Origin of the sequence: Pantoea sp. B270 (assembly GCF_018726825.1) — a bacterium.
Taxonomy (GTDB): domain Bacteria; phylum Pseudomonadota; class Gammaproteobacteria; order Enterobacterales; family Enterobacteriaceae; genus Pantoea; species Pantoea dispersa.
The window spans coordinates 568432-680696 of record NZ_JAHCSX010000001.1; the positions used below are offsets into that span (position 1 = coordinate 568432).

General features: G+C 58.0%; 112 protein-coding genes and 5 tRNA genes (2 of these 117 only partly in view). 64 read left to right on the forward strand and 53 right to left on the reverse strand.

Annotated features, from left to right (window positions below):
• The 4 genes in view from ssuC to ssuE are tightly spaced (at most 11 nt apart) and all read right to left on the reverse strand, a layout consistent with a single transcriptional unit that may run on beyond the window.
• On the reverse strand, positions 1 to 536 hold the 5' portion of the coding sequence (gene ssuC, locus KOL70_RS02730; protein WP_125308465.1) for an aliphatic sulfonate ABC transporter permease SsuC. It extends 256 nt beyond the left edge of the window; the window shows 536 of its 792 coding nt (coding positions 1-536); its start codon is at positions 534 to 536; its stop codon lies beyond the left edge, outside the window.
• Positions 537 to 546: 10 nt separating this feature from the next.
• Positions 547 to 1692, reverse strand: a complete 1146-nt coding sequence (ssuD, locus tag KOL70_RS02735) for an FMNH2-dependent alkanesulfonate monooxygenase (protein WP_058775379.1) — start codon at positions 1690 to 1692, stop codon at positions 547 to 549.
• Positions 1693 to 1703: 11 nt separating this feature from the next.
• Entirely contained in the window at positions 1704 to 2663 is a 960-nt protein-coding gene (locus KOL70_RS02740) for a sulfonate ABC transporter substrate-binding protein (RefSeq protein WP_021508322.1), read from the reverse strand.
• A 10-nt stretch (positions 2664 to 2673) separates the two neighbouring features.
• Positions 2674 to 3225 (reverse strand): NADPH-dependent FMN reductase, encoded by a 552-nt coding sequence (gene ssuE, locus KOL70_RS02745; protein WP_166718649.1) that lies wholly within the window; start codon positions 3223 to 3225, stop codon positions 2674 to 2676.
• 731 nt (positions 3226 to 3956) lie between these two features.
• On the opposite strand from ssuE, the gene KOL70_RS02750 reads away from it, so the two are divergent.
• The 5 genes from KOL70_RS02750 (at position 3957) to KOL70_RS02770 (ending at position 9196) form a co-directional block, all read left to right on the forward strand.
• Positions 3957 to 4751 (forward strand): hypothetical protein, encoded by a 795-nt coding sequence (locus KOL70_RS02750; protein WP_127833884.1) that lies wholly within the window; start codon positions 3957 to 3959, stop codon positions 4749 to 4751.
• Between the two features lie 102 nt (positions 4752 to 4853).
• Positions 4854 to 6371, forward strand: coding sequence for a lipopolysaccharide biosynthesis protein (locus tag KOL70_RS02755; protein WP_021508319.1), 1518 nt, complete (start codon positions 4854 to 4856; stop codon positions 6369 to 6371).
• Entirely contained in the window at positions 6368 to 7372 is a 1005-nt protein-coding gene (locus tag KOL70_RS02760; RefSeq protein ID WP_215480178.1) for a glycosyltransferase family A protein, read from the forward strand. The genes KOL70_RS02755 and KOL70_RS02760 overlap by 4 nt, the downstream gene beginning before the upstream one ends.
• A 120-nt stretch (positions 7373 to 7492) precedes the next feature.
• Positions 7493 to 8503 carry a quinone-dependent dihydroorotate dehydrogenase gene (pyrD, locus tag KOL70_RS02765; RefSeq protein ID WP_215480179.1) on the forward strand — a complete coding sequence of 337 codons (1011 nt, stop codon included), beginning with the start codon at positions 7493 to 7495 and terminating at the stop codon, positions 8501 to 8503.
• A 150-nt stretch (positions 8504 to 8653) separates the two neighbouring features.
• Positions 8654 to 9196 carry a cell division protein ZapC gene (locus KOL70_RS02770; protein ID WP_215480180.1) on the forward strand — a complete coding sequence of 181 codons (543 nt, stop codon included), beginning with the start codon at positions 8654 to 8656 and terminating at the stop codon, positions 9194 to 9196.
• Positions 9197 to 9199: 3 nt separating this feature from the next.
• Here KOL70_RS02770 and KOL70_RS02775 read toward each other — a convergent pair whose 3' ends face one another.
• Positions 9200 to 10309, reverse strand: coding sequence for a YcbX family protein (locus KOL70_RS02775; RefSeq protein ID WP_215480181.1), 1110 nt, complete (start codon positions 10307 to 10309; stop codon positions 9200 to 9202).
• Between the two features lie 96 nt (positions 10310 to 10405).
• Between KOL70_RS02775 and rlmKL the strand changes: the two genes are divergently transcribed.
• The 6 genes from rlmKL (at position 10406) to rmf (ending at position 18349) form a co-directional block, all read left to right on the forward strand.
• A complete protein-coding gene (rlmKL, locus tag KOL70_RS02780; protein ID WP_127833888.1) occupies positions 10406 to 12523 on the forward strand; it encodes a bifunctional 23S rRNA (guanine(2069)-N(7))-methyltransferase RlmK/23S rRNA (guanine(2445)-N(2))-methyltransferase RlmL in 2118 nt (705 codons plus the stop codon).
• 5 nt (positions 12524 to 12528) lie between these two features.
• Entirely contained in the window at positions 12529 to 14436 is a 1908-nt protein-coding gene (locus KOL70_RS02785) for an ABC transporter ATP-binding protein (protein ID WP_215480182.1), read from the forward strand.
• Between the two features lie 16 nt (positions 14437 to 14452).
• Positions 14453 to 15736: a membrane integrity-associated transporter subunit PqiA gene (gene pqiA, locus KOL70_RS02790; protein ID WP_215480183.1), complete on the forward strand. Its 1284-nt coding sequence runs from the start codon at positions 14453 to 14455 to the stop codon at positions 15734 to 15736.
• Positions 15708 to 17351 (forward strand): intermembrane transport protein PqiB, encoded by a 1644-nt coding sequence (pqiB, locus tag KOL70_RS02795; RefSeq protein ID WP_021508311.1) that lies wholly within the window; start codon positions 15708 to 15710, stop codon positions 17349 to 17351. The genes pqiA and pqiB overlap by 29 nt, the downstream gene beginning before the upstream one ends.
• Complete coding sequence (pqiC, locus tag KOL70_RS02800) at positions 17348 to 17914, forward strand: membrane integrity-associated transporter subunit PqiC (protein WP_021508310.1); 567 nt, start codon at positions 17348 to 17350, stop codon at positions 17912 to 17914. Before pqiB ends, pqiC begins: the two co-directional genes overlap by 4 nt.
• 267 nt (positions 17915 to 18181) lie before the next feature.
• Complete coding sequence (gene rmf / locus KOL70_RS02805) at positions 18182 to 18349, forward strand: ribosome modulation factor (protein WP_013508548.1); 168 nt, start codon at positions 18182 to 18184, stop codon at positions 18347 to 18349.
• Positions 18350 to 18414: 65 nt separating this feature from the next.
• Here rmf and fabA read toward each other — a convergent pair whose 3' ends face one another.
• Complete coding sequence (gene fabA / locus KOL70_RS02810) at positions 18415 to 18933, reverse strand: bifunctional 3-hydroxydecanoyl-ACP dehydratase/trans-2-decenoyl-ACP isomerase (protein WP_010616565.1); 519 nt, start codon at positions 18931 to 18933, stop codon at positions 18415 to 18417.
• A gap of 67 nt (positions 18934 to 19000) precedes the next feature.
• Positions 19001 to 20863 carry a Lon protease family protein gene (locus tag KOL70_RS02815; RefSeq protein ID WP_215480184.1) on the reverse strand — a complete coding sequence of 621 codons (1863 nt, stop codon included), beginning with the start codon at positions 20861 to 20863 and terminating at the stop codon, positions 19001 to 19003.
• 53 nt (positions 20864 to 20916) lie between these two features.
• On the opposite strand from KOL70_RS02815, the gene matP reads away from it, so the two are divergent.
• On the forward strand, positions 20917 to 21384 hold the full coding sequence (gene matP / locus KOL70_RS02820; protein WP_021508308.1) for a macrodomain Ter protein MatP: 468 nt from the start codon (positions 20917 to 20919) through the stop codon (positions 21382 to 21384).
• Between the two features lie 69 nt (positions 21385 to 21453).
• Here matP and ompA read toward each other — a convergent pair whose 3' ends face one another.
• Together ompA and sulA are read right to left on the reverse strand one after the other, a co-directional pair.
• Entirely contained in the window at positions 21454 to 22527 is a 1074-nt protein-coding gene (gene ompA / locus KOL70_RS02825) for a porin OmpA (RefSeq protein WP_215480185.1), read from the reverse strand.
• Between the two features lie 348 nt (positions 22528 to 22875).
• Entirely contained in the window at positions 22876 to 23367 is a 492-nt protein-coding gene (sulA, locus tag KOL70_RS02830) for an SOS-induced cell division inhibitor SulA (protein WP_031279848.1), read from the reverse strand.
• A 224-nt stretch (positions 23368 to 23591) separates the two neighbouring features.
• Here sulA and KOL70_RS02835 point away from each other — a divergent pair, with 224 nt between their 5' ends.
• Positions 23592 to 24221: a TfoX/Sxy family DNA transformation protein gene (locus tag KOL70_RS02835; RefSeq protein ID WP_058759726.1), complete on the forward strand. Its 630-nt coding sequence runs from the start codon at positions 23592 to 23594 to the stop codon at positions 24219 to 24221.
• Here the strand turns inward: KOL70_RS02835 and yccS are convergent.
• Both yccS and KOL70_RS02845 read right to left on the reverse strand, forming a co-directional pair.
• A complete protein-coding gene (yccS, locus tag KOL70_RS02840; RefSeq protein ID WP_215480186.1) occupies positions 24218 to 26356 on the reverse strand; it encodes a YccS family putative transporter in 2139 nt (712 codons plus the stop codon). The two genes, KOL70_RS02835 and yccS, sit on opposite strands and share 4 nt — an antisense overlap.
• Before the next feature lie 8 nt (positions 26357 to 26364).
• On the reverse strand, positions 26365 to 26808 hold the full coding sequence (locus KOL70_RS02845) for a YccF domain-containing protein (protein ID WP_021508303.1): 444 nt from the start codon (positions 26806 to 26808) through the stop codon (positions 26365 to 26367).
• A gap of 123 nt (positions 26809 to 26931) precedes the next feature.
• Between KOL70_RS02845 and helD the strand changes: the two genes are divergently transcribed.
• The gene (helD, locus tag KOL70_RS02850) at positions 26932 to 28986 is read left to right on the forward strand and encodes a DNA helicase IV (RefSeq protein ID WP_215480187.1); all 2055 of its coding nucleotides are present in this window, start codon (positions 26932 to 26934) and stop codon (positions 28984 to 28986) included.
• 4 nt (positions 28987 to 28990) lie between these two features.
• Here helD and KOL70_RS02855 read toward each other — a convergent pair whose 3' ends face one another.
• Positions 28991 to 29452 (reverse strand): methylglyoxal synthase, encoded by a 462-nt coding sequence (locus tag KOL70_RS02855; protein WP_021508301.1) that lies wholly within the window; start codon positions 29450 to 29452, stop codon positions 28991 to 28993.
• A 68-nt stretch (positions 29453 to 29520) separates the two neighbouring features.
• A complete protein-coding gene (locus KOL70_RS02860; RefSeq protein ID WP_021508300.1) occupies positions 29521 to 30147 on the reverse strand; it encodes a DUF2057 family protein in 627 nt (208 codons plus the stop codon).
• Positions 30148 to 30320: 173 nt separating this feature from the next.
• Between KOL70_RS02860 and KOL70_RS02865 the strand changes: the two genes are divergently transcribed.
• The gene (locus KOL70_RS02865; RefSeq protein WP_021508299.1) at positions 30321 to 30734 is read left to right on the forward strand and encodes a CoA-binding protein; all 414 of its coding nucleotides are present in this window, start codon (positions 30321 to 30323) and stop codon (positions 30732 to 30734) included.
• A 31-nt stretch (positions 30735 to 30765) separates the two neighbouring features.
• Here the strand turns inward: KOL70_RS02865 and hspQ are convergent, their stop codons facing one another.
• Positions 30766 to 31083, reverse strand: coding sequence for a heat shock protein HspQ (hspQ, locus tag KOL70_RS02870; protein WP_021508298.1), 318 nt, complete (start codon positions 31081 to 31083; stop codon positions 30766 to 30768).
• Between the two features lie 59 nt (positions 31084 to 31142).
• The gene (rlmI, locus tag KOL70_RS02875) at positions 31143 to 32333 is read right to left on the reverse strand and encodes a 23S rRNA (cytosine(1962)-C(5))-methyltransferase RlmI (RefSeq protein WP_031279846.1); all 1191 of its coding nucleotides are present in this window, start codon (positions 32331 to 32333) and stop codon (positions 31143 to 31145) included.
• A gap of 83 nt (positions 32334 to 32416) precedes the next feature.
• Here rlmI and yccX point away from each other — a divergent pair, with 83 nt between their 5' ends.
• Complete coding sequence (yccX, locus tag KOL70_RS02880; protein ID WP_021508296.1) at positions 32417 to 32695, forward strand: acylphosphatase; 279 nt, start codon at positions 32417 to 32419, stop codon at positions 32693 to 32695.
• On the opposite strand, the gene tusE is transcribed toward yccX, so the two are convergent.
• Complete coding sequence (gene tusE, locus KOL70_RS02885; RefSeq protein WP_010616552.1) at positions 32696 to 33022, reverse strand: sulfurtransferase TusE; 327 nt, start codon at positions 33020 to 33022, stop codon at positions 32696 to 32698.
• 100 nt (positions 33023 to 33122) lie between these two features.
• Positions 33123 to 33779 (reverse strand): FtsH protease modulator YccA, encoded by a 657-nt coding sequence (yccA, locus tag KOL70_RS02890; RefSeq protein ID WP_021508295.1) that lies wholly within the window; start codon positions 33777 to 33779, stop codon positions 33123 to 33125.
• Positions 33780 to 34002: 223 nt separating this feature from the next.
• On the opposite strand from yccA, the gene KOL70_RS02895 reads away from it, so the two are divergent.
• The 3 genes from KOL70_RS02895 to agp all read left to right on the forward strand — a co-directional run bounded on the left by KOL70_RS02895 (position 34003) and on the right by agp (position 36096).
• Positions 34003 to 34090: transfer RNA gene (locus KOL70_RS02895), tRNA-Ser, on the forward strand.
• 39 nt (positions 34091 to 34129) lie between these two features.
• Positions 34130 to 34217, forward strand: a tRNA-Ser gene (locus tag KOL70_RS02900).
• 256 nt (positions 34218 to 34473) lie between these two features.
• Positions 34474 to 36096: a bifunctional glucose-1-phosphatase/inositol phosphatase gene (gene agp / locus KOL70_RS02905; RefSeq protein ID WP_182688959.1), complete on the forward strand. Its 1623-nt coding sequence runs from the start codon at positions 34474 to 34476 to the stop codon at positions 36094 to 36096.
• Between the two features lie 119 nt (positions 36097 to 36215).
• Here the strand turns inward: agp and KOL70_RS02910 are convergent, their stop codons facing one another.
• The 3 genes from KOL70_RS02910 to wrbA are packed head-to-tail and all read right to left on the reverse strand — an operon-like array spanning position 36216 to position 38492.
• Positions 36216 to 37589 (reverse strand): NAD-dependent succinate-semialdehyde dehydrogenase, encoded by a 1374-nt coding sequence (locus KOL70_RS02910; RefSeq protein WP_215480188.1) that lies wholly within the window; start codon positions 37587 to 37589, stop codon positions 36216 to 36218.
• Between the two features lie 52 nt (positions 37590 to 37641).
• Positions 37642 to 37872 carry a YccJ family protein gene (locus KOL70_RS02915; RefSeq protein ID WP_021508292.1) on the reverse strand — a complete coding sequence of 77 codons (231 nt, stop codon included), beginning with the start codon at positions 37870 to 37872 and terminating at the stop codon, positions 37642 to 37644.
• Between the two features lie 20 nt (positions 37873 to 37892).
• Positions 37893 to 38492, reverse strand: coding sequence for an NAD(P)H:quinone oxidoreductase (wrbA, locus tag KOL70_RS02920; RefSeq protein ID WP_104186942.1), 600 nt, complete (start codon positions 38490 to 38492; stop codon positions 37893 to 37895).
• Positions 38493 to 38804: 312 nt separating this feature from the next.
• Between wrbA and KOL70_RS02925 the strand changes: the two genes are divergently transcribed.
• Together KOL70_RS02925 and KOL70_RS02930 are read left to right on the forward strand one after the other, a co-directional pair.
• Positions 38805 to 38969, forward strand: coding sequence for a general stress protein (locus KOL70_RS02925; protein WP_010616548.1), 165 nt, complete (start codon positions 38805 to 38807; stop codon positions 38967 to 38969).
• A gap of 110 nt (positions 38970 to 39079) precedes the next feature.
• Positions 39080 to 39994, forward strand: coding sequence for a DMT family transporter (locus KOL70_RS02930; protein ID WP_058775397.1), 915 nt, complete (start codon positions 39080 to 39082; stop codon positions 39992 to 39994).
• Here KOL70_RS02930 and rutG read toward each other — a convergent pair.
• Genes rutG through rutA form a run of 6 tightly spaced genes read right to left on the reverse strand, consistent with a single transcriptional unit; the run spans position 39991 to position 44937 of the window.
• Positions 39991 to 41316, reverse strand: a complete 1326-nt coding sequence (gene rutG, locus KOL70_RS02935; RefSeq protein ID WP_021508289.1) for a pyrimidine utilization transport protein G — start codon at positions 41314 to 41316, stop codon at positions 39991 to 39993. The two genes, KOL70_RS02930 and rutG, sit on opposite strands and share 4 nt — an antisense overlap.
• 45 nt (positions 41317 to 41361) lie before the next feature.
• A complete protein-coding gene (gene rutF / locus KOL70_RS02940; protein ID WP_058769583.1) occupies positions 41362 to 41883 on the reverse strand; it encodes an NADH-dependent FMN reductase RutF in 522 nt (173 codons plus the stop codon).
• A gap of 14 nt (positions 41884 to 41897) precedes the next feature.
• Entirely contained in the window at positions 41898 to 42698 is an 801-nt protein-coding gene (rutD, locus tag KOL70_RS02945; RefSeq protein WP_127833899.1) for a pyrimidine utilization protein D, read from the reverse strand.
• Entirely contained in the window at positions 42698 to 43093 is a 396-nt protein-coding gene (rutC, locus tag KOL70_RS02950) for a pyrimidine utilization protein C (protein ID WP_021508286.1), read from the reverse strand. The genes rutD and rutC overlap by 1 nt, the downstream gene beginning before the upstream one ends.
• A gap of 42 nt (positions 43094 to 43135) precedes the next feature.
• On the reverse strand, positions 43136 to 43846 hold the full coding sequence (gene rutB, locus KOL70_RS02955) for a pyrimidine utilization protein B (RefSeq protein WP_059008915.1): 711 nt from the start codon (positions 43844 to 43846) through the stop codon (positions 43136 to 43138).
• Positions 43846 to 44937 (reverse strand): pyrimidine utilization protein A, encoded by a 1092-nt coding sequence (gene rutA / locus KOL70_RS02960; protein WP_058759710.1) that lies wholly within the window; start codon positions 44935 to 44937, stop codon positions 43846 to 43848. The genes rutB and rutA overlap by 1 nt, the downstream gene beginning before the upstream one ends.
• 308 nt (positions 44938 to 45245) lie before the next feature.
• Here rutA and rutR point away from each other — a divergent pair, with 308 nt between their 5' ends.
• Entirely contained in the window at positions 45246 to 45881 is a 636-nt protein-coding gene (rutR, locus tag KOL70_RS02965) for an HTH-type transcriptional regulator RutR (protein WP_031279844.1), read from the forward strand.
• Positions 45882 to 45906: 25 nt separating this feature from the next.
• Positions 45907 to 46881 carry a metal-dependent hydrolase gene (locus KOL70_RS02970; RefSeq protein ID WP_166709901.1) on the forward strand — a complete coding sequence of 325 codons (975 nt, stop codon included), beginning with the start codon at positions 45907 to 45909 and terminating at the stop codon, positions 46879 to 46881.
• A gap of 41 nt (positions 46882 to 46922) precedes the next feature.
• Here KOL70_RS02970 and cycA read toward each other — a convergent pair whose 3' ends face one another.
• Positions 46923 to 48314 (reverse strand): D-serine/D-alanine/glycine transporter, encoded by a 1392-nt coding sequence (gene cycA / locus KOL70_RS02975; protein ID WP_021508281.1) that lies wholly within the window; start codon positions 48312 to 48314, stop codon positions 46923 to 46925.
• A 286-nt stretch (positions 48315 to 48600) separates the two neighbouring features.
• Between cycA and KOL70_RS02980 the strand changes: the two genes are divergently transcribed.
• Entirely contained in the window at positions 48601 to 49299 is a 699-nt protein-coding gene (locus KOL70_RS02980; protein ID WP_058769587.1) for an extensin family protein, read from the forward strand.
• Between the two features lies 1 nt (position 49300).
• On the opposite strand, the gene KOL70_RS02985 is transcribed toward KOL70_RS02980, so the two are convergent.
• The gene (locus KOL70_RS02985) at positions 49301 to 49975 is read right to left on the reverse strand and encodes a DUF4396 domain-containing protein (protein WP_058759707.1); all 675 of its coding nucleotides are present in this window, start codon (positions 49973 to 49975) and stop codon (positions 49301 to 49303) included.
• Between the two features lie 539 nt (positions 49976 to 50514).
• Here KOL70_RS02985 and sdiA point away from each other — a divergent pair.
• Complete coding sequence (gene sdiA / locus KOL70_RS02990) at positions 50515 to 51237, forward strand: transcriptional regulator SdiA (RefSeq protein ID WP_021508278.1); 723 nt, start codon at positions 50515 to 50517, stop codon at positions 51235 to 51237.
• Positions 51238 to 51361: 124 nt separating this feature from the next.
• Positions 51362 to 51973 (forward strand): acyl-homoserine-lactone synthase, encoded by a 612-nt coding sequence (locus KOL70_RS02995; protein WP_031279842.1) that lies wholly within the window; start codon positions 51362 to 51364, stop codon positions 51971 to 51973.
• Between the two features lie 31 nt (positions 51974 to 52004).
• Here the strand turns inward: KOL70_RS02995 and KOL70_RS03000 are convergent, their stop codons facing one another.
• Entirely contained in the window at positions 52005 to 52232 is a 228-nt protein-coding gene (locus KOL70_RS03000) for a DUF2594 family protein (RefSeq protein ID WP_010616664.1), read from the reverse strand.
• 433 nt (positions 52233 to 52665) lie between these two features.
• Here KOL70_RS03000 and uvrY point away from each other — a divergent pair, with 433 nt between their 5' ends.
• The 6 genes from uvrY to KOL70_RS03030 all read left to right on the forward strand — a co-directional run bounded on the left by uvrY (position 52666) and on the right by KOL70_RS03030 (position 56208).
• Positions 52666 to 53325: a UvrY/SirA/GacA family response regulator transcription factor gene (gene uvrY, locus KOL70_RS03005; RefSeq protein ID WP_021508277.1), complete on the forward strand. Its 660-nt coding sequence runs from the start codon at positions 52666 to 52668 to the stop codon at positions 53323 to 53325.
• Positions 53318 to 55150, forward strand: a complete 1833-nt coding sequence (uvrC, locus tag KOL70_RS03010; RefSeq protein WP_021508276.1) for an excinuclease ABC subunit UvrC — start codon at positions 53318 to 53320, stop codon at positions 55148 to 55150. The genes uvrY and uvrC overlap by 8 nt, the downstream gene beginning before the upstream one ends.
• Before the next feature lie 68 nt (positions 55151 to 55218).
• Positions 55219 to 55767, forward strand: coding sequence for a CDP-diacylglycerol--glycerol-3-phosphate 3-phosphatidyltransferase (gene pgsA, locus KOL70_RS03015; protein ID WP_021508275.1), 549 nt, complete (start codon positions 55219 to 55221; stop codon positions 55765 to 55767).
• Between the two features lie 151 nt (positions 55768 to 55918).
• Positions 55919 to 55994: transfer RNA gene (locus tag KOL70_RS03020), tRNA-Gly, on the forward strand.
• Between the two features lie 43 nt (positions 55995 to 56037).
• Positions 56038 to 56111: transfer RNA gene (locus tag KOL70_RS03025), tRNA-Cys, on the forward strand.
• An 11-nt stretch (positions 56112 to 56122) separates the two neighbouring features.
• Positions 56123 to 56208 (forward strand) — tRNA-Leu (locus KOL70_RS03030).
• A gap of 112 nt (positions 56209 to 56320) precedes the next feature.
• On the opposite strand, the gene KOL70_RS03035 is transcribed toward KOL70_RS03030, so the two are convergent.
• Together KOL70_RS03035 and KOL70_RS03040 are read right to left on the reverse strand one after the other, a co-directional pair.
• A complete protein-coding gene (locus KOL70_RS03035; RefSeq protein ID WP_215480189.1) occupies positions 56321 to 56491 on the reverse strand; it encodes a hypothetical protein in 171 nt (56 codons plus the stop codon).
• A 110-nt stretch (positions 56492 to 56601) separates the two neighbouring features.
• The gene (locus tag KOL70_RS03040) at positions 56602 to 57465 is read right to left on the reverse strand and encodes a helix-turn-helix domain-containing protein (RefSeq protein ID WP_215480190.1); all 864 of its coding nucleotides are present in this window, start codon (positions 57463 to 57465) and stop codon (positions 56602 to 56604) included.
• Positions 57466 to 57603: 138 nt separating this feature from the next.
• Here KOL70_RS03040 and rclA point away from each other — a divergent pair, with 138 nt between their 5' ends.
• The gene (rclA, locus tag KOL70_RS03045; RefSeq protein ID WP_215480191.1) at positions 57604 to 58929 is read left to right on the forward strand and encodes a reactive chlorine resistance oxidoreductase RclA; all 1326 of its coding nucleotides are present in this window, start codon (positions 57604 to 57606) and stop codon (positions 58927 to 58929) included.
• Positions 58930 to 58970: 41 nt separating this feature from the next.
• Here rclA and KOL70_RS03050 read toward each other — a convergent pair whose 3' ends face one another.
• Positions 58971 to 60470 carry a SulP family inorganic anion transporter gene (locus KOL70_RS03050; RefSeq protein ID WP_215480192.1) on the reverse strand — a complete coding sequence of 500 codons (1500 nt, stop codon included), beginning with the start codon at positions 60468 to 60470 and terminating at the stop codon, positions 58971 to 58973.
• 151 nt (positions 60471 to 60621) lie between these two features.
• Positions 60622 to 60879: a biofilm/acid-resistance regulator YmgB/AriR gene (locus KOL70_RS03055; protein ID WP_058759735.1), complete on the reverse strand. Its 258-nt coding sequence runs from the start codon at positions 60877 to 60879 to the stop codon at positions 60622 to 60624.
• A 478-nt stretch (positions 60880 to 61357) separates the two neighbouring features.
• Here KOL70_RS03055 and KOL70_RS03060 point away from each other — a divergent pair, with 478 nt between their 5' ends.
• The 6 genes from KOL70_RS03060 (at position 61358) to KOL70_RS03085 (ending at position 68805) form a co-directional block, all read left to right on the forward strand.
• Positions 61358 to 61789: a MarR family winged helix-turn-helix transcriptional regulator gene (locus KOL70_RS03060; protein ID WP_058769594.1), complete on the forward strand. Its 432-nt coding sequence runs from the start codon at positions 61358 to 61360 to the stop codon at positions 61787 to 61789.
• A gap of 2 nt (positions 61790 to 61791) precedes the next feature.
• Positions 61792 to 63477 carry an MFS transporter gene (locus tag KOL70_RS03065; RefSeq protein ID WP_132465245.1) on the forward strand — a complete coding sequence of 562 codons (1686 nt, stop codon included), beginning with the start codon at positions 61792 to 61794 and terminating at the stop codon, positions 63475 to 63477.
• Positions 63474 to 64565, forward strand: coding sequence for an HlyD family secretion protein (locus KOL70_RS03070; RefSeq protein ID WP_021508268.1), 1092 nt, complete (start codon positions 63474 to 63476; stop codon positions 64563 to 64565). The genes KOL70_RS03065 and KOL70_RS03070 overlap by 4 nt, the downstream gene beginning before the upstream one ends.
• A complete protein-coding gene (locus KOL70_RS03075) occupies positions 64562 to 65932 on the forward strand; it encodes an efflux transporter outer membrane subunit (RefSeq protein ID WP_215480193.1) in 1371 nt (456 codons plus the stop codon). The genes KOL70_RS03070 and KOL70_RS03075 overlap by 4 nt, the downstream gene beginning before the upstream one ends.
• 181 nt (positions 65933 to 66113) lie before the next feature.
• Positions 66114 to 68315 (forward strand): TonB-dependent siderophore receptor, encoded by a 2202-nt coding sequence (locus KOL70_RS03080; protein ID WP_031279293.1) that lies wholly within the window; start codon positions 66114 to 66116, stop codon positions 68313 to 68315.
• 313 nt (positions 68316 to 68628) lie between these two features.
• The gene (locus KOL70_RS03085; protein WP_021506450.1) at positions 68629 to 68805 is read left to right on the forward strand and encodes a hypothetical protein; all 177 of its coding nucleotides are present in this window, start codon (positions 68629 to 68631) and stop codon (positions 68803 to 68805) included.
• On the opposite strand, the gene KOL70_RS03090 is transcribed toward KOL70_RS03085, so the two are convergent.
• A complete protein-coding gene (locus tag KOL70_RS03090) occupies positions 68802 to 69941 on the reverse strand; it encodes a hypothetical protein (protein WP_058769610.1) in 1140 nt (379 codons plus the stop codon). The genes KOL70_RS03085 and KOL70_RS03090 overlap by 4 nt on opposite strands.
• Positions 69942 to 70093: 152 nt before the next feature.
• On the opposite strand from KOL70_RS03090, the gene KOL70_RS03095 reads away from it, so the two are divergent.
• Complete coding sequence (locus KOL70_RS03095; RefSeq protein ID WP_021506448.1) at positions 70094 to 71554, forward strand: phosphatidylserine/phosphatidylglycerophosphate/cardiolipin synthase family protein; 1461 nt, start codon at positions 70094 to 70096, stop codon at positions 71552 to 71554.
• Between the two features lie 40 nt (positions 71555 to 71594).
• Here the strand turns inward: KOL70_RS03095 and mdoC are convergent, their stop codons facing one another.
• Positions 71595 to 72740: a glucans biosynthesis protein MdoC gene (gene mdoC, locus KOL70_RS03100; protein ID WP_021506447.1), complete on the reverse strand. Its 1146-nt coding sequence runs from the start codon at positions 72738 to 72740 to the stop codon at positions 71595 to 71597.
• Positions 72741 to 73018: 278 nt separating this feature from the next.
• Between mdoC and KOL70_RS03105 the strand changes: the two genes are divergently transcribed.
• The 3 genes from KOL70_RS03105 to KOL70_RS03115 all read left to right on the forward strand — a co-directional run bounded on the left by KOL70_RS03105 (position 73019) and on the right by KOL70_RS03115 (position 77566).
• Positions 73019 to 74554 (forward strand): glucan biosynthesis protein G, encoded by a 1536-nt coding sequence (locus tag KOL70_RS03105; RefSeq protein WP_182688977.1) that lies wholly within the window; start codon positions 73019 to 73021, stop codon positions 74552 to 74554.
• Positions 74547 to 77099 carry a glucans biosynthesis glucosyltransferase MdoH gene (gene mdoH, locus KOL70_RS03110; RefSeq protein ID WP_058780762.1) on the forward strand — a complete coding sequence of 851 codons (2553 nt, stop codon included), beginning with the start codon at positions 74547 to 74549 and terminating at the stop codon, positions 77097 to 77099. Before KOL70_RS03105 ends, mdoH begins: the two co-directional genes overlap by 8 nt.
• A 227-nt stretch (positions 77100 to 77326) precedes the next feature.
• Positions 77327 to 77566 (forward strand): YceK/YidQ family lipoprotein, encoded by a 240-nt coding sequence (locus KOL70_RS03115; RefSeq protein WP_021506444.1) that lies wholly within the window; start codon positions 77327 to 77329, stop codon positions 77564 to 77566.
• Between the two features lies 1 nt (position 77567).
• Here KOL70_RS03115 and KOL70_RS03120 read toward each other — a convergent pair whose 3' ends face one another.
• From KOL70_RS03120 to KOL70_RS03130, 3 genes are all read right to left on the reverse strand, one after another.
• Positions 77568 to 77966 carry a MysB family protein gene (locus KOL70_RS03120; protein ID WP_215480194.1) on the reverse strand — a complete coding sequence of 133 codons (399 nt, stop codon included), beginning with the start codon at positions 77964 to 77966 and terminating at the stop codon, positions 77568 to 77570.
• Between the two features lie 121 nt (positions 77967 to 78087).
• Positions 78088 to 78354 carry a hypothetical protein gene (locus KOL70_RS03125; RefSeq protein ID WP_021506442.1) on the reverse strand — a complete coding sequence of 89 codons (267 nt, stop codon included), beginning with the start codon at positions 78352 to 78354 and terminating at the stop codon, positions 78088 to 78090.
• Positions 78355 to 78911: 557 nt separating this feature from the next.
• Positions 78912 to 79835: a Kdo(2)-lipid IV(A) acyltransferase gene (locus KOL70_RS03130; protein WP_021506441.1), complete on the reverse strand. Its 924-nt coding sequence runs from the start codon at positions 79833 to 79835 to the stop codon at positions 78912 to 78914.
• 267 nt (positions 79836 to 80102) lie between these two features.
• Between KOL70_RS03130 and KOL70_RS03135 the strand changes: the two genes are divergently transcribed.
• Positions 80103 to 81158 (forward strand): rhodanese-related sulfurtransferase, encoded by a 1056-nt coding sequence (locus KOL70_RS03135; RefSeq protein WP_215480195.1) that lies wholly within the window; start codon positions 80103 to 80105, stop codon positions 81156 to 81158.
• Between the two features lie 44 nt (positions 81159 to 81202).
• Here KOL70_RS03135 and KOL70_RS03140 read toward each other — a convergent pair whose 3' ends face one another.
• The 10 genes from KOL70_RS03140 to mdtH form a co-directional block, all read right to left on the reverse strand.
• Positions 81203 to 81778, reverse strand: coding sequence for a YceI family protein (locus KOL70_RS03140; RefSeq protein WP_021506439.1), 576 nt, complete (start codon positions 81776 to 81778; stop codon positions 81203 to 81205).
• A gap of 1 nt (position 81779) precedes the next feature.
• Positions 81780 to 82352: a cytochrome b gene (locus KOL70_RS03145; protein WP_215480196.1), complete on the reverse strand. Its 573-nt coding sequence runs from the start codon at positions 82350 to 82352 to the stop codon at positions 81780 to 81782.
• 284 nt (positions 82353 to 82636) lie between these two features.
• Complete coding sequence (gene solA / locus KOL70_RS03150) at positions 82637 to 83752, reverse strand: N-methyl-L-tryptophan oxidase (RefSeq protein WP_215480197.1); 1116 nt, start codon at positions 83750 to 83752, stop codon at positions 82637 to 82639.
• Between the two features lie 106 nt (positions 83753 to 83858).
• Entirely contained in the window at positions 83859 to 84113 is a 255-nt protein-coding gene (bssS, locus tag KOL70_RS03155; RefSeq protein WP_021506436.1) for a biofilm formation regulator BssS, read from the reverse strand.
• Positions 84114 to 84400: 287 nt separating this feature from the next.
• Entirely contained in the window at positions 84401 to 84670 is a 270-nt protein-coding gene (locus KOL70_RS03160) for a hypothetical protein (protein ID WP_010617279.1), read from the reverse strand.
• 144 nt (positions 84671 to 84814) lie between these two features.
• A complete protein-coding gene (dinI, locus tag KOL70_RS03165) occupies positions 84815 to 85060 on the reverse strand; it encodes a DNA damage-inducible protein I (protein ID WP_215480198.1) in 246 nt (81 codons plus the stop codon).
• 68 nt (positions 85061 to 85128) lie between these two features.
• A complete protein-coding gene (pyrC, locus tag KOL70_RS03170) occupies positions 85129 to 86175 on the reverse strand; it encodes a dihydroorotase (RefSeq protein WP_215480199.1) in 1047 nt (348 codons plus the stop codon).
• A gap of 222 nt (positions 86176 to 86397) precedes the next feature.
• Positions 86398 to 86961, reverse strand: coding sequence for a lipoprotein (locus KOL70_RS03175; protein ID WP_136545498.1), 564 nt, complete (start codon positions 86959 to 86961; stop codon positions 86398 to 86400).
• A 115-nt stretch (positions 86962 to 87076) separates the two neighbouring features.
• Positions 87077 to 87724 (reverse strand): glutaredoxin 2, encoded by a 648-nt coding sequence (grxB, locus tag KOL70_RS03180; RefSeq protein WP_021506432.1) that lies wholly within the window; start codon positions 87722 to 87724, stop codon positions 87077 to 87079.
• Positions 87725 to 87813: 89 nt separating this feature from the next.
• On the reverse strand, positions 87814 to 89016 hold the full coding sequence (gene mdtH, locus KOL70_RS03185) for a multidrug efflux MFS transporter MdtH (protein ID WP_021506431.1): 1203 nt from the start codon (positions 89014 to 89016) through the stop codon (positions 87814 to 87816).
• 244 nt (positions 89017 to 89260) lie between these two features.
• Between mdtH and rimJ the strand changes: the two genes are divergently transcribed.
• From rimJ to murJ, 4 genes are all read left to right on the forward strand, one after another.
• Positions 89261 to 89854 carry a ribosomal protein S5-alanine N-acetyltransferase gene (gene rimJ, locus KOL70_RS03190; RefSeq protein ID WP_021506430.1) on the forward strand — a complete coding sequence of 198 codons (594 nt, stop codon included), beginning with the start codon at positions 89261 to 89263 and terminating at the stop codon, positions 89852 to 89854.
• A gap of 15 nt (positions 89855 to 89869) precedes the next feature.
• Positions 89870 to 90514, forward strand: a complete 645-nt coding sequence (locus KOL70_RS03195) for a DUF480 domain-containing protein (RefSeq protein ID WP_059010451.1) — start codon at positions 89870 to 89872, stop codon at positions 90512 to 90514.
• A gap of 1 nt (position 90515) precedes the next feature.
• Positions 90516 to 91436, forward strand: a complete 921-nt coding sequence (locus KOL70_RS03200) for a Gfo/Idh/MocA family protein (RefSeq protein ID WP_215480200.1) — start codon at positions 90516 to 90518, stop codon at positions 91434 to 91436.
• Between the two features lie 121 nt (positions 91437 to 91557).
• Positions 91558 to 93096, forward strand: coding sequence for a murein biosynthesis integral membrane protein MurJ (gene murJ, locus KOL70_RS03205; RefSeq protein WP_058759461.1), 1539 nt, complete (start codon positions 91558 to 91560; stop codon positions 93094 to 93096).
• Positions 93097 to 93163: 67 nt separating this feature from the next.
• Here murJ and flgN read toward each other — a convergent pair whose 3' ends face one another.
• The 3 genes from flgN to flgA all read right to left on the reverse strand — a co-directional run bounded on the left by flgN (position 93164) and on the right by flgA (position 94669).
• The gene (gene flgN / locus KOL70_RS03210) at positions 93164 to 93595 is read right to left on the reverse strand and encodes a flagellar export chaperone FlgN (protein ID WP_058769621.1); all 432 of its coding nucleotides are present in this window, start codon (positions 93593 to 93595) and stop codon (positions 93164 to 93166) included.
• Positions 93596 to 93600: 5 nt separating this feature from the next.
• On the reverse strand, positions 93601 to 93903 hold the full coding sequence (gene flgM / locus KOL70_RS03215) for a flagellar biosynthesis anti-sigma factor FlgM (RefSeq protein WP_058775421.1): 303 nt from the start codon (positions 93901 to 93903) through the stop codon (positions 93601 to 93603).
• A gap of 106 nt (positions 93904 to 94009) precedes the next feature.
• Positions 94010 to 94669, reverse strand: coding sequence for a flagellar basal body P-ring formation chaperone FlgA (gene flgA / locus KOL70_RS03220; protein ID WP_021506424.1), 660 nt, complete (start codon positions 94667 to 94669; stop codon positions 94010 to 94012).
• Between the two features lie 154 nt (positions 94670 to 94823).
• On the opposite strand from flgA, the gene flgB reads away from it, so the two are divergent.
• The 11 genes from flgB (at position 94824) to flgL (ending at position 104714) form a co-directional block, all read left to right on the forward strand.
• On the forward strand, positions 94824 to 95237 hold the full coding sequence (gene flgB / locus KOL70_RS03225; protein ID WP_021506423.1) for a flagellar basal body rod protein FlgB: 414 nt from the start codon (positions 94824 to 94826) through the stop codon (positions 95235 to 95237).
• 2 nt (positions 95238 to 95239) lie between these two features.
• Positions 95240 to 95644: a flagellar basal body rod protein FlgC gene (gene flgC, locus KOL70_RS03230; protein WP_021506422.1), complete on the forward strand. Its 405-nt coding sequence runs from the start codon at positions 95240 to 95242 to the stop codon at positions 95642 to 95644.
• Between the two features lie 12 nt (positions 95645 to 95656).
• Positions 95657 to 96331, forward strand: a complete 675-nt coding sequence (gene flgD, locus KOL70_RS03235; RefSeq protein WP_021506421.1) for a flagellar hook assembly protein FlgD — start codon at positions 95657 to 95659, stop codon at positions 96329 to 96331.
• Between the two features lie 25 nt (positions 96332 to 96356).
• Positions 96357 to 97559, forward strand: a complete 1203-nt coding sequence (gene flgE, locus KOL70_RS03240) for a flagellar hook protein FlgE (protein WP_215480201.1) — start codon at positions 96357 to 96359, stop codon at positions 97557 to 97559.
• A gap of 20 nt (positions 97560 to 97579) precedes the next feature.
• Complete coding sequence (locus KOL70_RS03245; RefSeq protein ID WP_058759464.1) at positions 97580 to 98338, forward strand: flagellar basal body rod protein FlgF; 759 nt, start codon at positions 97580 to 97582, stop codon at positions 98336 to 98338.
• 17 nt (positions 98339 to 98355) lie between these two features.
• The gene (gene flgG / locus KOL70_RS03250) at positions 98356 to 99138 is read left to right on the forward strand and encodes a flagellar basal-body rod protein FlgG (RefSeq protein ID WP_021506418.1); all 783 of its coding nucleotides are present in this window, start codon (positions 98356 to 98358) and stop codon (positions 99136 to 99138) included.
• Between the two features lie 62 nt (positions 99139 to 99200).
• The gene (locus tag KOL70_RS03255) at positions 99201 to 99911 is read left to right on the forward strand and encodes a flagellar basal body L-ring protein FlgH (protein WP_021506417.1); all 711 of its coding nucleotides are present in this window, start codon (positions 99201 to 99203) and stop codon (positions 99909 to 99911) included.
• Between the two features lie 69 nt (positions 99912 to 99980).
• Positions 99981 to 101030: a flagellar basal body P-ring protein FlgI gene (locus KOL70_RS03260; protein ID WP_230201060.1), complete on the forward strand. Its 1050-nt coding sequence runs from the start codon at positions 99981 to 99983 to the stop codon at positions 101028 to 101030.
• Positions 101030 to 101971 (forward strand): flagellar assembly peptidoglycan hydrolase FlgJ, encoded by a 942-nt coding sequence (gene flgJ, locus KOL70_RS03265; protein WP_021506415.1) that lies wholly within the window; start codon positions 101030 to 101032, stop codon positions 101969 to 101971. The genes KOL70_RS03260 and flgJ overlap by 1 nt, the downstream gene beginning before the upstream one ends.
• Positions 101972 to 102087: 116 nt before the next feature.
• Entirely contained in the window at positions 102088 to 103731 is a 1644-nt protein-coding gene (gene flgK, locus KOL70_RS03270) for a flagellar hook-associated protein FlgK (protein ID WP_021506414.1), read from the forward strand.
• A gap of 17 nt (positions 103732 to 103748) precedes the next feature.
• Positions 103749 to 104714, forward strand: a complete 966-nt coding sequence (flgL, locus tag KOL70_RS03275) for a flagellar hook-associated protein FlgL (protein ID WP_059010446.1) — start codon at positions 103749 to 103751, stop codon at positions 104712 to 104714.
• A gap of 181 nt (positions 104715 to 104895) precedes the next feature.
• Here flgL and rne read toward each other — a convergent pair whose 3' ends face one another.
• On the reverse strand, positions 104896 to 108183 hold the full coding sequence (gene rne / locus KOL70_RS03280; protein ID WP_215480202.1) for a ribonuclease E: 3288 nt from the start codon (positions 108181 to 108183) through the stop codon (positions 104896 to 104898).
• 573 nt (positions 108184 to 108756) lie between these two features.
• On the opposite strand from rne, the gene rluC reads away from it, so the two are divergent.
• On the forward strand, positions 108757 to 109716 hold the full coding sequence (rluC, locus tag KOL70_RS03285) for a 23S rRNA pseudouridine(955/2504/2580) synthase RluC (RefSeq protein ID WP_021506411.1): 960 nt from the start codon (positions 108757 to 108759) through the stop codon (positions 109714 to 109716).
• Positions 109717 to 109726: 10 nt separating this feature from the next.
• Here rluC and KOL70_RS03290 read toward each other — a convergent pair whose 3' ends face one another.
• Complete coding sequence (locus KOL70_RS03290) at positions 109727 to 110308, reverse strand: nucleoside triphosphate pyrophosphatase (protein ID WP_193751874.1); 582 nt, start codon at positions 110306 to 110308, stop codon at positions 109727 to 109729.
• Positions 110309 to 110451: 143 nt separating this feature from the next.
• Between KOL70_RS03290 and yceD the strand changes: the two genes are divergently transcribed.
• The 4 genes in view from yceD to KOL70_RS03310 are tightly spaced (at most 27 nt apart) and all read left to right on the forward strand, a layout consistent with a single transcriptional unit that may run on beyond the window.
• Positions 110452 to 110973: a 23S rRNA accumulation protein YceD gene (yceD, locus tag KOL70_RS03295; protein WP_058759469.1), complete on the forward strand. Its 522-nt coding sequence runs from the start codon at positions 110452 to 110454 to the stop codon at positions 110971 to 110973.
• A 14-nt stretch (positions 110974 to 110987) separates the two neighbouring features.
• Positions 110988 to 111158 (forward strand): 50S ribosomal protein L32, encoded by a 171-nt coding sequence (rpmF, locus tag KOL70_RS03300; RefSeq protein ID WP_016192161.1) that lies wholly within the window; start codon positions 110988 to 110990, stop codon positions 111156 to 111158.
• 27 nt (positions 111159 to 111185) lie between these two features.
• Positions 111186 to 112226 (forward strand): phosphate acyltransferase PlsX, encoded by a 1041-nt coding sequence (gene plsX / locus KOL70_RS03305; protein WP_058759470.1) that lies wholly within the window; start codon positions 111186 to 111188, stop codon positions 112224 to 112226.
• Positions 112227 to 112265: the 5' portion of a beta-ketoacyl-ACP synthase III gene (locus tag KOL70_RS03310; RefSeq protein WP_021506407.1), read on the forward strand. Its footprint extends 915 nt past the window's final position; only the first 39 of its 954 coding nucleotides appear in the window; it begins with the start codon at positions 112227 to 112229; its stop codon lies off the right edge, out of view. It begins immediately after the preceding gene.

Below are 112265 nucleotides of genomic sequence, written 5' to 3' on the forward strand. Positions count from 1 at the left end.
GGCAGCGCGCCCGGCAAAATCACCTGAATAAACAGGCTCCAGCCGGAGAGACCATAGCTGCGCGCCATCTCCACCAGGCCGCGGTCAATATTCCGTATGCCGTGATAGGTATTGAGGTAGATAGGGAACAGCGTGCCGAGCGCCACAAGAAAAATTTTGGCTGACTCGTCGATGCCGAACCACAGAATCACCAGCGGGATCAGCGCCAGGTGCGGCACGTTACGCAGCATCTGCACAGAGGTATCCAGCAACCGTTCGCCGGTGCGCGACGTGCCGGTAATCAGCCCGAGAATCAGGCCAATCGAACCGCCAATGGCAAAGCCGATTGCCGCTCGCCAGCCGCTGATGGCGAGGTGTTGCCACAACTCACCGCTGGCCGCGAGATGCCAGAAGGTGATGACAATATTCTCCGGCGAGGGCAGGATGCGCGTCGACAGCCAGCCGGCCTGTGAGGCAATCTGCCACACCACCACCAGCAGCACCGGCAGCGCCCACGGCAGCAGGGCATTACTCAGCTGTTTATTGACCTTTGCCATATGCGACTCCTTAACTCTGCGCGACTTTTTGCGGGGTGAAATCATTGGCGACCGCTTCACCGTGCGCCTGCACTACGCGGGGTTGCGGGATTTCCGGCACGGCCAGGTCGAGATGCGGGAACAGCAGCTCGCCCACGCGATAGGCCTCTTCCAGATGCGGATAGCCAGACAGAATAAAGGTCTCGATGCCGAGATCCTGATACTCCTGCATACGCGCCGCGACCGTCGGACCGTCGCCCACCAGTGCAGTCCCGGCACCGCCGCGTACCAGACCGACGCCGGCCCACAGATTTGGGCTGATCTCCAGCCGATCGCGCCGTCCGCCATGCAGCGCGGCCATGCGCTGCTGACCGACTGAATCGGTGCGGGCAAAGGCCGCCTGCGCTTTAGCAATGGTGGCATCGTCAAGATGGGCGATGAGCCGGTCTGCCGCCTGCCATGCTTCTTCATTGGTTTCACGCACAATCACGTGCAGACGAATGCCGAAGCGCACCGTGCGCCCCTGCGCCGCCGCTTTGGCGCGCACCTGTTCAATCTTCTCTTTGACCAGCGCCGGCGGTTCGCCCCAGGTCAGATAGACATCCACCTGCTCCGCGGCCAGATCCTGCGCCGCATCCGAAGAGCCGCCGAACCACAGCGGTGGACGTGGCTGCTGCACCGCTTTAAACATCAATCGTGCACCGCGCACTTTGACGTACTTGCCTTCGTAATCGACCGTTTCGCCTTCACTCACCCGGCGCCAGACGCGGGTAAACTCCGCAGATTCGGCATAACGCTCGCGGTGATCGAGGAAAACGCCGTCGCCCGCCAGCTCTTCCGGATCGCCGCCGGTGACGAGGTTAAACAGCGCGCGCCCGTTGGAGAGACGATCGAGCGTGGCGGCCTGCCGTGCGGCCTGCGTCGGGGAAATCACTCCCGGGCGCAGCGCCACCAGAAAACGCAGGCGCTGCGTCACCGGAATCAGGGATGCGGCCACCAGCCATGCATCTTCACACGACCGGCCTGTGGGGATCAGCACGCCACCAAAACCGAGGCGGTCGGCGGCCTGCGCCACCTGTTGCAGATAACCGTGGTCCACCGGGCGCGCGCCTTCGGCGGTACCGAGATAATGGCCGTCGCCGTGGGTGGGAAGAAACCAGAATACGGATACGCTCATGATAAATTTCCTTATGGCCGGGCCGGCTGTGGCTGCCAGATGCGATCGGCAATGGTGACTTTGACCGGCATTAAATGGTTGGCATAAAACAGATCGGCAGTTTGCTGTTGGGCCTGCGCCGTGTGGGCGCTGACCGGCGTAATGGTGGTCGGAGGACGATGGTCAAGGTAGCTGGCGATCACCGGCTTCGGCAGGCCCATCGCCTGTGCCAGCAGATCGATACTTTGCTGGCGCTGGCTACGCGTCAGCGCGTCGGCTTCGCTAAAGGTGTGCAGCACCTGCTGCACGAAGTCACCGTGATCGGTAGCAAAGCTGCGCGTGGCGAGATAGAACGAACCGGTCTGATTCAGCTTGCTACCGTCCACCAGCACACGGACGTTGCCCTGCAGCAGCGCAGCGGAATAGTAGGGGTCCCAGATCGCCCAGGCGTCAACATCGCCCTGCTGAAACGCGGCGCGCGCATCGGCTGGCGTCAGATAAGTCGGCTGAATATCGTTAAAGCTCAGCCCGGCCTGTTCCAGCGCGCGCAGCAGCAGATTGTGCGAACTGGAGCCTTTCTGGAACGCCACTTTATGACCTTTCAGTTGCGCCACGCTGTGGATGGGACTGTCCTTCGGCACCAGAATCACTTCAGCCTGCGGCTTCGGTGGCTCCGAGCCGACATACAGCAAATCCGCCCCGGCGGCCTGAGCAAACAGCGGCGGGATGTCGCCGGTGCTGCCCAGGTCAATGCTGCCCACGTTCAGCGCCTCAAGCATTTGCGGACCGGCCGGAAACTCGATCCACTGAATGTTGGTGGCCGGGAAGCGCTGCTCCAGCAGCCGATGCGATTTGGCCAGCACCATGCTGACCGATCCTTTCTGATAGCCGATACGGAATTGTGCTGGCGCTTCGGCAGCCTGAGCCGCGAGGGTCAGGGCAAACAGCGCGGTAACGGTCGGCAGCAGCCAGCGGGTTAACATCCTTTTCATCGCGGTTCCTTTATACAGCCTGAGCATAGGGTTGATGACGACGGTGCAGCGCCTGCCAGAAGGTTTCCAGCGCCTCATCAATGCGCTCGCTCAGCAGCGCATCCAGCTCAGGCTGGCGGTCGTAGTGGGTGATTTGCGTATCGTTGGCGAACACGCCGTGCAGAACTTCCTGCGCTTTCAGCGCGTTCAGCACCGGTTTCAGCGCGTAGTCAACGGCCAGCATGTGCGCCACGCTGCCGCCGCTGGCCAGCGGCAACACCACTTTATGTTCCAGCGCCCGCTCTGGCAGCAGGTCGAGCAGGGTTTTCAGCGCGCCAGAGAAAGAGGCTTTATAAATCGGTGTGGCGACGATCAGCCCCTCCGCGAGCGCTAAATCCGCTTTAAGCGCGGTCAGTGCCGGTGAGTCAAAGCGCGCATACAGCAAATCTTCCGGCTGAAAGTTGTGAATGTTCCACGGAATCACCTCAACGCCACGCGCTTCCAGCGCCCGCTGGCACACACTCAGCAGCGCCGTAGAACGTGAAGGAAAACGCGGACTCCCCGCCAGCGTAATAACCCGCATGGTCACTCCTTATAACTGAAAGTTATTGATTAGCAATTATTGAGAACTGATGCATTCAATCCTGACAGAGCAGGCGGCGAGGCGTAAATGATTTATCCGGCAATGGATAGCCGTCAGGCGGGAATAGCGCCCTCTTATAAAGGAAGGGAAAAGCGCCTCTAAGGTTAATCTGAATTGCACCCGCAGATTGCCGGGTTTTCATTAGCGGCTTCCGTCACTGGCAAGGTGAGAATGATTAAAAGCGCTGTTGCCTGGTTAAATCAGAGGTGTAACCGTCGACACATATCGCCGGGCGCGCCATTGTCGTCAGGCTTAAGAAGAAATAGATGAGGTAATTTAAGGAGTAGCAAACAAACGCTGACGTAAGTTTAAAGCGGGCACCAGGATTTTTCGTAGTGGCTGTTTAGAATGTTCCATTTTAAGCTGGTCTCAAATTAGCGAGTAAGTGTGTCAAAGCGTGGCGTTTTATTAAAATCGCACCGTTTAACGCGTTTCCTGTTACCGATATTACGTATTACTTCAGCACTCTGGCCGGGATTGCTTCAGTTGCGCTTAACAATAAACGGTAAATTATCAGCCAGTCTGGCAAGGGCCAATAGTCATGCCGTCGGCGGGCTGTTTATAATTGATTGAGTTTTCTTACGCTAAAAAAAAGTCACTGCCTTATTTGCGCCTTAATTGGGCGGATTTTTGTCTGGCCATTGTTCAGTATTATTTTTAGGGAGAGGAATATGGGAAGGTCTGCTCTGTTAGTGCACCCGGCTGAGCCGGTTGCCGCTCAGCCCGCGCGCGTCGCGGCTGATAACGTTAATCCACTATTGTGTTATCTGCTGCAGCCGGATGCCGCGCACAGTCAGTTTACCGCTGTGCCACAGCCAGCGGCGGAGAGCGTCAGCGACGACGCGTTTTTACTGTTTGCCGCCGATGGTTTTGTGCCCTCTGCGGCACTGTTGCAGGAAGTGGCAACGCTCAGCCATCAGCGCCCGGAGCTCAACTGCATGCTGGTTTCACTGGCACCACGCGCACTGAGCAGCGGCCTGCAGTCGTCGCTGCAGCTTTTCCAGCAGCTGCAGGCGCAGCGCCTGTGGCAGCAGAATAACTATGCGGTCATCCTGCGCGCCGCGCTGGTGAAAAATGCCGCTCCGCTGGTACGCATTCAGGATGTGATGCTGGCTGGCCTGTTAAATACGCAAACGGTATGGCTGCTGGATGCCCGCGCAGAGCATGAGGTCACCACGGTTAATCCGCCGCCCAGCTATCAGCAATTTATGACGGAGTATGAAAAGGTCACCCGTTTGTCACACTTTATTCCGGAGCGAAACCGTTATCGCCAGAGTTATTTACGCAGCGGGTTATTACAGCTGGTACAGCAGGAATTAAACGCTGAAACGCAGTTCTCTAATAATGTGCGGCACGCGGTGCGCTACTTTGCCGATCAGTTTTCACCGCAGAGCACAATGGAAAAACTGTTACTGAAACAGCCCGACCTCTATTTCTCACTGATGAAAATGAGAAAAAGCCGCTGAGATAGCGCCAGCGTTAATTTTAAGAATTACTCCCGTGGGCGCTGAGGTATTTTTGTGTCACGCTGTTAACACTGAGAAAAATACCCAGACGCCAGAGTTTTTATGTCTATCAAACGTAACGCGATTGCCAACTATGTTGGCCAGATCTATCTGACGCTGTCAGGTATTTTAGTAGTTCCCCTGTATATTCAGCATTTAGGTATGGAAGCTTACGGTCTTGTGGGCTTCTTTTCTATATTGCTAACCTGGCTGCAGCTGCTCGACGCGGGCGTTTCAACCACGCTGATGCGCGAGGCGGCACGCTACCGGGCGAATCAGGCAGAATTTGTCTGGTTTCCGGCGCTGTTTGCCACGCTGACCCGCTTCTTTCTGTTCTCCACCCTGGTGCTGGTGGTGCTCGGCTGGCTGGCGACGCCATGGATCGCCACGCACTGGCTGGATGCGCAGCACTTGCCCGCCAGCGATGTGGTAGTTGCCGTGGCGATCATGGTGATCACCGCCGCGATTCGCTGGCGTACCAGCCCGTATCGCAGCGTGATTGTCGGTTTTGAGCATCAGGTCTGGCTCAACGGCGTGAACCTGATCATTACCACGCTGCGTACTTTTGGCGCGGTACTGGTGATCCAGCTGTTCCCGAATCCGCTGCTGACCTTCTTTATCTGGCAATTGCTGGTCTCGATTGCCGAAGCCGCCTGCTGTATCTGGAAATCCTGTCAGCTGGTGCCCCGCGCAGCGCGCAAAGAGAAGCGCGACGATCTGAAAGGCGTGCTCAAACCCTTTATCCGCTTTGCGCTGAGCGCCGCCTTCTCCAGCGCCGTGTGGACCTTTATTTCGCAGATTGACCGGCTGGTGCTGTCAAAAACCCTGCCGCTGAGTGAATACGGCTCGTTCACCGTGGTCGCCACGGCCGCGACCGGGATCCTGCTGCTGAGCAGTCCGATTATGCAGGCGATTGTGCCGCGCATGACCGGCATGAAAACCCGTCAGCAGGGCGATGCCGAATCGCTGAAGCTCTATCGCTATACCACCCAGGCGGTAGCAATTTTTATGGCCCCGCTCAGCATCACCATTGCCTGCTATGCCGGACCGCTACTGTGGGCGTGGACGCAGAAACCGCAAATTGTCGAAGAGATGGCGTTCGTGCTTAGCCTGTATGCGCTCGGCAGCGGTATCCAGGCGATCTGCGGCCTGCTGTATCACCTGCAATACGTTAACGGCAATCTGAAACTGCACATGCAGGGATTCACCTGTTTTGCCGTCGTGCTGGTGCCGCTCAACATCTGGTGTGCCGTCCATTACGGCGCGCTGGGCACCGGCTGGCTGTGGCTGGGGCAGAATATCTTCTATTTAGTTGGCTGGGCGTGGCTGGTGCATCGCCGCTTTGCGCCGGGTATCCATTTCAGCTGGCTGACGCGCGACGTGGCGCTGATTTGGGCGGTCTCGGCGCTAATTGCCTGGCTCAGCACGCTGTTGCCCATCGAGTGGAACCAGAATCGCTGGATCAACCTGCTGTGGCTGGGGCTGATCGGGGCCTTTAACCTTGGCGTGTGCTGTCTGTTACACAGCCTGGTGCTAAAACGCCTGCGCGCGCCGCTTGTTAACGCAGAGGAAAGAGGATGAGCATGACATCACGCCGCACACCGACGGTTTCGGTAATTATCCCTAACTGGAACTGCGCGCCCTGGCTGCCGGAAACCCTGGGATCGCTGCTTCGCCAGTCATCGCCGCCGGAAGAGATCATCATTATTGATGATGGCTCGAGCGATGACAGCGTGGCCTGGCTGACGGCGTTTGCTGCGCAGCATCCGCAGGTGACGCTGCTGAGTGGCGGACGCGGCGGCGTCAGTGCCGCGCGCATGAAGGGGCTGGCCGCAGCCAGCGGCGATTTCGTCTATTTTATGGATGCCGACGACTTCGTCTCGACTGAACTGTTCGCCGATTTCCGCCGCGTGCAGGCCCGTCACCCGGAGATTGATCTGTTCTGCTTTGGCGCGAAAATGTTTTTCGACCTGCCAGCGCCGCAGCGCCATTATCAGACCATCCATCAGCGCCACATCAGCGGCCTGCTGCCGGGCGGCAGCGCCACGCTGCGCACGCTGATTCAGCATCAGTCGGCGCATCGGGTGATCTGGAGCAGCATCATCTCGCGTCGCCTGATTGACCAGCTCGATCTGCAGTTTCTGCCGATCCAGAACCATGAAGACGCGCCCTTTATGTTCGCCCTCTACCTGCAGGCGCGCGCGCTGTACTGCACCAGCCAGAGCTACTACTACAAACGCTTTATGCTGAGTTCACTGTCGCAGAGCACGCGCGACTTCTCGTGGGTGAAAAATTACTTTATCGCCCGCGCCGGCAGTGAGCAGTTCCTGCAGCAGCAGCAACTGCCGTACGATGAGGCGCTGCTGGATGACTATTACCAGACGGTGATGCACGGCTGCCTGACGCAAATCCGCAAAAATCACATGACGGTGCCCGCCGAGTGGCAGCCGCAGGTGAATCAGCTGGTGCGTAAAGTGTTACAGCACAACGCGCGACTGAAACTGCTGTGGTATTGCCCGGCGATTTACAGCGGCTTACAGGCCTGCCGCGATCGTCTGGGACGCTATTCCGCCCGACGCTGATACCGATCAAATTGTTGCATCCCAGAGTAATTTACTTTTGCGCCAGAGCACCTTACCATTCTGGCGCACAAATTCCCGTGCACCCGACTTTCACGAAGCTTCCGCCATTCAGGAGAGTGCATGCTATATCCTATCGTCCGGCCGGCGCTGTTTAAGCTCGATCCAGAGCGCGCGCACGAACTCACCTTTCAACAGTTACGCTTCATCAGCGGCACGCCGCTGGAAGGGCTGATTCGTCAGTCGCTGCCGTCACGCCCGGTGACCTGTATGGGGCTGACCTTTCCGAACGCGCTGGGTCTGGCTGCGGGTCTGGATAAGAACGCGGAGTGCATTGATGCCTTTGGCGCCATGGGCTTTGGCTTTGTCGAAGTGGGCACGGTGACGCCGCGCGCGCAGCCGGGCAATGACAAACCCCGCATGTTCCGGCTGGTGGCGGCGGAAGGAATCATCAACCGCATGGGGTTTAATAATCTCGGCGTCGATCACCTGGTTGAGAATGTGAAAAAGGCGCGCTTTAAAGGCGTGCTCGGCATCAATATTGGTAAAAATAAAGACACGCCGGTGGAGCAGGGCAAAGACGATTATCTCACCTGCATGGAAAAGGTGTATGCGCACGCCGGTTATATTGCCATCAATATTTCCTCACCGAATACCCCCGGATTACGTTCGCTGCAATATGGCGAAGCGCTGGACGATCTGCTGTCGGCGATTAAATTAAAACAGCGGGCGCTGCAGGAAAGCCATTTGAAATATGTGCCGGTGGCGGTGAAGATCGCGCCGGATCTTTCTGAAGAAGAATTGATCCAGGTTGCCGACAGTTTAGTGCGCCACGAAATAGACGGCGTGATCGCCACCAATACCACGCTCGATCGTTCGCTGGTGAGCGGGCTGAAATATGCCGACGAAGTGGGGGGATTAAGTGGCCGTCCGGTACAGTCGCGCAGCACCGAGGTGATTCGCCGTCTGTCGCAGGAGCTGCAGGGACGTCTGCCTATTATTGGCGTCGGCGGCATTGATTCGCTGGTCGCGGCACGGGAAAAAATGGCGGCTGGCGCAACGCTGGTGCAGATATACTCTGGCTTTATTTATAAAGGTCCGGGTTTAATTAAAGATATCGTGACCCATCTCTAAGACATTTCTCACTTTCCCTGGCCGGGGGGTTTATTTCTCCCTCCGGCTCGTTTATATTTTGTCCTGTTCGTACAATTTTCAGCTTTTTCCTTAAAGCAATATTTTAAATTTCAGCGCCGTTTAGCGCAGCGTAAATCCACAGGGCACCCCATGAAAATCAAACCCGATGACAACTGGCGTTGGTATTTTGACGCAGAGCATGACCGGATGATGCTGGATCTGGCCGATGGAATGTTATTTCGCTCGCGCTTCTCGCGCAAAATGCTGACGCCCGATGCCTTTAATGACAGCGGTTTTTGCGTTGATGACGCTGCGCTTTATTTTACTTTTGAAGAGCGCTGTCGCCAGAGCGGTTTAAAAAGCGATCAGCGCGCCGAGCTGGTGCTGAATGCGCTGGTGGCCAGCCGTTTCCTTAAGCCGCTGATGCCGAAAAGCTGGCACTTCACCAGCCATGCGCACAGCTGGCAGCCCGTCGCGGGCGATATTGTGGCGGTAACGCTGGCCGACAGCGGCGAACAGGCACAGCTGCTGGTGGTCGAGAGCGGCGAGAATGCCGCGCTCTGTCTGCTGGCGCAGAGTGCGCTGACGGTGGCGGGCAAAGGGATGCAGCTCGGCGATGCCATCAAGATCATGAACGATCGCCTGCAGCCGCAGTGGCAGGAGAACAGCGCGCCCTTCGCCCGCGCGGTGTAGCGCTTACGCCAGTTCGATATCTCCGTTCGGAATACAGCTGCAGCTGAGAATGGTGCCGTCGCCGCGCACCGCGCTCTGCTTCAGCGCCTTCACGTCACCCGACACCAGCGTCATTTTGCAGCTGCCGCAGATTCCGGCCCGACACGAATAGGGAATGCGAAAGCCCTGCATCTCCAGCTGTTCCAGTAATACCTGCTGATTATCGCCGGCAAACTGCTGACCCTGATAGCCAATGGTCACGGCGGCCGGCGCGCTGCTGGCGGCCTGCAGCGTTTCCACCACCTCACCGGCACCGTAAGCGCGCGGCGTTTGCCGTTCCAGCACTTCAACCGTATCGCCGACGCGCACTATACCGCTGTTGAGCGCAATCAGATTCAGGCCGAAATCGATATCACCGCTGCCGTCCTGCGCGCTGCGGAAACGCTGCAGCGTGGCGAGCGGTTCGCCCTGCGGATGCTTGCGGCCGCTTTCGGTGCCGATGGTGGTAAACACGCAGCGGCTGCACGGCTTCGGCATCTCGAAGGTGATCTCGCCGATCTTAATACGTTTCCAGCTGTCCTCATCCCAGGCGCTGGCGCCGCTGGCGATCAGATTGGGGCGGAACTGTTCCAGCCGCACGCTGGCCGGACAGCGCTGCTGCAGATCCTGCAGCGACGCCATGTTGACCAGCAGGTAAGGGAAGCCGTCAGCGAACCCCAGCGGGACCTGGTCGAAGCGTTTTACCCGGCGTGACGGCTCAGTGCCAACCCAGCGCAGCTGCACCGGGCGCGGGAAAAAGCCACTCAGCCACTGGTTGATGGTGTCAGGCGCAATACGGGCGGTGAACTGGTTGCCCCACACTTCCGTCGGTGCCGGCTGGGTGCTGAAATCGCTGAAGCGGATCAGCGCCTGGCTGCCGTCCGGCGCGGTGATGAATAGCCCGTCGGGCAGCAGCGCGGGCGTAAAACGCACCATCTCCGGAAACTGGCGGGCGGTAATAAAGGTCCCGTCCGCTTCGGTCACCATAAAGATGCGATCGAAGGCCAGACCGCTTTCCAGCACCTGCGCGTGTGACAGCTGCAAACCACGCATCGATTTAACCGGGTGAATATACAGGCGAGACAGGGTAATCATCACAACTCCGTACAGACAAAAAGAAGCTAACTTTATGACATAGGACGCTGATTCGCTATAATGCGCAACAATTTTAGCAAGAGTAAAAGTGACGATATGAATTCTCTGTTTGCCAGTACGGCGCGTGGGCTCGAAGAGCTGTTGAAAACTGAGCTGGACGCGCTGGGTGCGCAGGATTTGCAGGTGGTGCAGGGCGGCGTCCACTTCCGAGCCGACGACCGCGTAATGTACCAAAGCCTGCTGTGGAGCCGTCTGGCTTCACGTATTTTGCTGCCGCTGGGAGAATTCGGCGTCTGGAGCGATCTCGATCTCTACGTCGGCGCGCAAAGCATCCCGTGGAGCGAGCTGTTTGACAGCAACACCACGTTCGCCATCCACTTCAGCGGCACCAATGAGGTGATTCGCAACAGCCAGTTTGGTGCGCTGCGCATCAAAGATGCGATTGTCGATAGCTTTACCCGGCAGAATCTGGAGCGTCCGAGTGTCGATCGCGAGCAGCCGGGCATCCGCATCAACGCGTGGCTGAACAAAGATCGCGTTAGCATCGCGCTGGATCTGAGCGGCACTGCACTGCACCAGCGCGGCTATCGTCAGCAAACCGGCCAGGCACCGCTGAAAGAGAACCTGGCGGCGGCGATTGTGATGCGCTCCGGCTGGCAGAACGGCACGCCGCTGGTCGATCCGATGTGCGGCTCCGGTACGCTGCTGATTGAAGCGGCGCTGATCGCCTGCGATCGTGCGCCAGGCCTGCTGCGTTCGCACTGGGGCTTCAGCCGCTGGAAACGCCACAACAATGCACTGTGGCAGGAAGTGCGCAGCGACGCGCTGCAGCGTGCGCGCGCTGGCACGGCCGCCACCACGTCACGCTTCTTTGGCTATGATAATGATGGTCGCGTGCTGGAATGGGCACGTGCCAACGCGCGCCGCGCCGGCGTGTTTGATCTGTTCACCTTTGCGCAGCAGGATATGCTGCAGCTGAAAAATCCGCTGGCGGGCGAAGCGATGCGCGGTACGGTGCTGAGTAACCCGCCGTACGGTGAGCGTCTGGAGAGCGAGCCGGCGCTGATTGCGCTGCACAGCCAGCTGGGCCGCATCATGAAACAGCAGTTTGGCGGCTGGAATTTGTCGCTGTTCAGCGCCTCACCAGAGCTGCTCAGCTGCCTGCAGCTGCGCGCCGATCGCCAGTTTAAAGCGAAAAACGGTCCGCTGGAGTGCGTTCAGAAGAACTACCAGCTGGCGGAGAACAGCGCCGAAGGCGGCGCACAGATTGCCGAAGACTTTGCTAACCGCCTGCGTAAGAACAGCAAAAAACTGGACAAGTGGGCGCGCCAGTCGAATATTGACTGCTACCGCCTGTATGACGCCGATCTGCCGGAGTATAACGTGGCGGTCGATCGCTACGCCGACTGGGTGGTGGTTCAGGAGTACGCGCCGCCGAAAACCGTGGATGCGACCAAAGCGCGCCAGCGCCTGTTTGACGTGATCGGTGCCACGCTGAGCGTACTGGAGATACCGGCCAATCGCCTGGTGCTGAAAACCCGCGAACGGCAGAAGGGCAAAAACCAGTACCAGAAGCTGAGCGAGAAGGGCGAATTCTTTGAAGTGCAGGAGTTTAACGCGCGGCTGCTGGTGAACCTGACGGATTATCTCGATACCGGCCTGTTCCTCGACCACCGTATCGCGCGCCAGATGCTGGGCCAGATGAGCCAGGGGAAAGATTTCCTTAACCTGTTCTCCTATACCGGTAGCGCCAGCGTGCATGCCGGGCTGGGCGGCGCCAAATCCACCACCACGGTCGATATGTCGCGCACCTATCTGGAGTGGGCCGAACGTAACCTGCGCCTGAACGGATTAACCGGGCGCCAGCATCGCCTGATGCAGGCGGACTGCCTGAGCTGGCTGCGCGAAAGCGATGAGCAGTTCGATCTAATCTTTATCGATCCGCCGACCTTCTCCAACTCCAAACGCATGGAAGATGACTTCGATGTGCAGCGCGACCACCTGATGCTGCTGCAGAACCTGAAGCGCATGCTGCGTCGCGGCGGCACCATTATGTTCTCCAATAACAAGCGCGGCTTCAAAATGGATCTGGACGGCTTGCAGCGTCTGGGTCTGCAGGCGCAGGAAATTACGCAAAAAACGCTGTCGCAGGACTTTGCGCGCAACCGTCAAATTCACAACTGCTGGCTGGTAAGCCACGCCGGTAAGGAATAAGTTTTATGTCACTGATCAGTATCCATGGCGCTTACCTGTCGTTCAGCGATGCGCCGCTGTTGGATAACACCGAACTGCATATCGAAGAGGGCGAGCGCGTCTGTCTGGTTGGGCGCAACGGCGCCGGTAAATCGACGCTGATGAAAATCATCAACGGCGAACAGCCGCTGGATGACGGCCGCATTATTTATGAGCAGGATTTGGTGGTCGCGCGGCTGCAACAGGATCCGCCACGCAATATCACCGGTTCGGTGTACGACTTCGTCGCCGAGGGCGTGGCCGAACAGGCTGAGCACCTCAAGGCCTACCACGCCATATCGCATTTAGTGATGGAAGATCCGAGCGAGAAAAACCTCAACGAAATGGGGCGACTGCAGACGATTCTCGACCATCACAACCTGTGGCAGCTCGACAGCCGCATCAACGATGTGCTGCAGCAAATCGGGCTGCAGCCGGACACTGAGCTGTCGTCACTCTCCGGTGGCTGGCTGCGTAAAGCCGCGCTGGGCCGAGCGCTGGTCAGCAACCCGCGCGTGCTGATGCTCGACGAACCGACTAACCACCTCGATATTGAAACCATCGACTGGCTGGAAAGCTTCCTGAAAACCTTCAACGGCAGCATCGTGTTTATTTCGCACGACCGCTCGTTTATCCGCAATATGGCGACGCGCATCGTCGACCTCGATCGCGGCAAGCTGGTGTCGTGGCCGGGCGATTACGATCAGTTCCTGCTCGGCAAAGAGGAAGCGCTGCGCGTTGAAGAGATGCAAAACGCCGAATTCGACCGCAAGCTGGCGCAGGAAGAAGTGTGGATTCGCCAGGGCATCAAAGCGCGTCGCACCCGTAACGAAGGCCGCGTGCGCGCGCTGAAAGCGCTGCGTCGTGAACGCTCCGAACGGCGTGACGTGATGGGCAAAGCCAATATGCAGGTCGGTGAAGCGGCGCGTTCCGGCAAAATCGTCTTTGAGCTGGAAAACGTGGATTACGGCGTTGACGGCAAAACGCTGGTGAAGGATTTCTCTACCCAGGTGCAGCGCGGCGACAAAATCGCCCTGATTGGCCCGAACGGCTGCGGTAAAACCACGCTGCTGCGCCTGATGCTCGGCCAGCTGAAGGCAGATGCCGGTCGCGTGCACTGCGGCACCAAACTGGAAATCGCCTACTTCGATCAGCACCGCGCGGAGCTCGATCCGGATAAAACCGTGATGGACAACCTGGCGGAAGGCAAACAGGAAGTGATGGTCAACGGCAAGCCGCGTCACGTGCTCGGCTATCTGCAGGACTTCCTGTTCCACCCGAAACGCGCCATGACGCCGGTGCGTGCGCTGTCCGGCGGCGAGCGTAACCGCCTGCTGCTGGCGCGTCTGTTCCTCAAGCCCAGCAACCTGCTGATCCTTGACGAACCGACCAACGACCTTGACGTCGAAACGCTCGAGCTGCTGGAAGAGCTGGTGGATGGCTATCAGGGCACCGTACTGCTGGTGAGCCACGATCGTCAGTTTGTGGATAACACCGTGACCGAATGCTGGATCTTTGAAGGCAACTGCGAGATCGGTACCTTCTTCGGTGGCTACCATGATGCGCAGCAGCAGCGCGCCGCCTACAAACAGACCAAAGCCGCACCGGTCAAAAGCGCAGTGGCTAAACCGGCAGAAAAAGCCGACGCCCCCAAACGCAGCGCAGGCAAGCTAAGCTATAACCTGACGCGTGAACTGGAACAGCTGCCGCAAAAGCTTGAGCAGCTGGAGACGCGTATCGGTGAGCTGCAGGCGCAGATGAGTCATCCGGACTTCTTCAGCCAGCCGCACGACAAAACGCAGCCGGTGCTGGATGCGCTGGCGCAGGCGGAGCAGGAGCTGGAAACCACCTTTGAACGGTGGGAAGAGCTGGAAGCGCTGAAAAACGGCGCATAACGCAGAGGGAGTCAGCATGTGTGCCACGCATCAGACGCAGCACTGGATGCTCTGTCCGCAGTGTGATTTAACCGTAAAACTGCCCGCCGTACCGGTGGGCAGCCGTGCGCGCTGTCCGCGCTGTCACACCACGCTGGTGGCTAACTGGCACGAACCGCGTAAACGTCCCACCGGCTATGCGCTGGCGGCGCTGTTTACGCTGTTGCTGGCCAATCTGTTTCCGTTTATCAGCATGCATGTGGCCGGTCTCAGCAGCCAGATCTCGCTGATGGCCATTCCGCAGGTGATGGATCGCGAGGATTATCGCAGCCTCGCCACGCTGTTCCTGCTGTTTGTGCAGGGCATTCCGGCTTTCTGCATGATCGCCATTCTGCTGCTGGTCAATCCGGTGCGCCTGCCGCACAGCCTGCGACTCGGGCTGGCACGCATTCTGTTTCAATTGCGCAGCTGGGGTATGGCCGAAATTTTCATGGCCGGCGTGCTGGTCAGCTTCGTCAAACTGATGGCCTACGGTGAAATTGGCCTTGGCAGCAGCTTCTGGCCGTGGTGCCTGTTTTGTCTGCTGCAGCTGCGTGCGTTTCAGTGCGTCGATCGCCGCTGGGTCTGGCAGCGCATCGATCCGCTGCCGCCGCTGGCGCAAACGCCGCAGGCGGGCATCAGCGGACTGAAGCAGGGGTTGCGCAGCTGTCCGTGCTGCACCGCGATTCTGCCGGCCGCGCAGAAGACCTGTCCGCGCTGCGGCGTGAGCGCTGCGCCGCGCAGGCAGCACAGCCTGCAGTGGACGCTGGCGCTGCTGATCACCTCGGTGATGCTGTATATCCCGTCGAATATTATGCCGATCATGGTGACCGAAACGCTCGGCTCGCAGTATCCGTCCAACATTATGGCCGGCGTCATTTTGCTGTGGAGCGATGGCTCCTGGCCGGTCGCGCTGGTGATTTTTATCGCCAGTATTATGGTGCCTTCGCTGAAGATGGTGGCGATTGGCTGGCTGTGCTGGCACGCCAGCGGCCGCGGCCGGCGCGACAGCGAGAAGATGCACCTGATTTATGAGGTGGTGGAGTTTGTTGGCCGCTGGTCAATGATTGATGTGTTTGTGATCGCTGTGCTTTCTGCGCTGGTGCGCATGGGCCAGCTGATGAGTGTTTACCCTGCGCCAGGCGCGCTATTGTTTGCGCTGGTGGTGATCCTGACTATGTTCGCTGCCATGACGTTTGATCCGCGCCTGATTTGGGATCGCCTACAGGAAACTGAACGTAAGGAGCCGCGTCTTGACGGACAACCAACACGGCATTGCTAACGTCGACCAGATTAAACGCTGGTCGCCGGTGTGGATCGTACCTATCGTCACGCTGTTAATCGGCGGATGGATTCTGTTTTATCACTTCAGCCATCAGGGACCGCAGGTCACGCTGATCACCGAAAACGCCGAAGGCATTGTTGCCGGTAAAACCACCATTAAAAGCCGCAGCGTCGACGTGGGCACCGTCGAAAGCGCGGTGCTGACGGACGATCTGCACCATGTGGAGATCACCGCGCGCCTGAATGCCGGCATGGAAAAACTGCTGCATAAAGACAGCGTGTTTTGGGTGGTGAAGCCGCAGATTGGCCGGGAAGGGGTGACGGGCCTCGGTACGCTGCTCTCCGGCGCCTACATTGAACTGCAGCCGGGCGCCAAAGGGGATAAGCCAGAGCACTATCAGCTGCTCGATGCGCCGCCGCTGGCACCGCCGGATGCCAAAGGTATTCGCGTCATCCTTGACAGCAAAAAAGCCGGCCAGCTTAATCCGGGCGATCCGGTGCTGTTCCGCGGCTATCGCGTCGGCACGGTGGAAACCAGCACCTTTGATACCGACAAGCGCATGATGACCTATCAGCTGTTCATCGCCGCGCCTTACGATCGGCTGATTACCACCAACGTGCGCTTCTGGAAAGACAGCGGTATTGCGGTGGATATGTCCGCTTCCGGTATGCGCGTCGAAATGGGCTCGCTGACGACCCTGTTTAGCGGTGGTGTGAGCTTTGACGTGCCGGACGGCTGGGAACTCGGCGAGCTGGCCAAAAACCAGGACGATTACCATCTGTATGATGACCAGCGCAGCATTCAGGATTCGCTGTACACCAAACACACTGATTTCCTGATGTTCTTCAGCGACTCGATTCGTGGTCTGCAGGTTGGTGCGCCAGTCGAGTTCCGCGGCATTCGTCTCGGTACCGTGGCTCAGGTGCCTTACATGATCCCGGGCGTGAATCAGGCGCTGAACACCGATTACCGCGTGCCGGTACTGATCCGCATCGAGCCGGACCGCTTTATCAGCCGTCTGGGGGGCGACTTCAATCTTGAACAGCATCTGCAGGATGGTAAGAAACGCGGCCTGCGCGCCACGCTGAAAACCGGCAACCTGCTGTCCGGTGCGCTGTTTGTCGATCTCGACTTCTATGACAATGCACCGGCTTACAAAGGACCGAACGAAGTGGCGGGGCTGGAAGTGATTCCGACCGTGAGCGGCGGCCTGAGCCAGATTCAGCAGAAACTGATGGCGGCGCTGGATAAGATCAACGCGCTGCCGCTCAACCCGATGATCAACCAGGCCACCGGCACGCTGAAAGAGAGCCAGCGCACCCTGCAGCAGCTGCAGAAAACGCTGGATAACCTCAATCAGATCACCGCCAACCCGGCGATGAAAACGCTGCCGGCCGATATGCAGCAAACCCTGCGCGAGCTTAATCGCAGCATGAAGGGGCTGCAGCCGGGATCGCCAGCCTATAACAAACTGGTGGGCGATATGCAGCGCCTTGACCAGGTGCTGCGCGAATTGCAGCCGGTGCTGAAAACGCTCAACAGTAAGAGCAACGCGCTGGTATTTGAAGCCAAACCGGGTCAGGATCCGCAGCCAAAGAGGGCGAAACAGTGAAAAAAGGGCTGATTATCGGTGCTGTGCTGCTGCTGGCGGGCTGTAGCAGCACCATCGACACCACTTATTACCAGCTGCCTGCGGGCAGCAATATGGCGCGCGTCAGCAGTGACGCCTCCGCCAGCCAGCCGATGATTTGGGTTGAACAGGTGAGCGTGCCGGATTATCTCGCCGGCAACGGGTTGGTTTATCAAACCAGCGACGTGAAGTACGTGATTGCCGCCAATAATCTGTGGGCCAGTCCGCTCGACCAGCAGCTGCAGCAGACACTGGTGAGTAACCTCGGCCAGGCGTTGCCCGGCCGGCTGGTGGCCAGTCAGCCGCTGGGTGACACGCACGATACGCTCAGCGTGCACGTCACCGGCTTCCACGGCCGTTATGATGGCAAGGTGGTCGTAAGCGGTGAATGGCTGTTACAACATCAAGGCCGGCTTATCAAACATGGCTTTAATCTGACGCTGCCGCAGACCGAAGATGGCTACGATGCGCTGGTGCGCACGCTGGCGCTCGGCTGGCAGCAAACGGCACAGCAAATCGCTAACAGCGTGGTGACGCTAAATTAGGATTTGTTCGATGCTTATGCTAAGTCCCTGATTTGCCGTTATGTGACGGCGCGCAAATCAGGGACTTTTTTATTGCGGAATCAGCCAGATATGGCGGCGGCACTGAGGGATTTGTGTCGATTTCACGGCAAATTGATGACATTGGCGTGAATTTTGCGCATTGACCTTTCACCCACCACAGGTTAGAACATTACTGTGGTTGAACATTAATTCACCACTCTTTCTTTCCACCAGATTCCACCAGACCTGAAATGAGGGAAACGAGGTATGAAGAGACAGAAGAGAGACCGCCTGGAACGAGCACATTCACGAGGCTATCAGGCAGGCATTACCGGCCGCTCAAAAGAGATATGCCCTTATCAAATGATCGATGCCCGGTCTCACTGGTTGGGAGGTTGGCGACAAGCCATGGAGGACAGGTCGGCGGTGGCTTAGGCACCGTCGGATGTCTGTAAACAGGAAAAAAACCTCCGCTGCGTGCGGAGGTTTTTGTTGGCGGGTCAGAACGCTGAAGTGTCTTTAAACAGGCCCACTTTCAGGTCAGTCGCGGTGTAAATCAGGTTACCGTCGACGAACACTTCGCCATCGGCCACGCCCATCACCAGCTTGCGGTTGATGACGCGTTTGAAGTGAATTTTGTAAGTAACCAGCTTCGCCGTCGGCAGAACCTGGCCGGTGAATTTCACTTCACCCACACCCAGCGCACGGCCTTTACCTTCCGCACCCAGCCAGCCGAGATAGAAGCCAACCAGCTGCCACATGGCATCCAGACCCAGACAGCCTGGCATCACCGGATCGCCTTTAAAGTGGCAATCAAAGAACCACAGGTCAGGGCGGATATCCAGTTCGGCTTCCACATAACCTTTATCAAATTTGCCGCCGTCTTCGGTCATTTTGACCACGCGGTCCATCATCAACATGTTGTCAGACGGAAGCGGTGGGCCATTCTCGCCAAACAGTTCGCCGCGACCAGAGGCAATCAGGTCTTCTTTGCTATAGGATTCGCGTTTATCTACCATGTTCTCAATATGCCTTCTTTTAGTGAAGCCCGAATATTAGCGAACAGTTGTACGCTGGGCAATGTAATCAGCTGTGGTTGAACCAGTTGAGCCAGCGTAATGGCCAGGGCCGCGGTCGGTTTTCCTGCTGATTGAGCTGAGTAATGCGCTCCTGAATGGTGCTCAGCAGCGAGTCGCCGCTTTCGCTCTGCCAGGCAATACCGGTTAACAGCGGCAGCGCTTCGTCAACGCGCTCAATCGCCCAGATATGGAACTGGCCCTGCTGCACCGCTTCTACCACGTCGTCGCTGAGGCTGAGATGGCGCACGTTGCTGGCAGGCAGAATCACGCCCTGTTTGCCGGTCAGCTCACGCGACTGGCAGATGTGGAAGAAGCCTTCGATTTTCTCATTCAGACCACCCACCGGCTGCACGTTACCAAACTGGTCCACCGAACCGGTAACGGCAATCTGCTGGTTCAGCGGCTGGTTTGCCAGCGCGCTGATCAGTACACACAGCTCGGCCAGCGAGGCGCTGTCACCATCGACTTCGGAGTAAGACTGCTCAAACACCAGCGATGCCGAGAAGGGCAGCTGCTGTTCCAGCTCCAGCTCCGAAATCAGATATGCCTGCATGATCATCATGCCTTTGGCGTGGATGTTGCCGCCAAGCTCCGCTTTGCGCTCCACGTCGGTAAATTCGCCATCGCCCGGGTGCACAACACAGGTGATGCGTGATGGCTCGCCCCACGGACGTGGATGACCAGGGAATTCAATCACCGACAGGCCGTTGATCTGACCGACCACTTCGCCTTCTGTTTCGATCATGATCTGATTTAACAGGATCTCATCGCGCATCCGGTCGGCAAGGAAACTCTCGCGCCACTGGCGTGCTTCCAGCGCCTCTTTCAGCGCCTCGCCATTCAGCGTCTCACCGTGCAGCGCGGCTTCCTGCAACTGACGACGCAGCCAGCGCGGGCACAGCGGCAGCGTGTCCTGATCGCCGGTCAGACGCACCGCTTCCTGGATCAGCAGCGGCCAGAAATCAGCTTCGGGTGGCGTCAGGCCGGCCAGCTCCGCCTGGCATAGCGTCCAGCGGCACCAGTTGGCCATGTCATCCTCATCGACCAGCTGGAGATTCTCTTCGAACTCGCTGTAGAGCGCCATTTCGTGCACTTCAACGTCCAGTTCCTGGAAGCTGGCCAGCGCCTCGCGATCGCCACATAAAATCAGACGCAGCTGCAGCGGCAGTGGGGGAATGGTCACCGGCAGGGGACGGCGCTCGTCCGGTGAGTACCAGTCGAAGCGGCCCAGTTCGATCACTTTGCGCAGGCGTAGCCACAGCAGCGGCTGCGCCAGCAGGGTATTGATCGACAGGATCAGCGTGCCACCGTTAGCCTGATGCAGCAGACCGGGCTCCAGCTGTACGCGATCTTTATACTGACGCACGCAGCCAAACAGCTGTTCGGACTCAATCCAGTCGGCATAATGCACGCCGCCGGTGCTGGTGAAGGGACGGCTGGCGTCGACTGGCGGTTGCAGGCTGACGTTGTCGCCCATCACATGGTAATCACCGCCGTACAGCGCGTCCTCGTCAGGCTGAAAGCGCTGCGCCGCCTCGGCAATCCACGCCAGATAATCACTGTTTTCCTGGCTGCGTAACAGCAGCAACGGAAAGCCCAGCGTTTGATGATGTAAATGCGCCAGCGCATTCAGCAGACGCGGCTGAACCGCGGCAAGCGTATCGCTATCTTCCAGAGAGACGGTTGAGAAAAGTGATTGGTAGCGTGAGCTATCCGGCTGCAGGGCTTGCCACGTAAGTTGAGTGCTGGTCAAAATATTCGCATTAGTCTGGTTCAGGAAAAGCGCGATTATACAGGATTCAACCCGGTTAAGCACGGCGCACCTCCGGCCTGAACTGTGATGGCCGCAACATGTTTTTCCTTGCTGCATCCGGGAAAAAAGCTGTTATTCTTAGTTTGTTACGTGATCACGATGAGATTCCGATGAAATACCAGCAACTCGAAAATCTTGAAAGTGGATGGAAGTGGAAATACCTGGTGAAAAAGCATCGGGAAGGTGAGCTGATCACCCGGCATATTGAGCTGAGCGCTGCGCAGGCGGCGGTAGAGACGTTGCTGGCGATGGAGAATAACCCGGTTGAGGTCGGTGACTGGATCGCAAAGCATATCCATCCGGAGCTGGAAAACCGTCTGAAACAGACCATACGCGCGCGGCGCAAACGTCATTTCAACGCAGAGCATCAGCACACGCGGAAAAAATCGATCGATCTGGAGTATCTGGTGTGGCAGCGTCTGGCCGGTCTGGCGCAGCGTCGTAACAGCACCCTGTCAGAGACCATTGTTCAGCTAATCGAAGATGCAGAACGCAAAGAGAAGTATGCCAGTCAGATGTCGACGCTGAAGCAGGATCTGCAGGCGATTCTGGGTAAAGGCGGCGCGGATAACGAATAGCAAAAAATTGCGTGTGATAAAAAGCCAAAAAAAACCCCGCCGAAGCGGGGTTTTTTATTGCGCGATAACTTAAGCCTGTGGCTGAGTTACAACGTCTTTGATACCTTTCACGTCGATTTCTACGCGACGGTCTGGCGCCAGGCAGTCGATCAGGGCATTGCGGCCTTTCACGCTGTCACAGGTGTTGCCAGTAACTGGGTTAGATTCACCCATGCCACGTGCAGAGATCTTGTTAGCCGGGATACCTTTAGATACCAGGTAGTCGACAACAGACTGAGCACGTTTCTCAGACAGTTTCTGGTTGTACTGGTCTGAACCGATGCGGTCGGTGAAGCCCAGAACCACAACAGAACCGTCTTTCGGATCCATTGAGCTCAGCTGGCTGTAAAGCTGATCCAGAGCCTGCTGGCCTTCTGGCTTCAGGGTAGATTTGTTGAAGGTGAACAGCACGTCAGACTTCAGAGTGAAACGTTTGGTTTCAACAACCGGAGCCGGAGCTGGCGCTGGAGCAACAACTGGTGCAGCAGCTTCGTCCTGACCGAAACGGTAAGAAACGCCGACGCTCAGCATGCTGTTGTCTGGACGCGCACCAACGGTACCTGCGTCACCGATGTTGTTAACCCACTGGTAGTCCAGGCGAGTCGCCCAGTTTTTGGTCAGTGCGTATTCAACACCAACAGCAGCCAGCGGAGAAACGCCGGTGTCGTGGTTGCTGATGCGAGTGCCGTCAGCTACGTTAGCCTGAGTTGAGTCTGCACGCCAAACCATGCCACCCAGACGGGTGTACACGTCCAGATCGTCAGCAATTGGGTAGCTCAGTTTAGCTGCCAGCTGTACGCCCTGTGCTTTGAATGCGCCGTTAACTTCGTTGCCTTTGTTCGGCATACGGCCCAGCCAGTCGTAGCCCAGCTCGAAGCCCAGGTATGGGTTAGCCTGGTAGCCCAGGAAAGCACCTGCGCCCAGCTGAGATTCGTGAGTTGGACCGTCGTTGTTTGCGTAACCGTTACCGTAGTAACCAGTATCGTGATACTGAGACCAGCCCAGTTTAGCACCGGTGTACCAGGTGTCATCTTTAGGAGCGGCCTGCGCTACGGTAGCGAAGCCAGCCAGTGCCACTGCAATTGCGATAGCTGTCTTTTTCATTTTGCGCCTCGTTATCATCCAAATAGGCAATGAGCAAAAAGGTTGCTCTTGGTTGTAATCCTTCGCCGGGTCTAAACGCTCGCTTATGACTCTACCGAAAAAACGGAGGTTATTGAGCACCCTGGCGAGGTAAAGTCTACAACGAGATTGGAAACTTACAAGTATGATGTGACGTCAGCGGATAAAAAAACAGGGATTTATACACACATTTTAACAAATGACATGGCAAAATTTTCGCTACCAGAAAAGAAAAATGCGGCTAAGCCATTGTCATAGCTGGCGGGAAAAGAATCAGTGGCTTAGCCGCAACTTTGTGAAAAAATAGCGTGAGAAAAATCTTAGTTTTACTTAATGAAACAAATCAGAGGGAATTTTTGCGCTGTTTGGCTGTCTGGACAGAGCAAGATCCCGCCCCTGAGGACGCATAATCAATCCCAACGCTTCGCCTTCGGCGGCTGCCTGCTCAAGTTCCAGGCGCTCTTCATTGCTCAATTCATAAGGAATCCAGGCGAGTACCACGCTGTAGTTGCCGGTGCGCAACGCTTTCACCATGCTCTCAACCGTGCTTAAACGCTCGGATTCCGTAATATGCATACTCTTTTCCAGCGGTAATCCTGACTGCTGCATCCAGCTGCGGTTCAGTTTGTGCGCTGGCGTCAGCCACAGCTGCCAGCGTGACTGAGTGCTCAGCTGCTTGAGGACCGGCAGTAACAGCAGCGGCATGATGCCGGGCTGCTCGCTATAACGCAGTTCAGTAATACCACCCAGAGAAGGTTGCGTTAAGCCCGTCGCAGCGAAACGGTGAGCACGATCAGCAGGGCCAGAGTATTGAGTACGCATATTTTAATCACTCAGTAATGAACTGTATGAATATACAGTAATGAGTTCCTGGATAAAGATCAACCTCAATTTCTGAAAATGCCTCGCAAATTCCGCACAAGATCGGCGCGTTGCCGCTTTTATTCATTGAACAGCTAAATCGTTTTTTCTATCTTCTAACCAGATGAATCTCTGAGCTTTTTATAGGAAATTTCCCGCGCAAGGAATGAGGAAAAGGGGACGTTATGAAGAAAAATAATCCGGTGGTTGAGCAGTCCAAAGCCCAGTTAGCGGCATTGGGAAAAATTGAATCGCGCACCCAGTTTGGTGGTTACGCGCTGGCGGTCGAAAAGGTGGTGTTTGCTTACATCAATGAGGATGCGCTCTATCTGCGCGCCAGCGAGGCGCTACAGCACTATGCCGCACAGCGCCCGCTGGAACCGTTGATATACCGCAAGCGCGGCATGCCGGTGACGCTCAGCTACTACAAAGTGGATAAACAGCTCTGGCAGGACGCCGATCAACTGCTGCGCTTATCGGCCAGTTCGCTGTCTGCGGCGCGCGCCGAGGCGGCGAACAGACTTGTCTTGCTCAGGCTGAAAGATCTGCCCAATCTCAGCCTGCGCATGGAGCTGATGCTGCACAAAGTCGGGATCAATTCTGTTCGCTTGCTGTATGAAATGGGCTCGCGTCAGAGCTGGCTGAAGCTGCGGGCGGTGAATAAAGATATCGGCCTGAAAACGCTGCTGGCACTGGAAGGCGCCATTTCCGGCCATCACCAGGCCGCGTTGCCGGCGGCGGTACGTGAAGAGTTGAGCGCCTGGTATCAGGAAACGCTCCGCCAGCACGCCGCGGCGGAGCGCCTGTTGCCTTAAACGGCGGCGAGGGTGCGGCGCAGGCGGGCAATTTCCGGCAGCAGCGCAACCAGCAGCCCCAGCTGCTGCAACACCAGCGGTGCCTGCGCCTCCTCACTGGTTTTCAGCGCGCTCAGGCGCTGCATCAGTGTCTGCTGCATCGTTTCCGCCTGCGCTTCGCTGACGCGATCGATCTGCAGCACATCCTCGACGAAGCATACCGCGTCATCTAAAAGGGTCAGCAGTTCGCCCTGCGTCAGCCGCTCCCGGTGCGCGCCCAGCGCCGAGATGTAGCTGAGAAACGAGTGATTGAGGCACATCAGACGGAACGCATTCTCGCGCAGCGGCGGCTGTTGCTTCAGTTCGCCGCTGATATTGGACACCACTGACGCCAGTTCCGCATCAGCGTTATGCGCGTCACGGCGCGCCACGCGGTAGGCGAGACGGTTATCTTTACCCTGATGATACTGTTCCAGGATGGCATCAAGATAACGACAGTTGGCATTCAGCGTGCGATCGGCAACGGTCGTCAACTGACGGAAACGCCAGTCAGGCCAGACAAACGCCACCGCCAGCCAGGCGAGGCCACAGCCGAGCAAGGTATCCACCACGCGCGGCAGGGCGACATCAAAGCCTTCACCCAGCAGATTGAAGCACAGCAGCACCAGCAGGGTGATGAACAGCGTCGCCTGCGCGTACTGAATCTGGCGGAAGGCAAAAAACAGCACGCCGCTCAGCACAATCAAAACCAACTGGCCCTCGATAGAGGGCACCAGCCACAGCACCGGCAGGCCAATCGCAATACCGGCCAGGGTTCCGCCAATACGCAGCGCCAGCCGCCGCCGTGTGGCGTTGTAGTTAGGCTGGCAGACAAACAGGCTGGTCAGCAGGATCCAGTAGCCGCGATGCAGGCCGGTAAGCTGAATGAAGGCGTACCCCACGCACAGCACCAGCGACATGCGCACCGCGTGGCGGAACAACGCCGAGGTCGGACTCAGATGGCGACTGAGGCGCAGCCGGATATCCGCCCAGCCACTCAAGCCTTCACGCGACAGATGGTGATCGCTCTGCGTCAGCGGTTCTGCCAGCCGCTGCTCTGATTCGATCGACGCCAGCTGCGCATCAATGGCGCGTAAGTTGCGCAGCAACCAGAACAGCGGACGAATGTGCGTCGCCTGCGGATCGTTATGTTGCAGGCGCTGTAGGGCGGTCTCCAGCCGTTCAAAGCTGCGCGCAAAGTGGCTATCGTGGTGCCACGGCTGGCGCAGCACGATATTCTCTGCCAGCTGGCGACAGGCCTGCGCCTGCATGTTCAGCAGTCGCTGAAAGCGAAACAGCACCTCGTTGTAGCGCCAGTCATCGCGCAACAGGTGATATTGCAGATGCGACGAGCTGGCGCGCTCGTGAATATCCTGCGCCACAAAATAGTAATGCAGGCTGCGCCGCGTGCTGCGCGAGCCGCGGTCGCCGCGTAAACGGCTCTGAATGGTGGTTTTCGTCAGGTTGAGCTGCGCCACCAGTTGACTATTGACCATCGCGGTGGCGATCAGCGCCGCGTCATCCTGCTCACCGCCGTCGGGATCAAACAGATTGGCCTTGGCTTCCAGATAGCGCGCCAGCTGGGAAAAGCTGGCGGCCAACTGCTCCTGCACCGGGCGCACCGGGAACATCAGGTGGCCGATAAAGGTCAGCAGGTTGTACCACAGCGCGCCAATCAGTAGCAGCGCCGGCTGCATCCACCACTGCGGAAACAGGCCAATGCCCAGCATGGTGTACACGGCGATCAGCAGGGCACCAAACGCAATGGTGGCGTAGCGCTGCCCCAGCGCGCCCAGCAGGATAAATCCCCAACTGGAGAGCGCCAGACCGATAGCAAACAGCCACGGGTGCGGAAACAGCAGCTCAACCGAGACCGAGGCGATGCAGAAGCACACCAGCGTGATGAGCAGGTTGCGCACGCGGCCGGTCCAGCGATCGTCAAGATCGGCCAGCGCCGCCGCCACGACGCCGAGCGTTAGCGGAATGGTCCACTCAATCTGCTGCAGCCACCAGGGAACGGCGGCACAGCCGGCCAGCGCGAAGAAGATGCGCAGCAGGTAGCGCAGGCTGCTGTTGAACAGATAACGGCGCCAGCCGGGTAGAGCGTCAGGCATCATCTTCAGCCTCAGTAGCGGCGCCGCGCGTTAGCTTCACGCGCCGCCTGCGCTTCTTCCACTGACACCACGCGGCGACCTACCGGCCACAGCGCGATAGCGGCGATTTTGAAGTGGGCAATGCCGGTCGGAATACCGATGATGCTCAGACACTGCAGGATGCCGGTCGAGATGTGCATCAGGCACAGCCACCAGCCAAAGAAAATCAGCCAGAACAGGTTGAGGAAGGTGCCGCCGGCGTTCAGCACGTGGCTTTTGCTCTCCGGGCGCAGCACGTCAACGTGAACCGCTTCGTTGCCAAACGGCAGCAGGGACAGTTTGGTGATCTCCCAGCAGGAGCGGGTCAGCGGCAGGGTAAAAATCAGCACGATGCTGATCAGCGTGGCCAGCAGCCAGCCGAGGGTGGTGATAAAGCCGCCAAGAACAAAATTCAGAATATTAAGCACGGTGCGCATAACGCGATTTTCCTTTTGCAATCCGCAATATGTGTCGCTCAGTTTAGCGTGTTTTAAGGCTGGAGCGCTAAGGGTCTGACAGGTAAACTGCGCGATAATTGAATTCCACATGACGGTGCGGAGATGGAACTAAAAGCAACATCCATAGGCAAACGGCTGGCACAGCATCCCTATAACCGGGTGCGATTGCTGGCTGCCGGTGTGGAAGTCAGCGGTGATCGCCACGAGTACCTGATCCCGTTTAATCAGCTAATTGGTATCACCTGTAAACGCGGCCTGGTGTGGGGCGAGCTGGAGTTCTTGTTACCGGAAGAGAAAGTGGTGCGGTTGCACGGCACCGAGTGGCAGGAAACCCAGCGTTTTTACCATTACCTGCAGCAGGCGTGGCAGCAGTGGAGCCTCGAGATGAGCGAAATCAGCGCGCAGGTGCTGAGCGCGCTGCAGCAGGAGATCGTCGCGTTTACCGGCCAGGATCGCTGGCTGAAGCGCAGCGAATTGGCCGCGGTAAAAGAGACCATCACGCGCCAGTTTTCCGCCTTACCGCTGCCGCTGGCACGGCTTGAGGAGTTTGATAACTGCCGTACGCTGTGGCGCTTTTGCCAGCAGTGGCTTGAGCAGGGCGAGAGCGCGATTCGGCAGCGCAACCGTGAATGGAGCGCGCGGGTGATCAGCGATAATCACGCCTTCTTCTCCACCGTCGAAACCACGCCGCTCAATCCATCGCAGTGTGAGGCGGTGGTCAACGGTGAAGACGCGCTGCTGGTGCTGGCCGGCGCGGGCAGTGGCAAAACCTCGGTGCTGGTGGCGCGCGCCGGCTGGCTGTTACAGCGCAAACTGGCGCAGCCGGAGCAAATCCTGCTGCTGGCCTTTGGTCGCCAGGCTGCGGAAGAGATGAACGATCGGATCCAGACGCGGCTGGGTGAGAGCGCGATTCAGGCGCGTACGTTCCACGCGCTGGCGCTGCACATCATTCGTGAAGGCAGCAATAAACAGCCGGTCATCAGCCGGCTGGAAAGTGACAGCAGCGCACGACGTCAGTTGCTGATCGAAAACTGGCGCGAGCAGTGCAACAGCAAAAAGGCGCAGGCCAGCGGCTGGCGACAGTGGTTGCAGGAAGAGCTGGCGTGGGACGTGCCGGAAGGTCCGTTCTGGCAGGATGACAAACTGGTGCAGCGTCTTGCCGTGCGGCTGGAGCGCTGGCTCGGCCTGATGCGCATGCACGGCGGCGCGCAGGCGGCGATGATTGCCGATGTGCCGGAACCGCTGCGCGACAATTTCACGAAGCGCGTCAGGTTGATGGCACCGCTGCTCAAAGCATGGAAAAGCGCACTGAAAGCCGAGGGCGCGGTGGATTTCTCCGGGCTGATCCATCAGGCGATCGCTGTGCTGGAGAAGGGGCGCTTTATCAGCCCGTGGAAGCACATTCTGGTGGATGAATTCCAGGATATTTCCCCGCAGCGGGCGGCGCTGCTCAGCGCGCTGCGGCAGCAAAATAAGCGCACCAGTTTGTTTGCGGTCGGCGATGACTGGCAGGCGATCTATCGCTTTAGCGGCGCGGAGATGAGCCTGACCACCGCGTTTCATCACTATTTTGGCGAAGGCGACCGCTGCGTGCTGGATACCACCTACCGCTTCAACGATCGCATCGGTGACATTGCCAACCGCTTTGTGCAGCAGAATCCGCATCAGCTGCGCAAGCCGCTCAACAGCCTGAGTAAAGGGAACAAGAAATCCATTACGCTGCTGCCGCAGGAGCAACTGGAAGCGCTGCTCGACAAGCTGAGCGGTTACGCGAAGCCGGACGAGCGCGTACTGCTGCTGGCGCGTTACCATCATCTGCGTCCGGCCATGCTGGATAAAGCCAAAACCCGCTGGCCGAAACTGCGTATCGACTTCATGACCATCCACGCCAGTAAAGGTCAGCAGGCGGATTTTGTCATCGTGCTGGGGCTGCACGAAGGGCGTGACGGTTTCCCGGCGCAGGCGCGCGAGTCGATCATGGAAGAGGGATTGCTACCGCAGCCGGAGGATTTTCCACATGCAGAAGAGCGGCGCCTGGCCTACGTGGCCATCACGCGTGCGCGTCAGCAGGTATGGCTGATGTTTGATAAAGAGCGGCCTTCCGTGTTTGTCGAACACCTGCGCGAACTGGGCGTTGCGCAGAGCCGGAAGGCCTGAGCCATCAGGCTTTCAGGCGTTCCGTCAGGTAGCGCTGATAATCGGGGATCTGGATGGTCACTTCGCTGGCAAACATCGGCGAATGGATAATGAAATCAGCGGTGGCGCGGTTGGTCGCTACCGGGATATTCCATACGGTAGCCAGGCGCAGCAGCGCTTTGACGTCCGGATCGTGCGGTACTGCATTGAGCGGATCCCAGAAGAAGAACAGCACATCAATTTTACCTTCAGCAATCAGCGCGCCGACCTGCTGATCGCCACCCATCGGCCCGCTGAGCATGGCATTCACATCCAGTCCGGTGTGACGATTGATAAGGTTGCCGGTGGTGCCGGTGGCATACAGCACGTGAGGTTGCAGCGCATTTTGATTGATTTTCACCCAGTCCAGCAGCGAGGCTTTGCAGTGGTCGTGGGCAACGAGGGCGATGTGTTTCTGAACTTTCAGGGTACGAACGGTCTGCTCCATGGGGCTTCCTGTTTCGGCGCGTGCAAACGTAGTGAATGCACGAGTTTACCCCTGGCGTTCAGCTGCTATCAACTTGCGCGTAGGGTTTTCACCCAACTGATAAAACGCTGCCGCGTGGCGGCATCAACACGCTGCAGCCAGCGTTGCAGCGCGGGCAAATTACTGGCGTCCTGCCATACCATATCCAGACTGAGACTGGCGTCCGGTACGCTGGCCGCCTGCAGCGCAAAGCGCGGCACGCTGGCCGCCTGCGCCGTACGGTTGTAGTTGATCATCGCCTGTTCAACATTGCCGCTGCTCTCACCCGGCAATCGGTCGCGAATGCTGGCTATTTCATTACCCCGCTCGTCAATCAGCTGAAAATTTAACGATTTATCAAACAGGCTGCGTTCGCGGCGGTTATTTAGCGCCGGCAGGCGAATCGCTACGGAATGGGCGTCGGCAGTGAAGGTAACGATCATCAGTTCTGAGCGGAAGTGAGTGGCATCGGCGCAGGGTTTATCCACGCGAAACAGAAACTGATGCTGACCGCGCTCCAGCTCAAGGCTGTCCGCGCCTTTCAGCAGCGAACCTGAGATTTTGCGCCCATCCAGCACCAGCAGGTCGATCTGCGGATCGAGCTTCAGGGTGATGGCATGGCAGGTTGCCGATACGAGCAGCAACAGCAAACCCGTAACAGCCAGAGACAGCTTCATTTCAACTCCCGGAACAGGGGAAAAGGGCGATGTGTAGCAAATTATTACATTATGGCAGTTAATTTACATTTTAACATATTTATTCGTGTCGCCGCGCAAACTTTTCGTGCGCTGCGCTTGCACTTTAGCGCGCAATGGCATCTACACTCAGGCGAGTGAACAAGGAGAAAAACATGAACGATCAAACGATTCGCGATGTCCTGACGCAAACCCAACGCATCGCGCTGGTCGGTGCCAGCGATCGCACTGAGCGTGCCAGCTATGGCGTAATGAAATACCTGCTCGATCAGGGTTATGACGTAGTGCCGGTGAGCCCGAAGCTGGCGGGACAGCAGCTGCTGGGCCAGACCGTATATGGCACGCTGGCGGAGATTCCGGGCAAGATCGACATGGTGGATGTGTTCCGCAATTCCGAAGCGGCATGGGGCGTGGCACAGGAAGCGATTGCTATCGGCGCCAAAACCCTGTGGCTGCAGCTGGGCGTGATCAATGAGCAGGCGGCGGTGCTGGCGCGTGATGCCGGGCTGACGGTGATTATGGATCGCTGCCCGAAGATAGAAATTCCGCGGTTGGGCGTGACGCGTTAAAGACAAACGGCGACGCGCAGTCGCCGTACCCTTAATGCCGCAGGCTGGGCGCCTGCAGCTGCTGGCGGATCGAGGCGGCCAGCTCATCCATGGAGGGCTGTTCCGGATGTTCGAACGAGGTTTCGCCGGCCAGCTGAATCTCAGCGATATAGGTATGCACCTGTTCGCCTTCCTCATCTTCCATCACCACGTGATACCAGGGAGCGGCACGCAGAGATTCCGTCGCGCCAACCTCATCCAGCTGCGGATCGTCCAGCGAATACTCCGGGTCGACATCCACAATCACGCCGAGCACCCCGGAGAGACGGTGCCGGACCTGCTGTCCAATTCCAAATTTACTGGCAATCATTGTGACCTCCCAAAACTTTGCCCTGCCACCGATATGGGGGCAGGGACAGCGTTTTCAAGTCACAGCACGCGACAGGCAAAGCCTTTCAGATAAAGCCCTTCAGGATAGCTGGCGATCACCGGATGGTCGGCTGCCTGACGGAACTGCTCTATAAATTGTACATCACGACCGGCATCAACAGCGGCATCAGCGATAATTTTCTGGAACAACTCGGTGGCCATCAGCCCGGAACAGGAGAAGGTCAGCAGAATGCCGCCCGGATTCAGCAGCTGCATTGCCAGCATGTTGATGTCTTTATAGCCGCGGCAGGCGCCCATCAGCTGGTTTTTATTCTCAACGAATTTCGGCGGATCCATGACGATCATGTCGAACTTCTCGCCGCTGTCGCGGTAGCGACGCAGCAGTTTGAACACATCGTCACGCAGGAACTGCGCGCGTGAGACATCCAGCCCGTTAAGCGCCACGTTCTGTTTTGCTACGTCAAGGGCGTCCTGCGAGGTATCCACGCTGATCACTTCCCGGCAGCCGCCGAGCAGAGCAGAGACCGCAAAACCGCCGGTGTAGGAGAAGCAGTTAAGCACCCGGGCATTTTCTGCGTAACGACGGGTGGCAAAACGGCTGTCGCGCTGATCGAGGTAATAACCGGTCTTGTGACCGCCCTGAATATCCACCAGCAGCTGCATGCCATGCTCGGTTATCGGCAGCAGCGCAGGCGGCAGCTCACCGCTTACCGGGCCCTGCGCCAGCTCCAGTCCCTCTTTCTTGCGCACCGCCACGTCAGATCGGTCGTAGATGGCGCAGTCGGGATAGCACTGCTGCAGCGCCGAGACGAGAGCTGGGCGCTGATACTCCGCCCCGGCCGACAGCAGTTGCAGAACGAGGAAGTTACCGAAGCGATCAATCGTGACGCCCGGCAGTCCATCGGACTCGCCGGCAATCAAACGATAGCTGTCCAGCCCGTCGCGCTGTGCCAGCCAGTCGCGCCACTGCTGGGCTTTCTGCAGCGTGCGCACAAAGAAGGCGATGTCGATTGACTCATCCTGCTGCCAGCTCCAGACGCGCGCGCGAATTTGTGACTGAGGAGAGTAGGCGGCGCGGGCCAGCCATTTGCCGTTGCTGTCACAGATATCAATGGTTTCACCCGACTGGGCTTTACCTTCCATACGGGCAACGGCCCCGGAGAACACCCACGGATGGCGGCGGAGCAGGGATTTTTCACGTCCCTTAGCGAGAATCAATCGAACGGTCATGTTTTGCTATGCTTACCTGAAAAAATGAGGCGCCATTTTCCGGTGGATGGCGGCAAAATGCAACGCACAAAGGGGAGATCGCCATGGCGACGACAGGTTATAAAATCTGGGTTCACGGCAGGGTGCAGGGCGTGGGCTTCCGTTATTACACCCAGGCGCAGGCGAACACGCTGGGCGTCACCGGCTATGCGCATAATCTGGCCGATGGCAGCGTGGAGGTGCTGGCGGCGGGAGAAGCGCAGCAGGTGGAGTCTCTGATTGCGTGGCTGAAGGCGGGCGGACCGCCCAGTGCCCGGGTCGATAAGGTGCTGGTGGAGCCGCATCAGCTGGCGGAGCGGCCGACGCGGTTTACTACCGGATGATCACAGACACTTCGCCGGTTTTGGCAGGCCAGCAATTTTGGTGGCCTGTTTGGCCGGACCTTCCGGGAACAGGCGAAACAGATAGCGGCTGTTGCCTTTCTCTTCGCCATATTTTTGCGCCATGGCTTTGACCAGCATGCGCACTGCCGGCGACGTATTAAACTGCTGATAAAAATCACGTACAAAGTGCACCACTTCCCAGTGCGCTTCACTCATCTCAATCGCTTCCTGCTGGGCGATGGCCTGCGCCAGCGCTTCACTCCAGTCGGCGCTATTTTTCAGATAGCCTTCTGCGTCAGTGGCAATCTCTTTACCGGCAAAAATCACGTTGTTTCCTCATATCGTCAGCGCGCCTATTGTAAAGGCGGCGGCGGATAAAAAGCAAAAACCCCGCCGGAGCGGGGTTTAACGGTGCGTGCTTTACGTCTTAGTCGCGGTTGGCGAAGCCCAGCAGGCTCAGCAGGCTGACAAAGATGTTGTACAGAGAGACATACAGGCTGACGGTGGCGCGAATGTAGTTGGTTTCACCGCCCTGAATGATGTTGCTGGTTTCCCACAAAATGGCACCGGCAGAGAACAGAATAAACAGGGCGCTGATCGCCAGGTGCAGCGCGGGCAGCTGCAGGAAGATATTGGCAACCACGGCCACCAGCAGCACCACAAAGCCGGCCATCATCATGCCGCCAAGGAAAGACATGTCGCGACGCGTGGTCAGGACATAGGCGGAACAGCAGAAGAACACCAGCGCGGTACCGCCCAGCGCCATGGCGATAACATCACCCATACCGGCGGTGAGGAACGAGCTGAGAATCGGACCGAGGCAGTAACCGAGGAAGCCGGTAAAGGCAAACGCGGCCAGAATACCCGCCGGGCTGTTCGCCAGGCGATAGGTCAGGAACATCAATCCGTAAAAGCCCACCAGCATCAGAATCAGTCCCGGCGAGGGCAGGGCGTAGACGGTGCTGAGCGTGGCGGTGACGGCGGAAAACGCCAGCGTCAGGCCAAGTAAGAAATAAGTATTGCGCAGCACTTTATGGGTGCTGAGTAGCGACTGCTGCTGTGACGAGCTAATTATTCTGTCCATCATGCGCTCCTGTTAGAGAGAGAACACCAAATATGGCCTGAGAATACGCAACGGTCAGAGGACAGAAAAGGCGTTTTACCCATCTTTACGCGATAAATTGCTGTTTCACTGAGCAGAATGACGATTAAGACGGCAAAAAAATCATTTTTGACTGTTTTTCAGGCGAACGAATCACTGGATGCTTTACATCGTTCGGGGGGATGTTTATAGTGCGCCTCATTGCGGAGGGGTGGCCGAGCGGCTTAAGGCAGCGGTCTTGAAAACCGCCGATGGGAAACCATCCGAGAGTTCGAATCTCTCCTCCTCCGCCACTTCACACTCTCGCAGTGTGAGGTGACAAAAAGATTTCAGGAGGGATGGCCGAGTGGCTTAAGGCAGCGGTCTTGAAAACCGCCGATGGGAAACCATCCCAGAGTTCGAATCTCTGTTCCTCCGCCATATAAGAGAAGCCCGCAGCGATGCGGGCTTTTCGCTTTTCTGCTTTCCATCCTTCTGAAAAACATCCTGAAGCTTTTCAATCTGCTGCCGTAACCCGACGGCCAGCGCGTTTACTGCTATAGTCGATGCACGGTTTTTGCAAACATCTGGCGATTTTCTCAGGCAAGCTGGGTTACACTGTGCGGTAATTCGCTCTTTGGCGAGCTAATCGCTTGAATGCCAGAGTGTTTCCCTGATGAATTATGGAATAGGCACAATGATCAAGAAACTGAGTCTTTGCGCGCTGTCAGTGATCGCGGCGCTGCCGATGGGTATGAGCGCTTACGCCGCGGATGGCGACATGCAACTGCAGCAGGTCCTGATGCTGAGTCGTCACAACCTGCGTGCCCCGCTGGCCAACAACGGCAGCGTGCTGGAGCAGGCGACGAAAAAAAGCTGGCCGCAATGGGATGTGCCCGGCGGTGAGCTGACCACCAAAGGCGGCGTGCTGGAAGTCTACATGGGTAACTACACCCGTCAGTGGCTGGCTCAGCAGGGGCTGGTACAGAACGGCACCTGTCCGGACAGCAGCAACATTTTTGTCTATGCCAACAGCCTGCAGCGCACCGTCGCGACGGCGCAGTATTTCGTCACCGGTGCTTTCCCGGGCTGCGATATCGCTGTCACCCATCAGGATGCGATGGGCACTATGGACCCGATCTTCAATCCGGTAATCACCGATGGCAGCGAAGCGTTTAACAAGAAAGCGCTGGCGGCGATGACCGCAGCTAATGAGAAGCTGGCGCTGAAGCCGGCCTTCCAGCGGCTGGAAAAAATCGTGGATTACAAATCAGCTCCGGCCTGTAACGGCAAGAAACAGTGCGACCTAAGCAGCGGCGACAACACCTTTAGCGCGGAAAACGGCAAAGAGCCCGGCGTCAATGGCCCGCTGAAAGTGGGTAACTCGCTGGTCGACGCCTTCACGCTGCAATATTACGAAGGTTTCCCGGCGGATCAGGTTGCCTGGGGACAAATCAAAACGCCTGAACAGTGGAAAGAGCTGGCGGCGATCAAGAATGGCTATCAGGATGCGCTGTTTACCGCGCCTGAAGTGGCGCGTGACGTTGCCGCCCCGCTGGTGGATTACATCCGCAGCCAGCTGGTCGATCAGGACAAAGCCACCGCGCCAAAAGTCACGCTGATGGTCGGACACGATTCGAATATCGCGTCATTGCTCAGCGCGCTGCAGGTTAAGCCATACGAGCTGCCGGGTAACGACGAGAAAACCCCGATTGGCGGCCAGGTGGTGTTTGAACGCTGGCACGATGCGAAGAACAATAAAGATCTGCTGAAAGTGGAGTATGTCTATCAGACGGCGGATCAGCTGCGTAATGCCGATGTGCTGAGCCTGAAGAACCCACCGAAGCGCGTTACGCTGCAGCTGGCGGGGTGTGACACTGACGCCAACGGCTACTGCAGCTGGGATCAGTTCACCAGCGCGCTGAACAACGCGCTGCAGGGTACACCGCTGCAGCCAGCCGCACCGGCACCGGCCGCACAGCCTGCTGCCGCGCCGGCAGCCAGCGATGACGCACAGGCCAAAGCGGATCAGGCCAGCGCAGATAAAGCGGCGGCTGACAAAGCCGCGGCTGATAAAGCTGCAGCGCAGAAAGCCGCTGACGCCAAAGCCGCTGAGGAAAAAGTGAAGGCGGACAAGGCCGCGGCGCAAAAAACGGCGGACGACAAAGCCAAAGCTGAGAAGGCCAGCGCTCAGAAGGCCGCAGATGAGAAGGCGAAAGCCGATGCTGCAGCGGCGCAGAAAGCGCAGGCTGAAGCAGCGCCGGCGAAGCCGGAGGCGGACGCTAAACCCGCGCAACAGCCGGCAGCAGCCAGCAACTAAAACGCCAGCAGGGTCGCCATGCACGGCGACCCTGCTGTGTTGTTACCGGCTGCGCATTGACGCGCACCGCAGTAAATCGAATAAAACCACCGTTCAGTTCCACGGTGGTTTCATGCCGCTTAACCGGCTACCACGACCAGTTTCTGGTTAGCAAACTCCTTCAGCCCGAGATCGGACAGTTCACGGCCATAGCCGGAACGCTTCACGCCGCCGAACGGCAGCTCAGCCGCAGTATCGCTCTGCGAATTGATAAACACCATGCCGGTCTCAATCTGCGAAGCCATGTTGCGCCCGCGCGCAATGTCCCGCGTCCATACGGAACCGCCCAAACCGTAGTGCGAATCGTTAGCCAGCGCCACGGCAGCACGGTCGTCCGCCACCACATACACCTGCGCCACCGGGCCGAAGAACTCCTGATAGTAAGCCGGGTTATCCGGCGTCAGGCCGGTCAGGATGGTTGGCTGGTAGTAGCAGCCGACGCCGTCGATTACGCGTCCGCCGCACTCCACGCGGGCGCCATGCGCCACCGCCTCGTCCACCTGTTTTACCAGCCGGTCACGTGCATCCTGTGACGATAGCGGCCCCAGCGTGGTTTTTTCATCTAACGGATCGCCGGGCGTAGCGGATTGCAGCGCCGCGCTAAATTTAGCCATAAAGCGTTCAGCAATCTTTTCATGCAGAATAAAGCGCTTGGCCGCGGTACATACCTGACCGCAGTTGCTGAGCCGCGCCTGCGCCCCCTGGCGCACCGCTTCATCAATGTCGGCATCGTCCAGCACCACAAACACATCGTTACCACCCAGCTCGAGCGTGGATTTTTTCAGGTGCTTACCGGCCTGCTCGGCCACCGCGCTGCCAGCGCGCTCTGAACCGGTGAGCGCCACACCCTGCACGCGCGGATCGGCAATCAGATCGGCCACCTGCTGGTTAGAGATAAACAGATTGGTCCACGCGCCCTGCGGCGCACCGGCTTCCAGCACCAGCTTTTCAAACACGTCGGCGCAGTGCGGCACAATATTGGCATGTTTCGCCAGCACCGGATTGCCCAGTGCCAGGTTCGGTGCCAGCACGCGCATCAGCTGATAATAGGGAAAATTCCACGGCTCGACGGCCACCACCACGCCAATCGGATGGTATTCGAGCCAGGCATCACCGACATCGCTGGGATAGGGCTGGGCCTGTAACAGCCTTGCCGCGTGTTCGGCATAATAGCGCGCGATGCTGGCGCAGATTTTCACTTCGCCGCGGCTCTGGCCAATCAGCTTACCCATCTCTTTGCTGGCGATGATGGCCAGCTCTTCGCTGCGCTGCTCAATCAATTCTGCCAGACGCTGCAGCACCTGCAGACGCGGCTGAATGTCGCCTTTGCTCCACGGCGAATGGTAGAGCGCATCGGCGGTGTGCAGCGCCTGCTGCGCGTAGCTGTCATCGTGTGATGGCCAGGTTTTCAGCAGCTGATTATTGGCCGGATTAATGCTTTGATAGGCTGACATAAAAGCTCCCTGACGGCTAAAAATGAGAAGGCGGGACATGCCCGCCTGTGCTTCAGATGTTTTTACGTTCGACCGGCTTATCGTCCCACGTCAGGACGTCCTGGTCGGTTTTCTCAAACGCGCGGAATAACACCTCATCGCTGCCTTGCTGGCGCCAGATCTCTTCGGCAAGCCGTTCGTCATAATTCGCCACTTCGAAAATTGCTTCAGCGATTTCCGGTGAGGTGTGACGTAAGGTCGCCCATTCGCCCACGTGGTGAGCTTTAAACTGTTCTGTTGCCATAACTCTCTCCTGTTGGGAATTTATCCTTTCAGTTTTACCGCCAGACCGGCGACGTATTGGCCCTGATAACGGGCAATTTCCAGTTCTTCCGCAGAGGGCTGGCGCGATCCGTCACCGCCCGCCAGCGTGGTTGCGCCATACGGCGTACCGCCACGCACCTGCGAAATATCAAACAGCTCTTTGGTGCCGTAGCCGATGGGCACAATCACCATGCCGTGATGTGCCAGGGTGGTCCACACCGAGGTGATAGTCTGCTCCTGACCGCCGCCGGTGCCGGTAGACGCAAACACGCTGGCAATCTTGCCGTACAGCGCGCCAGAGGCCCACAGGCCGCCGGTGCGGTCCCAGAAATTACGCATCTGACCGGACATGTTGCCGAAGCGCGTCGGGGTGCCGACGATGATGGCATCGTACTGCGGCAGGTCGTCCGGTTTGGCTTCCGCCGCCGGCTGATTAACCTTCCCGCCGACCTGAGAAAATCGTTCGGCATCCATACTTTCCGGCACGCGCAGAATGGTGACTTCGGCACCGCTCACGCTCTTCGCACCGTCTGCCACCGCGTTAGCCATGGTTTCGATATGTCCGTACATGGAGTAATAAAGCACCAGAATTTTTGCCATCGTGTTTTCATCCTGTGGTGTAAGGAACAGAAAGAAGTATAGAAGAGGCTGCGCGCTATGCTGGTCAGCCATTGAACAGTCACGGAGATTGCGCTACGACTTCTGCCGCTAACCGCTTGTTTTTCAGCTGAATATCTCGCCATAAAAACGATGTTAAGCGGTTTATCTGTTGCAAAGTATGAATATGTGCCTGATTGTGCGTATCCATTGGCTATGCTTTAAGCGGGTGTGGCGAGATAGTGCGCACCTGACCTGACACTGTTAGCGCAGTGAAATGTCTTCACCACCTATGCTCAATACCTGGAGGAAATGATGGCTCAACATCGTGGAGGATCAGGCAACTTCGCGGAAGATCGCGAAAGGGCCGCGGAAGCGGGTCGAAAAGGCGGTAAAAACAGCGGCGGGAATTTCAGAAATGATCCGCAGCGTGCTGCCGAAGCAGGTGAAAAGGGGGGACGCAGCCGCGCGAAAAAATAGTGCGTCTGTGACGGTATCCCCGGCCGCCGGGTACGCCCGGCGGTTACAATGATTGCAATTTGCCCGGCTAATCAGCAAAAATGTGCGCCAGTCCTCTATTCTGGTGCGTTATGTCTGCTTCCACTTCCCGCCTCAGCCTGCGTATTACGCGTCAAGAGCTGGTACTTATTTTTATCACGATGGTCTGGGGTGGCACCTTTCTGGTGGTGCATCGCGCCATGGCGCACTCGGGGCCGTTCTTTTTTGTCGGGCTGCGTTTCGCTACCGCCTCGCTGCTGCTGGCCTTTTTCTTTCGCCGCTATTTGCGCCACATTACCTGGCTGGAAATCAAAGCGGGTACGCTGATTGGCGTGGCGATTGCCGGTGGTTACGGATTGCAAACCTGGGGTATGCAAACCATTTCCAGCAGTCAGTCGGCGTTTCTGACGGCGCTTTACGTGCCGGTGGTGCCACTGTTGCAGTGGCTGTTTCTGCGCCGGCCGCCGGGCCTGATGGCGTGGCTGGGTATTTTGCTGGCGTTCACCGGTCTGGTGCTGGTGGCGGGTCCGCAGGATGGCAGCCTGACGCTGAATGCCGGCGAGATCGCCACGCTGCTCAGCACCCTCGCCATTGCCGCCGAGATCATTCTTATCAGCCGCTACGCCGGACAGGTCGATGTGCGCCGCGTGACGCTGGTACAGCTGCTGGTGGCCTCGGCATGTGCCTTCGTGCTGATGCTGCCCAACGGCGAATCTCTACCCACGCTATCGGCGCCGCTGCTGTTCAGCGCGCTGGGCCTCGGCGCGGCCAGCGCGCTGATTCAGGTCACCATGAACTGGGCGCAGCGCAGCGTCTCGCCGACGCGCGCCACGGTGATTTATGCCGGCGAGCCGGTGTGGGCCGGTGTGGTCGGACGCATTGCTGGCGAACGGTTACCGGCCGCGGCGCTGCTGGGCGGCGCACTGATTGTCTGCGGGGTGATTGTCAGTGAACTGCGCCTGCGGCGCAAAAAAGCGGTGCCGGAGCAGGCACCGCAGAAGCCTTAAGGCTGCGGGCGCGCCGCCGGCTGGGTCAGCGCGGCACCGCGTCGCTGCAGAATTGCGTTGAGGATGATGGCGCCGAAGGTGGCCGTGCCGATGCCGCCGAGGGTAAAGCTGCCAATCTTCAGCGCAAAATCCCCGGCGCCGAGCACCAGCGTGGTGGCCACCATAATCAGATTGCTGTTCTGGCTAAAATCGACATGGTTTTGCACCCAGATACGTGCGCCGGCCACAGCGATTAAGCCAAACACCACAATTGAAGCGCCGCCAATCACCGGGCCGGGAATGGTGTGGATGAGCGCGCCGAACTTAGGCGAAAAGCCCAGTACCAGCGCAATCAGCGCCGCAGCGACAAACGCCAGCGTGGAGTAGACTTTGGTCACCGCCATCACGCCAATGTTTTCGGCATAGGTGGTGACGCCGCTGCCGCCGATGGAGCCGGACAGCATGGTTGCCAGGCCGTCACCGACGAACGCGCGTCCCATCCACGGATCGAGATTACGCCCGGTCATGCCCGCCACCGCTTTAATATGGCCGAGGTTCTCCGCCACCAGAATAATCGCCACCGGTGCGATCATCACGATTGCCTGCATATCAAATACCGGCGCGGTGGTGTGCGGCAGACCAAACCACGCGGCGCTGGCCACGCGGCTGAAATCCACCGGCTTGCCGAAGCCCATCACATTGGTCAGCAGAGCGTACAGCGCCCAGGCGACAATCAACCCGACCAGAATCAGCAGCCGCTGCACCATACCGCGGGTGAACACCGCCACCAGCCCGATGCACAGCACCGTCATCACCGCCATCCAGCTATCAAACATCGAGGCGGAGACGCTGTGCACCGCAATCGGTGCCAGATTAAGGCCGATGGCCATCACTACCGCACCGGTGACCACCGGTGGCATCAGCCGTTCAATCCAGCCGGTACCCACTTTCATCACCACCAGGCCAATCAGCGTGTAGAGCGCGCCGCAGGCAATAACGCCGCCCAGCGCCAGCGCCAGGTTGGGATTGAGCCCCTGACCGTTGAAGCCGGTAATGGCGATCACCACGCCGACAAACGCGGCGCTCGATCCGAGATAACTCGGCACGCGACCACCGGTAATGACAAAGAACAGCAGGGTGCCGATACCGGAAACCAGAATCGCCAGGTTGGGATCCAGCCCCATTAGCAGCGGCATCAGCACCGTTGCGCCAAACATTGCTACCGCATGCTGCAGGCCCAGCACGAACGTCTGCCCAAGCGGCAGGGTCTCGTCGGGGGCAATCAGCCCGTTATCGCTCATGGCTGACTTTTTCTGCCAGCGGGGGAACCAGGAACTCGCCATCGTCTTCTCCAGGGTAGTGGTCGAACCGGGCCGCACGGTGCGGCGTTAGCGGGCGTCCTGCCGTGAAAGGGCATGGTAGCGACGGTCAAACCACATCAGACCGGGCTGGGCATCATGGCGCTCCAGCGCCATCACGTTGCAAAACAGAATGTCGTGTGTCGCCACGCTGACGACCTGCGTGATGGTGCAGTCGAACGCCATCAGCGCCCCCTGCAGCAGCGGTGCGCCGCTGCGCTGCGTGTGCCAGCGGGCGGCGGCGAAACGTTCGGTCATCGGGGTTTTGCCGCCAAACAGCGTCGACAATGACTCCTGCCCGGCGGCCAGCGTGTTCACGCACAGCACACCGTTATCGCGGAAGAGGGGCCACACCGACGCGTTGCGATTGAGGCAAACCAGCAGCGTCGGCGGCGTATCACTGACGCTGCACACCGCGGTGGCGGTAAAACCGGCGCGTCCGGCGGGACCGTCGGTGGTGATGATATTAACCGCTGCGCCCAGGCCGGACATGGCATCGCGGAAAGCCTGCTGACTCACTTCGGGCAGCAGGGGCAGTTCATGTACGCTCATCATCGGCTCCGTGATTAGCTGGCGCGGCGAGCCGACGTGGCGGTGTCCGCCAGCCAGCGCAGCAGCAGCGCATTAAAGTTGTCGGCATCGGTCACGCTCATGGCGTGGCCGCCCCACGGCATCTCAATCAGGCTGCCGTTGGGCAGCGCCTGCGCCAGCTGCGGCGAGCAGCTCCACGGCACCAGCAGGTCATCCTGACTGCATATCGCCAGCACCGGCTGGGTGATTCGCGAGGCGTGCGGACGGTAATCGGCCGATTTCAGCGCGTGCAGACGCCGCAGCAGGTTCTCCGTGCCCTGGAAATGCGCCACGTGATGCACATCCTCCGCGCTGATGCGCGACTGATGGCGTGCCAGCCATTCGGCCGGATAAAGAAACAGCGGCTGCGCGCGCACAAACGCTTCAACACCAACGTTGAGCAGCAGATCCTGGCGCACCTGGAAGCAGCGCTCGGTGTGGGCATCCAGCGCCAGCCAGCCGTTAATCACTACTACGCGTCCCACGCGCTGCGGATAATCGAGCGCCAGCTGCAGGCCAATCAGCCCGCCAAGCGCATGGCCCACGATGTCATACTGTTCGATGCCGTGCTCCGCCAGCGCGTCGGCCAGTTCCGCCGCCATCATTGCCATGCTGTAACCTTCCGGCAGCGTATCGGGGCTGCGACCGGTGCCGCGCTGATCGTAGGTCACCACGCGATAGTGCGGCGTCAGTGCCGCCAGCTGCGGTTGCCAGAACGCGGCCACGCCGCCCAGCCCGGACGACAATACCAGCGTCGGCGCGTCGGGCGCGCTTAATCCCTGAATGTCCAGATGCATTACGCCTCCTGCCGGCCAATGTGTGCCACGCTGGCGATTTCAATCAGCGCATCGGGTTTCACCAGACCGCACTGAATACAGAAGCGCGCCGGTTTGTCGCCGGGGAAATAGTCGGCATACACCTGGTTTACCGCCGCGTAGTTGCTCCAGTCGGTGATGAAAATCGAGTTGAAAGTGACGTCCTGCAGGCTGCCACCGGCGGTCTCGATCACTTTTTTGATGGTTTCCAGCACGTGGCGGGTTTGCGCCGCCGCATCCCCGACGTGCACCACGTTGTTGTCGGCATCGAACGGCAGCGTACCGGAAACGTACACCACGCCATCGGCTAAAGTGCCGGGTACAAACGGAGCGATCGGCGTCGTGGTGCCGGGAGGAATAATCACTGTTTTAGGCATGACTCAGAGTCCTTATTATTAAGCGTGCAGGTGAAACGGCGGTTACGACTTCAGCGCCTCGCAGAAGGTGTCGGTATCGCTGACCCAGCCAAAAAAGGTTTCAATGTTGAACAGCGCCGCCTGCTGAGCAAACGACGGTCCGGCCTGATGGGTGGCATCGGCCAGCACCACGCCGAAATACTCGAGGAAAAAGCCGTCGCGCAGCGTCGATTCCACGCAGACGTTGGTGGCAATGCCGGTAAACACCAGATGACGAATACCGCGGCTGCGCAGCATGCTGTCGAGCGGCGTGTTGAAAAAGCCGCTGTAGCGCGGTTTGGGCAGCACAATATCGCCGGCTTGCGGCACCAGTTCATCCACCAGCGCATAATCCCAGCCGCCTTTTGCCAGCAGCGTGCCTTGCAGCTCCGGCCGCTGACGCATGGTTTTCAGTGCGTTGGATTTATGGAAATTGGGCGAACCGGCGTCACCGGCTTCGACATACTGATTATCCCAGCCGTTCTGGAACCAGATGATCTGCATCCCTGCCGCGCGGGCGGCGGTAACCGCCTGATGAATCCGGGCGATAACCGGCTGGGTAGCGGAGACATCAAACCCGGCCAGATCGAGATAGCCGCCCTGGCTGGCGTAGGCGTTCTGCATATCCACCACAATCAGCGCGCTTTGCGCCGGCGGCAGGGCGATGGCTTCCGGGCGCGCCGGCAGAGTCACTGCAGGCTGGCTGCTGCTGTGGGCACAAACGACGGTATTCATTATGCAACCTCCTTGTGGGCGTCAATCAGCGCGCGGCGGCACGCCATCAGCGGCTGGATACGTTCACCAAAATCTTCAATGCCCTGCAGGAAATCATCAAAGGTCAGCAGCACGCCTTCGGTGCCTTCCACCAGCGCCACTTCATCCAGCATGCGTGCCACGCTGGCATAAGAACCGACCAGCGTGCCCATATTGATGTTGACGGCAGAGGTCGGATCCGCCATCTGGCGCACATTGGTGTCGCTGCCGGATTTGGTGTCCTGCTGGCTCTGCGTGGTGAGCCAGGCGAGGGCTTCCTCGTCTGCGCCGGCTTTATAGTGTTCCCATTTGGCGCGCGCGGCTTCGTCGCTTTCGGCGGCGATAATCATAAACAGCACGTAGGAACCGACGTCGCGCCCGGTTTTGTCCGCGGCCTGTTTCATGCGTGCGGCGGTGGGTGCAAAGGCGGTCGGGGTATTGACGCCCTTGCCGAAGCAGAAGTTGTAATCAGCGTATTGCGCCGAAAAGGCCATGCCGGCATCACTTTGCCCGGCGCAAATCACCTTCATCGGCTTCTGCGGCTGCGGACTGACGCGACAGTCGTTCATGGTGAAGAACTCACCTTTGAAGTCGCTCTGGCCAGTGCCCCACAGATCGCGCAGCACCGTGACGTACTCCGTCAGGTAGTTGTAGCGGCTGGCAAAATATTCATCGCCCGGCCACAGCCCCATCTGCTCATACTCCGGCTTCTGCCAGCCGGTGACCAGATTGACGCCGAAGCGGCCGCCGGAAATGGAGTCGATGGTAGCGGCCATGCGCGCCACGATAGCGGGCGGCAGCGTCAGGGTGGCGGCGGTGGCGTAGATTTCAATGCGTGAGGTCACCGCAGCCAGCCCGGCCATCAGGGTGAAGGACTCCAGGTTGTGGTCCCAGAATTCGGTTTTGCCGCCGAAGCCGCGCAGCTTAATCATCGACAGGGCAAAGTCGAAGTGATAGTGCTCAGCTTTGAGCACAATCGCTTTGTTGAGTTCAAAGGTCGGCTTGTATTGCGGGGCATGCGTGGAGATGAGCCAGCCATTGTTGCCAATCGGAACGAAAACGCCAATTTTCATGTGAAACCTCTCTGCATTGAACATGGATTGCTTCACGCGCTGCGTTGCTTCCTGCACGCATCCTGCGGGCGGCGCTCGATCACAAAATTGCAAAGCCTGTGCCACAATTTTAAAAGTGATACATAACAATCAGTTAAAATTGGCGACGTAATGAATCCTGAGTGACTGGTCCAAAACAGACCATCTGGTCAAAACAAATTGCACGTTTTTCATGCGTCGCCTGAGCGAAAAAGGTGCAGGGCACAGCATTAGGCAGGAAACAGGGCGTTTGTTATGATGCGATTTCGCAGGATGGAAGAGGTAACAGTGTGAAAAGCGATGAAAAAAAGCCAGGACGCCGATCGCGGGCCGTTGCGGCGAAACGGGCAGCTATTCTGGAAGCGGCATTGGCCTTCTTCTCGCAGTTTGGCATTCACGGCACCAGTCTGGATAAGGTGGCTGAGCGCGCGGACGTCTCAAAAACCAACCTGCTTTACTACTATCCGTCAAAAGAAGTGCTGTATGTGGCGGTACTGAAAGAGATTCTTGATGTGTGGCTGGCGCCGCTGCGTGCGCTGCGTCATGACCAGGATCCGCTGGTGGCCATCCGCAACTATATTCGTCTCAAGCTGGAAGTGTCGCGTGACCACCCGCAGGCATCGCGCCTGTTCTGTCTGGAGATGCTGCAGGGCGCGCCGCTGCTGAAGGGCGAGCTGGCGGGGGATTTAAAAGCGCTGGTGGATGACAAAGCGGCGATTATCGAACAGTGGATCGCCGAAGGGCGTATTGCCGGCGTGCAGCCGCAGCATCTGTTCTTTCTGCTGTGGGCGACCACGCAGCACTACGCTGATTTCGCGTCCCAGGTGGAAGCCATCACCGGCCAGACGCTAAACGATGCGGAATTTTTTGCCCAGACGCTGGATAACGTTCAGCGCATGATCATTGAAGGGATCCGCGTGCGCTGATCCCCGTGGCTGACCAGGAGAGTGCATGGATTCGCTATCACAACTAACGCTGGGCGCGGCGGTGACCGTGGCCGTAATGGGCAAACGCGTGCCGCTGTGGCAGGCGGCGCTGGCGGGGGCGGTCGCGGGCACGCTGCCGGACCTCGACGTGTTTATCGACCACGGCGATGCCATTCGCAACATGACGCTGCACCGCACCGAGAGCCACGCGCTGCTGTGGCTGACGCTGGTGGCACCGTTACCTGGCTGGCTGGTGGCTGGCGTGACGCGCAGCCGGCAGCACTGGCGCGCCTGGTGCCTCGCCATCTGGCTGGCATTGATCACGCATCCGCTGCTGGACCTGACCACGGTGTACGGCACGCAGCTCGGGCTGCCGCTGACCGATTACCCGTTCGCCATCGGCAGCATGTTCATCATCGATCCGCTCTACACGCTGCCGCTGCTGATCGCCCTGATCGTCGCACTGTGGCGGCGGGATGCGTGCGGGCTGCGCTGGAATCAGGCCGGATTGCTCATCAGCACGCTGTACCTGGGCTGGAGCATGGTGGCGCAAAGTGTTGCTACCCGGCATATTGAGCACCAGCTGACGCAGCAGGCCGTGCAGCCGCAGCAACTGCTGGTGACGCCCACCGCGTTTAATACGCTGGTGTGGCGTACGGTAATTATCACGCCGCAGCGCTACGGGGAAGCCTGGTGGTCGCTACTGTCGCCCAATCGTCCCTTACAGATTCGCTGGTACGATCGCCATCCCGCGCTTTTTGCCCCGTTTAAAGGCCAGTGGCACGCCGAACGCGTTGCGTGGTTCAGCCATGGATTTTATGCCATGCGCCAGCAGGGCAATGACACGCTGATCGTGGATTTGCGCATGGGGGAAGAGCCGGATTACACCTTTACCTTTAATCTCGGTCCCGCCGCAGCGCCGGCAGCAGCACCACAGCGGGAAGATTCGCTGCGGCCGTCGCTGGCGCAGGCGTGGCACAAATTCACAGAACGCTTATAACGAAAAAGGCCCGGATAACCGGGCCTTTTCGTTTAGGTGGATCAGGCTTTACGCCGGCGTAGCAGCCAGCCCATGGTCAGCACCACAAACCACAGTGGCGTCACCATCAGCGCCTGGCGGGTATCTTCCTGCAGGGTCAGCAGCACCAGCACAAAGGCAAAGAAAGCCATGCACACCCAGCACATCAGCTTGCCGAGTGGCATTTTGAAGCGTGACGCCGCATGACGCTGCGGATGCTGTTTGCGATAGGCCAGATAGCTGCACAGGATAATGGTCCAGACAAACATAAACAGAATCGCCGAAACCGTGGTCACCATGGTGAAGACCGTCATCACATCCGGAATCAGGTAGATCAACGCCACGCCAGCCAGCAGACACAGGCAGGAGAAGAACAGGCCGGTGGTCGGCACTGCGCGCGCTGAGAGACGGCCAAACGCCTTGTGCGCCACGCCCTGTTCCGCCAGGCCGTACAGCATGCGACTGGTGGAGAAGATGCCGCTGTTGGCTGAGGAGGCCGCGGAGGTCAGCACCACAAAGTTAACGATGCTGGCAGCGGCCGGCAGGCCAATCAGCACAAACATTTCAACGAATGGACTGCGATCCGGCATGACCTGGTTCCACGGCGTCACCGCCATGATCACCAGCAGCGCCAGCACGTAGAACATGATGATGCGCAGCGGGATCGCATTGATGGCACGCGGCAGAACTTTATGCGGATCTTTGGTCTCCGCCGCCGCCGTGCCCACCAGTTCAATGCCGACAAAGGCAAACACCGCAATCTGGAAGCCGGCAAAGAAACCGCTCAGCCCTTTCGGGAACATGCCGCCGTGATCCCAGATATTGCTCAGCGCCGCGTGACTCCCGTTCGGCGAAGGGTAGTGCAGGCTGACCAGCACAATACCGGTGATGATTAACGCCACGATGGCGACAATTTTGATAATGGCGAACCAGAACTCCATCTCGCCAAACAGTTTTACCGTGGCAATGTTCAGAGCAAGGAAAACAAACACGCACAGCAGCGCGCTCATCCAGATCGAGAAGTCCGGGAACCACAGCTGGAAATAGGCGCTGATCGCCACCACGTCGGCGATGCCGGTCACCACCCAGCAGAACCAGTAAGTCCAGCCGGTGAAATAACCGGCCCACGGACCGAGCAGATCGGCGGCAAAGTCGCTGAAGGATTTGTACTCAAGGTTGGAGAGCAGCAGCTCACCCATGGCGCGCATCACAAAGAACAGCATAAAACCGATGATCATATAGACGAAGATGATCGACGGACCCGCCAGGCTGATGGTTTTACCGGAGCCCATGAACAGACCGGTGCCAATGGCACCGCCGATGGCGATAAGCTGGATGTGACGGTTATGCAGGTTGCGCCGGAGTTTTTCCGGCTGTTCGGCCTCAATGGGCGCCGCTTTAGATTGATCAACCATAAAAATATCTTTCCTGTCTTGATGTTGTGTCAGCTCTGCTGGCTGTTGAATAACGTGCTGTTGCACAGGGCAAGAGGGCATAAGATAGAGGAAAGGCGGCCACTCTCGGTAATGGTTTTTAAACCTTTGTGCCCTTTTGCGTGCTTTACCGTGTCAGTAAATATTTACATGGCGCGCCGTGCCGTCATTTTGCGTAAATGTTCTGCAAATGAGCCGCTTGCACCACGCAGCGCTGCGCAGGGTTCTACACTTGTCATTTCGATGAACCCGGAAAAAGTGAGGCAGCGTGCGCGCATTGCTCGCGATAGTGCTGCTGGCCCTGTGCGGCTGGTGGAGTTTACCCTGGCTGAAAACGCATCTGCCGCCACAGTGGAATCCGTTTATACCGCTCCAGGTTACCGATCCGCCGGGCTGGATGACGCGCTATAAGCTGCAGCGGCTGAGCAGCGATCCGGCCGCGTGTCTGGCGGTGATGCGCGCGGCCAGCGCGCAGGGCAGAGTCAGTTTCCGTGAGGTGCCGCCGCTGCAGGGCGATTGTCCGATTGATCAACCGCTGCGCATCAGCCGCTTCGGTGAGGTCACGCTGAGCAGCAGTTTTCTTGCCAGCTGTCCGATGGCGGTGGCCAGCACGCTGTATGTTACGCGCAGCAATGCGGCGCTGCAGCAGGCCGGCATTACCTCGCCGCTGCGCCGCATCGCGCACGTTGGCAGTTACGCCTGCCGCAATATTTATCACCGCCAGGAAGGACGCCGCAGTGAACACGCGACGGCGGAGGCGTGGGACATCACGGGGTTTCAGCTGGCGGATGGGCGCTGGCTACAGGTAGGCAAAAACTGGCAGCAACCGCCGCAGGCCGCTGCCGGTTTGCACGCGTTATGGCGCAACGGCTGTGCCAGCTTCGGTAATGCGCTGGGGCCGGATTACAATGCGGCGCATGCCAGCCATTTCCACCTTGGCATGCGCGGCGCAGGCTTTTGTCGCTAAACTACACCGCCGGGTTTAATCCGCGTTTGATGAGGAAATGATTTGCCGGCCAGGAGAAAATAAATCCGGTGAGCATCGCCAGCTGTAACATAAACCAGAAGGCGCTGAGCAGGGGATTGAGCTGTTGATTAAGCACATATTTTAGGGCCAGCGTCATAAAGATAAAGATTCCCGTTTGATAAATCAGCAGCGGAAAGGTTTCTGTTTTCAGCGCTAATAATAACGTACGGACAATAGAAAGTTGTTCCCGCTGGCGAATGGCCAGAAACTGAAAAAATAATCCCGCCAGTAACGAAATCATCACGCAAATAACCGCCTGTAACCACAGCGCGGGGCTAATTGCAAAATGCTTGAGCAGCGTGACTATTGGCAGGGTGATGATGTCGCCGAATATACAGGCGGCGGCAGAGAGCGAGGTGGAAATAAAAATGGTTTGCCAGCTGGCATAACCGGTTAATCCGGAGGGCAGCAGCAGCGCCAGTTTTCGCTGACGTGACGGTTTACGCCCGAGATACCACCATGCCAGCCAGCCGAAAAACGGCATGTACAGCCCGGTGAGCGGCCAGATGATATTCATGACCGCCAGCGGATGCGGGTGACGCAACAGATCTTTAGCGATCATCAGGGCGGTACACACGCCCACGACCAGAAAGGGTAATGCCAGCTGGTTTAACATAGTCAGTCCCACTCAGTTTGCTGAAATCGCGCCAGCCTGCGGAGCTATGCTGGTGCCTGCCACCTTGCGCCTCTGCTAAAGCGTAGCTGGAAAAGACGGTGCCGGAAATGTCTGCCACAGGGGTACGGCAGTGAACCACTGCAGAAATAACTGGAATTAAGCCGCGCTGCGGACTTAATCAGCAGGAAGATTATGACGGGCGGTATAAAAAAGGGAAATGGCAAAGATAATAGCGATTAATGATGAGGCGAATGTTTTATCTGCGAAGTCTGGCGTTTAATCAACAGGACGATTGAAAATTCTTCAGAAAAATCTTATTCTGATTCGCACGACTTATCATCCTGATGGTGCCGCTGGCAAACGCACCATAGTTTAATTTCTCATTTGGGTAACATATTGACAACAAGGTAGTTATCACTTTTTACCCGCAATGCCGCTCTGGTTTCAATCAATATTTTTTCTCTGGTTAATTTATTTTTTACATTAATCGGCACAGATATCCTGTTATGAATAAGGCGTGAAACAGCGCCAGGGCAATAATGACCATCGATAATTATTTCGTCTGGCGAGGCGAAACTGAAAAAGAATTTCAGGCGCTTTCCGAAGTGCTGCAATTGAAATCGCTGCTGCAAAAACATGTTGAGGCCCTTGGATTTGATGCTTTTGCCTTTTTGGTACAGCATCCGGTGCCTTTTACCCGACCGCGTATTTTTCTCTTTAGCACCTATCCGCAGAGCTGGGTGAAACGCTACGAGAGTGAAAATTACTATGCGGTAGATCCAGTGTTAATGCTCTGCCAGCAGCCCGGTCGCGGCGTGGAGTGGACGCGTGATTTATTTACCGGCGCAGGCAATTTATGGGCAGAAGCCAATGCAGCAGGGCTGGTAAGTGGCTTTTCATGCTCGGCAATGGCGCTAAATCGTGCCATTGGTATATTATCTATAGCATCGCAACAACCCAGCCAGACCCAGCACAGACGCGTTGAGCTGGAGGTGCAACTGCACTTCCTGGCGGAACTGAGTTTGCGTGTGCTGGACCGTCTGAATGACGGCTCAATGGTGGTGTTATCGAATGATTTTAGTCAGCGCGAGCTGGAAATATTGAAATGGACAGCGGAGGGAAAAACCTCAGCCGAAATTTCCCTTATTCTGGCTATTTCTGAACACACGGTAAATTTTCACCAAAAGAATATGCAAAAGCGTTTTAATGTTTCCAATAAAACGCAGATTGCCTGTTATGCCGCAGCCATCGGCCTGATATAGCGAAAAGGCAACTACTAATTTTAGTAGTTCCTAAGCCGCAGTCAGTTGTCTACCCTGCGCCGGAAACTCCGCCAGGCTGGCGCTTAATAAATCATTGCAAACATGGGGATGTCAGGGGCGCATGATGAAAATAATTCAAACACAGCTAAAGGATATGCCGTCCTCTTTGCTGGCCGAGTTGGGCACCTATCGTTACAGCGTATTTGCGCGTGGCGAGGGCTGGTCAATTCCGCCGCGACTCAGCACGCCGGGACAGGAGTATGATCGCTTCGATCGTTCCGATGTCACCTGGCTGATTGCCTGGACTGCGCGTCAGGGCATTTGTGGCTGCGCACGTCTGCTACCGTGGCACGAGCCGGAAGTGCCGGAGGGCATGGTGCTGCCTTTTGATCAGCAAAAAGTGTGGGAAATGTCGCGCTATTCGGCCCGCCTTGAAGTGGATGCCGAACTGCCGCTGAACATCTTATGGCATTCGGTACAGCTGGCTGAGCTGAGCGGGATGGAGTATTTGATCAGTTCGGCCACGCCGATGCTGGAGAAAATGTTTGAGCAGCATCAGGTGGTGTACGAGCCGCTCTCGCCGGGACTGATTCAGTCAGAAGACAATCTGTTTGCCATTCGTATTCCGGTGCAGCAGCCGGCGCTGGCGGAGAAGTATCGCGGCACGCGTCGCTTCAGTCCGGAAGAAGTGCTGCCCTCGCTGGGCGTGTCGGTCAACTGGCAGTCACACAGCTAACGCCCCGCGCAGGATGCGCAGGGCACGCCGCTTACTGACGGTAGGCGGTTTTAATCTGGCGGATGGTGTTGCTGAACACCTCAGCCTGCGGTTTATCGGCCAGCGCGGACTGAACGTAGCGCTCCATGTTGATGATCACCTTACCGGCATCAGCCTGGCCCATACCTTTCAGGATCAGCGTCACCATCATTTTCAGGCAGGCGACTTCATCCGCCAGCGCCTGGGTATCGCGCGATGTTACGAAATCTTCATCACTCATCATTATCTCCTTTGTGGAATGACCTTGTGCGCACACATTCTTCCCGTGCATAAAAAACAGAGTATATCATACGCTTGATGGAAGAATTTAGGCCACATCATCGACCCGCGCACAGACGGTTAATTAATTGCGCCGTTCGTTATTTTTTGTGCGCAAAAAACTTCCACGGAAAGATTATTTTTAGGTGCTGCCGGCGGGAAGAAGCGAAGGCGGGTTATAAATTATAACTTAATGATATTAGTCACATTTTAACAATTTTATTCCAGTATGGTATTGCATCAGCTAAAAAAAACAATCACCGCTGCCTGCTATTTGACATGGGTCATTGGTTTTGAGATTTATCTGGCGCCCCTGATGTTCTTTCCACGCGAAACCCGGTAAGATAACGCCCCTGAAATATATTTTCCCCCACTAACCTGCGGAGTACGTCCCGTTGATCAGCCTGCTTCTTGTTGATGACCATGAACTGGTACGCGCCGGTATTCGTCGCATACTGGAAGATATGAAGGGACTGGTGATTGCCGGGGAAGTGGCCTGTGGTGAGGATGCGGTAAAATGGTGCCGCACACATCCTGTGGATGTGGTGCTGATGGACATGAACATGCCCGGCATTGGCGGACTGGAGGCGACGCGCAAAATCGTGCGCTTCAATCCGGATATCCGCATCATCATGCTGACTATCCACACCGAAAATCCCCTGCCAGCGAAAGTCATGCAGGCCGGTGCGGCAGGTTATCTCAGCAAAGGGGCGGCGCCGCAGGAAGTGGTCAGCGCCATTCGCTCGGTGCACGCCGGTCAGCGTTACATCGCCTCTGATATCGCTCAGCAGATGGCGCTGAGCCAGATTGAGCCGCAGCGCGCCGAATCACCGTTCAGCTGTTTGTCGGAAAGGGAATTGCAGATTATGCTGATGATTACCCGAGGGCAAAAGGTGACGGAGATTTCCGAGCAGCTTAACCTGAGCCCGAAAACCGTTAATAGCTATCGCTATCGCATGTTCAGCAAGTTGAACATCAGTGGTGACGTAGAGTTAACGCATCTGGCCATACGCCATGGCCTGTTCAATGCGGAGCCGTTAATCAGTAGTGAGTGACGTTTTCAATCCTAAAGCCTTTCTCAGCACCGTGACCAGTCAGCCCGGCGTCTACCGCATGTATGACGCGACAGGCACGGTGATCTATGTTGGTAAAGCCAAAGACCTTAAAAAACGCCTAAGCAGCTATTTCCGCACGCAGGTGGGAAGCCGTAAGACCGAAGTGCTGGTCAGCAACATCCATAATATTGATGTCACGGTCACCCATACGGAGACCGAAGCGCTGCTGCTGGAGCACAACTACATCAAGTTGTATCAGCCGCGCTACAACGTGCTGCTGCGCGATGATAAGTCGTACCCCTATATTTTCCTTAGCGGCGATCCGCATCCGCGCCTGGCGATGCACCGCGGTGCCAAACACGCCAAAGGCGAATACTTTGGTCCGTTTCCCAACGGCTATGCGGTGCGTGAAACCCTGGCGCTGCTGCAAAAGGTGTTTCCGATTCGCCAGTGCGAGAACAGCGTCTACCGCAACCGCTCGCGTCCGTGCCTGCAGTATCAGATTGGCCGTTGCCTCGGCCCCTGCGTCGCCGGCCTGGTGAGCGAAGAGGAATATGCGCAGCAAACCGACTATGTGCGGCTGTTTCTGGCCGGTAAAGACGATCAGGTAATTAATCAGCTGGTGCAGCGTATGGAGCAGGCCAGCGTGGGCCTGCGTTTCGAAGAGGCGGCGCGCCTGCGGGACCAGATTCAGGCGGTGCGGCGGATTACGGAGAAACAGTTCGTCTCCAATCAGGGCGATGATCTCGACGTGATGGGCGTGGCCTATGACGCCGGCATGGCCTGTCTGCACGTGCTGTTTATCCGGCAGGGCAAAGTGCTGGGCAGCCGCAGCTATTTCCCGAAGGTGCCCGCAGACACGGAACTCACCGAAGTGGTGCAGACGTTTGTCGGACAGTTTTATCTGCAGGGCAGCGAAGCGCGTACCTTACCGGCGGATATCCTGCTGGACTTCAATTTGCCTGAGCGGGAGCTGCTGGCCGCGTCATTGAGCGAACTGGCCGGGCGCAAAGTCAGTATTCAGAGCAAACCGCGCGGCGACCGTGCGCGCTACCTGAAGCTGGCGCGCACCAATGCCGCCACGGCGCTGACGACGCGGCTGGCGCAGCACTCGACCATTCAGCAGCGTCTGGCGGCGCTGGCGGCGTTCCTCAAACTGGAGCAGATTAACCGCATGGAGTGTTTCGACATCAGCCACACCATGGGCGAACAGACCATCGCGTCCTGCGTGGTGTTCAACCGTGACGGCCCGCTGCGCGCTGACTATCGCCGCTACAACATTGAAGGAATTACCCCCGGTGATGACTACGCGGCGATGAATCAGGTGTTGCGCCGTCGTTACGGCAAGGCGCTGGAACCGGAAAAGATCCCGGATGTGATCCTGATCGATGGCGGTAAAGGGCAGCTGGCGCAGGCGCAGCAGGTGTTTGCGGAACTGGATGTGCCGTGGGATAAAAACCGGCCGATTCTGCTCGGCGTGGCAAAAGGTAGCGACCGTAAAGCCGGCCTGGAAACGCTGTTCTTTGCGGCGGAAGGCGAGGGCGTTTCGCTGCCGCCGGACTCGCCGGCGCTGCATGTTATCCAGCACATTCGTGACGACGCTCACAATCATGCAATTTCGGGCCACCGGAAAAAACGCGCCAAAGTGAAGAACACCAGCGCGCTGGAGAGCATTGAAGGCGTCGGACCTAAACGGCGTCAGCAGCTGCTGAAGTACATGGGCGGCCTGCAACCGCTGATGAATGCCAGCGTCGATGAGATCGCTAAAGTACCGGGTATCTCCTTCGCCCTGGCGGAAAAAATCTACTACTCGCTGAAACACTAACATTGAAACAGGGTGGGCAATGTAGGAACATACGTTAAATCCTACTCACACCAGACAGTTAGTGGCATATGCAATTTAACATTCCGACGTGTCTTACCCTGTTTCGAGTTGTTCTGATCCCGTTCTTCGTGCTGGCGTTCTATCTGCCATTTCACTGGGCTCCCTTCGCGACGGCGCTGCTGTTTGTCATTGCTGCGGTCACTGACTGGTTTGATGGCTTCCTCGCGCGTCGCTGGAAGCAGACAACCCGTTTTGGTGCCTTTCTCGATCCGGTCGCTGACAAAGTGATGGTGGCGATGGCGCTGGTGCTGGTCGCCGAGTATTTCCACGCCTGGTGGATCACGCTGCCGGCCGCCACCATGATCGCGCGTGAAATCATTATCTCGGCCTTACGTGAGTGGATGGCGGAGATTGGCAAGCGCAGCAGCGTGGCGGTGTCGTGGATTGGCAAAGTGAAGACCACGGCGCAGATGCTGTCGCTGGTGGCGCTGCTGTGGCGTCCGGACGCGACCGTAGTAGGCGTTGGCGTGGTGGCGTTGTACATCGCAGCGGTGCTGACTTTCTGGTCAATGTTCCAGTATTTAAGCGCGGCACGCGGCGATTTGCTCGATAGCTGATCGATGCGATTTAAAAAGCAGCAAACGGACGCAGTGTGTGGATAATTCTATTGACTCGTTGCGTCAGATAAGTAGAATGCATCGCATCGAACGGCAGCAAGGCTGCAAGAAGCTGAGTAAAATCAGCAAGTTCGGTGAAGCATAAGCAAATGCGGGAATAGCTCAGTTGGTAGAGCACGACCTTGCCAAGGTCGGGGTCGCGAGTTCGAGTCTCGTTTCCCGCTCCAGATATTGCAATACGTCGCAGACGGCTTGCACCTCAGATTAAAAGGCGCGTTGGCAGAGTGGCCATGCAGCGGATTGCAAATCCGTCCACCTCGGTTCGACTCCGGGACGCGCCTCCAGTTTACACCCTGCCCGGGTGGTGAAATCGGTAGACACAAGGGATTTAAAATCCCTCGGCTTATGGTCGTGCGGGTTCAAGTCCCGCCCCGGGCACCATATTTAATACCGAATAAAATCAAAGCAATAAGTAGCAATGTCGTGACCGCCCAAGGGCGGTTTTTTTGTGCCTGAAAAATAAAAACGGGACATAAGGTCTGTCCCGCTAATCTCAATCCTGAGGCTGGCCGACCTGGCCTTCGCCTTCGCTGGCGCCAGGTACTGACTGCTTGCTGGGCGCATGTGGACGTCCGTCACTGCCCACTGCGTCGCTGTGTTGCATACAGCCGGCCAGCGTAACCAATGTCAGTGCCGCTAAGGCTGCCTTCATCAAACCACTCATCTTGCTCTCCTCCTGTTACGAACCGCGTAATCGTTAACGCACTGAGAAATAAGCAAAGCCACGAATCCGCCTTTACGCAAGCGAAGCGCGTACAGTTTTCTTCTTTACTCTTAGCGGTCCTGCGCCAGCGTTTCAACGCGACGTCGGTATTCTCCCGGAGTGCAGCCAAACTCACGGACAAACGCTTTGTGAAAGGATGATTCGCTGGCGTAGCCGACGGCCAGAGCGATGTTGATTAACGGGGCTGTTTCGCGCGCCAGTCGCTGAGCGGCCAGTTGCAGACGAAGGGAGGTGAGCACGGCCAGCGGCGTGGTAGCGCTGAGCTGGCGGAACAGCAGCGCGAATGAGGCGCGGGACATAAACACTTGCTGAGCCATGGCTTCTACCGTCCACGGTCTTTCCGGCGCGGCGCACAGTTGGGTGATTAAAGGACCAAGCCGTGGATGCAGAGCCAGGGAGAGTAAGCCAGGGTGCGCTGCGTGAGTTGAGAGCCCATGGCGCACCGCCAGTGTGAACAGGCTGCCAATCTGCTGGCTGCGAAGTGCGGCATCACCAGCAGCTGGCAGTGCATCAGCACTCTGGGTGATGAACGGCAGCACCGCAGCCAGCCAGCGCCCATCGCTGCTTGTGGGTTCGGGGGCCAGCATTAGCACTTCGGGCAGGGCGGTGAGGAAAGCATGCGCCGACGCGGGCAGTTCCAGCAGGCCGCACACCAGTTGGGTTGGCTGCGTATGGCGCTGATAAATACGATGCGCGGCGTTTTGCGGCAGAAATATGACGCTGCCAGCAGGGAGTTCGACACCCGCAGTGACGGGCATATCCAGCATCACCGGGCCGCCAGTGACCGTATGCCAGCGCACTGCGCACAGATGTCCGGCGCTGTGCGGCAGTTGCCACTCACCGCTCAGCACGCAGTTCTTATCTATGCTGCCCTGCGGGTTATGCAGCAGCAGCAGTTGACTCAATGGATCCATTTGTTTTTTCCCTTTTCCCTGAACTGCCCGCTTGATTCAGACGCAAAGACAAAAATACCAGCGTTGCGGCGAAATACGGCACGGCAGCAAACCGTAAGCTTTGGGTGATGACTATTTTTGACGCTTATGGAGAACATCATGAACCATTATCAGGCAGCAATCATCGGATTTGGTAAAGCAGGTAAAACGCTGGCGGCGGCTCTGGGGCGCGCCGGATGGCGTGTCGCGATCATCGAAAAATCCCGCGAAATGTATGGTGGCACCTGCATTAATGTTGGCTGTATCCCAACGAAAGCACTGGTACACGATGTGCAACATCATGCCAGTTTCAGCGATGCCATGCAGCGCAAAGCGGCAGTAGTAGAATTGTTGCGTGAGAAGAATCATCTCAACCTGGCCGCTATTGCGCAGGTCGATGTCATTGATGGTGAGGCAGAATTTGTGGATGCCCACACGCTAAAAATCACCTCCTCGCAGCAGGTCAGCCAGATTCATGCTGAGCGAATTTTTATCAATAGCGGTGCCGAAGCGGTGTTTCCCGTGCTGGAAGGCTTAGTTGCCGGACCGCGCGTGGTTGACAGCAGCGGTATCCTGAATTTAACGCAACTGCCGCAGCGGCTGGGGATCCTTGGCGGCGGTTATATTGGCGTTGAGTTTGCTTCCATGTTTGCCGGTTTTGGCAGCGAAGTGACGTTGTTTGAAAGTGCACCGCAATTTCTGGCGCGTGAAGATGATGATATCAGTGCGGCGATAGCCGGGATCCTGCAGGAGCAGGGCGTTAAGCTCGAGCTCAACACTGCATTACAGCGTGTAACCAGCGGTCGCGACAGCGTGACGCTGCATACCGCACAGGGCGATCGTGAAGTCGATGTGCTGCTGGTCGCCACGGGCCGTCGTCCGGCGACGAAGGCACTGAAACTGGAAAACGCGGGAGTGGTGACCGATGCGCGCGGCGCGGTGCGCGTCGATAAACAGCTTAAAACTTCCGTGGATCATATCTGGGCGCTGGGCGATGTGACCGGCGGACCACAGTTTACCTATATTTCGCTTGATGATTTCCGCATCGTTTACGATCAGTTGCTGGGTAAGGGCACGCGCACCACCGAAGATCGCGTTAACATCCCGTATTCCGTGTTTATGACGCCTGTGTTATCACGTATTGGTTTGACTGAAGCGCAGGCGCGCGCGCAGGGGCGGGATATTCAGGTGGTGACACTGCCGGTCGCCGCGATTCCGCGTGCGCGCGTTGTTGACGACACCCGTGGCATGCTGAAAGCCGTAGTTGATAATGGCAGCCAGCAGATTCTCGGCGTGGCGCTGCTGGCTGCGGACTCGCATGAAGTCATTAACATCGTGAAAACGGTAATGGATGCCGGGCTGCCGTATAGCGTGCTGCGTGACCAGATTTTTACCCACCCAACCATGAGCGAATCGCTCAATGATCTGTTTTCCCTGGTAAAATAATGACGAACAGGACGCCTGCACCGGGCGTCCCGATCGCACATCTAGCCGAGATTGCCGCTGAGGCGATCGCGGAAATCGCTGCTGCGGTTATCCAGGCCGGTGAAGGTGACGCTGGCGCCGTGCCGCTGGTAGCGGTACTCAATGGCGTCGAGCGCCGCCACGCTGGAGGCATCCCAAATCTGCGCGTGGGTCAAATCGATGGTGACGCGCTGCGGATCGTGGCCGTAGTCAAAATGCTCAAACAGATCGTTGCTGCTGGCGAAAAACAGCGGGCCACGTACCGTGTAGTGCACATGCTCGCCATCGTCACTCAGCTGGCGCTCGGCATGGATCACGTGAGCGATGCGGCGCGCAAACAGCATCATGGCCAGCATCACGCCCACCAGCACGCCAAGCGCAAGGTTACCGGTCCACACCGTGACGGCGACGGTCAGCACCATCACCAGCGTTTCCGACCACGGCATGCGTTTCAGCGTGGCCGGCTGCAGGCTGTGCCAGTTCACGGTTTTCACCGCGACCACCATCATAATGCCCGCCAGCACCACCATCGGAATCTGCGCCATGATCTGGCTCAGACCGGTGACCAGCAACAGCAGCACCAGCGCCGCGGCCACGGTGGATACCCGGGTACGCGCCTTGCCCAGCTCGACGTTAACAATGGTCTGGCCGATCATCGCGCAACCGGCGATACCGCCGTAAAAGCCTGCCAGAATATTGCCGACGCCCAGCGCCCAGGATTCACGCCGCTTGCCGGAAGGCGTATCGGTCATGTCATCTACCAGTTTGGCGGTCAGCAGGGATTCCATCAGGCCGACGAAGGCGACCGACAGCGCGGTGGGCCAGACAATCTGCAGCGTCTGCAGATTAAGCGGCACCAGCAGGGTATTGAAATCCGGCAGGCCGGCGCGCATTGGCCCTTCATCGCCGACGTTGGGCACGCGATAGCCCAGCAGCAGCGCGACTGCGGTAACAGCCACGATAGCCACCAGCGGCGAAGGCACGCTTTTAAGCACTTTGGGCAGCAGCAGCACGATGGCCAGCGTGGCGGCGAACAGCTGCCACACCAGGCCGGACTGGCCCCAGACGTGCGGCACCTGCGCAAAGAAAATCAGTATACCCAGCGCGTTAACGAAGCCGATCATCACCGAGCGCGGAATATAGCGCATCATGCGCGACAGCCCGGCAAGGCCGAAAATGATTTGAATCATACCGCCGAGGATCACTGCCGGCAGAATGTACTCCACGCCATGCGCGTGCACCATTGGTCCGATCACCAGCGCGACGGAACCGGCCGCCGCGGTGACCATTGCTGGCCGTCCTCCCAGAATCGACAGCGTCAGGCACAGCACCACCGAAGCGACAAGGCTGACTTTAGGGTCGACGCCGGCAATCACGGAAAACGAAATCACTTCCGGTATCAGCGCCAGGGCGGTAATCACCCCGGCCAGGCACTCGCGGGTGAAAAGAGAGGGGGAACGCAGCACACGTGCGACCGTGATGTCGCTCGCTGTGGCAGCGGGGCGATCGGCAGTTTGACTCATCTGTTGCAGGCTCTTTTATTGGATGCGCATGCCGTCACGGCATAGCAATATTTAATGGAAAAGTTAACGCTGGCGATGTTACCGGGGGATGACGCGAGGCGCCAGTAAAACGGGGCGATAAGGTTGATTCCATCCCTGGAATCCGCTGCGGCTACAGCGAAAAATCATCCGGGGTCTGGTGAACCACCAGTTCCAGCAGGTGACGGTAGACATCCAACTGGACGACATCGGCTTCCTGCTCCAGCCGGCCAATCAGGGCGGCAATAATGGCCTTATTGGTCACCGGCATACCGCTGTGCAGGATTTCAGCAATCAGATGGCCTAAGACTTCCATCTCATTGGTTTCACTGTTAACGGCCTGTTTGAAATTGTCAGCGAGGACATCGCTGCTATTGACGGCATTTTGCATGTGTAAGCCCTTAAGATTGGCTGATGGCCCAGCGGCCAGCACAACCAGGATGAAATATTTCCGCGCGGACAGGCGCGAAAAACCTGACTCACCACCCAACACAAAAAGACACCTCTGAAGGTGGAAATCCACAACACCTTCAGAGGCGACGCAACTGCATCATTCGTTACCGAATCGTTAACCGATTCATGGCGGCTAAAGTTATACAGTAACCCCTAATCTGTACAAGCGGCGGCTTGTGCATTTCGTGCTTATCAGGCTAATTTACTCAATATTATAGAGTATTTTGCCAAAAAAAGTTATACAGGCAAGCTGTACACACGACCTGACCGGGCCTTTCCGCGACTTAAGTGAAACTGGTAATCTGCACGCAGCACGACTAAATTTGCTGATGTAAGCAAACTTTTCATTCGCACGTCGCTTAGCTTATAATAACCTTCCCATTTAGTTAGAACTCTAACCATTAGGCCGCTACGCTTTGACTGACCATCCACAACCGTTCTCCCGTCTGTTGCATCTTACTGCCCATGCGTGGCGGCTGGCGGTTGATCGCCGCCTGAAAGAGAGCGGTTTGAGTATGAGTAGCTGGCTGGCAATTGCCAGCGTGGCGACCGCCAGTGAACCGCCGACGCAAAAGGCGCTGGCACAGCTATTGGGGCTGGAGGAAGCCAGTGTAGTGCCGCTGGTCGATCGGCTGGTGAAACAGCAGCTGCTGGCACGGGTGCAGCCAAAGGAAGATCGTCGCAAGCGCCTGCTGGTGTTAACCGAGCAGGGCGGCGAGGCGTTCGCTACGGTGAAAACGCAAGCGGATGCGCTGCGCGCCCAGTTGCTGGCCGATATCGATCCCGCCGCGCTGGCAGTGACCGAAAACGTGTTGCAGCAGCTGCTTGAACGCTTAGGAAACGTATAGCCGTGGCGAAACGTAACCCGTATGCGCCTCGCGAATGGCTGCCGCACGAAAAGCCGATGCTGCCGGGATCGCCCTCGACACCGCTGCATGCGCCATCGAAACGCATCGCGTTTGGTCTGATCGGCCTGCTGATCTCCATTACCGGCGCGCTGAGTAATGCGCTGGTGACCGCCAACCTCACCAATCTGCAGGGCACCTTCGCCGCATACAGCAACGAAATCGCCTGGCTGCCGGCGGTCTACGTGATGGGCAATATCTCCATTAATCTGTTGCTGGTGAAGTTCCGCCAGCAGTTTGGTCTGCGGCTGTTTACCGAAGCCTTTCTGGTGCTGTACGTCATCGTGGCGTTTTTTCACATCCTCGCTAACGATCTCAGCTCAGCGATTATCGTGCGTACCGCGCACGGCATGGTGGGCGCGGCGCTCAGCTCGCTGGGCATCTATTATCAGATCCAGGCCTGGCCGGCGAAGCACCGTCTCAAAGCGCTGGTGATTGGCATCACTGCCTCACAGCTGGCGATTCCGCTGGCGCGGCTGTTCTCCAGCGAGCTGCTGCAGCTGGAGGAGTGGCGCGGCCTCTATCTGTTTGAACTGGGCCTGGCGATGATTGCGCTGGGCTGCGTGCTGGTGGTCAAGCTGCCGCCGGGCGACCGCATCAAAGCGTTCGAAAAGCTCGATTTCGTCACCTTTATGCTGCTGGCACCGGGCATGGCGTTATTGTGCGGCGTGCTGTCGCTCGGGCGCATTGAGTGGTGGTTCAGCACCCCCTGGCTTGGCGTCTGTCTGGCGCTGGCGCTGGTGCTGATTGTCGCGGCGGTGGTGCTGGAGCATAACCGCGCTAACCCGCTGATTAACACCCGCTGGCTGAGCAATGGCATGATCGTGCGGCTCGGCATCGTGATGATCATGATGCGCATCGTGCTGGCCGAGCAGAATACCGGGGCGGTGGGCTTTCTGCAGCAGCTGGGCCTGCTCAACGATCAGATGCGCGGGCTGGCGCTGGCGATCATTGCGGGCGTGATCTGCGGCATGATTGCCAGCGCGCTGACCATCAAACCCAACCATCTGAGCTGGCCAATCGTGGTCTCGCTGGCCGTAATGATTGTCGCCTCGCTGATGGATGCGCAATCCAGCCCGCTGACGCGTGCCAGCAATCTCTACTTCAGCCAGTTTCTGCTTGGTTTCAGCAGTGCCTTTTTCCTTGGGCCAGCGATGCTGCTTGGCATCGGCGGCGTGGTGACTCAGCCGAAAAATCTGGTGAGTTTTGTCGTGCTGTTTGGTATGAGCCAGAATCTCGGCGGGCTGATTGGCTCCGCCATTCTCGGCACCTTCCAGACGTGGCGCGAAAAATATCACTCCAGCCTGCTGGGCGATCAGCTGTCGCTGCTCGATCCTAATGTGGTGGATCGCCTCAGCCAGTACAGCGCGCTGTTTCGCAGCCAGCTGGCGGACAGCGGCCTGCTCAGCGCGCAGAGCAGCAGTCAGCTGCAAACCGTGGCCACGCTGCAGGCCAACGTGCTGGCTTATAACGATACCTATTTACTGACCGCCGCGCTGGCAATGATAACGCTGATGTGGGTGCTGTGGCGCCTGACGCGGCTGCGTTATCTTAACTGGCGCCAGGCGCGACATAATCTGACTGAGCAACAGCAGCAGGCTGCGCCAGCAAACCGAACGGAGACCCCATGAGTCAACAGGACGATCTACAGGCTGCGGAGCGCGAGCGCACCAACCGCCGACGCATTCTCTCTATCGCCGCCGGGAGCGGCATCGCCATCGTGGGCGTGCTGGTGATTTTATACGCCTGGCAGCTGTGGCCCTTTACCAGCACCATCCAGTCAACGGAAAACGCCTACGTGCGCGGCCAGGTGACCTTTATCAGCCCGCAGGTCAGCGGCTACCTGACGAACGTTGAGGTGGTGGATCTGCAGCCGGTGCGCAAAGGACAGCTACTGATGACCATTGACGATCGTATCTATCGCCAGCGCGTGCATCAGGCGCAGGCACAGCTGGCGATGAAGATTGCCGCGCAGAATAACAACCAGCAGCAGCAGAAGAGTGCGGAGGCCACAATCGCCAGCAATAAAGCCGCGCTGGAGAATGCCAAAGCGCAGGCGCTGAAAAGCAGTCTGGATTTGAAGCGGGTGGAAAATCTGGCGGCGGATGGCTCGCTGTCGGTACGCGAGCGTGATGCCGCGCGCGCAGCCAATGCGCAGGCTCAGGCCCAGCTGCGCCAGGCGGCGGCGCAGGTGGCGGTCTCGCAGCAGAATCTGCAAACCACCATCGTCAACCGCGCGGCGCTGGCCGGCGACGTAGCCAGCGCGCAGGCGGCACTGGAGCTGGCCAATATCGATCTGGACAACACGCGCATTATCGCGCCGGACAGCGGCCAGCTCGGTCAGCTGTCGGTGCGCAAAGGCACGTATGTTACTGCCGGCACGCGGCTGACCTCGGTGGTGCCGGATAATAAATGGGTGATTGCCAACCTGAAGGAAACCCAGCTGGCGCGCGTGCGCCCCGGTCTGCCGGTGTCGATCCGCGTTGATGCGCTGGACGGCAAGCGCTTTGACGGCCGCGTTGAGTTTATCTCGCCCGCCGCCGGATCTGAGTTCAGCGCCATCTCGCCAGATAACGCCACTGGTAACTTCGTGAAAATCGCCCAGCGCATTCCGGTGCGCATCAAAATTCTTGGTGACGAACTGCAGCAGCTGCGGCCGGGGATGTCGGTGGAAGTCGACATTGATACCGCCGCCGAACCACACCGGGATGCGTTATGAAGCGGCCGTTACGCGTGGCGCTCATCGCGCTACTGCTGACCGGCTGCGCCCGCGAAGTGGAGCAGGCGCCGTCGTCGCTACCGATTCCGCCCGACTGGCGTCAGCAGGTCGGGCCCGCCGCCGCGCCGGAAGCGCAGTGGTGGCGCAGCTTTGGTGATGATCGCCTCAACTGGCTGGTGAACCAGGCGTTGCAGCACAACAGCGATATTCTCATTGCCCGGTCGCGCGTCGATCAGTATCGCGCCGAGCTGCGCGCTGCGCAGGGCGACAACTTCCCGACGCTGTCGGCGGGCGTGGCGGCAACCCATCAGCGTGCGCTGTCAGCGGCGACCGGTCAGCCGTACGAAAGTGCGGTTTTTCAGGGACTGCTGCAGGCGAATTATGAGGTCGACTTATGGGGCAGCCGCAGCAACAGCATCCGCGCGGCGGAAGCCACGCTGGCGGCGCAGCGTGCGGCGGCCTCGGCAGCCGAGCTGACGGTGGCCAGTTCGGTCGCATCCGGTTACCTCAGCCTGTGCGCGCTCGACGAGCAGCTGCGCGTCACCGAGGCCACGCTGGAAACGCGCCAGAACTCGCTGAACCTGGCGCAGCGTCAGTTCGAAACCGGCTATACCTCGCGGCTGGAATGGATGCAGGCGGCGTCGGAGTATCAGACGGCGAAAGCGCAAATTCCGCAGCTGCAGCATCAGATCGCCCAGCAGGAGAACGCGCTCAGCATTCTGGTCGGCATGAATCCGCGCCAGATCGCGCGCAGCAGCCAGTTCGACCAGCTGCGACCCCACGCACTGCCGGCGCTGCTGCCGTCGCAGCTGCTGAATCGCCGGCCTGACATTGTCCAGGCGCAGCGCCTGCTGCTGGCGAGCGACGCGTCGCTGGCAGCGGCACAGGCACAGCTGCTGCCATCGCTCAACCTGACTGCGTCCGGCACGCTGCAGAGTAGCCAGCTACACGATCTGCTGGATAATCCGTTCCGCCTGTGGAGCATCGGCGGCAGCGTTCTGGCACCGCTGCTCAACCGCGAAGCGCTGACCGCGCAGGTGGATGTGGCGATGGCGTCGCGCAACCAGGCGCTGTACGGCTACGAAAGGGTGGTACGCAACGCCTTTGCCGAGGTGGATAACGCACTGGATGCCATCACGCGCAGCCAGCAGCAGCTGACGGAACTGCAGGCGCAGGAGCGCTACGTTGCCGAGGCGTGGCGGATTGCGCGCAACCGTTATCAGAATGGCTATGCGTCCTATCTCGATGAGCTTGATGCGCAGCGCACGCTGTTCAGCACCCAGCTGAATATTGTGGCGGTGAAAAACACGCTGCTGCTGGCGCAAATCGATCTCTACCGCGCACTTGGTGGCGGCTGGCAGGGGTAACACTGCGGCAGTTACGTTGGTACGTGACTGCTGCAACGCTTTCCTTGTTTAGCGGCGGTTCTTGCCTCTCCTCTCACTGAACATCACTTTTAGCAAATTGCTTGCATTTAGCTGTACGCTGCGCATAATCGCAAACCGCAATAATAATGATTCTCAGTATAATTTACATCAGGGGATAACCATGCGCAGAACGCCTTTCAATCCCGGAATGAAACCGACGCTGCTGGCCATGCTGGTCAGCGCCGGTTGTTTGCCAGTGATGGCTGCTACCACTAACACCAGTAATGCTCCTCAGGGCGCTAACGAACAGCAGACGCTGACCGTCACCGCCACGCCGCAGAGTGAATTCAAACCCGGCGGCAACGACTTAGTACCGGCCTTTCTCGATGGCCAGATTGCCCACGGCGGTCGCCTCGGCATGCTGGGCGAGCAAAACGCCATGGACGTGCCGTTCAACGTCATCGGCTATACGGCAAAAATGATTCAGGACCAGCAAGCGCAAACCATCGCCGATGTGGTGCGCAACGATGCGGGCGTGCAGAACGTCAAAGGTTACGGCAATTTTGCTGAAACTTACCGCATTCGGGGTTTCACGCTCGACGGCGATGATATGACTTTCGGCGGTCTGCCGGGCGTGGTGCCGCGCCAGGTGATGGACGCTTCGCTGATCGATCGCGTGGAGATCTTCAAAGGCGCCAACAGTCTGGTTAACGGCGCAGCCAGTTCCGGCGTCGGCGGTATGATCAACCTCGAGCCGAAACATGCCGAAGATACGCCGATCAATCGCGTTGGCCTCGATTACACCTCCTCGTCTCAGGTTGGCGGAACGCTGGACGTGGGGCGCCGCTTTGGCGATAACAATCAGTTTGGCGTGCGGGTTAACGCCGTGCATCGCGAAGGTGAAACCGGCGTTGACGGCGAGAAAAAACGCACCACGGCGGCCTCGGTTGGTCTTGATTATCGCGGCGATCGGCTGCGCACCTCGCTGGACGTTGGCTATCAGAAGAAAACCTTCCATGACGGCTTACAGGGGGTGAAATTCGCCAGCGCCGGGGTGATCCCGGCGGTGCCGTCAAATTCGCATAACTACAGCCAGAAATGGGTGTACAGCGATATGGAATCTGAATTCGGTATCGCCAAAGCAGAATACGATATTACCGACAGCTGGACGGCCTATGCCGGTCTCGGCGCACAGCACGCTCATGAAACCGGCAACTACGGCGCGCCGACCATTACCAACAGCAACGGTGACGGTACCATCAGTAGCTTCTACTCCAACCGTATTCAGGACAACATGAGCGGTATGGTGGGGCTGCGCGGTGAGTTCCACACCGGTTTTGTCAGCCATAAAGTCAACGTGGGTTACTCGGCGCTGACCACCAATGCGAAAAATGCCTACGACATGTCGCTGGTGGGCACGCCGTTTAATATCTACCACAGCGGTGACGTGGCGGAACCGGCGGCCACCTTCGCCGGCGGCAAGTTCTCCGATCCGCTTACCACTTCGCGCACCCGAACCCAGGGCTATCTGCTGAGCGATACGCTGGGATTACTGGACGATACGCTGCTGGTGACCGTTGGTGCTCGCCATCAGAAAGTGGTGGTGCGCAGCTATAACTACAACACCGGCGCGGAAAGCGTTGATTCGCGCTTCACCAACGACCGCTGGATGCCAACGTACGGCGTGGTCTACAAGCCGTGGAAAGAAGTGGCGCTGTACGCGAACCATACGGAAGCGCTGCAGCCTGGTGAAGTGGCCCCTAAAGACGCCGTCAACTATGGCACTGTGACCGGCGTGGCGCACTCGAAGCAGAATGAGATCGGTGTGAAAACGGATTTCGGCCGCATCGGCGGCTCGCTGGGGCTGTTTGAAATCCAGAAACCGTCCGGCCTGATCAACAGTGACAATGTCTACGTCATGGATGGCGAGCAGCGCCATCGCGGCGTGGAAGCCAACGTGTTTGGTGAGCCGGTGCTGGGCCTGCGCCTCAACGCCAGCGCCACCTGGATCGATCCGGTGATGAAGAAAACCGCCGGCGGCACTTACGATGGCAAACAGGCGATCGGCGTGCCGCGCTACACCTACGTGCTGGGCGCGGAGTATGACATCAAGCCGGTGGAGGGGCTGACGGCGACGGCGCTGCTCAACCACAGCGGCTCTCAGTACGCCAACTCGGCCAACACCCTCAAGCTGGACAGCTATACCACGCTGGATCTTGGTATGCGTTACCGCATGAAGGTGAATCAGAACGATCTGGTGTGGCGCGTGGCGGTCGAAAACGTCACCAATGAGAAGTACTGGTCAAACGTTGATGACACCGGCACCTATCTCGCGCAGGGCGACCCGCGCACGCTGAAAATCAGCATGAGCTACGATTTCTAAGCGGCCACCACGGGGCGTAATGACGCTCCGTGGTCTTTTCCGACAGAAATAGTGCTGTACGTTGGCCGCTATTCCATTACACTCTGTGCGGCAATCCCGCTGAAAAACGCCTCTTTCCTGTTGAGTCATCATGAGTTCACCCGCGCCACCTGACGATCACGACGAACCTTTACGGCAACCGCTGGATGATGCGCACTTCGCCATTGTGGTACTTGCAGTGACCTCGGTTACCCTTATAATCTTCGTCCTGATGCTTACATTATGGATGAGCTGAGGCCAGCAACCGACTACGGACGCCTGCAAGGAGATGTCGATGGAATCCCGGGATGACAAACTGATCGCCATCATTGGACTGCTTTCCGCCTGCCTGATCGGCGTAGTGTTCCTTTTCACCATGACCTGGCTGACGGACGTGCGCCATCCAGCCGATCCGTCACTGGATGTACAAACCTGCCCGCCCAAAACCGCCAGCCCGGTGCAGCACTCTTAATCCTGGGTGCGCCATTTAATCTGCTGACTGCGTAACTCCAGCGCCAGCGCTTCGTGCAGGGTGCGATTGCCATTAGGATCGCCCAGACCAAACAGCGCGCCAGGCGAGCGCCGATCGTCGGCCCACGCCGGATACTCCACCACCGGATAGAGCGAAATGCCTTCCAGCGCCACGCCCTGCGCTAAGGCCAGCCGCGCTTCCTCACTGACATGCCGCAGCCAGGGCGCGCGCGCGTCGCCTTCCGCGCCGGTTTCTGCCAGCAGCAGCGGGCGCTGATAACGCTGCCAGCACTGCATCAGCAGCCGGTGCAGCGGCTGACGCTGCGGATGATCGGGTGGAATGGTGTCGCCGGAGAAAAACCAGTGGTTGTCGGGATAATAGTTCAGCCCCAGGATGTCGAGAAAATCGGGCTGACCACCCAGCTCCGGCGCATCGCGTCCTGCCAGCCAGTCCCAGGCTTCAAACTGCGCCTGATGCTGGCTGTCGGCATAGGGTTTGCTGTCGGGGTTATGCGGATCGGCGGCGATCTGCACCAGCGGGTCGGTCAGCACGAAGCGGGCATCCGGATAGACGTCGCGAATGGCGTGCATGGCCGTCAGCGAGGCGCGCACCAGCTGACGTTTCAGTTCGCGGCCGCGCGCGCTGGCGTAGGGATCGAGCCACGAGACATCGGCGCCGGCCCAGGACCAGAAGGATATCTGATTGATAGGCGTAAAGAACGGCTGCTCCACGCCCTCATCCCGCATCAGCTGAGCCATGGCGCGCGCGAAGCGGCCAAAGTGCTCCACAAACGCCGGCTTCCAGATATCGAGATGATCGGGGTAGCCAAAGTGCGCCAGCTCCCAGATGATTTGTAAATCATGGCGCGCCGCCGCGTGAATCATCGGCAGAAAGGTGCGCCAGTCGTATTCACCTGGCGTGGCCTCAATCAGGTGCCAGCGGGCGCCATCACGCGCGGTGCGCAATCCCTCCTGCGCCAGCGCGGCGTAATCTTTCTCCAGCAGCATGTCGTGGCCGCTGCTGATGACCATATCCAGTCGTCGCCCGCCGCTGCGGCAGGCGGTAGAGCAGGGGAAGCTGCCCTGAAAAAAGCTGCGAAATAGCCGGGGCTGATGGCGCGGGGATAGCTGAGTCATGATCTTCTCCTCACGAAGAACGCCGGATGCAGAACGCCTGGCTAAGTCTAGACTAAATTAACGCCGCACCCGACGCGGAAGTAGACGGCTCTGATTGCCTTTACGTGCGGTGATACCAACAATAACAGCTTCAGGGTAAGCAGGGATTGAGTATGAGCGAAGCGGCACTGCGTTCCTCACGCGAACGGCCAGGCGACGGGCTGAGAGAACATGCGCAACAGCAATGTGCCCGTCATCCGGGACTGAGCGGCATTCATCCGCTGAACGATGGGCTGGATGCGTTTGCGGCACGCTATCTGCTGATGGGCATGGCGCAGCACACCATCGACGTCCAGTATTATATCTGGCACAACGACATGTCCGGACGCCTGCTGTTCAGCGCGCTGCTGGATGCGGCGGAGCGCGGCGTTCAGGTGCGCCTGCTGCTGGATGACAACAATACGCCCGGGCTGGATGAAACGCTGGCCGAACTCGATCGGCATCCAAATATCGCCGTGCGGCTGTTTAATCCCTTCTCGTTTCGAACCCTGCGCGCGCTGGGCTATCTGACCGACTTCGCTCGCCTGAATCGCCGGATGCACAACAAAAGCCTGACCGTGGACGGCGCGGTAACGCTGGTGGGCGGCCGTAACATCGGCGACGAATATTTTGGCACCGGCAATGAGCCGCTGTTTACCGATCTCGACGTGCTGGCGCTGGGACCGGCGGTAGATGAAGTGGCGGAAGATTTCGCCCGCTACTGGCACAGCAAAGCGGTATCGCCGTTGCGCAGCGTCGTGGACACCGGCGCACCGCCGCATGAAGCGGTGCGTTTACCGCCGGAGTGGCAGCAGAGCGAGGCGGTGCAGCGCTATCTGGCGCGGCTGGAGAAATCTTCATTTGTCAGCCAGCTGGAGCAGGGCTCGCTGAGCATGACCTGGGCACACACGCGACTGCTGAGTGACGATCCGCGCAAAGGGCTGGGCAAAGCGAAGCGCTCCTCTTTGCTGCCGCAGCGCATGCTGGAGGTGATCGGCACGCCGCAGCAGCAGTTCGATATTATTTCGGCCTATTTTGTCCCGACCCGGGCCGGCGTGGCGCAGCTACTGGCGCTGAAGCGGCGGGGCGTTAAGATCGCCATCTTAACCAACTCGCTGGCCGCCAATGATGTCACCGTGGTTCACGCCGGCTATGCGCGCTGGCGCAAGAAGCTGCTGCGTCACGGTATTGCGCTCTACGAACTGAAGCCGCAGGCCAATGCCGCGGATGCCCCGCACGATCGCGGCCTGACCGGGAATTCCGGCTCCAGCCTGCACGCCAAGACTTTCACCGTCGATAACCGCAAAGTGTTTATTGGCTCGTTTAATTTCGATCCGCGTTCGGCGGTGCTGAACACGGAGATGGGGCTGGTGATTGAGAGCGAAGCGCTGGCGCAGCAGACCCATCAGCGCTTCAGCAGCGGCATGCGCGACCGCGCCTGGGCACTGCGGCTGGATAAGTGGGGCCGCGTTAACTGGGTGGAGTACAGCGGCGAAGCGCGGGAAGTGGTACATAAGCACGAGCCGCAGTGCACGCTGTTGCAGCGTTTGCTGGTGCGGCTGGTATGGCGTCTGCCGGTGGAGTGGCTGCTATAGCCGGGCTGCAACGCGCGCAGCCCGGCGGGTAAGCACGCCGTTACGTCTGCGCGGAGGTCTCTGGTTTGCGCTGCGGCTTGCCGGAGAACAAAAAGCGCAGCAGCGGGATACGCAGATGAATCTCGTACAGGGCAAAGGCAACGCCAAACACCATCAGCAGGCCGACAAAGAAGCCCAGCGTATTACTGCTGATGTGTGGCGTAACGTAGATGCCGTACAGGATGGTCAGCGGATGGTGCACCAGATAAATAAACAGCGACGCGTTCACCAGATACATGATGCGCGGCGAGTGGCTGTTCAGCAGCTTGTGGCCGAAGCTAAAGCAGACGTTCAGCATACACAAGCCCATCAGCGTAGAAATGATGGCATCAAGCTCGTACAGCCAGCCTTCACCGCTGCTGTAGCGCTGATTCAGGCTGTACGCGATGAACACCGCAATGGCACCAAAGCACATCACCGGATTAAAACGCACAAACAGCGCTTTCAGCGCCTGATGTTTCCAGCTCAGTGCACCCAGCATAAAGAACGGCAGGAAGAACAGCGACTGCATTACCGCAATGCTGAACAGGCCATCCATTAACAGCGCGGGAGCAAAGTGGAAAATCAGCCGGCGGAAGGCGCACCACACCAGCGCATAGGCCAGCAGGGCCAGCGTCAGCTTGCCCCAGCCAACCTGCTGATAATCGATGCGGCGCTGCTGATCGCGCAGCCAGCGGAAGCTCAGCATGCCAAACGCGGTGAGAATCACCAGTACCAGTAAAAACCACAGGTGCGAAATCAGATCCCACATCAGCGCGTTGTACTTGTCATACAGCGAGAAGTTTGCCCAGTCGCCGACTTTGCTGGTGAGATTTTTCAGCATAAAAAACTGTGGCAGGGTAATGAGCGGCACCGCAGTTAACAGCGGAATGCCGACGCGCTCCAGCCGCACCTTCAGCCAGCGGTTGGGCTGATAGCGCAGATAGAGCATATATGAGAAATAACCTGAAATAACAAAGAACACCTGCATGCGGAAGGCGTGAATAAAATCATTCAGCACCGTCAGCCACAGTGAGGCGTCCTGGCTGTTAACCGACCAGCGTTGGGTCGAGTAAATCAGCGAGACGTGGAAAGGCACGCCCAGCAGCATTAAATACGCTCGAATCGAGTCGAGGAAATATTCACGTTCGGGTTTGGCTGAACTCATAAGCTTCCGGTTTGTCAGTTTACTTGCCGGTTTCACCCTGAAACCGGATTATGCCGGACGAAATTCTACCGGCTGTAAACAGCGTATACTATCAGGTGAATCTGTTTCTTAATCTTCCGGGTTTAATTATCCGAAAAGTACACTTTCGGCTTACGAATCAGGGGAACAATCTTTTACATAAGCTGTCGGAAAACCGAATAATCCTTTAAGATAAATGGGTTTGATCTAAGCACACGAAAGGGGGGGATGTGCTGACTAAAGTGAAGAATAATGGCGGGCTGGTGAAGATGCGCTGGGTAGGCGCAGCAGTTCTGCTGGCGTTGTACGCCAACAATAGCTGGGCGTTCAACATTGATGATGTGGCAAAGCAAGCTAAGGCGCTGGCAGGGAAAGGTTTTGAAGCGCCAAAAAGCAATTTACCCTCTCAGTTTCGTGAAATGAAGTTTGCTGACTATCAGCAGATCCAGTTTAACCACGACAAAGCATACTGGGGCAAACTGCGCACGCCGTTTAAGCTCGAGTTCTATCATCAGGGCATGTATTTCGACACGCCGGTGAAAATCAATGAAGTCACCGCGTCTTCGGTACGTGAAATCAAATATAACCCTGACTACTTCAATTTCGGCAACGTGAAACACGATGCCGATGCGGTGAAAAACCTCGGTTTTGCCGGTTTCAAAGTGCTGTATCCTTTAAATAAAAAGGGTAAAGACGATGAGATTACCAGCTTCCTGGGTGCCAGCTATTTCCGCGTGATTGGCGAAGGCCAGGTGTATGGCCTGTCGGCGCGTGGTCTGGCGATTGATACCGCGCTGCCTTCCGGTGAGGAGTTCCCGCGCTTTAAAGAGTTCTGGATCGAGCGGCCGAAGCCGCAGGATAAACAGCTGGTGATTTATGCGCTGCTGGATTCTCCGCGCGCCGCCGGTGCCTATCGCTTTGTGATCCAGCCGGGCAAAGAGTCCACCGTGGACGTGCAGTCTAAAGTGTATCTGCGTGACAACGTCGGCAAACTCGGCGTAGCCCCACTCACCAGTATGTTCCTGTTTGGCGCTAACCAGCCGTCGCCGGTCAGCAACTTCCGTCAGGAGCTGCATGATTCGAACGGCCTGTCGATTCACGCCGGAAATGGCGAGTGGATCTGGCGTCCGCTCAATAACCCGAAACACCTGGCGGTCAGCACCTTTACCATCGAAAACCCGAAAGGCTTCGGTCTGCTGCAGCGTGGCCGTGACTTCAGCCATTACCAGGACCTGGACGACCGCTATGATCTGCGTCCAAGCGGCTGGGTTGAGCCGCAGGGCGACTGGGGCAAAGGCCGCGTAGAGCTGGTGGAGATCCCGACGGCAGATGAAACCAACGATAACATCGTGGCCTTCTGGACGCCGGAGAGCCTGCCAGAGCCAGGCAAAGAGATGAACTTCAAATATCGTCTGCACTTTACGCGCGATGAAAACCAGCTGCATCAGGACGATGTGGCCTGGGTGAAAGACACGCTGCGTTCTGCGGGCGATGTGAAGCAGTCTAATCTGGTGCGTCAGCCGGATGGTTCCATCGCCTTTACCGTGGACTTTGTCGGTAAAGCGATGAGCAAGCTGCCGGAAAACACCCAGGTGGCGCCGCAGGTCAGCGTCGGTAACAACGCCGACGTGGTCGAGCAGAGCGTACGCTACAACCCGGTCACCAAAGGCTGGCGTCTGGTGCTGCGTCTGCGCGTGAAAGACAACAAGCAGCCGACCGAAATGCGTGCGGCGCTGGTGAGCGGCGACAAGACATTGACGGAAACCTGGAGCTATCAGTTACCTGCCAATGAATAAATCGACTTATTTACCTCAATCTTACGTGGAGGCGCTGCCGCTTGATGCGGCAGCACGCGCCACGCTCAGCGCCTCGCTGCAGAATGCGCAGGCGTTTCATGCCATTCACAGCGCGCTGGGGCAGGATATCGCCGCCAGCGAACGGCCGGACGATGCGCCGCTGAAATCGGTCTCGTCGCGCGTATCCATGGCGTGGCCGGATTCGCTCGCCGATGGCCAGCAGCTCAGTAAAGATTATCTCGACCGCACCACGCTGAAGGCGATGCCGCCGGTGAAGCGTTCGCTGATGTTCCCGGAAGCCTGGCGTACTAACCCGATCGCGCGCGCCTGGGATTCCCTGCGCGGGCAGAAAGGCAACCCACGCTATGCCACGGTGGAAGAGCAGAAAGCGGAAGACAAATGGCGCCACGTAGGTTCCATGCGTCGCTACGTGCTGCTGATCCTGACCATTCTGCAGACCGTGGTCGCCACCTGGTACATGAAAACCATCCTGCCGTATCAGGGCTGGACGCTGCTCGATCCGGTCGAGCTTTTTAACCAGAACTGGCTGCAGTCGGTGGAGCTGATCCTGCCGTATATTCTGCAGACTGGCATCCTGTTCCTGTTTGCCATCCTATTCTGCTGGGTATCGGCTGGTTTCTGGACCGCGCTGATGGGCTTCCTGCAGCTGTTGATCGGTCGCGATAAATACAGCATCTCGTACTCGACCACCGGGGATGAGCCGCTCAATCCGGAACATCGCACCGCGCTGATCATGCCAATCTGTAACGAAGACGTGGAACGCGTGTTCGCCGGTCTGCGCGCCACCTGGGAGTCGGTGAAACGCACCGGTAACGCGGAGCATTTCGACGTTTACATCCTGAGCGACAGCTACGATGCCGACATCGCCATCGCCGAGCAAAAAGCGTGGATGGAGCTGGTGCGGGATGTCGGTGGGGCGGGCAAGATCTTCTATCGCCGTCGCCGCCGCCGCGTGAAGCGTAAAAGCGGCAACATCGATGACTTCTGCCGTCGCTGGGGCAGCAACTACAGCTACATGGTGGTGCTGGACGCTGACAGCGTGATGAGCGGTGAGTGTCTCACCGGTCTGGTGCGCATGATGGAAGCGAACCCGAACGCCGGTATTATCCAGTCGTCGCCGAAAGCGTCAGGCATGGATACGCTGTATGCGCGCTGTCAGCAGTTCGCCACCCGCGTTTACGGGCCGCTGTTTACCGCCGGTCTGCACTTCTGGCAGCTGGGCGAATCGCACTACTGGGGGCACAACGCCATCATTCGCGTGCAGCCGTTTATTGAACACTGTGCGCTGGCGCCGCTGCCGGGTGAAGGCTCCTTCGCCGGTTCGATCCTGTCACATGACTTCGTGGAAGCTGCGCTGATGCGTCGTGCCGGCTGGGGCGTGTGGATCGCCTACGATCTGCCGGGTTCTTATGAAGAACTGCCGCCGAACCTGCTGGACGAGCTGAAGCGTGACCGTCGCTGGTGCCACGGCAACCTGATGAACTTCCGTCTGTTCCTGGTAAAAGGCATGCACCCGGTGCACCGCGCGGTGTTCCTGACCGGCGTGATGTCCTACCTGTCGGCGCCGCTGTGGTTTATGTTCCTTGCGTTGTCGACCGCCCTGCAGGTGGTGCATACGCTGATGGAACCGACCTACTTCCTGCAGCCGCGTCAGCTGTTCCCGGTGTGGCCGCAGTGGCGTCCGGATTTGGCGATTGCGCTGTTCTCCACCACGCTGGTGTTGCTGTTCCTGCCAAAACTGCTCAGCGTGGTGCTGATCTGGTTTAAAGGGGCGAAACCGTACGGTGGCGCATTCCGCCTGTTCCTCTCGCTGCTGCTTGAGATGCTGTTCTCGGTGCTGCTGGCACCGGTGCGCATGCTGTTCCACACCGTGTTTGTGGTCAGCGCCTTCCTCGGCTGGGAAGTGGTGTGGAACTCGCCGCAGCGTGACGATGACGCCACGCCGTGGAGCGAAGCGTTCCGTCGCCATGGTTCACAGATGCTGCTGGGGATTGTCTGGGCCGTCGGGATGGGCGTGCTCGATCTCAACTTCCTGTGGTGGCTGGCGCCAATCGTCTTCTCGCTGATTCTGTCGCCGTTTGTCTCGGTGATGTCGAGTCGCGCCACGGTCGGGCTGAAGAGTAAGCGTGCCAGGCTGTTCCTGATCCCGGAAGAGTATGAGCCACCGAAAGAGCTGGTCGACACAGATCACTATCTGCAGCTGAACCGTGAACGTGCGCTGAAGCATGGCTTCATGCATGCGCTGTTCAATCCGGCGTTCAACGCACTGGCGACGGCGATGGCGACATCGCGCCATAAGCAGAGCGCACTGCTGGATCACGCACGCGATCGCCGCGTCGATCAGGCATTGAGCGATGCGCCGGAAAAACTGAATCGCGAACAGCGTCTGCAGCTGATCAGCGATCCGGTGGTGCTGGCGCGCGTGCACACGCGTTTGTGGGAAAGTGCGGATAAATATCATCAGTGGGTAGAGAGTTATCAGAAACTCACGCTTAACCCGCAGGCGCTGCCTCAGCGCGCCTGACAGGCTAACGGTGATGAAAAAGCGGCAGCGATGCCGCTTTTTTTATGCCTGCGCTTCAGCGGGGGGCACAACGCGCCTCACACAATCTTTACGCATAAAGGCATAGCGGTTTAGCTGCACCCGCAGCTAAAATGGCGCGATGACACGTGCCAGCGTTCCTGAGCACATTTAAACAGTCACTGACGCACATCAGAATCAGGGGTGTCAGTTCAGGATGAGTAAATGCAGTGAAATATTGCCTGAAGTTAATTGCGCTGTGCGCCGCCATTTTGCTGCTGACGGGCTGTGGCAGCATTATCAGCCGGACCGTACCCGGACAGGGGCACGGCAACCAGTATTATCCGGGCGTGCAGTGGGATGTGCGTGACGGGCCGTGGCGCGTGCTGACCATTCTCGATCTGCCGCTGTCGCTGGTGATGGACACGCTGCTACTGCCGGTTGACGCACAGCACGGCCCGTACGAGTAACTTACGCCCAGTTGTCTGACGGACTGTCGTCGTCTTCCCACTCTTCGGCCGCAGCTTCGCCTTCTTCCAGGTCGCGCGGCGGCTCCAGCTGAAATTCGCCTTCATCCCATTCGTGCAGGGTATTTTCCGACTGCCACTCCTGGCGCAGCTCAATTTCATCGAAATTACCGTCGAACACCGCCTGCGCCGCTTCACCGCTGCAGATTGGCAGGCATTCGCCCTGGCCGTCTTCGTCAGCGAAAAACTCCGCCTGCCACATAATGTCGCCATCCTGCATCACGTACTTCTGCAGCGCAAACTGGCTGACACTGGCGTCATCCTGCTCCAGTTCAGGCTGGCTGGCGAGAAACTCTTCGCGTGCGGCTTCAATGGCTTCTTCTAACGTAATATACAGGCTCATCTGCAACTCCTTGTCAGTGCAAAAAGGGATTTCACAGAAGAATAGACGAAAATTGGCGGCTGTCAGGGCGGGAGAGAACAATGACGGGGTGGATGCGTAAAAAGTCATCCACCCGCGCCGGTTACATCATTTTTTGCGGAAAGTGCAGAACCGGTCGTACCGACTCGCGTAACACGGGTGCAGAATAACGGATGCAGCATTTAATACAGGGTTTCACCTTTTTAAAATTAATTCGTGCGGTGGCCAAAGCCTGATTTAAATTATAGAGCGTACCGATGAACACCATATCCTCCTTAACCGGCAGACGTTTACACTCTTTCCGATGCAGCAGATGGTAACCCTCCTGATCGGTACTGATCGTCACGTAGTAGTAGATACCTTTATTCATATTATGTGTCCTGAATATATTTGCTGTGTGTAATCTTTTTATATTTTTAAACGCGCAGTTAACGAGCTAACTGTCAGGGTCGAAACTAACTGGATTCGATCGGGCTAACCAATTCCATAAAGATATATTAAAGATGAATTTTTAATCAAAAGAGAATATGGCGGTTAACTTTCAGACAAACACTTGTTTAATCAGTAAAATTTATTAGATAAGTAAACAAGACGGCAAGCCTGAGTAAAATTAAATAGGAAAAGGCCTGGAAGTCCTCAAAATCAGATCCGCACCCGTCATATTTTATGCGTGTTGCCGTACAAACTCACGTACTGAAAAGCAGCGGCGGTAAGGGAGAACGCGTAGGCGTAGCTACAAAAAACCGTGATTAATGCGCAAGATAGCAGCGGGTGGCATAAAGGGTGTCGTTGATGTAAGTGTCGCCGTGTGGAAGGCATAGCAGTTCAGGCTGGGCCTTTTTTAGCGCGCCACTGCGCAAAGAATCACGTGAATTAAGGCAAATGTGCGGTAAATAACGCGGGGCATTGATAATACCCCGCAACCGATTAATAGCGTGAAGGCTGCCCTTCGGGCCGGGTTTTAAAGCGGCGATGCAGCCACATATACTGCTCAGGCGCCAGCAGCACCGTCTCTTCCACCACTTTATTCATCACGATAGCGGTATCCAGCTCACTCTCCAGTGAGAATTTGTGGCGGATATCCGGCATCATTTTCAGTTCGTAGCCGCGGCCGTGCGGCAGGCGGCGTGCCAGAAACGGCACCACGCTCGGATTAGCCAGACGAATCAGCATATGCGTGCCGGTGGTGGTCGCGGCTTCCTGAACGGCAAAGAACGGGGCGAATACACTGCTGCGCGGGCCGTAGTCGTGATCGGGCGCATACCAGATGATGTCGTTGTTCTTCATGGCGCGGATCATGCCTTTCAGATCTTTGCGGTCCAGCATGCTTTTATTGGAACGCATGCGTCCCCAGGTTTGCAGCCAGTCCAGTAACTTGTTGTCGTTAGGGCGATACACGCCAATGCCCGGGTTGTACATGCCAAACACGCGCGCACCCAGCTCCAGCGTCAGGAAGTGCATGCCAATCAGCAGGATGCCGCGCTTTTGTGCCAGCGCCTCGGTAACGTGCTCCAGGCCGCTGGTACTGACCCATTTACGAATACGCCAGTCCGGCCAGAACCACGCCATGCCGGTCTCAATCAGCCCCATTCCCACCGATTCGAAATTGTGCTTCACCATGGCTTCGCGTTCGCTGGTCGGCATATCCGGGAAGCACAGCGCCAGATTGCGTTGCGCAACCTGGACACGACGCTTCATAAAACGCATGGCAAGGCGTCCCAGCCCGCAGCCAGTCACGTACAGCAGCGGGTAGGGCAACAGCACCAGCACATAGAGGAAACCGATGCCCAGCCAGGTCAGCCAGTAGCGTGGATGAAGGAGTTCGCGGGTAAATTGCGGAAGTTGCGTCATGGAAATATCAATGTCCTGCGTCGTGTACCAGAGAGTCCGGTTTCTGTAATTGGCCGGGATTATGCCATTTTTTCTCTCTGACTGAAATCAACCATCCGTGCGTCAGCGCACGACGAACAGCATTTCTGCGCAGATATTGGCGAGCACAACGCAGAACCCCGTCGATTGTGGCTGATGGCAGGAGAATTGCACCAGAGGCTTTGCATCACGCTCAATTCAGGTATCATATGCGCGCTAAATTTCTCTGATTGCTAACAGGTGTTCACCATGCCAGTGTTACACAACCTCGTTTCCAATAAAGAGCTGAAAGAACGTATGCTGGCCGAAACCGAGCCGCGTACCACAGTCTCTTTTTATAAATACTTCCAGATTGCCGATCCACAGGCATTCCGCGACCGTCTCTATGTTGCCTTAACCCAGATGAAGGTGTTCGGCCGCGTCTACGTGGCGCAGGAAGGGATTAATGCACAAATCAGCGTGCCGGCCAGTCGCTATGAAGCGATGAAGGCGATGCTCTATGCCTTTGACCCGGCGCTCGACAATCTGCGCATGAACATCGCGCTGGATGACGACGGCAAATCGTTCTGGGTGCTGCGCCTGAAAGTGCGCGATCGCATCGTGGCTGACGGTATTGAAGACGGTAGCTTCGACGCCAGTAACGTCGGTAACTATCTTAAAGCGGCCGAAGTCAACGCCATGCTCGACGATCCGGATGCGGTGTTTGTGGATATGCGTAACCACTACGAATACGAAGTGGGCCACTTCGACAACGCGCTGGAAGTGCCAGCCGATACGTTCCGCGATCAGCTGCCGATGGCGGTGGATATGCTGCAGGCGCAGAGAGACAAAAAAATCGTCATGTACTGTACCGGCGGCATCCGCTGTGAAAAAGCCAGTGCGTGGATGAAGCACAACGGTTTTGATGATGTTTACCACATTGAAGGGGGCATCATTGAATATACCCGCCGCGCGCGCGAGCAGGGTTTACCGGTGCGCTTCAAAGGCAAAAACTTCGTGTTTGACGAGCGCATGGGCGAGCGTATCTCTGACGATATTCTCTCCAGCTGCCATCAGTGTGGTGCGCCGTGCGACAGCCACACCAACTGCGTTAATGACGGCTGCCATCTGCTGTTTATCCAGTGCCCGAGCTGTGCAGAAAAGTATCAGAACTGCTGCAGCCCGCTGTGCATGGAAGAGTCGAAACTGGCGCCGGAAGAGCAGCGCGCGCGCCGCGCTGGCCGTGAAAATGGCAACAAAGTGTTCAATAAATCGCGCGGTTTACTCAACATGACCATGGCGATCCCCGCGCCGGACAAAAAGTAACGGCTTAACAGCCTGGCGCATTGCCCGCCAGGCTGTACTGCTGATTACTGACGCACACCTTCGACTGAAATGATCAGCTCGGCTTTTTGCGAGGCCGGACCGAGATCTTTGCTGATGTTAAACTCTTTCAGCACGATTTCGCCGCTGGCGGCAAAGCCGGCGCGATAACCGCCCCACGGATCCTTGCCTTCCCCAATCAGCTGCGCATCCAGCGTGATCGGCTTCGTTACGCCGTTGAGCGTCAGGTTGCCGGTGATCTTATAATCCTTGCCCTGTTTTTTAACCTCAGTCGAGCTGAAGCTGGCCTGCGGGAATTTGCCGGTATTGAGGAAATCCGCGCTGCGCAAATGCTTGTCGCGCTCGGCATGGTTGGTATCGAGGCTGTTGGTATTGATGGTCACGTTGACCTTGTCCGCGGCCGGATTGGCTTCATCAAAGGTAAAGCTGCCATCAAAATCTTTAAAGCTGCCGTACAGCCAGCTGTAGCCAAGATGCTGAATGCGGAACTGAACAAACGCGTGCTGACCCTCTTTATCAAACTTATACTCAGCCGCGCTGGCACTCAGGCTGGTCGAAAAGAGGGCAGCGGCGCTGAGCGCCAGCAGGGTTTTCCTGATCATATTACTTTTCCTTTTCAGAGGTTAAGGGGATGCGGTAACCGAGCATCCGTTTCAGCGTCATGTCGCGATCGACAAAATGGTGTTTCAGCGCGGCCAGGGCGTGCAGGGCAGACAACAGCACCAGAGCCCACGCCAGCCATAAATGGACCTCACCGGCGACATCGGCCTGCTCACCCGCGCCGCTAAACAGTGCCGGTACCTCAAACCAGCCAAACACTGAGACCGGCTTGCCGTCTGCGGTAGAGATTAGATAGCCGCTGATCAGCAACACCAGCAGCAGGCCATACAGCAGCCAGTGCGCAGCATGGGCGGCACGGCGTACGTGCGGCGAGTAACTGTTGAGCGGTGCCGGCGGCGGCGATATCACGCGCCAGCACAGGCGCAGCAGCAGAGCAGCAAACAGTAAGATGCCGATGCCTTTGTGAATCTCAGGGGCGCTGTGATACCAGCCGTCGTAATAGCCAAGTCCGACCATCCATAAACCCAGCGCGAACATACCGTAAATCGTCAGCGCCATCAGCCAGTGCAACGCAATGGTTAACGCACCGTAATGCCGTGGAGAATTACGCCACATAGTTAAGCCGTTATCAGGAAATAAGTGGTAATGAGAATCTACAACCTGAAATAGAAAATCAATCATCCTTACTTTTCTATAACTTTGAATTTACGGGTTCGATATATATGGCGAAAGGCTGGTGGTGTAATTCAATAATTCTGAATAGATAAGCAAATAGCAGTTTTAGTCCTGGCGGCAATGGCTATTGCTACACCAAATGCGCCATAAACGCGGGCGTAAAGTAAATCTGTGTCAGGAAAGGTCAACAACTGCCAGTGCGCTCCGCACCGGCAGCAACAAAATCAGGCAAAACGCGAAAGTGAGAAGGGCGTGAGGTCAAAGGAGAACGGTTTATTCTGCGCAAATTCGCTGGCCAGTTCACCCAGCACGCTGGCGAATTTAAACCCGTGGCCGCTCAGGCCGGTGATGATCAGTCGGTCAGGCTCATCGGGCAGGGTATCGATAATAAAATCTTCATCCGGCGTGTTGTCATAGCTGCAGGCTTCACCATGCAGGCACACGCCTACGCCTGGCAGAAACTGGCGCAGGAAGCTAAAGGCTTCGTTACCGTCAGCGGCGATGCTGCCGAACGGTTTGCGGTCCGCTGGCGTCTGCATCGGCTGACCGCCATCGTGGCGTCCCACTTTCAGGGCATTATTGTCTGCCGGGAAACCGTAGAAATGGCTGCCATCCGGCATCTCTACCGTAAAGCCGGGGAACTGGTTATTTTCGCTGTAGCGCCCATCGGCCTGATACCAGGCAAACACCTTGCGCACCGGCGTAACGGGCAGATTGTCCACCAGCTGACTGACCCAGGTGCCGGCGCTGATCAGTAGCTTGCGCGCGCGGAATACGCCATCGCTGGTGGTGACCTGCTGCAGATCGCCCTCGCGGCCAATCGCGCTGACCGGGCAGTTAAACAGCTGCGCGCAGCCAGCCTGTTCCGCCAGCTGCACCCAGCTGCGCACCGCCTGTTCGCATTTCAGGAAGCCAGAGTTAGGCTCAAATACGCCTACGTAGCCGTCCGGAACGCTAAGCTGCGGCCAGCGTTTACGCACCTCATCGGCCTGTAACACCTGCACCGCTAACTGCCAGCGGTTAGCGCTGTCGATTACGTTGTGAATGAAATCCGAGCTGGCCGGCGCCAGATTAAGAATGCCACTGCGGTGCATAATGCGTTCGCCGCTCTGGCGCTCCAGCTCATCCCACAGCGTCTGGGCGCGCAGCACCAGCGGCACGTAGCGTTCACCTTCGCCGTAAGCATGACGAATCAGGCGGGTTTCGCCGTGATGCGTCCCCTGACTGTGGGGCGGGTGCGCGCTGTCGATCATCAGCACCGACAGGCCCGCCTGGGTTGCGTAGAAACCCGCGGCAGCTCCGACGGAACCACTTCCCACCACAATCAGATCATAAACCATGACGACATCACTCCTGCAAAACGGCGATTTTTTTCAATAGCATATCAAAAGAGTGCGCCCATGAAAAAGGCACCCTGTAGGGTGCCTTTTCACGCGATGGTGATGATTAGTGCTTGCGATTATCGCGTAGGTATTGCTCAGTGGACTCGATCTTTGCAATGCCAGCTTCGAGGATAGAGATAAACTGTCTGGCTACGTCAGTTGTCAGCCAGTATGTTGGGCCCACGTCAGCTTCTTCTTCTTTCTGGTCCTGCGATGATAGCGAGTGCAGGCGGATCATCATGGCGTCATAGCTGTCAACGGTGCTGATATCCCATCCCACCAGCGGATGGGTCTGGATGACGTCTTTACTTCTGTCCATTATAACCTCCTTATTACTCGTTAAACGAAGTGCTTTCGAGGTTCAATGCGTCTGTATCTTGCACTAGCGAGATAATTATAACATGGAATTAACAGTACAGTAGTTAAAAAGTGTGGTGACTAAAAACACAGCAAAATAAAAGCAGCCAAAAGCCGGTTTTCAACGAATAAATAAACGCCTTACGCAGCTGGGTATTTATTGTCGCAGCGCAACGTGTCGTCATACCGATTATCGGCATCTCAGCATTAAAACTTTAACGGGCTGAACGCCAGGGTAAAAATCTGAAATTATCCCTGCGACTCGGCAGGCAACTGCCCTTTGCGTCGATGGATCTCGTCCGCCAGCCGGGCAAAATGCTGCTGTAACTGAGCGTCATGATTCTGGTTTTGCGCTTCGAGCGTCAGATTGTGAGCCAGCAGCTGGCTGGCGCGATCGTCCAGACAGAAGGTCAGCGTAGCAAAGGCATTTTCCAGCACGGTCAAACGGCGTTGCTGTTCAGCAATGAAGGCCAGTAATTCCCCAAACGTCATCGCCTCTTCTGGTTTTTCAGTAGTCATGTGCAACACACCTCCTGTAAGCACGACGAGGCAAGAATAGGACATCGTTTAATCAGAGTCTAGCTGGCGCGGGTTTTTCTGGCGAGCGGGAAATAAAAACAAAAAAGCCGGGCGGCGGGCCCGGCAAAAACGGCACAGTGGCGGTTAATCGGTAATAAACCAGTCGTCAGCGCTTTCCCAGGTTTCCTGCAAAATATCGCTGATGCGGTCGCGTGATTCTTTACAGCCGCCAAACACGCTGAGCTGGTTACCACCGGCATAGCGCACTTTGACGTGATGATTGTCGTCGGGAAAATCGCGGGAGATACGGCGAGTGAGTTCAGCGCTCAGTGCATCCAGTGCACCGACGGGAAGGGGCTGAGTCTTTGCTACGGTAATTTCAACACGCATAAACGCCTCCGGGATAATATACTGGTTATTTGTACAGTATAAAATTCCCGAAGGCAAGCGGCAGATGATTATTCTTTGATGCGCCAGTTAAGGGTTTCACCGGCGAGGAACGGAACCAGCGTATCGTCAGCGACCGTGATGCTCTCCTGCACCGTCCACGGCTCACGCACCAGCGTCAGGGTGCCGTCGTTGAGCGGCAGGCCGTAGAAACTGGGGCCATTCTCAGAGCAGAAGGCTTCAAAATGCTCCAGTGCGCCAAGCTCTTCAAATACGGTCAGATAAGCGGGCAGCGACGTCGGCGCATTAAATACGCCGGCACAGCCGCAGCTGGCTTCTTTCAGGTGGCGCAGGTGCGGTGCCGTGTCGGTGCCCAGGAAGACACGCCGGTTGCCGCTTGCCACCAGGTTACGCAGCGCTTCCTGATGAATGTTGCGCTTCAGAATGGGCAGACAGTAGAGATGCGGGCGCACGCCGCCCACCAGCATATGGTTGCGGTTGAACATCAGATGCTGTGGCGTAATGGTCGCGCCAAGCAGTTCATTGCCGGCGGCTACATACTCCGCAGCTTCCTTCGTGGTGATGTGTTCCATCACCACTTTCAGGCCCGGGAACTGCTGGCGCAGCGGCTGCAGCACGGTTTCGATGAAGCGCGCTTCACGTTCAAAGATATCAATGTGCGCATCGGTGACTTCGCCGTGCACCAGCATCGGCATACCGATTTCCTGCATGCGCTCCAGCACGCTGGCAATGGAGGCAATGTTGGTGACGCCATGGCTGGAGTTGGTGGTGGCGTGTGCCGGATAGAGTTTAGCCGCCGTAAAAATACCGCTGCGGAAGCCGCGTTCGATTTCATCCGCATCAAGCGAATCGGTGAGGTAACAGGTCATCAGCGGCGTGAAGTGATGCCCAGCAGGCAGCGCCGCCATGATGCGTGCGCGATACGCTTCGGCAGCCGCAACGCTGGTGACCGGCGGAACCAGATTTGGCATGACAATCGCACGACCATTCACCGCGCTGGTATAGGGCAGCACTGCATTGAGCATCGCGCCATCGCGCAGGTGGATGTGCCAGTCGTCAGGGCGGCGAATCGTGATTTGCTGGGGTTGGGCTGTCATTCAAAAAGGCTCCGGCTGAGGTGAAAACGAAATGGCTCGTTTAGGCCGGGGACTAATCATAAGGGGGCGGGCAACCGTTTGCACGGGATTTTGCAGTGCGGCAGAGAAATAACCACAGGCGCGGCAGGTTGCGCGGCAGGTTGCGCGGCAGGCGCGGGCGGAATAATGCCGGCATCCTGCCACGCTATCCAGGGCCGCCGCTGAGAACGGCCCTTTGCAACGTTAATCGGTAAACGGAATCACCAGCTGGCCAGGCTTCACTTCCAGCCCTTTAGCCAGTTTCTTCGCCAGCGCCTCGCCTTTGCTACGGTCGGCACTCAGCACGTAGGCGGGTTTTTCATTGAAATAGCGCTTGAGGGATTCGTTCAGATACGGCGTAAGGGTTTTCATGATCGACGCCATCTTCTCAGGTTGCACCTGCGCGTCGACGATTTCGAGGTCCTGCAGAAAGATGGCGCCCTGCTGCGCGTTGTACACCGGTTGCGCTTTCATCTTCAGCTGCATTTCGGCCTGCTGCGGACCAAACAGCGAGCTGACGTTGATGTTGGCTTTACCAGACAGCGTCACTTTGCCGGGTTCTTCACGGCCAATCTGGCTGCTCAGGTCGGTCAGTACAATATGGGCATTCACCAGCCCGGACACGCCGATGTCTTTCTCGTAGTTGTTGCGCTTTTGCAGCGCCTGATTCACTTCCTGCTCGCTGATGGTGTATTGCGTCAATTGGTTACAGCCGCTGAGCAGCACGGCAAAAAACAGGGCAAACAGCCCGGGAAACGCCTTCTTCATGATTTCTTCTTCCTGGTTGATACGGCCAAACAGCCTTAAGCCTGCCTGATTCAGGGCCAGGTGTCACCAGGAGAGAGATGAGAAACGCAGCCGCGCGCTTCTCATCACAGCGTCATCAGGCCGCAATCGACGACAGCAGATTCACCTGCGTCTGTTTCGCCATATTATCGCGGTAGTCAGCAACGCGGCTCGGCCACTCGATACCGGAAACCAGCGTCAGCGAGCGCAGCAGCGGAAACAGATGAATGTCATCCTCAGACAACTCGCCGTTCACCGCATTGGGTTTGACGATCAATTTATCCAGCTGGCGCAGATCATCGCTGATATTTTTGATGAACCCCGGGGCATGCTTACGCAGTTCGGCAAAGTCACCGAGGCTGGCCTGTTTCTTTTCGCGGAAGTAATCACGTGCTTCGGGAGTGGCGAATTCAGCAAACGCGGCCTCGGCGATGCGCGGCAGCAGCAGCTTGTTGATGTAGCCATTGACCCGTCGCAGCCAGTCGGCGATGGCGGGATTTTGCTTGCCGGTCAGCAGCGGCTGGCGATCCTGATTATCGACAAAGCGCACGATATCCATGCTCTCCGGCATCGCACTGCCATCGGCTTTTTGCAGAATCGGCGCCATTTTCTGGCCAATCAGCTTTTTCGGCGTTGCTTCATCATCATTGAGCATCACAATCAGCTCAACCGGCAGGTTTTTCAGGCCAAATATCATGCGTGCTTTGACGCAGAAAGGGCAGTGATCGTAGATGTAAAGTTTCATCCCGTTTCTCCTGTGGTTCTCAGGGTGACAGAGGTCACCCTTTTTCCGGACGTGCGGGAAGTATGGAAGAGAACGCCTGAACCGGCAAACTAGCTGCTGAAGATCGCCGGTGCCACCTGGCGCGGCTGGAACTGCCACCACAGCGCCAGCAGCGTGATGATACCGACGGTGCTGAGCAGCATCCACGGCAGCTCCGGGAGGGCCAGCTGCTGGCCCATATCGAACATCCAGCCGCCACCGGAGTAGCCAATCAGCCCGCCAATCGCCAGACCGAGCCGGCTGAACCCCATGTAGCTGCCGCGTGCCCGGGCGCTGGCCAGGGAGGCACTCAGGGTTTCACGCGCCGGTTCAGCGATGATCGATCCGAGATAGAAGACGGCGATCAGCAAAAACAGCGACGGCAGCGAATCGGTCATGCCAACCGGCAGCAGGCTGAAGGTCATCAGAAATAGTCCGGCCATCAGGCGCGTCTCGAGGCGGAAGCGCTTTTCACTCCAGCGCGCCAGCGGATAGAGCAGGCTGAGTGACAGCAGCGCTTCAATCGCGTACATCCACTTCACCGCCGCCGGTGCGCCCGCCACCTGATTGACCATGACCGGCAGCATCAGCATCACCTGCACGGCGAGAATGTAATAGCCGGTCAGAGTAAAGACATACAGGCGGAAACGGCGGTCGCGCCACACGCGCTGCATTCCCTCGCGCATGGCGATACGCTCCGTAGAAATGCGCCATGCTGGCAGCCACACGGCGTTAAAGATGGCGGCGACGACAAACACCGCCGCACCGACCCAGCACACCAGACGGAAATCCCAAGCCAGCAGCCAGCTGCCAATCAGCGCGCCCAGCACCGCGCCGGCGCTGTCCTGCATCATCAGCAGCGAAAAGAAGCGTCCGCGCTCGCGTGCCCGCACCAGTTTCACCACCAGCGCGCTGCGTGGCGGATCGAACAGCGTGCCGCCCAGTCCGGACAGCAGGCAGGCCAGCCACAGCAGCCACGGCTGATGCGCCAGCGCCATACAGGCGAAACCGGCAGCGCGCATCAGCATGCCGGTGACAATCAGCGGCCGTGCGCCAAAACGGTCAGCAATGGCCCCACCGAAGATGCCCAGCCCCTGCTGCACCAGCTGACGCAGGCCGAGCGCAATGCCCACCAGCAGCGCGGCCCAGCCAAGCTGTTCCACAAAGTGAATGGAGATCAGGGGAAACACCACAAAGAATCCCATTACCACCAGCATGTTATCGACTAACAGAAACGTTTTTCCAAGGCGTCGTGCCCGCGCAACCCGTGACATGCTGAATCCTGAGCAAGTGAGAAGGAAAAGTGACCAGTTGGTCTATTTTCTGCCTGCTCCGGCGGGAAAAATAGCGTTTTCAGGATGATATTTTTTTATCCAGCCTGAAGAGAAATTAATCCTTAATCGGAATCAATTGCCGTGAGCGATGCGCGGGGTTTTACCGCAGCCGGGGTGACGGTTATAGTGAGAAGTAACGCCGCTGGCGTACATCTTTCTTTCGTTATGGATTTCAGGAGTCATGATGTTTGGCTATCGCTCTGCTGGCCCGCGCGTGCGGCTTACCACCGATCGTCTGGTGGTGCGTCTAGTACATGAACGCGATGCCTGGCGTCTGGCGGATTACTACGCCGAAAACCGCGCCTTTCTTAAACCCTGGGAACCGGTGCGCGATGAGAGCCACTGTTATCCTTCCGGCTGGCAGGCGCGCCTGGGTTTAATTGCCGACATGCATAAACAGGGCTCCGCGTTCTATTTTGTGCTGATGGACCCGGAAGAGCATGAAGTGCGCGGCGTCGCCAACTTCAGTAATGTGCTGCGCGGATCGTTTCATGCCTGCTATCTCGGCTACTCGCTGGGAGAGAAGTGGCAGGGGCAGGGCATGATGTTTGAGGCGCTGCAGGCGGCGATTCGCTACATGCAGCGCCAGCAGCGCATTCATCGCATTATGGCCAACTATATGCCGCACAATCAGCGCAGCGGTGATTTGCTGGCGCGCCTCGGTTTTGAAAAAGAGGGCTACGCCAAAGACTATTTACTGATTGATGGCCGCTGGCAGGATCATGTGCTGACGGCGCTTACCTGGCGCGAATGGAACCCGGATCGTCGCGGACAATAATAAAAGGAACACGTAATGAAGATGGCTCTCTCCGCGCAGGCATTGCGCGTGATCGGCTGCCTGCTGGAGAAGCAGGTCACCACGCCGGATCAATATCCGTTATCCCTCAATGGCGTGGTCACCGCCTGTAATCAGAAATCTAACCGCGAGCCGGTGATGAACCTGAGCGAAAGCGAGGTGCAGGCTCAGCTCGATGAGCTGGTGAAAAAGCATCTGGTCACCGCTAACAGCGGTTTCGGTCAGCGCGTCAGCAAATATGAACAGCGTTTCTGCAACTCGGCGTTTGGCAATCTGCAGCTGAATGCCGCCGAAGTGGCGGTGCTGACGCTACTGTTCCTGCGCGGCGCGCAGACGCCGGGCGAACTACGTACCCGCAGTGGTCGTCTGCATGAGTTTCAGGACATGGCCGAAGTGGAACGCACGCTGGAGGGGCTGACGACGCGCGATGACGGCCCCATGGTGGTGCGTCTGGCACGCGAGCCGGGCAAGCGAGAAAGCCGCTATATGCATCTGTTTGGCGGCGAGGTGGCGGACGAGCTATCCGCGAGCCACACAGCGTCGCCTGAGTCTGACGATCTGGCCGTGCGCGTTGCTCAGCTGGAAGCGCAGGTGGCGCGCCTTGATGCTCAGCTGCAGCAACTGCTGCAGCGGGAGGCGTGAAATGACGCTGCGTATTGGTGTGGTCGGGCTTGGCGGTATCGCGCAGAAAGCCTGGCTGCCGGTGCTGGCGCAGGCCAGCGGCTGGCAGCTGGTCGGCGCGTTCTCGCCCAGCCAGGCGCGGGCGCAGCCGATCTGCGACAGTTACCGTATTCCTTATTTTAGTCAGCTGGATGTGCTGGCGGCGGCCAGCGATGCGGTGTTTGTACACAGCAGCACCGCCAGCCATTTTGAGGTAGTGCAGGCGCTGCTGCTGGCCGGTAAAGATGTTTGTGTCGATAAGCCGCTGGCCGAAACGCTGCAGCAGGCGGAGACGCTGGTGGCGCTGGCGGAAAAGCGCAAACGCAAACTGATGGTGGCCTTCAACCGGCGCTTTGCACCGCGCTACCAGCAGCTGAAAGCGCAGCTGCCGGGCGCGTCCTCGCTGCGCATTGAGAAACACCGGGCAGACAGCGTCGGCCCGCACGACCTGCGCTTTACCCTGCTGGATGACTATCTGCACGTGGTCGATACCGCGCTGTGGCTGGCCGGCGGCAAGCTCAGGCTAGAGTTCGGCCATATCGACACCCATGATGACGGCGCAATGCTCTACGGTGAGCACCATTTCTCGGCCGGATCGCTGCAAATTACCACCAGTATGCATCGCCGCGCGGGCACGCAGCGTGAAGTGGTCAGCGCCATCTGCGACGGGCGTTACATCGAAATTAATGAGATGCGCGACTGGCGTGAAGAGACGCTTAGCGGCCTGCGCAGTGATGTCCCGCCGGCGTGGCAAAGTCATCTGACCCAGCGTGGCTTCAGCGGTGCGGCACACCATTTTATCCAGTGCGTGGAAAATCAGACGATGCCTGAAACCAGCGGTGAACAGGCGCTGGCGGCGCAGCGTCTGGTGGAAAAACTGTGGCGCGACGCCGTACAGGAATAATCCCTTGTAACACTCAATGCTGGTCATTTCCCACCGCAGCAGTAGACTATCGCCGGACATCGCAGGATGTCCGCGCTAAGTTGCTCATTTATCCGACACTTTTCAGGATGCGCCACTCATTATGAATTTGCTGAAATCGCTGGCTGCGGTCAGTTCGATGACCCTGTTTTCCCGCGTGCTGGGCTTTGCCCGCGACGCCATCGTGGCGCGCGTTTTCGGGGCTGGCATGGCCACCGATGCCTTTTTCGTGGCGTTCAAACTGCCCAATCTGCTGCGCCGTATTTTCGCCGAAGGCGCCTTTTCACAGGCCTTCGTGCCAATTCTTGCCGAATATAAAAGCAAGCAGGGCGAAGACGCCACGCGGGTGTTTGTTGCCTATGTATCAGGCCTGCTGACGCTGGTGCTGGCGGTGGTGACGGTGCTGGGCATGGTCGCTGCGCCCTGGGTAATCGTGGTAACGGCGCCGGGTTTTGCCGATACCGCCGACAAGTTCGCCTTAACCAGTTCGCTGCTGCGCGTCACCTTTCCTTATATTCTGCTGATCTCGCTGGCGTCGCTGGCCGGGGCGATTCTTAATACCTGGAACCGCTTCTCCGTCCCGGCGTTCGCGCCCACGCTGCTGAATATCAGCATGATCGGCTTTGCGCTGTTTGCCGCGCCGCACTTCCATCCGCCGGTGATGGCGCTGGCGTGGGCAGTGGTAGTGGGCGGGCTGCTGCAGCTGTTTTATCAACTGCCGCACCTGAAAAAGATTGGCATGCTGGTACTGCCGCGCGTCAACCTGCGCGATGCCGGCGTGTGGCGGGTGATGCGCCAGATGGGCCCGGCGATTCTCGGCGTGTCGGTGAGCCAGATCTCGCTGATCATCAATACCATTTTCGCCTCGTTTCTGGTCTCCGGCTCGGTGTCGTGGATGTACTACGCCGATCGTCTTATGGAGTTTCCCTCTGGCGTGCTGGGCGTGGCGCTCGGCACCATCCTGCTGCCGTCGCTGGCGAAGAGTTTTGCCAGCGGCAACCACGATGAATATTCCCGTCTGATGGACTGGGGCCTGCGTCTGTGCTTCCTGCTGGCGCTGCCGAGCGCGGTTGCGCTGGGCATTCTTTCCGGTCCGCTCACCGTGGCGCTTTTCCAGTACGGCAAATTTACCGCTTTTGATGCGGCGATGACCCAGCGCGCGCTGATTGCCTATTCGGTTGGGCTGATGGGGCTGATCGTGGTGAAAGTGCTGGCGCCGGGCTTCTATTCGCGTCAGGACATCAAAACGCCGGTTAAGATTGCTATCGCCACCTTGATCATGACCCAGCTGATGAACCTGGCGTTTATCGGCCCGCTGAAGCACGCCGGTCTGTCGCTGTCGATTGGTCTGGCGGCCTGCCTGAATGCGGCGCTGCTCTACTGGCAGCTGCGCAAACAGCAAATCTTTCAGCCGCAGCCGGGCTGGCACGGTTTCCTGCTGCGTCTGCTGGTCGCCGTCGCGGTGATGGCTGCTGCGCTGCTGGGCATTCTGCAGGTGATGCCAGCGTGGGAAGAGGGGCAGATGTGGTGGCGGTTACTGCGTCTGGCGGCGGTGTGCGCCATTGGCGGCGGCGCTTACTTCGTGATGCTCGGTTTACTGGGCTTCCGCCCGCGCGATTTTGCCCGCCGCACAGCGGTGTGAGCGCACAATAAAAAAGGGTCGCCCGGCGTGGCGACCCTGATTCAGCGGACCCGCAGCACGGCTGCGTTTAGCCTTTGCGGCTCAGCGTGGTCTGGCCTAAACCACGACCGTCCGGACCGTAGAACGACTGGGTCTGATGCGGTTTCAGCACCGACAGCGCCTGTTCGGTAAAGGTCATCTGATGCTGCAACAGCATGCCATTGTGCTGATTGGCGTCGCGCAGACGCTGGGTATGTTGCTGAATGCTGTGCCAGCGGCGTGCGATATCACTGTGACCACGATAAGGCGCTTTGGTACCCAGCGACAGCTCGGTTTTGCGGCGCATTTCGTCCAGATAATTCAACGTCGTCAGCAGCGCGCTTTTATCTTCTGTAATGCGCTGCAGCAGGTTGCCATTAATCCGTCCGGCAGAAAGTTGCTGCTGCTCTTCATCCATCACGACGTTAAGCGAACTCAGCACATCCTGCATTTTATCTAAGGTGGTCAGCAGATTATCCATCGGGACTATTTACCCTCTAAAAACGCCCTGGTATCGGCGATCAGCGCATCGGCGATCTTACCGGTATCCATTTTCAGTTCACCATTACGAATGGCGGTCTTCAGCTGCTCTACGCGCGCTGTGTTAATATCTTTGCTGCCCGGCTGCATCAGCTGCGCCTGAGCGGGACTCAGCGTCACTTCCGCACCATTCTGGCTGGTGCTGGCGGCCGGTGCGCTGTTCTGACGCACTTTTGCCTGGTTGTCGCTGCTGTCACGGGTTTGTACAGTGCTCACCGGTTTTAAAGGCTGCGTTCTGTCGATACTCATGGTGTGGCTCCTGTTAGGGTCAGTTGGGGATCAGCCAACTGAGTCAGCATAGGGTAATATCATTGTTGATATCTCTATCGGCAGAACAACAGCGTTCTTTAACGCTTTATAGCGATATCAGAATATTCCCATCCTCGCTGACACGACCGCTCACCACCTGGCCATTGCTCATGCGCACGCGCACCGTCTGCGCCGCGCTGGCGTTGTTCAACGCACGACCTTCACTGCTGGCATTAAAGCCGTTGCCGCTGGCAATCACCATCACATTCTGACCGGCTTTCACCCGCCACGGCTGGCGCAGCATGGTGGCCGTCACCGGCTGGCCTGGCGCAATGTCACGCAGGGCAATGGCGTCCGCCAGATTGCTGCTGCTGAGCAGCGCGCGCGCCGGCAGCGTATCCAGCCGGCCACTCTCCAGGCGGAAGTCACTGGCGCTGACGTTGCTGCCGCGCGCCAGCTGACGATTGGCCACCAGATACTCGCCGGTCACCTGCACCTGCACCTGCAGATAGCGACGATTCTGGCCGCAGCTGGCGGCAATGCTCAGATTGCCCCACTGGCGACTGTTCCCCGGCAGCAGCAGCTGCGGTGTGTCGCAGGCGGGCCACTGCGTCTGCGGCGTGCGGACCACCACGGTCATACCGGCGGCGTGCTGCGGATCGCGCGCCTGAAAGAACTGAGTCAGCTGCGCGCTGAGATCGGCGGCATAGCCGGGCGTCGCGAAGGCCAGCCACAGCAGGGCCAGCAGGGAAGAAGTTGTACGCATCAACGCCTCCTGTCGAAAAGATGGCACTGAGTCTACTCCGCGCACCAAAAATTCAAGGTGAAAAATAGCCACGATTTTTGCTGCTATTCAGACGATAGCCCTTGCTTTTGTCCCATTAAGCTGTCAGCTCGAAATTCTCATTCGCGGAGGAAGCATGCTCGACAAACTCGATGCCGCGCTGCGATTTGGTACTGAAGCATTAAACCTGCGGGCGCAGCGCCAGGAGATTCTGGCGTCTAACATTGCCAACGCCGATACCCCGGGCTACCAGGCGCGGGATATCGACTTTGCCAGCCAGCTGAGCAAGGTGATGCAGAACGGCCGTGCCGAAGGCAGCAGCCTGGCGCTCAATGTCACGTCATCACGTCACATTGAAGCGCAGACCAATTCACAGCCCGCACTGGATCTGCTGTACCGCATTCCCGATCAGCCTGCCGCGGATGGTAACACCGTGGATATGGATCGCGAGCGTACGCAGTTTGCGGATAACAGTCTGAAATACCAAACCGATCTCACCCTCATCAGTAGCCAGATCAAAGGCATGATGAGCGTTCTGCAGGGGCAATAATCATGGCATTGCTGAATATCTTTGATATCGCCGGTTCTGCGATGACCGCACAGTCACAGCGGCTCAACGTCAGCGCCAGTAACCTGGCCAACGCCGACAGCGTCACCGGGCCGGACGGCCAGCCGTACGTGGCGAAGCAGGTGATTTTCCAGACCGATGCCGCTCAGGGCGCGGCCACCGGCGGCGTCAAAGTAGCCGGTGTCGTGAACGACCCGACGCCCGCCAAACTGGTGTATGACCCGGGTAATCCGCTGGCTGACCAGAAAGGCTACGTCAAAATGCCTAACGTCGACGTGGTCGCCGAAACCGTTAACACCATGTCCGCGTCGCGCAGCTATCAGGCCAACGTCGAAGTGCTGAACACGGTGAAGTCAATGATGATGAAAACCCTCACCATGGGTCAGTAACGGAGACGCATTATGAGCCTTGCAGTAGGGATTAAAGACAACCTCGACCCCACGGTCCTCAGCTCCAGCAGCAGCACCGGCAGCGGCAACAGCGCGCAGGATCTGCAAAACCAGTTCCTGAACATGCTGGTGACGCAGCTGAAAAATCAGGACCCGACTAACCCGATGGACAACAGTCAGCTGACAACCCAGCTGACGCAGATCAACACCCTGAGCGGCATTGAAAAACTCAATACCACGCTGGGATCGATCTCCGGTCAGATCAGCACCAGCCAGTCGCTGCAGAGTTCAACGCTGATCGGCCATGGCGTGATGGTGAAGGGCAGCCAGGTGCTGGTCGGCAGCGGCACCAGCACGCCGTTTGGCGTGGAGCTGGGCACCGCGTCGACCGCCACCAGCGTCACCATCAAAGATGGCAACGGCAGCGTAGTGCGCTCCATCGATCTCGGCGGTCTCAGTGCCGGCGTTCACACCTTCTCGTGGGACGGCAAGATGGACGATGGCAGCGCTGCACCGGACGGCAAATATACGGTTTCACTCGCCGCCAGCAATGGCAGCACCCAACTGGTGGCACAGCCGCTGAACTACGCCTATGTCAACGGCGTCAGCACCGTGAATAACACCGCAAAACTGGATCTCGGCACCATGGGCTCCGCGACCCTCGATGAAATTCGTCAGATTCTCTGACTAACCTCTTAGCAGGAGAAATAGCATGTCATTTTCACAAGCGGTGAGCGGCCTGGGCGCTGCCTCCAGCAACCTCGACGTTATTGGTAACAACATCGCCAACTCGGCGACGGCCGGCTTTAAATCCAGCACCATCGCGTTTGCCGATATGTTCGCCGGTTCGAACGTGGGTATGGGTACCAAAGTCGCAGCGGTGATTCAGAACTTTAACGACGGCACCACCACCTCTACCAGCCGTGGGCTGGACGTGGCGCTGAGCGGCAACGGTTTCTTCCGTCTGACCGACGCCAGCGGCGGCGTGTTCTATTCGCGCAACGGCCAGTTCACGCTGGACGAAAACCGTAACCTGGTGAACACCCAGGGCCTGACCGTAACCGGCTATCCGGCTAACGGCACCCCGCCAACCATTCAGGCCGGTGCCAACCCGGTCGCGCTGAGCATTCCGACCACCCAGATGTCGGCACGCGCTACCACTACCGTCACCATGGTATCCAACCTGAACTCAACCGATGCGGTGCCAACCGGCGGTGCGTTCACGGCAACCAACGTGGATACTTACAACGCCAAAAGCACCGTGACCGTGTACGACTCGCAGGGTAACGACCACGCGCTGGATCTGTACTACGTCAAAACGGCCGACAACAACTGGACGGTGCACGCGATTGATTCCACCACCGGTCAGGCTGCCGGTAACTTCAACATGGTATTCGATACCAGCGGTAACCTGACCTCGGCCAGCACCGTGGCGCTGACCATTCAGGGTGCCAACGGTGCCGCGGCCAACCAGGCCGTCAGCCTCAGCGTGCTCGGCAGCCTGCAGCAGAACACCGGCAAAACCAACTTCGGTAACCCAACCCAGGATGGCTATGCGCCGGGCGATCTGACCAGCTACACCATCAACGATGACGGCACCATCACCGGGACTTACTCCAACCAGAAAACCCAGCTGCTGGGTCAGATTGTGCTGGCGAGTTTCTCTAACCCGGAAGGGCTGAAGTCCGAAGGCGATAACGTCTGGTCGGCAACCAACTCCTCGGGCCAGGCGGCAGTCGGTCTGGCAGGCACCGGTACCTACGGCAACCTCACCTCCGGCGCGCTGGAAGCGTCCAACGTCGACCTGAGTAAAGAGCTGGTGAATATGATCGTTGCCCAGCGTAACTATCAGGCCAACAGCCAGACCATCAAAACGCAGGACCAGATTCTTAACACCCTGGTCAACCTTCGTTAATACGCTAACGGGATTGCTTTATGGATCACGCAATATATACCGCGATGGGCGCGGCCAGTCAGACGATGGAGCAACAGTCTGTCACCGCCAGCAACCTCGCCAACGCCTCGACGCCGGGCTTTCGCGCTCAGCTCAATGCGCTGCGCGCGGTGCCGGTCAACGGCTGGTCGCTGCCAACACGTACGCTGGTCGCCGCTTCCACACCGGGTGCCGATATGTCGCAGGGCTCGCTCGATTACACCGAGCGTCCGCTCGATGTGGCGGTGCAGCAGGATGGCTGGCTGGCGGTGCGTACCGCTGACGGCAGCGAAGCTTATACCCGCAACGGTAACATGCAGATCAGCCCGACCGGCCAGCTGACCATTCAGGGCAATCCCGTGATGGGCGATGGCGGTCCGATTGCCGTGCCGCAGGGCGCGCAACTGACCATTGCCGCCGACGGCTCCATCACCGCGCTTAACGCCGGTGACGCGCCGAACGCCACGGTGCAGCTTGGACGGCTGAAGCTGGTACGTGCCACAGGCCAGGAACTGACGCGCGGTGATGACGGCATGTTCCGTCCCAGCGCCGCCACTCAGGCACAGCGCGGCGCGGCGCTGCCGAATGACGCGACCGTGCAGGTGATGCCGGGCGTGCTGGAGGGCAGCAACGTGAAGCCCGTGGAAACCATGGTCGACATGATCGCCAACGCCCGACGTTTTGAGATGCAGATGAAAGTGATCTCCAACGTCGATGAAAACGAACAGCGGGCTAATCAGCTACTCAATATGAGCAGCTAAGGCTTAAGGAAAACACAATGATTCGTTCTTTATGGATCGCGAAAACCGGTCTTGACGCACAGCAGACCAACATGGACGTCATCGCCAACAACCTGGCGAACGTCAGCACCAACGGCTTTAAGCGTTCACGCGCGGTGTTCGAAGACCTGATGTACCAGACCCTGCGTCAGCCGGGTGCGCAGTCGTCAGAACAGACGACGCTGCCGTCGGGCCTGCAGATCGGTACCGGTGTGCGTCCGGTGACCACCGAACGTCTGCACAACCAGGGCAACCTGTCGCAGACCAGCAACTCAAAAGATGTGGCGATCAACGGTCAGGGCTATTTTCAGGTGCAGATGCCGGACGGTACGTCGGCGTATACCCGCGACGGCTCGTTCCAGGTGGACCAGAACGGCCAGCTGGTGACCAACGCCGGTTTTCCGGTGCAGCCAGGCATCACTATTCCGGCGAATGCCACCAGCATCACCATTGCGCGTGACGGCGTGGTGACGGTGACACAGCAGGGGCAGACGCAGCCGGCACAGGTTGGCCAGCTGACGCTCAGCACCTTCATGAACGATGCCGGACTGGATAGCGTCGGGGAAAACCTCTATCAGGAAACCCAGGCCTCCGGTGCGCCGACCGAAAGCACGCCGGGCCAGAACGGGGCCGGTCTGCTGTATCAGGGTTACGTGGAAACCTCCAACGTCAACGTGGCGGAAGAGCTGGTGACCATGATCCAGACGCAGCGCGCTTATGAGATCAACAGCAAAGCGATCAGCACCTCCGATCAGATGCTGCAGAAGTTAACCCAGCTGTAATGCCGGGATCGTTGGGCCAGCGCGTCTGGCCCGATTAAGAACATGAAAAAGGTCAGAACTCCGTGGCGAAGCAAGTGATTCTCAAGCCTGGGCATTGGTTAGTAGCCACGCTGCTACTGACCCTTAACGGTTGTGCGCTGGTGCCGCGCACGCCACTGGTACAGGGTGCGACGACGGCTGAGCCGACGCCATCCGCACCGCCGGTGGTGAACGGTTCCATTTTTCAGGGCGTGGCGCCGCTCAACTACGGCTATCAGCCGCTGTTTGAGGATCGTCGTCCACGTAACATTGGTGACACCCTGACCATCACGCTGCAGGAAAACGTCAGCGCCAGCAAAAGCTCTTCAGCCAATGCCAGCCGCGACGGCAGCAACAGCTTTGGCCTGAGCGCCATCCCAACCGGCCTGGCCGGACTGGTGGGCGCCGGCGGCGAAAAAGCCGCGCTCGATGCCAACGGCAAAAACGATTTCGCTGGCAAAGGTGGCGCGACCGCCAACAACACCTTTACCGGCACCATCACCGTCACCGTTAACCAGGTGCTGTCGAACGGCAACCTGCGCGTGGTCGGCGAGAAACAGATTGAAATCAACCAGGGCACCGAATTTATTCGCTTCTCTGGCGTAGTGAACCCGCGCACCATCAGCGCCAGCAACGCGGTGTTGTCAACGCAGGTCGCCGATGCACGTATTGAGTACGTCGGTAACGGTTATATCAATGAGGCGCAGACCATGGGCTGGTTCCAGCGCTTCTTCCTGAACGTCTCGCCGATGTAAGAGGTCATGATGAAAAACACTACACTGCTGCGTTTGGGCCTGGGCCTGTTGCTCGGCATCAGCAGCCTGATGGCGCAGGCCGATCGCATCCGCGATCTCACCAGCGTGCAGGGCGTACGCGATAACCAGCTGATTGGTTACGGTCTGGTGGTTGGCCTTGATGGCACCGGTGACCAGACCACCCAGACGCCGTTCACCACGCAAACGGTGAGTAACATGCTGTCGCAGCTGGGCATCACCGTGCCTGCCGGCACCAACATGCAGCTGAAAAACGTGGCGGCGGTGATGGTCACCGCCAAACTGCCGTCGTTTGCCCGTCAGGGACAGACGGTTGACGTGGTGGTGTCCTCACTGGGTAACGCCAAAAGTTTGCGCGGCGGTACGCTGCTGATGACGCCGCTGAAGGGCGTCGATAACCAGGTTTACGCGCTGGCGCAGGGTAACATTCTGGTCGGCGGGGCGGGTGCCTCGGCCGGCGGCAGCAGCGTGCAGGTTAACCAGCTCAACGGCGGCCGCATTACCGGTGGCGCCACCGTGGAGCGCGAGCTGCAGAGCAACTTCGGCAGCCAGAACACCATCAACCTGCAGCTTAACAACGAAGATTTCACCATGGCGCAGCGCATTGCTGATGCCATCAACAGCCGTGGCGTGGGGTCAGCGCTGCCGCTGGACGCCCGTACCGTGCAAATCCGCGTGTCGCCAAATAACAGCTCGCAGGTACGTCTGCTGGCGGAGATCCAGAACATCGACGTGTCGGTACCGCTGGAAGACGCCAAAGTGATCATTAACTCGCGTACCGGTTCGGTGGTGATGAATCGCGAAGTGACGCTCAACACCTGTGCGGTGGCGCAGGGCAACCTGTCGGTCACGGTTAATCAGCAGCAGAATGTCAGCCAGCCGGATACGCCGTTTGCCGGTGGTCAGACGGTTGCCACCACGCAAACGCAGATCGATCTGCGTCAGAGCGGTGGCGCGCTGCAGCGGGTTAACGCCAGTGCCAACCTGAACAACGTAGTGCGGGCGCTGAATGCGCTGGGTGCGACACCGATTGAGCTGATGTCGATTCTGCAATCGATGGAGAGCGCGGGCTGCCTGCGCGCGAAGCTGGAAATTATCTGATGACCGATACGCAATCGCTGATGAACGCGGCGTATGACAGCCGCTCGCTGAACGAACTGAAACGCCAGGCTGCCGTGGACCCGAAAGGCAAAGCGCTGCAGGTGGCGAAGCAGGTCGAAGGGATGTTCGTGCAGATGATGCTGAAGAGCATGCGTGAAGCGCTGCCGCAGGATGGCATGCTGAGCAACGATCAGACGCGGCTTTACACCTCGCTTTACGATCAGCAGATTGCGCAGGAAATCGGCAAGCGCGGGCTGGGTCTGGCCGACACCATTGTCAAACAGATGCAGCCGGCGCAGGCACCGGACGAAAGCGCCGGTACCGTGCCGATGAAGCTGGATAACAGCTTCATCTATAGCAGCATGGCGCCCACGCAGCTGGAGCAGATGGTGCGCAAAGCGGTGCCGCGTCTGCCGGTCTCGCCGGCCAGCCTGCCGGGTGACAGCAATGAGTTTATCGCCCAGCTGGCGCAGCCGGCGAAAGTGGCCAGCCAGCAGAGCGGCATTCCTCACCATCTGATTCTGGCGCAGGCGGCACTGGAGTCCGGCTGGGGCCAGCGGCAGATCCTGACGCGCGACGGCAAGCCGAGCTACAACGTGTTCGGGATCAAAGCCAGCGGCGACTGGAAGGGCGAAACCACCGACATCATGACCACGGAATACGAGGGCGGTGAAGCGAAGAAAGTGCGCGCCACCTTCCGCGTTTATGGCTCCTATTTCGAAGCGCTCAGCGACTACGTGCGGTTGATCTCCAGTAACCCGCGTTATGCGGCGGTGGCGAATGCACCAAGCGCCGAGCAGGGCGCGCGCGCGCTGCAGGCGGCTGGCTACGCGACTGACCCGAAATATGCGCAGAAACTGGTAGGAATGATCCAGCAATTCAAAAACATGGGCGAAAAAGTGGTTAAGGCTTACAGCCAGGATTTCACCGACCTGTTCTGATTTTTCCGCTCAAGTTTCGCTTAAGCACGCCGATAACCTTTACATGCCGCGGGCGTTGTGGCCCGCGCAATCGCACTGATGACTGCCAGCCCGGTTAACGGGAAAAAGGAACCGAGATGTCCAGCATAATTAACTCCGCGATGAGCGGGCTGAGCGCCGCACAGGCCGCATTAAGCACCACCAGTAACAACATCAGTAATTACACCGTGGCCGGTTATTCGCGCCAGACGATTTTGCTGTCGCAGGCCAACAGCACGCTGCAGGGCAGCAACTATTATGGCAACGGCGTCAACGTGACCGGCGTGCAGCGTGAATACGATGAGTTTATTACCGCCCAGTTGCGCGGTAACAGCGCCAACTACAGCGCGGTCAATTCACAGTACAACCAGATTTCGAATATTGATGATCTGCTGTCGACGTCGACCACCAGCCTGTCTGACTCGATTCAGAGCTTTTTCACTAACGTGCAGAACGTGGTGAGTAACGCGGACGATCCTTCTGCGCGTCAGTCTATGCTGAGCTATGCGCAGGGACTGGTAAACCAGTTCCAGACTACCGCACAGTATCTGACCAGCATGCAAAACAGCGTCAATACGGACATCAAAGCCAGCGTCGAGCAGATCAACACCTACTCCAGCCAGATTGCCGATCTCAACACGCAGATCGCCAAGCTGACCACCGGCGGCGGCTCTGCGCCTAACGACCTGCTCGATCAGCGCGATCAGCTGGTCAATAACCTGAATGGCCTGGTCGGCGTAAACGTTTCGCAGCAGGACGGTAATTACATCGTCTCGATGGGCAACACCACGCTGGTCAACGGCAGCAAAACCACCTCGCTGATCGCCATGCCTTCCAGCAGCGATGCGTCGCGCATTACCGTGGGCTATGTCGATAAGCAGGCCGGTAACGTTGAGATCCCGGAAAAAACGCTGACCACCGGTTCGCTCGGGGGCCTGCTGGCGTTCCGTACCCAGGATCTGGATAACGCGCAGAACCAGCTCGGGCAGCTGGCAGCAGCATTCACCACCAGCTTCAACCAGGTGCACAGCCAGGGCTATGACAGCAAAGGCAACACCGGCATCAACTTCTTCAATATTGGTAGCCCGACAGTGGTGACCAATAGCAAAAACACCTCAGCCGCCACTGTCAGTGCCAGCTGGACCGACACCGGGGCGATGAAAGCCTCTAACTACAGCGTCAGCTATGACGGCAGCAACTGGTCGGTGACGCGTCTTTCCGACAACGTGAAAGTGACGCCGACCATGGGCAGCGACGGTGCCGGCAATACCACCATGAGCTTTGACGGACTGTCATTAACGGTAAATGGAACGGCTAACGCCAAAGACAGCTTCCTGGTCAAACCGGTGCAGGATGTGATTAGCGGCATGTCAGTGGCTATCACCAGTGAATCGCAGATCGCGGCAGCTTCGGCTGCGGGTGGCGCCAGCGATAACCGTAACGCGCAAAAGCTGCTGGACCTGCAGGATGCCAAACTGATTAACGGTAACGCCACGCTGGCGCAGGGTTATGCCAGCCTGGTGAGCACCGTCGGCAACAAAACCAAAAACCTCGAAACCGCCGCTACCACCCAGAAGGGCGTGGTGACGCAGCTGACCGAACGTCAGCAGTCGGTTTCTGGCGTAAACCTCGACGAAGAGTACGCCAACCTGAGCAAATATCAGCAATTTTACATGGCGAACGCGCAGGTACTGCAAACCGCCAATACCATTTTCGATGCTCTGATGAGCATTCGCGGTTAATACGGGAGGCCTGACCGATGAGACTCAGTACCAACATGATTTTCGACCAGCAGGTGCGCGGCGTCACTGACGCGCAATCCTCCTGGCTGAAAGCGGGTGAACAACTGTCAACCGGTCGCCGCGTGACCAATCCGTCTGACGATCCGATCGCCGCTTCGCGCGCCGTGGTGCTGTCGCAGACGCAGGCGCGCGACAGCCAGTTCGCGCTGGCGCGTTCGTTCGCGAATCAGGGACTGTCGCTGGAAGAGAGCACGCTGAGTGATGTCACGACGGCGATTCAGTCGGCGCAATCCACGCTGATCAGCGCCGGTAACGGCTCGCTGAGTGACGATGACCGCGCGTCTTATGCTACCCAGCTGGAGGGCATTCGCTCGCAGCTGCTCAACCTGGCCAACAGCAAAGACGGGAACGGCCGCTACCTGTTTGCCGGCTATGCGTCCGACAAGCCGCCGTTCACCGAAGATGCCAGCGGTAAAATCATCTATAGCGGTGGCAGCGACGCGATCACCCAGAAAGTCGACAGCGAACGCACCATGACGGTGGGCCATACCGGTAATTCAATTTTTGACCAGCTGACCAGCAACGCCAAGCCGGAGCCGGATGGCAGCGCCAGCCAGACTAACCTGTTCGATATGCTGGATGACGCCATTGCAGCGCTGAAAGTGCCGCAGAATGACGCTGACGATGCCACTAAACAGACCTTCAGCGCGGCGATGGACAAGGCCAACCGTGGCTTCAGCAACTCGCTGAACAACGTGCTGGCGGTGCGTTCTGAGATTGGTACCCAGCTGGACGAACTGGATACGCTGGATGCAAAAGGTGACGACCGCAAGGTGACGCTGAAAGATCAGATGAGCACGCTGGTTAACGTCGATTACACCGAAGCCATTTCTACCTACACCATGCAGCAGCAGCTGCTGCAGGCGTCGTACACCACCTTTAGCGATATGTCGAAGATGTCTCTGTTCCAGATGAATAAATAAACCTGACTGTTTGAGCGTACTTAAACCGGGTACGCTTAGTTTTTCCCACTGCCTGCGAGGGCCGTGGGATTTTTTTTGGCTTTTATTCAGAGTGTTCAGTCAGGTGGGAGGGGAGAATGCGGGCAATAAAAAACCCCGGACCAGCCGGGGTTTGGAGACGGTAGTGCTCTACAGCAGAGACTTACGCGCTTTCCGGACGGGTAGCCGGTGCGGTAGCCTGATGCGTGGCGCTATGACCACCGGCTGAACCGCGTCCTTCGAAGTTGAAGGCCGGACGAACCCAGTCACTGTGGCGCTCGGGCTCAGGTTCCCATGCCGGTGCCGGTGCTTTGGTCATCGGCGCCGTAGCGTGATGCTTGAAGCGGGTCTCAGCATGGCTGACCCCGGTATCACGGGCGGCAACCGGTGCGTGCGGTTCGGTGACCGGCGCGACAGGCTCTTCGGCCGCTACCGGCGCGGACAGCACCTCTTCTACCTGCGCTTCAATCGCGGGTGACACCTCGATCGGAGCCTGTTCCGCTGCGCTAACCGCTTCGGTAACCACTTCGGTAACCACTGGCTGCGTCTCATCGGCAGGCGTAACAGCCGGTTGCGCTTCTGCTGCGGTTTCCTGTGCAACTGCTTCATCGGCTGCGGAAATCACTGCTGGCTGGTTATCAACCGGTGCCGCCACTGGCGTCAGGTCATCAGTATTCACCACCGGCACCTCAGTGTGCGCCTGCGGTTCAGCCTGATGCACCACTTCTGGCGCTGGCGTTTCTGGCTGTGCCACGGCAGCGGCTTCGACAGCTACAGGCAGTTCTTCCGCCGGGGCGGCATCCTGATAGCCATAGTCTGGCATTTCGTTCAGCGCCTGGTTAGAGGTGAAGTGCTCGTGAGTCTGCGTGACCGGATAGGTGATCCACACTTTGCCTGACGCCATCTCTGGTGAGGCAGCTGCTGTTTCCAGCGGCATCGCAGACTGCGTAGGGTAACGCTCGTCACGATAGCGACGACGACGCTGACCGCTGACGCGCAGATGACGCGGTGAGCGACGTGAACGGCGCGGCATGTTGGCCCCGTCACGGTTCTCGCTGTCATCCTGCTCATCCTGAGCGATTTCAACTTGCTCTTTCAGCTGGGCGCGCTGGCTGTTTTCCTGCACCGCTTCAGTAACGGCAGCGGCAGGCAGCTCAGCAGGCATCGCGTCAGCGTTGTCACCTACGCGCACGCGCTGACTGAGCTGGCGCTGTTTGCGACGCGGCATAACCTGAACGCGTTCGTCTTCCTGCGCAACGCTGTCATCAACGCTATCAACAACAGGCACCTGCTCAGCAACCTGCGGTTCCTGCTGCGCACGTTTCTCTTCCTGACGACGACGCTGGCGCTCAGCACGCTGTTCGCGACGCTGTTGCTGCTGCTCATCACGCTGCTGCAGTTGCTCTTCAGTCAGCGCCGGACGCTCGCCGCGCGCGTCATTCTGACGCTTGTTACGGCGGTTATCCTGATCGCGTGGCTCGCGGGCTTCACGAGGCTCACGGGGTTCCCGCGGCTCGCGCGCTTCACGTGGCTCACGGCCTTCACGGCTCTGCGCATGCTCACCGTTACGCGGCGTGCGCTCGCGGCGATTGTTGTTGCGACGATTGTTACGACGCTCACCACGCTGCTGCGTATTCTCACCGTCAGCCGTTTTCGCTTCGGTCTTCTCTTCAGCAGGGGCTGCGGCGGGCGCATCACCGGCAAACAGTTTTTTCAGGCCACCCAGCAGGCGCGCAACAAAACCGGTGCTGACGGTCGCGGGTGCTGCGACCGCCGGTTTGGCTTTGACGTCAACCGCTGCCGGCTGGCTCTCTTCGCTCACTTCAACCGGAGCCGGTGGTGCATCCGGCATCACGAAGGCGGCCAGTGCTGGCTGCTCCGGACGACGACGCTCAGCGTGCTCTTCTTCCGAAGGCAGCGCCATCTCAGCTTCATGCAGTTTCGGCAGGTGATAGGAGAGGGTTTGCGTCTCTTCACCTTTGCGCACGCGCAGCACCGAGTAGTGCGGCGTTTCCATCTGATCGTTTGGCACGATGATGGCACGCACGCCGCCCTGACGTTTCTCAATCGCACTGACCGCTTCACGTTTTTCGTTCAGCAGGTAAGAGGCCACCTGAACCGGCACAATGGCGTGCACTTCTTTGGTGTTGTCTTTCAGCGCTTCTTCTTCAATCAGACGCAGGATCGACAGCGACAGCGATTCGTTATCACGAATGGTGCCGGTGCCGCTACAGCGCGGGCAGACGTGATGGCTGGACTCACCCAGTGACGGGCTGAGGCGCTGACGCGACATCTCCAGCAGACCAAAGCGTGAAATGTGGCTGATCTGGATACGCGCCCGATCCTGACGTACCGCTTCACGCAGACGGTTTTCCACGGCGCGCTGATGGCGCACAGGCGTCATATCGATGAAGTCGATAACAATCAGACCACCGAGGTCGCGCAGACGCAGCTGACGGGCAATCTCGTCGGCGGCTTCCAGGTTAGTGTTGAAGGCGGTCTCTTCGATATCACCACCGCGTGTAGCGCGGGCGGAGTTGATATCAATGGCGGTCAGCGCTTCGGTGCTGTCGATAACGATAGAACCGCCGGACGGCAGGCGCACTTCGCGCTGGAACGCCGATTCAATCTGCGATTCGATCTGGTAATGGCTGAACAGCGGAATTTCACCGGTGTACAGCTTGATTTTGCTGCTGAAGTCCGGACGACCGAGCGCGGCGATGTGCTGACGCGCCAGCTCCAGCACTTTCGGGTTATCGATAAGGATTTCACCGATATCCTGACGCAGGTAGTCGCGGAAGGCGCGCACAATCACGTTACTTTCCTGATGAATCAGGAACGGTGCCGGGCGGCTGTCTGCGGCTTTTTTGATGGCTTCCCAGTGCTTCAGACGGAAGCTGAGGTCCCACTGCAGCGATTCGGCAGATTTGCCGACGCCAGCGGTACGCACGATCAGGCCCATGCCGTCCGGCAGCTCCAGCGCTGAGAGCGCCTCTTTCAGCTCGGTTCGGTCGTCACCTTCGATACGGCGGGAAATGCCGCCAGCGCGCGGGTTGTTGGGCATCAGCACCAGATAGCTACCGGCCAGCGAAATAAAGGTGGTCAGTGCTGCCCCTTTATTACCGCGCTCCTCTTTATCGATTTGTACGATCACTTCCTGGCCTTCACGCAGCACATCTTTGATGTTCGGACGGCCATGCGCGTTGTAATTAGCAGGGAAGTATTCGCGGGAAATTTCTTTCAGAGGGAGGAAACCGTGACGCTCGGCACCGTAATCAACAAACGCAGCTTCGAGGCTGGGTTCAATACGGGTGATTTTACCTTTGTAGATGTTGGCTTTTTTCTGCTCGTGTCCGGGGCTTTCGATATCCAGATCGTACAGACGTTGTCCGTCAACAAGGGCAACGCGCAACTCCTCCTGCTGAGTTGCGTTGATTAACATTCTTTTCATCGTGACTTACTCGTTATTCTCACATGAGTGATAAAGCTGCGGGCATCGTTACCCTGGACGAGAATCAACCGATGGCCCCGTGTCTGCATGCACTGACGTCAACCTCACGGTTGTCGGCGGCTAAAGGGGCGCAAATCTTGTCGGTGGCCTGTTTTTCATAAGGAAAACCAGCGCCTGAAGGTGGAAGTGCTACAGAGTATTCAAAAATCCACACATCCCAGTCTGTCGTCCAGGCCGCAACCCGCAGCCCGCTAAGTGCCTGATTAAACATCACGTCTTACGCCATTGCTGCGTGTCCGTTTCATCCGGCAAAATACCTTAATTTCGCTCTTTTTCCTGCCTGACTCTTTCCAGGACAGAAACCTCTGCATTATTCCATTGCTTAGCAACTTATAGCAAGGCGACTTTTACCGAGCTGTGAAGTTTGTTCATCCTTAACCTGTTCATTTGCAGGGGTAATCATCGCATCGTTGAAAAAGCCAGCATTCTGGCCGCGTAACGCGGCGATAAAGTCAGAGTTAAGCACAGAAAAAGGGGTGGCGCTATCCGGGGACACTATTTAGAATCGCCGCCATGAAAACAGAGAATCCCGGCGTACAGTTTGTCGCCATCACGGCTGAAAATGCCGGTCAACGTATTGATAACTTTTTGCGCACCCAGCTGAAAGGGGTGCCGAAAAGCATGATTTACCGCATCCTGCGTAAAGGCGAGGTGCGGGTGAATAAGAAGCGCGTAAAACCTGAATATAAGCTGGAAGACGGCGACGAAGTGCGCGTGCCGCCGGTGCGCGTGGCCGAGCGTGAAGAGCAGGCAGTGTCGCCCAAACTGGATAAAGTAGCGGCGCTGGAGTCGTGCATTCTGTATGAAGACGATTATCTGCTGGTGCTGAACAAACCGTCCGGCACCGCGGTGCACGGCGGCAGCGGGCTGAGCTTCGGCGTGATTGAAGGGCTGCGCGCGCTGCGCCCGGAGGCGCGTTTCCTTGAACTGGTGCACCGTCTCGATCGTGACACGTCCGGCATTTTGCTGGTGGCGAAGAAGCGCTCGGCGCTGCGTTCGCTGCACGAGCAGCTGCGTGAGAAGGGCATGCAGAAGGATTATCTGGCGCTGGTGCGCGGCGACTGGCCATCGCACCTGAAAGTGGTGCAGGCACCGCTGCTGAAAAACATACTGCAAAGCGGCGAGCGCGTGGTGCGGGTCAGCGCCGAGGGCAAGCCGTCAGAAACGCGCTTTAAAGTTGAAGAACGTTTTGGCCTGGCGACATTAGTTAAAGCCAGTCCGGTGACCGGACGTACGCATCAGATTCGCGTGCATACCCTGCATGGCGGGCACCCGATTGCTTTTGACGATCGCTATGGCGATCGCGAATTCGATCGCCAGCTGGCACCAACCGGTCTGGCGCGGCTGTTCCTGCATGCTGCCGCGCTGACGTTTACCCATCCCAACACCGGCGAAAGCCTGCGTATGGAAGCGCCGCTGGATAAGGCTCTGAAGCACTGCCTGTCCCAGCTGCGCCAGCAGAAAAAAGCCTGACAGCGTGGCATCAGCCCAGCGGATTGATGCCCGCCTGCCTTAGCAGGCCATTCAGCGCGATCAGCGGTAAGCCAATCAGGCTATTGGGATCGCGCCCCTCCAGCCGTTCAAACAGACAAATCCCCAGTCCCTCACTTTTGAAACTGCCGGCGCACTGCAGCGGCTGCTCCAGCTCGACGTAGCGCGCGATCTCAGCCGTGCTCAGTTGCCGAAAATGCACGGTAAAGGGTTCACACAGCACATGCTGCTGCGCGCTGGCGGGGTGAATCAGCGCCAGGCCGGTATAAAAGGTAATGGCTTTACCGCTCGCCAGCGCCAGCTGCTGGCAGGCGTTCTCTGCGGTATGCGGCTTGCCGGCGATGCGGCCGTCCAGTACACAGACCTGATCGGACCCAATGATCCAGTGCGCAGGATAGCGCGCGGCCAGCGCCTGCGCTTTGGCGATGGCCAGCCGCTGCACCAGCTGCGGCGCGGCTTCTCCCGGCAGCGGCGTTTCATCGCTTTCAGGGGCGGCAGTGATAAACGGCAGGCCGAGCTTGCGCAGCAGCGCCTGACGGAACGGAGAGGTTGAGGCTAAAACCAGCGGTGTCATCATTTTTTTGCAGAAGTGATAGCGTAAAGATGACAGGCATTTTAAACTATGCGCCGCACTGGATGCGACTAACGGGTGAAAGATGCTGTAAACCGGCCTTTTTCTTTGACTCTATGACGTTACAAAGTTAATATGCGCGCCCTATGCAAAAGGTAAAATTACCCCTGACGCTCGATCCGGTCCGCGCCGCGCAAAAACGCCTGGATTATCACGGTGTTTACGCACCTGAATTGGTGGCGCGCCTGGCCGAAACGGTCGTGAGTGTGGACAGTGATGTGGAATGTGCCATGTCGTTTGCGGTTGACAACCAGCGCCTCGCGGTTCTGCAAGGAACAGCCGATGTGCAGGTAACGTTGTTATGTCAACGCTGCAACCAACCGTTCCCGCATGCTGTGCACGTAAGCTATTGCTTCAGTCCTGTCTCTTCTGATGAGCAGGCCGAGGCACTGCCGGAAGCCTACGAGCCGGTCGATGTCAACGATTTCGGTGAAATCGACCTGCTGGCGGTGATCGAAGATGAACTCATCCTCGCGCTGCCGGTCGTTCCGGTGCATGATTCTGAACACTGTGAAGTGTCCGACGCGGACATGGTCTTTGGCCAGCTGCCTGAAGAGGCGGAAAAACCAAACCCATTTGCCGTATTAGCCAGTTTAAAGCGTAAGTAATAGGAGTAAGGTCCATGGCCGTACAACAGAATAAACCAACCCGTTCTAAGCGTGGTATGCGTCGTTCGCACGATGCGCTGACCACTACCACTCTGTCAGTAGATAAAGTTTCTGGTGAAACTCATCTGCGTCACCATATCACTGCGGATGGTTACTACCGCGGTCGCAAGGTTATCACCAAGTAATTCTTTGCGGTTACGCAAGGCGATACCTTGACACGTTTGACCCTGGCAGTTGATGCCATGGGCGGGGACTTCGGTCCCTGCGTGACAGTGCCTGCAGCCTTGCAGGCACTGGCCTCTCATTCGCAGCTGGTTCTTCTTCTGGTCGGCGATCCCGACATCATCTCGTCATTTCTTGCCAAAGCGGATTCCTCGTTACTGGGGCGTGTGCAGGTAATCCCTGCCGAATCGGTTATTGCAAGTGATGCCAAACCCTCGCAGGCGATTCGTAACAGCCGCGGCAGCTCCATGCGCGTGGCGTTAGAGCTGGTGAAAGAGGGGAAAGCGCAGGCGTGCGTCAGTGCCGGCAATACCGGTGCGCTGATGGGCCTGGCAAAATTATTACTGAAGCCGCTGGATGGCATTGAGCGTCCGGCGTTGATGACCGTGCTGCCGCATCAGCAGCACGGCAAGACGGTGGTGCTGGATCTGGGCGCTAACGTCGATTCCGACAGTGAAATGCTGGTGCAGTTTGCAGTGATGGGTGCGGTGATGGCGGAAGAAGTGCTGGAAATCAGCCAGCCGCGCGTCGCGCTGCTCAACATCGGTCAGGAAGAGACGAAGGGGCTGGAGACGATTCGCGCCGCATCGGCGGTGCTGCGGGCCTCGCCGCAGATCAACTATATTGGTTACCTTGAGGGGAACGATCTCCTCACCGGCAAGACGGATGTGCTGGTCTGTGATGGCTTCGTGGGTAATGTCACGTTGAAGACCATGGAAGGCGTGGTAAGAATGTTTCTTTCTCTGCTCAAATCGTCAGGTGAAGGAAAAAAACGGGCCTGGTGGCTGAAATGGCTGGGACGCTGGATCCAAAAGCGTCTGGCTAAACGTTTCGGTCATCTCAACCCCGACCAGTACAATGGCGCTTGTCTGTTAGGATTGCGCGGGACAGTGATCAAGAGCCACGGCGCGGCGAATCAACGCGCGTTTGCCGTGGCGATAGAACAGGCAGAGCAGGCGGTGCGCAAGCAAGTTCCCGAGAGAATTGCCGCGCGCCTTGACGCTGTATTAGCCAGGAGTGACAAAGCGTAGATGTTTACCAAAATTATCGGTACGGGCAGCTATTTGCCT

Excerpts from the sequence above, each read along its gene's own strand:
- ssuD (WP_058775379.1), bottom strand. The coding sequence starts at position 1,692 with ATGAGCGTATCCGTATTCTGGTTTCTTCCCACCCACGGCGACGGCCAT.
- KOL70_RS02740 (WP_021508322.1), bottom strand. The coding sequence starts at position 2,663 with ATGAAAAGGATGTTAACCCGCTGGCTGCTGCCGACCGTTACCGCGCTG.
- ssuE (WP_166718649.1), bottom strand. The coding sequence starts at position 3,225 with ATGCGGGTTATTACGCTGGCGGGGAGTCCGCGTTTTCCTTCACGTTCT.
- KOL70_RS02750 (WP_127833884.1), top strand. The coding sequence starts at position 3,957 with ATGGGAAGGTCTGCTCTGTTAGTGCACCCGGCTGAGCCGGTTGCCGCT.
- KOL70_RS02755 (WP_021508319.1), top strand. The coding sequence starts at position 4,854 with ATGTCTATCAAACGTAACGCGATTGCCAACTATGTTGGCCAGATCTAT.
- KOL70_RS02760 (WP_215480178.1), top strand. The coding sequence starts at position 6,368 with ATGAGCATGACATCACGCCGCACACCGACGGTTTCGGTAATTATCCCT.
- pyrD (WP_215480179.1), top strand. The coding sequence starts at position 7,493 with ATGCTATATCCTATCGTCCGGCCGGCGCTGTTTAAGCTCGATCCAGAG.
- KOL70_RS02770 (WP_215480180.1), top strand. The coding sequence starts at position 8,654 with ATGAAAATCAAACCCGATGACAACTGGCGTTGGTATTTTGACGCAGAG.
- KOL70_RS02775 (WP_215480181.1), bottom strand. The coding sequence starts at position 10,309 with ATGATTACCCTGTCTCGCCTGTATATTCACCCGGTTAAATCGATGCGT.
- rlmKL (WP_127833888.1), top strand. The coding sequence starts at position 10,406 with ATGAATTCTCTGTTTGCCAGTACGGCGCGTGGGCTCGAAGAGCTGTTG.
- KOL70_RS02785 (WP_215480182.1), top strand. The coding sequence starts at position 12,529 with ATGTCACTGATCAGTATCCATGGCGCTTACCTGTCGTTCAGCGATGCG.
- pqiA (WP_215480183.1), top strand. The coding sequence starts at position 14,453 with ATGTGTGCCACGCATCAGACGCAGCACTGGATGCTCTGTCCGCAGTGT.
- rmf (WP_013508548.1), top strand. The coding sequence starts at position 18,182 with ATGAAGAGACAGAAGAGAGACCGCCTGGAACGAGCACATTCACGAGGC.
- fabA (WP_010616565.1), bottom strand. The coding sequence starts at position 18,933 with ATGGTAGATAAACGCGAATCCTATAGCAAAGAAGACCTGATTGCCTCT.
- KOL70_RS02815 (WP_215480184.1), bottom strand. The coding sequence starts at position 20,863 with ATGCAGCAAGGAAAAACATGTTGCGGCCATCACAGTTCAGGCCGGAGG.
- matP (WP_021508308.1), top strand. The coding sequence starts at position 20,917 with ATGAAATACCAGCAACTCGAAAATCTTGAAAGTGGATGGAAGTGGAAA.
- ompA (WP_215480185.1), bottom strand. The coding sequence starts at position 22,527 with ATGAAAAAGACAGCTATCGCAATTGCAGTGGCACTGGCTGGCTTCGCT.
- sulA (WP_031279848.1), bottom strand. The coding sequence starts at position 23,367 with ATGCGTACTCAATACTCTGGCCCTGCTGATCGTGCTCACCGTTTCGCT.
- KOL70_RS02835 (WP_058759726.1), top strand. The coding sequence starts at position 23,592 with ATGAAGAAAAATAATCCGGTGGTTGAGCAGTCCAAAGCCCAGTTAGCG.
- yccS (WP_215480186.1), bottom strand. The coding sequence starts at position 26,356 with ATGATGCCTGACGCTCTACCCGGCTGGCGCCGTTATCTGTTCAACAGC.
- KOL70_RS02845 (WP_021508303.1), bottom strand. The coding sequence starts at position 26,808 with ATGCGCACCGTGCTTAATATTCTGAATTTTGTTCTTGGCGGCTTTATC.
- helD (WP_215480187.1), top strand. The coding sequence starts at position 26,932 with ATGGAACTAAAAGCAACATCCATAGGCAAACGGCTGGCACAGCATCCC.
- KOL70_RS02855 (WP_021508301.1), bottom strand. The coding sequence starts at position 29,452 with ATGGAGCAGACCGTTCGTACCCTGAAAGTTCAGAAACACATCGCCCTC.
- KOL70_RS02860 (WP_021508300.1), bottom strand. The coding sequence starts at position 30,147 with ATGAAGCTGTCTCTGGCTGTTACGGGTTTGCTGTTGCTGCTCGTATCG.
- KOL70_RS02865 (WP_021508299.1), top strand. The coding sequence starts at position 30,321 with ATGAACGATCAAACGATTCGCGATGTCCTGACGCAAACCCAACGCATC.
- hspQ (WP_021508298.1), bottom strand. The coding sequence starts at position 31,083 with ATGATTGCCAGTAAATTTGGAATTGGACAGCAGGTCCGGCACCGTCTC.
- rlmI (WP_031279846.1), bottom strand. The coding sequence starts at position 32,333 with ATGACCGTTCGATTGATTCTCGCTAAGGGACGTGAAAAATCCCTGCTC.
- yccX (WP_021508296.1), top strand. The coding sequence starts at position 32,417 with ATGGCGACGACAGGTTATAAAATCTGGGTTCACGGCAGGGTGCAGGGC.
- yccA (WP_021508295.1), bottom strand. The coding sequence starts at position 33,779 with ATGGACAGAATAATTAGCTCGTCACAGCAGCAGTCGCTACTCAGCACC.
- agp (WP_182688959.1), top strand. The coding sequence starts at position 34,474 with ATGATCAAGAAACTGAGTCTTTGCGCGCTGTCAGTGATCGCGGCGCTG.
- KOL70_RS02910 (WP_215480188.1), bottom strand. The coding sequence starts at position 37,589 with ATGTCAGCCTATCAAAGCATTAATCCGGCCAATAATCAGCTGCTGAAA.
- KOL70_RS02915 (WP_021508292.1), bottom strand. The coding sequence starts at position 37,872 with ATGGCAACAGAACAGTTTAAAGCTCACCACGTGGGCGAATGGGCGACC.
- wrbA (WP_104186942.1), bottom strand. The coding sequence starts at position 38,492 with ATGGCAAAAATTCTGGTGCTTTATTACTCCATGTACGGACATATCGAA.
- KOL70_RS02925 (WP_010616548.1), top strand. The coding sequence starts at position 38,805 with ATGGCTCAACATCGTGGAGGATCAGGCAACTTCGCGGAAGATCGCGAA.
- KOL70_RS02930 (WP_058775397.1), top strand. The coding sequence starts at position 39,080 with ATGTCTGCTTCCACTTCCCGCCTCAGCCTGCGTATTACGCGTCAAGAG.
- rutG (WP_021508289.1), bottom strand. The coding sequence starts at position 41,316 with ATGGCGAGTTCCTGGTTCCCCCGCTGGCAGAAAAAGTCAGCCATGAGC.
- rutF (WP_058769583.1), bottom strand. The coding sequence starts at position 41,883 with ATGAGCGTACATGAACTGCCCCTGCTGCCCGAAGTGAGTCAGCAGGCT.
- rutD (WP_127833899.1), bottom strand. The coding sequence starts at position 42,698 with ATGCATCTGGACATTCAGGGATTAAGCGCGCCCGACGCGCCGACGCTG.
- rutC (WP_021508286.1), bottom strand. The coding sequence starts at position 43,093 with ATGCCTAAAACAGTGATTATTCCTCCCGGCACCACGACGCCGATCGCT.
- rutB (WP_059008915.1), bottom strand. The coding sequence starts at position 43,846 with ATGAATACCGTCGTTTGTGCCCACAGCAGCAGCCAGCCTGCAGTGACT.
- rutA (WP_058759710.1), bottom strand. The coding sequence starts at position 44,937 with ATGAAAATTGGCGTTTTCGTTCCGATTGGCAACAATGGCTGGCTCATC.
- KOL70_RS02970 (WP_166709901.1), top strand. The coding sequence starts at position 45,907 with ATGGATTCGCTATCACAACTAACGCTGGGCGCGGCGGTGACCGTGGCC.
- cycA (WP_021508281.1), bottom strand. The coding sequence starts at position 48,314 with ATGGTTGATCAATCTAAAGCGGCGCCCATTGAGGCCGAACAGCCGGAA.
- KOL70_RS02985 (WP_058759707.1), bottom strand. The coding sequence starts at position 49,975 with ATGTTAAACCAGCTGGCATTACCCTTTCTGGTCGTGGGCGTGTGTACC.
- sdiA (WP_021508278.1), top strand. The coding sequence starts at position 50,515 with ATGACCATCGATAATTATTTCGTCTGGCGAGGCGAAACTGAAAAAGAA.
- KOL70_RS02995 (WP_031279842.1), top strand. The coding sequence starts at position 51,362 with ATGAAAATAATTCAAACACAGCTAAAGGATATGCCGTCCTCTTTGCTG.
- KOL70_RS03000 (WP_010616664.1), bottom strand. The coding sequence starts at position 52,232 with ATGAGTGATGAAGATTTCGTAACATCGCGCGATACCCAGGCGCTGGCG.
- pgsA (WP_021508275.1), top strand. The coding sequence starts at position 55,219 with ATGCAATTTAACATTCCGACGTGTCTTACCCTGTTTCGAGTTGTTCTG.
- KOL70_RS03035 (WP_215480189.1), bottom strand. The coding sequence starts at position 56,491 with ATGAGTGGTTTGATGAAGGCAGCCTTAGCGGCACTGACATTGGTTACG.
- KOL70_RS03040 (WP_215480190.1), bottom strand. The coding sequence starts at position 57,465 with ATGGATCCATTGAGTCAACTGCTGCTGCTGCATAACCCGCAGGGCAGC.
- rclA (WP_215480191.1), top strand. The coding sequence starts at position 57,604 with ATGAACCATTATCAGGCAGCAATCATCGGATTTGGTAAAGCAGGTAAA.
- KOL70_RS03050 (WP_215480192.1), bottom strand. The coding sequence starts at position 60,470 with ATGAGTCAAACTGCCGATCGCCCCGCTGCCACAGCGAGCGACATCACG.
- KOL70_RS03055 (WP_058759735.1), bottom strand. The coding sequence starts at position 60,879 with ATGCAAAATGCCGTCAATAGCAGCGATGTCCTCGCTGACAATTTCAAA.
- KOL70_RS03070 (WP_021508268.1), top strand. The coding sequence starts at position 63,474 with ATGAGTCAACAGGACGATCTACAGGCTGCGGAGCGCGAGCGCACCAAC.
- KOL70_RS03075 (WP_215480193.1), top strand. The coding sequence starts at position 64,562 with ATGAAGCGGCCGTTACGCGTGGCGCTCATCGCGCTACTGCTGACCGGC.
- KOL70_RS03080 (WP_031279293.1), top strand. The coding sequence starts at position 66,114 with ATGCGCAGAACGCCTTTCAATCCCGGAATGAAACCGACGCTGCTGGCC.
- KOL70_RS03085 (WP_021506450.1), top strand. The coding sequence starts at position 68,629 with ATGGAATCCCGGGATGACAAACTGATCGCCATCATTGGACTGCTTTCC.
- KOL70_RS03090 (WP_058769610.1), bottom strand. The coding sequence starts at position 69,941 with ATGACTCAGCTATCCCCGCGCCATCAGCCCCGGCTATTTCGCAGCTTT.
- KOL70_RS03095 (WP_021506448.1), top strand. The coding sequence starts at position 70,094 with ATGAGCGAAGCGGCACTGCGTTCCTCACGCGAACGGCCAGGCGACGGG.
- mdoC (WP_021506447.1), bottom strand. The coding sequence starts at position 72,740 with ATGAGTTCAGCCAAACCCGAACGTGAATATTTCCTCGACTCGATTCGA.
- mdoH (WP_058780762.1), top strand. The coding sequence starts at position 74,547 with ATGAATAAATCGACTTATTTACCTCAATCTTACGTGGAGGCGCTGCCG.
- KOL70_RS03120 (WP_215480194.1), bottom strand. The coding sequence starts at position 77,966 with ATGAGCCTGTATATTACGTTAGAAGAAGCCATTGAAGCCGCACGCGAA.
- KOL70_RS03125 (WP_021506442.1), bottom strand. The coding sequence starts at position 78,354 with ATGAATAAAGGTATCTACTACTACGTGACGATCAGTACCGATCAGGAG.
- KOL70_RS03130 (WP_021506441.1), bottom strand. The coding sequence starts at position 79,835 with ATGACGCAACTTCCGCAATTTACCCGCGAACTCCTTCATCCACGCTAC.
- KOL70_RS03135 (WP_215480195.1), top strand. The coding sequence starts at position 80,103 with ATGCCAGTGTTACACAACCTCGTTTCCAATAAAGAGCTGAAAGAACGT.
- KOL70_RS03140 (WP_021506439.1), bottom strand. The coding sequence starts at position 81,778 with ATGATCAGGAAAACCCTGCTGGCGCTCAGCGCCGCTGCCCTCTTTTCG.
- KOL70_RS03145 (WP_215480196.1), bottom strand. The coding sequence starts at position 82,352 with ATGTGGCGTAATTCTCCACGGCATTACGGTGCGTTAACCATTGCGTTG.
- solA (WP_215480197.1), bottom strand. The coding sequence starts at position 83,752 with ATGGTTTATGATCTGATTGTGGTGGGAAGTGGTTCCGTCGGAGCTGCC.
- bssS (WP_021506436.1), bottom strand. The coding sequence starts at position 84,113 with ATGGACAGAAGTAAAGACGTCATCCAGACCCATCCGCTGGTGGGATGG.
- KOL70_RS03160 (WP_010617279.1), bottom strand. The coding sequence starts at position 84,670 with ATGACTACTGAAAAACCAGAAGAGGCGATGACGTTTGGGGAATTACTG.
- dinI (WP_215480198.1), bottom strand. The coding sequence starts at position 85,060 with ATGCGTGTTGAAATTACCGTAGCAAAGACTCAGCCCCTTCCCGTCGGT.
- pyrC (WP_215480199.1), bottom strand. The coding sequence starts at position 86,175 with ATGACAGCCCAACCCCAGCAAATCACGATTCGCCGCCCTGACGACTGG.
- KOL70_RS03175 (WP_136545498.1), bottom strand. The coding sequence starts at position 86,961 with ATGAAGAAGGCGTTTCCCGGGCTGTTTGCCCTGTTTTTTGCCGTGCTG.
- grxB (WP_021506432.1), bottom strand. The coding sequence starts at position 87,724 with ATGAAACTTTACATCTACGATCACTGCCCTTTCTGCGTCAAAGCACGC.
- mdtH (WP_021506431.1), bottom strand. The coding sequence starts at position 89,016 with ATGTCACGGGTTGCGCGGGCACGACGCCTTGGAAAAACGTTTCTGTTA.
- rimJ (WP_021506430.1), top strand. The coding sequence starts at position 89,261 with ATGTTTGGCTATCGCTCTGCTGGCCCGCGCGTGCGGCTTACCACCGAT.
- KOL70_RS03195 (WP_059010451.1), top strand. The coding sequence starts at position 89,870 with ATGAAGATGGCTCTCTCCGCGCAGGCATTGCGCGTGATCGGCTGCCTG.
- KOL70_RS03200 (WP_215480200.1), top strand. The coding sequence starts at position 90,516 with ATGACGCTGCGTATTGGTGTGGTCGGGCTTGGCGGTATCGCGCAGAAA.
- murJ (WP_058759461.1), top strand. The coding sequence starts at position 91,558 with ATGAATTTGCTGAAATCGCTGGCTGCGGTCAGTTCGATGACCCTGTTT.
- flgN (WP_058769621.1), bottom strand. The coding sequence starts at position 93,595 with ATGGATAATCTGCTGACCACCTTAGATAAAATGCAGGATGTGCTGAGT.
- flgM (WP_058775421.1), bottom strand. The coding sequence starts at position 93,903 with ATGAGTATCGACAGAACGCAGCCTTTAAAACCGGTGAGCACTGTACAA.
- flgA (WP_021506424.1), bottom strand. The coding sequence starts at position 94,669 with ATGCGTACAACTTCTTCCCTGCTGGCCCTGCTGTGGCTGGCCTTCGCG.
- flgB (WP_021506423.1), top strand. The coding sequence starts at position 94,824 with ATGCTCGACAAACTCGATGCCGCGCTGCGATTTGGTACTGAAGCATTA.
- flgC (WP_021506422.1), top strand. The coding sequence starts at position 95,240 with ATGGCATTGCTGAATATCTTTGATATCGCCGGTTCTGCGATGACCGCA.
- flgD (WP_021506421.1), top strand. The coding sequence starts at position 95,657 with ATGAGCCTTGCAGTAGGGATTAAAGACAACCTCGACCCCACGGTCCTC.
- flgE (WP_215480201.1), top strand. The coding sequence starts at position 96,357 with ATGTCATTTTCACAAGCGGTGAGCGGCCTGGGCGCTGCCTCCAGCAAC.
- KOL70_RS03245 (WP_058759464.1), top strand. The coding sequence starts at position 97,580 with ATGGATCACGCAATATATACCGCGATGGGCGCGGCCAGTCAGACGATG.
- flgG (WP_021506418.1), top strand. The coding sequence starts at position 98,356 with ATGATTCGTTCTTTATGGATCGCGAAAACCGGTCTTGACGCACAGCAG.
- KOL70_RS03260 (WP_230201060.1), top strand. The coding sequence starts at position 99,981 with ATGGCGCAGGCCGATCGCATCCGCGATCTCACCAGCGTGCAGGGCGTA.
- flgJ (WP_021506415.1), top strand. The coding sequence starts at position 101,030 with ATGACCGATACGCAATCGCTGATGAACGCGGCGTATGACAGCCGCTCG.
- flgK (WP_021506414.1), top strand. The coding sequence starts at position 102,088 with ATGTCCAGCATAATTAACTCCGCGATGAGCGGGCTGAGCGCCGCACAG.
- flgL (WP_059010446.1), top strand. The coding sequence starts at position 103,749 with ATGAGACTCAGTACCAACATGATTTTCGACCAGCAGGTGCGCGGCGTC.
- rne (WP_215480202.1), bottom strand. The coding sequence starts at position 108,183 with ATGAAAAGAATGTTAATCAACGCAACTCAGCAGGAGGAGTTGCGCGTT.
- rluC (WP_021506411.1), top strand. The coding sequence starts at position 108,757 with ATGAAAACAGAGAATCCCGGCGTACAGTTTGTCGCCATCACGGCTGAA.
- KOL70_RS03290 (WP_193751874.1), bottom strand. The coding sequence starts at position 110,308 with ATGACACCGCTGGTTTTAGCCTCAACCTCTCCGTTCCGTCAGGCGCTG.
- yceD (WP_058759469.1), top strand. The coding sequence starts at position 110,452 with ATGCAAAAGGTAAAATTACCCCTGACGCTCGATCCGGTCCGCGCCGCG.
- rpmF (WP_016192161.1), top strand. The coding sequence starts at position 110,988 with ATGGCCGTACAACAGAATAAACCAACCCGTTCTAAGCGTGGTATGCGT.